Origin of the sequence: Alcaligenes sp. WGS1538 (genome assembly GCF_043187505.1) — a bacterium.
Lineage (GTDB): Bacteria > Pseudomonadota > Gammaproteobacteria > Burkholderiales > Burkholderiaceae_B > Alcaligenes.
The window spans coordinates 2,812,928-2,926,824 of sequence record NZ_CP171109.1 but is presented as its reverse complement, the minus strand read 5'-3'; the positions used below and the strand labels follow the sequence as shown (position 1 = coordinate 2,926,824).

The window sequence follows — 113,897 nt, the reverse complement described above, 5'->3', positions numbered from 1 at the left end:
AATACCCATCTAGACTGCGTTCCATCGAGGTTCGGCAGGCAGCCGCAGTCGGCTGCCCATGCCGCAGCTATTTTGAGCGTGGCCCATGAAGCCCGTATGACAAGCCCGCCGGGTTTTTTACTTCGTCCGCATAATTCATGTTTCGAATTTACACACTACAACAGAAAGAAGGCAGGCCGTCCGCGCCGCCGTGCCGGCCCCATCCCCAGAAGGGCTTTTCGCTGATCGAGGTCATGGTGGTCGTGGTCATCATGGGCATCATGGCCGCGCTCGTGGTGCCCAGCCTGATGGACAGGCCCGATCAGGCCCGCATCGTGGCCGCCCGCCAGGACATCGCGGCCCTGACGCAGGCCCTGAAACTGTACCGGCTGGACAACGGCCGCTATCCATCCACGGCGCAGGGGCTGGCCGCCCTGCATGAACGGCCCGCCCAGCCTCCGGAACCCCGCAACTGGCGTCCCTACATGGACCGCCTGCCTCAAGACCCCTGGGGCAATCCGTACCAGTACCTGCAGCCCGGCGTACGCGGCGAGATCGATGTGTTCTCGCTGGGGGCGGACGGCCGGCCGGGAGGCGAAGGGACCGATGCGGACATAGGCAATTGGGACTGATGCCGTGCAGCGGGGATTCTCCCTGATCGAAACCCTGGTGGTGCTGCTGATCGTGGGCATTGTCAGCACGGCCGGCCTGAGCGTGCTGGTCCTGGACCGGGCCGAGGGCGTGCAGGGCGATGCCCGGCAGCTTGTCCTGCGATTGGCCCAGGCGCAGGCCTATGTACGCGAGAGCGGGCACGCCGTGTCCTGGACGGCGGATGCGCAGGGCTACCGTTTCCGCCTGCATGCCGCAGCGGTCGCGACGCCGGGGGCGCAGGAAGGCGCCGCGCGGGACCGCGACCGTTTTGCACAGCTGTTCCCGGAGCGCCGCTGGAGCGCCCAGGCCTTGAGAGTACGCATGGAGCCCGCCGGGCCTTGGCTGTTCGTCAATGAATGGCTGTCGGCGCCGCGCCGGCTCGAGCTGGACGATGGGCGCCAGGTGCTTCATGTGCGCAGCGACGTCAACGGCCGCTTCGCGGTGCAGCCATGAGCGAGCGCGGCATGACGCTGGTGGAAGTGCTGATCGCCCTGGCCATCGTCGCCGTGGCGCTGACGGCGGGTCTGCGCGCCCTGGGGCTGAGCGCATCCGGCAGCCAGGCCATGCAGCAGCGCAGCGCCGCCTTGCTGGCGGCGGACGCCGTCCTGGCGGAGATGCGCCTGCGCCGGCTGTTCCCCGAACCGGGCCAGTCCACCGTGCCCTGTCGCCAGGGGGAACTGTCCCTGCAATGCCGGCAGACGGTGCAGGCCACGGCCAATCGCCATTTCCGCCAGGTGACCGTGCAGGCCTTCCTGCCCGAAGGCCCCGTCCTGGCCGAACTGCACGCCACGCTGGCGTCCCTGCCATGAGGCCCGCCGTGCAGCATGGGTTCACGCTGGTGGAGATGATGGTCGCCTTGACCATCCTCGCCCTGATCAGCGTCATGTCCTGGCGCGGCCTGGATGCCGTCTTGCGCGCCGACGAGCAGCTGGGCGCGCAGGCAGCCCGGACCCAGGCCCTGTTCAATGCCCTGTCCCAGATGGCGCGGGACCTGGAGCAGCATGTGCAGGCCCCGGCGCAATCCGAAGGCGGAGCGGTGGCCGCGCTGCCCGCCAGCATACGCTGGCAGGCCGAGGGCCAGGGGCCTGCGATGTTGCTGATCGAGCGCCGCGCCGATCAAGGCGCGGGCGCGCAGCAGATCCAGTGGCGTCTTCAGGACGGCCGCCTGCAACGCGCGGCGGGACTGGGCGGTCTCGCCTATCCGCTGCCTGAACCGGGCCCCTTGTTCGACGTGCTGGAGCCGGTCAGCGCCTGGAGCCTGAGGATCTGGATACCCGCCCGAGGCTGGCAGAGCTGGCCCTGGCCTCAGGAGGTCGGCGCGGCGGCGACCGGCATCGAGTTGTCCTTGCGTCTTGGAGACGACGAGCACCCCTACCGCAAAGTGGTGATGCTGCCATGAGCGTGGCGCGCCAGGCCGGGATGGCCGTGATCAACGCGCTTGTGGTGGTCATGGCGGTATCGCTGGCGACCATGGCCATCGTGCAGCGGCAAAGTTCATTGGCCGTGCAGCTGGCCAGCGAGCGCGATCATCTGCAGGCCAGCTGGCTGCTGCGCGGCGCCTTGGACTGGGGCCTGCTGGTGTTGAGGCTGGATGCGCAGCGTTCGGCCGTCACGCAGGCGGGCGGTCTGTGGGCCCAGCCCTTGCAAGAGTTGAAAGTGGAAACTCCGGACAAATCGCGCGCGGCGTATTTCTCGGGGCGCATCGAGGACGAGCAGGGCAAGTTCAACCTGGCCGGGCTGGCTCTCCAGGGCCGCATCCAGCCCACGGCCGTGCAGGCCTTGGAGCAATTGTTGCGCAGCCTGCGGCAAGCCGAAGGGCTGGCGCTGCCGATGGCGCGACAACTGGCGCAGGCTCAGTCCGGTCAGGGGCCCTGGCCGCGCCATGTGGCGGATTTCCTGCCGGGCGACCAGGATCAGGCTGCGCGGCTGGCGCCATACCTGACGTTTCTGCCGCAGGCCGTGGCCGTGAACGTGAACACGGCCAGCGCGCCGGTCCTGGCGGCCCTGCAGCCCGAGGTCAGCCTGGCGGAGTGGCGCAGCCTGCTGGCGCAGCGCGACCGGGGCGGCTGGTTTCGCGATACGGCTGATGTGCTCGCGCGTCTGCAGCGTCAGCAGCCGCTGGCGGGCGCGGCGCTGGCGGTGCGCAGCGAATGGTTTCTATTGAGCGGCGAGCTGCGGCTCGACCACAGCCGGGTGGCGACGCAGGCCCTGATACATCGGGTTCCCGATCGCAGCCGCATTGTCTGGATTCGTTGATTGATGAAGAACGTGTTACGCCTCTATCTGGATTCGCCCTCGGGCCTGGCGGGCGCTCCCGTGCTGGACTTCGTCCTGCGGGACCGGCGCGGGCAGGTGCTGCGCCGCGGACGCGCCGCGCTGGAGGAACTGAGGGAGCAAGGTCTGGCGCGCGCGGTCGAGCTGATTCTGCCGCCGGACCTGGCGACGGCTACGCAGATCCGCATCCCGGCAGTCAGCGCCGCGCGCCGGACCGCGGTCGTGAACAGCGCTGTCGAACCTTTGTGCCTGAGTCCCCTGGAGCAGGTCTGGGTCGCCTGCGGCCGGCGCCTGGAAACCGGGCTGGCGGACGTCGCCTGGGCGGAGCGCGCACACTTGCTGGCCCTGGGCGGGCAGGCGCGGGCGGCGGGCCTGTCCGTGAGCGGCGTCTATGCCTGGTCCGAGCGTCATGCCCAGGATCGCGCCGGCCAGGGCGACGCGGTGCTGGTGTCCGACTGTTCCTTGCTGATGCCGGACATGGCCGCCCAGGGAGGACAGGCGGTTTTTGTGCGCCTGGCCCTGTGGGGACTGGCCGCCGTGCTGGCCTGGGCGCTGGTCTGGCAGCAGCAGGCGCGCAGCCTGCGGCAGGAGGTCCGGAGCGCCCGGACGCAGATGGAGCAATCCCTGCGCCAGGCCCTGCCGCAATTGCCCGTGGTGGTCGCGCCGCTGGTCCAGGCCCGCCAGCATCGCGACGCCTTGCTGGGCGAGCAGGGCGGGGCGCCGGCTTTGTTCGATCGGCTGCTGCTGGGCGCGGCGGCTCAATGGCCTTCCCTGGAAGGACGGGTGCGGGCGCTGAACTTCAAGGATGGCGCGCTGGGCCTGGTTCTGGCTTCGGACGCGGCCCTGGAGCCGGCGGCAGCGGATTCGGAACTGCAATGGCAGGCGGGGGACTCGCCTCGCGAGTTGCAGCTGCGCATGAGGAAAGCGCCCGGGGCGGGAGGACAGCCATGAACTGGATTGACCGCCGGTGGCCGGCATGGCGGCAGGCCGCGCAGGCCAGGGCCGCGGAAGCGGTGCAGCGTTGGCGCCAACTGAGCCGCCGCGAGCAGAGGGCCTTGCTGATGCTGGCCGGGGCGACGGCCGCGCTGGCCCTGTGGATGTTGCTGTTGCGACCCGCATGGCGGGACATGGCGCAGGCCCGCAAAGAGCTGCCGCGCCTGCAATACGAACAGGCAGAACTGCAGGCCGTGCTGGACCAGATCCGCGTGCTGGAGCAACAGGCCGGTCAGACTCCCGTCGAGCAGGGGCAGGACAAGGCGCTGGAGCGCAGCTTGCAGGTCCTGGGAACGCAGTGTCGCGTGCAGGCTGGACAGACGCGCGTGGTGGCCTGCCAGTCGGCCCCTGCCGCCGCCCTGATGGATTGGCTGTTGCGCTATCCGCGCCTGCTGGGGCTGGAGGTGCAGGCGCTGGAACTGACTCGTTCGGTGGTGGACAGCCGTGAAAGGCCCGGCCTGCTGGACGGGCGCATCGAACTGCGCGCAGGGGCATCCTCATGAGGGCCGTCGGACGAGTGCTGGGGGTGGCGCTGATCCTGGCGCTGGTCATGGCGGCGGCGGTTCCCTTGCTGCCGGCCCGCCTGCTGCTGGCCTGGCAGCCCGAGCAGGCCTTGCTGCGGCTGGTCAGCGCGCACGGCAGCCTGGCCTCGGGCCAGGGGCTGCTCAGCGTGGGATCGGGCCGTCTGGCCCGGACCATCCCAGGCCCTTTGAGCTGGCAGTGGCGGCTGGCGCCCTGGCCGCAGCTGGAGCTTGGCCATGTCTGGCTGGAGCAGCCGGTGCGTGTGCAGGCCGGCTTGCAAGGCTGGAGCCTGTCGGGGCAGACCTTGAACCTGCCCGCCTCGGTGCTGGGCCGCTTGCATCCTTTATTGCAGACAGTGCAGCCGCTGGGCGAGCTGAGCCTGCGCTGGCCCAGCCAGGCGCTGGGTTCGGCGACGGGCGCCGTGCTGGAGCTGGACTGGCGCGCCGCCCGTTCCGCTCTTTCCGGCGATGCCGAACTGGGCCATTACCAGTTGGCGGTCAGCCGCCAGGGCAGCGGCTTGCAGCTGTCCCTGCGCACCCTGTCCGGCGATCTGACGCTGGCGGGTCAGGGACAGTGGACGACGGGGGGGCTGCGCTTCGACGGCAAGGCCAGGCCGGCGCGCGCGGACGACGGCCGCTTCACGGAATTGCTGGCCGTCCTGGGACCTCAAAGCCAGGGCGTGACGCACTGGCGCATTGCCACAACGACTACGACACAGGAATAAACAGAGTTCATCATGACCATTTCGTCTTTCCGCCGTCCGGGCGTGCGCCCCCGCTTTGCGCTGAGCCTGGGAGCCCTGTTGCTGCTGGGCGCCTGCGCCACCACGGGTCAGGACCGGCAGGCCGGGCCCGATCCTTCTTCCCTGTTCGCCTCCGTGAGCAAGGAGCCCATCGGGCAGGCAGTCGAGGATCCGCGCTTCAGCGGCGCGGCGCAATCGGCCGGCCCCATCGGCCGGCGTCCGGTCCAGCGCGTCGGAGGGGGAACCGCGCAGCTGGAAGCGCCGCCGGCGGCCGAGTTCCCCGACGGCGAAGACATCACCCTGAACTTCGTGGAAGCGGAACTGGACAGCGTGGTGGCCGCGCTGGCCCGGTTCACCCAGCAGAATTTCATCGTGGATCCGCGCGTCAAGGGCCAGTTGACGCTGGTCTCCGAAGTGCCCGTCGATGCCCGTACGGCCTACGAGATGCTGCTCTCGGCGCTGCGCATGCAGGGTTTTGCCGTGCTGCGCACCGGCAAGGTCAGCCGCGTCGTGCCCGAGGCCGAGGCGCGCCAGCAGGGCGGGGCGGTGCGCAGCGGCGCCAGCGGCAGCGGCGAGCTGGAGACCCGCGTCTTCGCCCTGCGCTACGAGAACGCTTCGGCGCTGGTGCCGGTGCTGCGGCCCATGATCTCCCCCAACAATCCCATCAATGCCTACCCGGCCAACAACACGCTGGTGGTGACGGACTATGGCGACAACCTGGACCGCATCGCCCAGGTGATCGCGGGCATAGACACGCCGGCCGGACTGAATACGGACATCATTCCGATTGACTACGGCGTGGCGCTGGACGTGGCGGCCCTGGCGTCGCAGATGCTGGATACGCCCGGCAACGACGTCGCCCAGCGCATCACCGTGGTGGCCGATCCGCGCAGCAATTCGGTCCTGGTGCGGGCCGGCAGCCCGGCGCGCCTGGACCTGGCGCGCGACCTGATCCGCCGCATCGACAGCCCGGACAGCCGCAAGGGCAATCTGCATGTGGTCTATCTGCGCAACGCCCAGGCCGTGCAACTGGCCGAGGTGCTGCGCGCCGCCCTGACCGGGCAAGCGGGCGCTCCGGCGGCGGGCGCCGCCAAGCCGGCCGCCGCGCCGGCCCCGACGGCCAAGGACGCGGGCAGGACGGCGGCAACGCTGCCCGTCGCCCAGGGGGCCGCGCCTGCGGAACCGGCCTTGGGCTCTCCGGCCGCAAGCGGCACCGTGGCGTTCAGCGCGGGCGGCGCGACCGTGCAGGCCGACCCCTCCACCAATACGCTCATCATCTCCGCGCCCGATCCGGTGTACCGCAGCCTGCGCGAGGTCATCGACCAGCTGGACCAGCGGCGCGCGCAGGTGCTGGTCGAGAGCCTGATCGTGGAGGTCAACGCCGAGAACGCCGCGGAGTTCGGCATTCAGTGGATGACGGGAGGCGGGAACATCGCCGACGGCGGCTCGGGCTTTGTGGGCGGGGCCAATCTGGGCGGCAGCGGCTTGAATCCCAAGGGCGTCACCACGCTGGATTCGCTGGCCGCGGGCCTGAGCCTGGGCGTGGTCAAGGGCACGGTCAACGTGCTGGGCCAGCAGATCGTCAACCTGGGGGTGCTGGCGCGCGCGCTGCAGCGCCAGGGCGGCACCAACATCCTGTCCACGCCCAATCTGATGACGCTGGACAACGAGGAGGCCAGCATCATGGTGGGGCGCACCGTGCCCTTCGTGACCGGGCAATACACCACATCGGGCGATGGTGCGAGCAATCCCTTCCAGACCATCGAGCGCGAGGACGTGGGCCTGACCCTGAAGGTGCGGCCGCAGATCTCCGAAGGCGGCACCGTCAAGCTGGCGCTGTACCAGGAGGTGAGCAGCATAGACACGGCGTTCTCCGTGTCCGGCAACACGCCCGTGACCCGCAAGCGCGCGCTGAGCACCAATGTGCTGGTGGACGACGGGCAGATCATCGTGCTGGGCGGCCTGCTGGAAGACTCCATCGAAGACGGTACGCAAGCCGTGCCCCTGCTGGGCGATGTGCCGCTGATCGGCAATCTTTTCAAGTATGAAAAGCGCAAGCGCACCAAGACCAACCTGATGGTGTTCCTGCGCCCGCACATCGTGCGCAACGCCCAGGACAGCCAGAGCCTGTCGCTGGACCGCTACAACTACATGCGCGCCGTGCAGGCGGGCCTGCCCGACCGTTCCACCTGGTTCAGCCAGGATGCCGGCCACGTGGTGCTGCCGCAGGCCGCAGGCCAGAGTAAGGCCGGTGTCATGGACCTGCGGGAGTCATCGTGAACCGGCTGCCTTATTCCTGGGCGCGCCAGCAGCGCGCGGTGCTGGTGCGCCAGGACGGGGCCTGGCGCATCGCCGTCAGCGAGCGCACGCCCGACTGGGCCCTGACCGAGCTGCGGCGGCGCTATCCGGAGCTGGATGAGCAGCGCGTGCCGGACCTGGAGCTGGACACGCTGATCGATGCCAGCTATGCGCAGGGCGATGATGCCGCCAGCGTGGTGGACGCCGCCGCCAGCGAAGTGGACCTGGACCGGCTGATGCAGGAGCTGCCGGAGGTGACCGACCTGCTGGAGAACCAGGACGACGCGCCGGTGATCCGCATGATCAACGCGCTGTTCACGCAAGCCGTGCGCGACGGCGCCAGCGACATCCACCTGGAGCCCTACGAGACGCATTCCGTCGTGCGCTACCGGGTGGACGGCCGCCTGCGCGACATCGTCAGCCCGCGCCGCGCCCTGCACGGCGCGCTGGTCTCGCGCATCAAGATCATGGCCAGCCTGGACATTGCCGAAAAGCGCCTGCCGCAGGACGGCCGCATCGCCTTGAAGGTGGGCGGGCGCGCGCTGGACCTGCGCGTGTCCATCCTGCCCACCGGGCACGGCGAACGGGCCGTGATGCGCCTGCTGGACAAGTCCGCGGGCCGGCTGGAGCTGGAGCGCCTGGGCATGGCGCCGGACATCCTGGCGCAGCTTGACGAATTGATCCATCAGCCGCACGGCATCGTGCTGGTCACCGGTCCGACAGGCAGCGGCAAGACCACGACCTTGTACGCCGCCCTGGGCAGGGTGGACACCGCGCGCAGCAATGTGCTGACCGTGGAGGATCCGATTGAGTACGATCTGCCGGGCGTGGGCCAGACGCAGGTCAACCCGCGCATCGATCTGACGTTCGCGCGCGCCCTGCGCGCCATCCTGCGCCAGGATCCGGACATCATCATGATAGGCGAGATACGCGACCTGGAGACCGCCCAGATCGCGGTGCAGGCCTCCCTGACGGGACACCTGGTGCTGGCGACGCTGCATACCAACGACGCCGTCTCGGCCGCCACCCGCCTGGTGGACATGGGCGTGGAGCCTTTCCTGCTGGCCTCGACCTTGCGCGGCGTGCTGGCGCAGCGATTGATCCGCAAGTTGTGCCTGCACTGCCGGGAAGCGGCCGGGGGCGGCCTGTTCCGCGCGCGCGACGGCGGCTGCGAACAATGCGGCCATACCGGCTACCAGGGGCGCACGGGCATCCATGAACTGTACCGGGTGGACGAACGCGCCCAGCAACTGCTTTCAGAGGCGGGGGCCGAGCATGCGCTGCGCCAGGCGGCGCGCCAGGCCGGCATGCGCAATCTGCGCGAGGACGCCGAGCGCTGGGTGCGGCAGGGCTTGAGCACCCCGGAAGAGGTCCTGCGCGTGACCCGCGAGCTTTAGGCGTCATGAAAGGAGGCCGGACGGATGGGAACCTATCAGTATGAAGCGGTGGACCAGGCCGGGCGCAGCGAGCGCGGCGTGCTGGAGGCCGACAGCGAGCGCCTGGCGCGCCAGCAACTGCTGGCGCGCGGCCTGTTGACGGTCTCCTTGAAGTCCGGCCGCTCGCGCGCCGCCGCCCTGACGCGCAGCGCCGGCCTGCGCCGCAGCGAGCTGTCCTGGCTGACCCGCCAGCTGGCCAGCCTGGTGGCCGCGGGCCTGTCATTGGAGGCCAGCCTGGGCGTGGTCATGGAGCAGGCCGCGCGCCGGCCCGTGGCGCAACTGCTGGCCGCCCTGCGCTCGGACATCCGCGCCGGGCAAAGCCTGAGCGACGCCCTGGCCAACCACCCGCGCGACTTTCCGGACATTTATCGGGCCCTGGTGCGCGCCGGCGAGCAGTCCGGCGAGCTGGAGCAGGTGCTGGACCGGCTGGCCGCATTCATCGAGGATAGCGGCGCCCTGCGCGGCAAGGTGCTGACGGCCTTCATCTATCCGGCCATCGTCAGCCTGATTTCCGCCGCCATGGTGGTGTTCCTGCTCAGCTACGTGGTGCCGCAGGTGGTGGGCGCCTTCACCCAGGCCAGGCAGCAGTTGCCCCTGCTGACGCGCATCATGATCGCGGCCAGCGAGGCGGTGCGCGACTGGGGCGGCGCCGCCTTGCTGTTGCTGCTGGGAGCGGCCTTCCTGGCCGCCGTCCTGCTGCGCCGCCCGCCCGTGCGGCTGGCCCTGCACCGGCGCCTGTTGCGCGTGCCCGTGCTGGGCGCCTATCTGCTGGGCGTGGACACGGCCCGTTTCGCGGCGACGCTGGCCATCCTGGCGGGCAGCAATGTGGCGCTGCTAACCGCCTTGGAGGCGGCGGGACGCACACTGTCCAATCTGGCCCTGCGCGCGGCGGTGTCCGAGGCGGCCGCCCGCGTGCGCGAGGGTCTGCCGCTGGCCGCCGCCTTGCAACGCAGCGCCTTGTTTCCTCTCTTGCTGGTCCAGCTGGTCGCCAGCGGCGAGAAAACCGGCGAGCTGGCGCCCATGCTGGACCGTGCGGCCGCCACGCTGTCCGCGGAGCTGGAGCGCCGCGCCCTGGCCATGACAGCCTTGCTGGAGCCCTTGCTGATCCTCCTGATGGGCGGGCTGGTGCTGCTGATCGTGCTCGCCGTGATGCTGCCCATCATCGAGATGAACCAGCTGGTGCAGTAGGACAGGCGGCGTGCCGCTGCTTTGCCGGAGCGGGCGGGATCATGGCGCCGCGACGACGATCAGGCGCGCGGTCATGTTGGGGTGATAGCGGCAGTAGTAGGTCTGGTCTCCTGTCTTGTCCAGCACGAGGCGGGCCGACTTGCCCGCGGGGATCACCACGTCCCAGAGGCCGGCGACCGTGGCGGTGTGGTCGATCACGTCCTGGTTGCGCCACACCACGGTGTCGCCCACGCGCGCCTGGACGACGGCGGGCGTGAAGGCCAGCTTGGAAATCGTGATTTCATGCGTATCGGCCAGGGCCTGCTGGCCGGCTGCCGCCAGCAGCGCGCCGGCCAGCAGGCGGCAAAGGCGAACGGTATCCATGTCTGTTCAGCCTAGAGTTCGCCTGCCAGGTGCTCGGCATGTTGCTGGTGGCCCTGGAACAGTTTCAGGCCGGTTTCAAGCAGGCTCTTGAGCTTGGGGTTGTGCGCGCCGGGAATGAGCGTGCTCTCCAGCGCGGCGTTCACCTGCTTGTGGTAGGCCACTTCGTTCTGGACGTAGGCCTTGTCGAAAGCGGCGCCATCCAGCTTGCCCAGGGCGGCCCTCTGATCGGCGGCCTCCTTGGCCAGCGCCTGACTGGTGGGGTTGTCCTGCGCGGTGACGCCCAGTTCCTTGAGCAGCGCCAAGGCCTGCTGGTTGACGGCCAGGTGGTCCCGTTCCATGGTCTGCGCGAATTCGCGCACGTCGGGATTGCGCGTCTTGTCCAGCGCCTGGCGCGCCGCCTGCACGTCCAGGTCGCCGGCCGTGTAGGCGATGTGGGCGATCTGGGGATCGGTGAGTTTTTCCGCTGCGTGAACAGGCAGGACCAGGCCAAGCGCGCCCATGAGCAGGGCGGCGAGAGTGGTGCGTATCAGCATGACAGCCTCCGGTGGGAAATCCAGGCCTTCGGGGCGAATGGCCTGTGGACGCCCATTGGATGGCGCGGGCGCAGGCAAGGTTACGGGTCAGCGCTCGGGGTTTACCCCGAGCCGCGCCAGCACTGCCTGGACCAGCGCGTGGCAACGGGCTCCGTCGAAGGGAAAGGTCTCCAGCAGCCTGGGCGCGTCCTGTTCCCGCAAAGCCAGCACCAGCATGCGGCGCGCCCGATGCAGGCGCGTCTTGACGGCTTCGGGACGTATGTCCAGCAGCAGCGCGGTCTCCTCCACGCTCAGTCCTTCCACGGCGCGCGCCATGACCACCAGGCGATAGGCCTGGGGCAGGGCGAGGATGGCGCGTTCGACATTTTCGAGCACTTGGCGCTGGGCCAGGGCTTGTTCAGGACCGGGATCGGGATCGGGCAGGGACCGGGCGCCGTCCTCGTCCAGGATCTGGCGGTTCTGTCGGCGCTTCAGTCCCAGGGCCTGGCGGATGGCGATGCGGCACAGCCAGGTGGACAGCGTGCTGTCGCCGCGGAAGGTATCCAGGTGGCTGAAGGCCAGCAGATAGGTTTCCTGGACCACGTCCCGGGCGTCGTCCGGGTCGCGGACGATGGCGCAGGCCAGCCGGAAGAGCCGCCGGTTGTGGGTTTCCATGATCTGGCGCAGGGCTTGCGCATCGCGCTGCGCGGCGCGCCGGACCAGTGCGGCTTCGTCGGATTCGGGCTGCAGGGCGGCTGGAAGATCCATGGGGCGCTCCGGGAATGAAGGCCCAGCCATTATGCGCCCAAGACGGCCGCATCGCCATGGGGCGCATCGGGTCCCGCAGGAGACAAGAAGCCAAAAAAATCCCCGAAGGCAAGGTGGGCTTGCGCTTCGGGGGAAGTCCGCGCCAGGCGCGGACGATCACATCAATGGTTTACAAATAGGCCGGGATGCCCAGGGCGGGATCGCTGACGCCGTGCGCGCCCGATTCCACGCGGCCGGCAAAGCGCCGGTAGTAGCTGGGGTCGCTGCTGCTGCGCACCACGAAGTCATACCAGTGGCCGCTGGAGGACAGGGCCCAGGACTGCTTGGCCTGCTGGCCGGCCTGCACGGTGACTTCCCAGGGGCCGTCCTCGCGGTAGGCCATGGACTGGATCGTGAAGGTGCAGTCGGACTGGCCGCCGTTCATCAGTTCCAGGTAGACGTCGCCCTGCGTGATTTCGTAGCAGACCCGGATCTCGGGGCGCGCCTGTTCGGGCTGGCCCAGCACGCTGACATCGCCGCGGAAGTGGCGGTGAAAGCCGTTGGGGCCCAGCACCCACAGGTCGTAGTGGCCCAGGTTGTCAGCCTGCGCGTCCCAGACGTCGTCCAGGATCTGGCCGGGCTCGACCATGTAGCGGCGCGGGATGCGGTCCAGGTTCAGCTTGTCGTAGACATGGAAGACGGCCGCCGCCTGTCCGGTGTTGGAGAACAGCAGCTGCACGCCCTTGCTGCTGTCGCAGCGGGCGCTGACGTGCAGTTCGTAGGGCAGGGCGCGCGAGGGGCGCACGCCGGTCTGCTGCACGGGGATGCGCTGGTTGTCCACGGGTTGCGGCACTTGCGCCAGGCGCTCCTGGGCGCTGCGGATCGCGTCGGCTTCCTGGCGGCTGCGGCGGCCCTTGAGCGTGGGCAGGGGCTCGTCGTTGGGGCGGGCGAAGTTGAAGGCGCTGGTCAGGTCCCCGCACACGGCGCGGCGGTAGGGGCTGATGTTGGGCTCCATCACGCCGAAGCGCGCTTCCATGAAGCGGATCACGGAGGTGTGGTCGAAGACTTGCGAGTTGACCCAGCCGCCGCGGCTCCAGGGCGAGATCACATACATGGGCACGCGCACGCCGGGACCGAAGACCTTGCCGTCGCGGGGCGGCTGGCCGCTCAGGCCGCGCGGGCTGGGGTAGTTGTAGTATTCGAAGGCGATCTGCTCGTCGCTCAGCGTGGTCTTGCCCGCGGGCCTGCCGGTGGCCGGATCGATGGACGGCGCCGAGGGCGAGGGCACATGGTCGAAGAAGCCGTCGTTCTCGTCGAAGTTCACCAGCAGCACGGTCTTGCTCCAGACCTCCGGATTGGCGGTCAGCGCGTCCAGCAGCTCTTGGGTGTACCAGGCGCCCTGAACGGGGCTGGACGGGCCGGGGTGCTCGGAGTAGGTCGCCGGGGCCACCACCCAGGAAATCTGCGGCAGATTGCCTTCCATCACATCCTTGCGCAACTGCTCGAAGAAGCCGCCGTCGGGCATGGTGTTGGCAATGCCCTTGTAGAGCGGATTGCCGACATCATCCGACGGTTCGTAAGGGGTGTTGGCGGGTTTGCCGGATTGCTCATTGGCACGACGATACTGCTTGAAGCCGGCCAGCGAATTGTCGGTGAAGTTGTCGGGCAGGTTCTGGTAGACCTTCCAGCTGATGCCGGCCTCCTCCAGGCGCTCGGGGTAGGTCTTCCATTCGTAGCCCAGCGCCGAGCTGCCCAGGCTGTCCCAGGCATTGTTGACCGTGCACTCGCCCGTGCCGGTGGGGCCGTTCGTGCCGGTCCACAGGAACATGCGGTTGGAGTTGGTGCCCGTGTGCATGGAGCAGTGGTAGGCGTCGCACAGGGTGAAGGCGTTGGCCATGGCGAACTGGAACGGCACTTCCGCTTCGCGGTAATAGCCCATGGAGTGGCGCTGCTTGTACTTGGGCCAGAAGGCCATGCGGCCGTGGTCCCAGGCCTGCTGGCCGTCCACCCAGGCGTGCGGCGTGCCGTTGACGCGCTGGGCATTGCCCTTGGTGCTGTCCAGGTGGTAGGGCAGCACGGTTTCCGTGCTGCTGACGTTCTGCTGCCAGACGTTGCGGCCGTTGGGCAGGGGGATGGTGAAGCGGTCGCCAAAGCCGCGCACTCCTTTCAGAGTGCCGAAGTAATGGTCGAAGGATCGGTTCTCCTGCATCAGGACGACGATGTGCTCGACGTCCTTGATGGTGCCGGTCTTGTTGTTGGCGGGAATGGCCAAGGCCTTGCGGATGCTGGGCGGAAAGGCGGCCAGGGAGCCGGCCGCCAGGCCGGCGCCGGTGACGTTGCGTAGGAAGGTGCGGCGTGAAGTCATTGTTGCTGGTCTCGTGGTGCGGTCAAGGGGCGCATTTCAACTGTTTGGGAGTCTCGGGGACGGGCGTCGTCTCCGGATTGCCGGGCTGGCCGGGGTTTTCGGGGACGGAGCCGGTCGAGCCGCCGCCGTCGCAGGCGGCCAGCAGGCCGCACAGCATCATCAGGGCCGCGGCGCGCTTGAGGCGTGCGCGGGAGACGGAACCGATCGTGTCGTTCATGGAAGGTCCTTGGTCGGAAATCAGGGTTGCAGGCTGGAGAGGGGTTTGCGGGACTCGTAGATGCTGGTGAGCTCGTCCGTGCTCAGGGCGCGCTCCCAGATGGCCAGTTCGCCGAAGTCCATGTTCACGTCGAAGCCGGGGTTCCAGCGCTTATAGTACTGGCCGGTCACGTCCTCGTTGACGCCCAGCTTGCCGGCGCCCGTGCCGCCCAGCGCCTGGATGCTGCGGGTCTCCAGCGCCACGGAGCTGAATTGCGCGCCCAGCGCGGGATCGAAGACGTGGCCGCGCATGACCTGGCCGGTCTTGTCGATGACCACGGCCACGTAGGCCCATTGGTTGGGGGTGACGCGGTAGCCCTGGCTTTCATTGCGGCCGCCGCCGTAGCCGGTGTTGAAGCGGATGTCGCAGCCGCCGGAATTGAACAGGCCCAGCGCAAAGCCGGGGTTGTTGCCCGAGTCGTAGTTCTTGTTGGCCATCATGGCGGCGCCGTAGCCGTAGCTGGAGCAGCTGGGCGGCGTGCGGAACCAGAAGCCCAGGGTGAACTGCGGCACGCTGGGCAGCGAGAACACGTCGCGGCTCAGGGTCAGCGCATAGCCGCGCTGGCCGTTGGCGTCGGCATTGGCGCCCAGGATGCGCAGCGCGCCCGTGGGGGCGGCGGGGTCCAGGAAGTCGGCGGCGATCAGGGCGCCGGCCGGCACGCCGGCGGCCGAAGGCTGCAGCGTGCTGCCGCCCTTGCCGTCCGCCAGGGGCAGTGAAGTCATGGGGTAGTAGCTGACCAGGCCGTCCTTCAGGGTGGCGGCCAGCTTGGGCGGCGGCTTGTAGCCGGCCTGCACCTGCATGGCGGAGGCGGCCTTGCCCGATTGCACGCTGTAGCGGAAGGAGTAGACCTGCGCCGTGTCGGAGACCGGCAGGGTGTCGTCATACCGGGTGGCGCCGGCCGGCAGCGTGGCCACCAGCTGGCCGTCGCGCAGCACGCGCACCTCCTGGTCGGTGTCGCCCTGCAGGGTCCAGTTCAGGGTCACGATGTTCTTGTCGGCCGGTTTTTCGTAGCCCAGGCCCCGGATGCTGGTGGCCGCCTGCAGGCCCGTGCCGCGGAAGCGGTAGTCCGGACCCAGGGCGCCCAGGTGGGCGAGCACGGTGGGGGCGATGTCGATCACGGCGCCCAGCGCATTCATGTCGGCGTCCGGGGCTACGACGCCGTCCACGGCGGGCAGCGAGGGCAGCGCCTTGTTGGCGGCGATGAAGCTGGTCTTGTTGCGGTTGAATTGCGAGCCGGTGGTGCCGCCGAATTCATCCAGTCCGTAGCCGGTGGTGACGATCAGCAGCCAATCCTCGCTGGATTCGGCCTGGCGGCGCGTCTCGATCAGGGCGGTCAGCTGGTCCAGGGCGACGAGCGATTGCTCCACGGCTTTCCCGTAGGCTTCGCTGCCCAGGCCGTGCTCGGCGGCGGCGCGGGCCGGCGCCTGCAGCTGGGCCAGGACCAGGGACTTGCCCTGCTGCAGATAGTCGCGCGCCTGCTCGGCCACGCAAGGGTCGGAATCCGTGCAGTTGGCCGCTTCGATCACGCGCCCGGCCTGGATGTCCGCTTGCAGCAGGCGGCGGTAGTCGCCGGTGCTGACGGCCGCCGCGGCGGTCTGGGGTTCGGCGGCCAGGGCGAACAGGGTGGGCGCTTCCAGGGTCGGCGCTTCGGCGCCGACGCCGCGCAGGCCGTGCTGGTCGGCCCAGGTGCCGGTCAGCAGCGAGGCCCAGCCGGGTACGGGCAGGGTGCGTTGTTCGCTGGCCGTGCCCACGTAACCGCCCGTCTGCACGGGGGCCACCGTCAAGGAAGCGAGCGCGGGATGGCGGGCGTCGCGGCGGGCCTGTTGCAAGGCTTCGTAGGTCAGCCCGTCGATGCTGACGACCAGGGCCTTGGCGCCGCCCAGGGCTTGCGGCTTGCCGCCCGGTTCGGGCGCCGGCTGCTCGGGCTGGCCGGGGCCGGCGGGCGCATCGCTGCCGGTGGAACCGCTGCCGCAGGCGCTCAGCAGCAGCACGGCGGACAGGGACAGGCAGGCCTGGCGCAAGCGGCGCCCGGGCAAGGGGGGAAGTGCAGGTAAGGACATACAGCCACTCGTTCTGAAAGAAGAAAAAGGAGGGCCGGACTGTGCGTGGGGCGGGCTGCCCAGTCGGCATCGGATCAGGACGCAGGCAGTGTAGGAAGGGCGTATGACTGCCCCGTTAACAGAAGGGCAAATCCGCCAATGATTGGATTGTGTTTTATGGGTTCAGGCCGAGGCGGCCCGGCAGCGTTCCTCCGCAAGCCGCGGCCGTCGCGGCTTCCAGGGTTTGTTGCAGTTTGATGTCGTGTTTGTTGTACGCGGAAAAATTATTTGAAATCCAAACAGTAAATGGCTTGAACGTCGAGACGGCGGGTGTGGAGCCGTGTATGGGGCGCCGTGCCCGTGCCGCGGCGCGCGCGTTGGCCATGAAAAAACGGGAGCCTGGGCTCCCGTTCTTTGCGGCCCGCAGGCGGGCTTATTTCGCGTCGGCGCGCAGGCGTCCGCCATTGGGCGTGGATCCGGCCCCCAGCACCTTGCCATTGACGGTCTGCCCGTACAGGTCCGTCTTGGCATCGTGGTACTTCTTCTGGGTTTCTTCCACGGAGCCTTTGAAGCGTGGATCCTGGGGCCGTTCATGGGCGTTCATGAAATAGGCCACGTCCCAGGCTTCCTGGTCGGTCAGGCTGTCGCCCTTGCCCAGCGGCATATTGGCCTTGATGAAGGCGGCCGCCGTCGGGATGCTGTGCATGCCGGCGCCCCAGTTGTAGGAGCCGTCGCCCCACAGCGCCGGGAACACCATGTGCCCATTCACTTCCTGGCCCGCGCCATCGGCGCCGTGGCACAGGGCGCAGTTCTGCGCGAAGACTTTTTCGCCGCGCACGTAATCGGGCTTCTGCGCCGGCTGGGGCAGGCGCTTGAAGCCCTGGCCCTTGAGCGTGACGCCGGTGGGCGCGCCCTGGGCCAGCCAGTACATATAGCTTTCCAGGGCCACGATGGTCTCGTCGTCGGCGGGCGGCATCTGGCCGTTCATGCTGTAACGGAAGCAGCCCTGAAGGCGTTCGGCCAAGGTGTTGACGTGGCCGTTCTTGGCGCGGTAGGCGGGATACAGGACATAAGCCGCCCACATGGGGGAGGCGTTCTCGCGCCGTCCGGCGTCCATGTGGCAACTGACGCAGTTCAGGTTGTTGCCCACGAACTTGGCGGCATTCTGGGGCGTCTTCAGGAAGATTTCCTGGCCTTTGAGCACGGCCTTGCCGAAGTCGTTGTCGGGAATGCTGTGGGCGTCGGGCGGCGTGAAGGCGGGCGCGGCATCGCCCAGGTTCACGGCGTGGGCGACGCCCGGGCCGGCCATGCCCAGGCTGCAGGCCAGGGCGAGAGTGCGCAGTCGGAGGGTGAGAGTGCGGGTCATTACTTGGCTCCCTCTGTGACGGTTTGATTCTTCAGGTTGGCGGGCAGCTTGGCGAAGTAGTCGGAGGTCGCGCTGATCTGCTCGTCGTTCATGCGTTTGGCGATCTCGCCCATCAGAGCCAGCGGACCGGGGTCGCGCTTGCCGTCGCGCCAGGCCTTGAGCTGCTCGGTGATGTAGGCGGCGGGCAGGCCGGCCAGGGCCGGGAAGGCGTCGCCCACGCCCACGCCGCCTGGACCATGGCATTGGATGCAGGCGGGGATGTTGTTGTTCCAGTCGCCGCGGTTGGCGATCCAGGCGCCAAGCTGCTCCTGCGCCGGGTACAGGTCCAGGTGGGCGCTGAGCATGTTCTTGTCCAGCGGCGCGGGCAATTGCGTGAAGTAAGCCGATACGGCCTTGATCTGTTCGGGCGTCATCGCCTTGGCGATGGGCTGCATGATGGGGTTGCTGCGCTTGCCCGAGGCAAAGTGCTCCAGCTGCTCGGCCAGGTAATTGGCACCCTGGCCGGCCAGAAAGGGGAAGCCCCCGGCGGCGTTGCCTTCACCCTGGGCTCCGTGACAGGTTGCGCAGGCCAGGACGCTGCCGCTGCCGGACGTCGCCAATGCCTTGCCCTGTTCGACCAATTCGTCCGCCATGGCGGACGCGCTGCTTGCAAGGGACAAGGCGAGCACGAGGCCCCGGCTTGCCGGGACCAGTTTTTGCCATGTTTTTTGCATGATGTTGTTCTCTCCCAATCAGTTATCACCCTCATTTTAAGCTCCAAATTTATGTAAGTCATATACAAATTTCCAATTCTTATATAGGACAGTTGATTCGGAGCCTAAGCGCTAAGCGCTTGACAAATAAGGAATGATTCGGAAAACAGCCTGGGCGGAACGGCGTGCGCTTCGCGCCATCCGGCGCTCAAAATGTACGGTTGTGTATGGTCATGCGGCGGAACGCGCCTGACGGAAATTTGCAAATAGCCAGGCTTTTCATATGGTTAAGCCCGGGGTCCGCATAAGGTCAGCACGGATCGATCGTTTGCTTGGCGGCCGGGCCTCTCTAGCATGTTTTTCCCGGGAGATGCAGCGGACAATCCGCCAGAAAACGCCATCCCCGCAATGCGGCTACACGGAGAACATGCATGCGAAGAATCAATCAGGGGCGCCGTCGTTTCGCGGGCCTGGCGGCCGGCCTGTTGCTCGGCGGGCTGACGCGGCCCGCATTGGCGCAATCCGCCTGGCCTGCCCAAGCGATACGGCTGGTCGTCGCCTTCCCGCCGGGCGGGGCCAGCGATCTGGTGGCCCGCCTGCTGCAGGCCGATCTGTCCAGGGAACTGGGCGTGCCCATCGTCGTCGAAAACAAGCCGGGGGCGGGCTCCACGCTGGGCACCGCGCAGGTGGCCCTGTCCGCGCCGGACGGCTACACCTTCCTGATGTCCAATTCCGCGCCTTTGTCCATCGCCCCGGCATTGCTGGACCACATACGCTACGATGCGCGGTCCAGCTTCAGTCACATCAGCTATATCGGCGCGGTGCCGACCGTGGTGCTGGTGCATCCGTCCCTTCCCGTGCATACGCTGGCGGAGCTGACGGACTGGCTGCGCGCCCAGAAGGAGCCTGTCCACTATGGCAGCGGCGGATTGGGCTCGGTGGCGCACGTCGTGGGCGAGTTGTACGCCCGCCAGGCCGGCGTGCGGCTGGAGCATGTGGCGTACAAAGGGGCCGGCCAGATGCGCACCGATTTGCTGGGCGGCCAGATCCGGGTGGCGGTGGACGCCTTGCCCGCCAATCTGCCTTTCCTGAAAAGCGGCCAGCTGCGTCTGCTGGCCGTGACGGCGCCGACACGCGTGGCCCAGGCGCCGGATGTGCCGGCAGTGACGGAGCTGGGTTATGAATCCCTGGTGGCGGAGAACTTCGTGGGCGTCTCGGCGCCCGCCGGCCTGGATCCGGCCATCGTGCAGCGTTTCCACCAGGCGGTGGAACGGGTGCTGGCCAAGGCGGACATCCGGGCCCAGCTGGAGCAGCAAGGCTTTGTACTGGCGTCCAAGACCCCGGACGAGTTCCAGTCCTACGTGGCCCGGCAAGCCGAGCAGTGGCGCCCGGTGGTCAGCCAGTTGAAGAGCAAGGAGGCGCAGGCATGAGCGCGATCGTCATCGTGGCCTTTGGCCAGCCGGGGCGGGGCAGTTTCAATGAGGCGGCCGAACGCGCGCAGGCCAGGCTGCACGACAAGGGCGTGCCCGCCGTCCTGACGTGGGTGGCCGAGCGCGATCCCGGGCGGCGCGCGGAGCGCTTGCGAGAGATCGCCGGCGAGCGGCCGAGCCTGATCGTGGCGCATGGGGGGCAGGGGGACGGGCCGGTCGCCCAGGCGGCTGCGGATTTCCCGGCGCTGCCCTTCGTGATCACGCAGGGGCATTTCCTGGCCCCGAATGTGGCGAACTACGAGGTCCTGCAGGAACAGTCGGCCTTTCTGGCCGGCGTATTGAGCGCGGCGCGCTACGAGCCGGAGCGGATCGCCCACTTGTCCGGCGACCCGGTGCGGCCGGGCCTGGCGGGCCGGGCCGCGTTCGCCCAGGGGGTGCGTCTGCAGTCCGGGCAGCCTTTGCGGCACACGGGCTTCAATGGCAACCAGCATGATGTCGAGCTGGCTGTGCGCAACACCCGCTACTTCGCGGACCGCGGCGTGCAGGTGTTGTTCACCATGATGGATGGCGGCCGTGAGGGCGTGGATGCGGTGTGCCGGGAGAGGGGCTTGCGCCAGATCGCCAATGTGCGCAACTGGGTCGAAACCGATCCCCAGCTGTACTGGGCGTCCGCCGTGGCGGACTCGGCCTGGGCCATCGAGCAGGCCGTGCTGGATTTCGTCCAGGGCAGGCTGGCGTTGGGGCAGCGCATTCAGACCGGGCTGGAAAACCCGGACGTGGTCCGGCTGGCCACCGGTCCGGACCTGAACGCGGCCGAGCGCGCCGTGCTCGATGATTGGTCCCAGCGGCTCCTGGCCGGCGAACTCGTGCTGGAAACCCGGTTCGAGGGCGAGGAAAGTCCTTTTTCCGTCGTGTCTCAGGCTTGAGCCAAGGATACGGCCGGCACGGGTGCGCCGGCCGCATCGCCGATCTCCAGTTCCGGCAAGGACTGGACCAGGGCGAAGGGCAGGCCGGCCAGCGCGGCGATGACGCGCTGTGCCTGATCCAGGGGCGCGCTGCTGATGAAGTCGCTGCGGCCGCCATGGTCCCGGGCGCTCAGGCGGCCGGCTTCGTGCAGGCGCCGGCGAACCTGCGCGGCCACGGCGAAGGAGGGTTCGATGATCTGGAAACGGCCCCCGCTGAGGCGTTCAATGGCGGGACGCAAGAAGGGGTAGTGCGTGCAGCCCAGCACCAGCGTGTCGGCGCGGCTCTGCAGCGCGGGCTCCAGCCGCATGCGCAGTTCCTGCTCCAGTTCGGGGCCGTCCAGTTGCAGCGCTTCCACCCGGTCCGCCAGACCGGGACAAGGAATGCGGATCACGTCCACGCCGGCTGCGTGGTGGCGTACGAGCTGCTGCAGACCCGGACTGTCCATGGTGCGGCTGGTCGCCATCAGGGCGATGCAGCGGCTGCGGCTCAGGGCGGCGGCCGGCTTGACGGCCGGCTCGATGGCGATGATGGGGACGGCAAAGCGCGCCCGCAGCAAAGAAGCGGCGACCATGGTGGCCGTATTGCAGGCGATGACGATGGCCTTGCAGCCTTGATCCAGCAGGTACTGCGCAAGCAGGGCGGTGCGCGCCTGTATCCATCCGGCGGGCCGGTCGCCATAGGGCGCGCATCCCGAGTCCGCCAGGTACAGCAGATCTTCCCCTGGCAGGGCCTGGCGTATGGAGCGCCAGACGGACAGGCCGCCGACGCCGGAGTCGAATATGCCGATGGGCGCGGTTGCGCTGACACGGCCCGTGCAGGAAGTCATGGTGTGCAAGACAAGGAAGAACGCCGGAACGAAGCCCGTATTATCGCGTGTTTGCTAGCCGGGGGTAAGAGGATGCCCAAGGACAGCGAGGAGATTGTTTAAGCTTGAACTAGGGCAAGTCCTTATACCTTGCGGCTGCGCCGCATCGCATCATCGAAAAAAGAAAAATCGTCTCTGCGGCGCGGCGGCCGCGGACAGGCGCCTTGACGCAGCACGATGACCCGGACAGGAGGCGAGGAACGATGCAACAGGCAGGCATGGCGCGACGGCCGTTCTCGGCCAGATTGCGCGGTATCGACGAGGCAGTGGCGTGGATGCAGGCATTGAACGGTCCGCATGGCTTGCGGGTGGGCAAGCCTGATGGACTGGAGCTGCTGCATCAAGGCACGACGGTGGGGCGGATCACGACCGGATGGATCCGCTACACGGATGCGGTCACGGTGCAGATCGACCACCTTCCGCACAGTTATTGCATAGGCATCCCGCTGGAGGGCGAGCAGCTGATCGATACGGGCGCGCGTCGCTTCGTCTCCGAGCCGGGGGTGGGCGTCATCATTTCTCCCTTTCAGCCAGTGCGCATGGCTCTGTCCGAACAATGCAGCAAGATCATGCTGCGCATAGAACGAGGGGCCCTGGAGGGACGCTTGCAGACGCTGCTGGGCCGCAGCCTGGGCGAGCCCCTGGTCTTCGACACCCGCATGGACCTGCGGGGCGGAGCCCGCGACTGGTTCGCCTTGCTGCAGCGCTTGCGCGACACCCTGGATGACGAGCAGGGCCTGTGCGACCTGCCCGATGTCTGGAGCAGTTTCGAGACGGGATTGATCACGACCTTGCTGTACAGCCAGCCCCACAATTATTCGGCGGCGCTGTTCCGGACGCATGACTCCCGGCCCGCGTATCTGGCGGTCTTGCAGGAGCGCCTGCGCGAACGGGCGGGACAGGCGCTGGAGCTGGCGGCCATCGCCGATCTGGCTGGGGTATCCAGAGACCGCCTGTACCGGGATTTCCAGCAATTCTGCGGTCAGTCTCCGGTGGCGTTTCACCGGGGCCTGCGCCTGGAGCATGTGCGCCAGCGCCTGCTGCAGGCCGGGCGCACCGAGACGGTGTCCTCGATCGCGATGGATTGCGGCTTCGCCCAGCTGGGGCGCTTCGCCAGCGAATACCGGCAGCGTTTCGGCGAGCTGCCTTCGCAGACCCTGGCGCATCGCGGCGCCCTGCCGGCGGGGCTGCCAGCAACTGCATGAACATCGCGGAAAAAGCGCATAGCGCGAGCGGCGGCTTGCCGCCAGCATGATGGGCAGGCGTCGCGCTTGAGACGACGCACCGAGCCAAGGAGACATCATGCAAGACATTGCCCGTGCGCCAGCCCATTCCCGTACCGATTCCGAGCCAGGCGTGACCTGGAACGTGCTGGGCCACGCCTACACGCCGCGCATCGACACGCAGGCCTGCTATGCCTGGCTGTCCGTCGATCCTCCCGGCACCTTCGTGCCGCCCCACAGCCACGGCAATCAGGACGAGCACGTCTACGTGCTGGAAGGGGAATATGAATTGTTCATGGACGGCCAGTGGTCCCGCGTCGGTCCCGGCGACAGCGTGTGCTGGCCCCAGGGGTCCGTGCACGGCTACCGGATCGCCGGCGACAAGCCTTGCCGGGCGCTGTTCTGGGTCAGCCCCGCAGGGGAGCTCTCGACCCTGTTCTCCGAACTGCATGAGCAGAAGGATCCGGCGCGAGTGGTGGAGCTGTCGCGCGTGCGCAGCATCTTCTTCGCCGAGCCGTCCCAGGTGCCGGATTTCCATGCGCGGATGCGGGTCTGAGGCCGTCGTCCGGTCAGCGTGCAGCCCCGCGAGGGGCTGTTTTTTTTTTTGCGGAACCATGCCGAAAAAGCGCATAGCGTCCCACCCGATTGCGCATAGCGGGCCAGGGAGGGCGCCGGTAGATTGGACGACAGTTCCGTCCTGAACGGAACCGCGTACCAATAACGACATCGAGGGCGGCCGCACGCCGTCCACAGGAGACATCATGGCTGCACAAGAAAATCAGGGAATGCGCGTCTATACATTGGGCACGGGCGGCGGTCCCATCGTGTCCAGCACCCGGGCGGGAACCTGCACCGCGGTATGCGTGGACGGCGCGACCTACATCGTGGACTGCGGCATGGGCAGCATCCGCCATTACCGCAATCATCTGGGCTGGGAGAGCCTGCGCGGCATTTTCATCACGCATCATCATTCCGACCACATCTACGACCTGGGCTCCTACCTGCTGACCGGCTGGCAGGTGCCGGGCGAATCGTTCCAGAACGAGGTCCACATCTATGGCCCGGCCAAGCCGCCGCGCGCGCCTGCCTTGAACGAGGAGCATCTGCGGCATGTGAATTGCTGCACGGCCGGCCATGCCATGGCGGGCACCCGCCAGATGGTGCATGCCCTGATCGATTCCGTCTTCGCCTCGGACGTGGTGATCCGCATGGCCGACGAAGGGCGGGCCAGCCCTTACAACTGGATCAAGGCGCACGACATCCAGGTGCCCGGCCATGTGCCGGCGGACCCCGTGGACAATCGCCATCCCGAAATGGAACCCTTCCTCATCCATGAAGACGAGCACGTGAGCGTGTCCGCCATCCTGGTCGATCATCGCCTGTGCTATCCCGCTTTCGGCTATCGCTTCGATTCCCGATACGGTTCGGTGGTCGTGTCGGGCGACACGACGTTCTCGCGCAACTGCATACGACTGGCCAGCGGCGCGGACCTGCTGCTGCATGAAGTCATAGACCTGGACGCCATCCTGGCCACGTTCCCGCCAGGCCCGACCCGCGACGGCATTGCCGTGCACCTGGAGGAGTCGCACACTTCCTATGATGTCGTGGGCAAGGTCGCGGCCCAGGCCAAGGTGGGGCAGCTGGTGCTGCACCATATCGTGCCCAATGTGCCGGGCGCCGCCGACTTGAACAAGATGCTGCAGGCGGCGCGGCGCGATTTCGGCGGGCCGGTGTCCATCGCCGAGGACAATGACTGCTATCGGGTCGGCGTCCAGGTCGAGGAAGCCGAATCGGAACATCTGGCGAGGGCCCACGCATGACTGCCCTGACCTTGAATCCGGATACGCGCGCGGCGCCGGCCCATGCCGGCCTGGTGCGCAGGGCCTGGATCATCACCGGCATGCTGGTGCTGTTCCAGATGATCAATTTTGCCGACAAAGCCATTCTGGGATTGGTGGCCGAGCCCGTCATGCGGGACCTGGGGCTCAGCCCCGGCGAATTCGGCTTCATCGGCGGCGCTTTTTTCTTTCTGTTCGCCTTGTCGGCGGTGCTGGTGGGCTTTCTGGCGGGGTGGATACAGAGCCGCTGGATCATCTTGTCCATGGGGCTGGCCTGGGCCGTGCTGCAGTTTCCCATGCTGCTGGGGGGCGGCGCGGCCTTGCTGCTGGGAACGCGCATCGTGCTCGGCGCGGCCGAAGGGCCTGCCACGCCGATCTCCCTGCAGCACGTCCAGGGGTGGTTTCCCGCCACGGACAGAGGCCTGCCCAGCAGCCTGGTGGCCATGGGCTCGACGCTCGGCCCTCTGGTGGCTGCGCCCTTGCTGGCCTGGATCATCGCCCATCCCGACTGGGGGTGGCGCTGGGCCTTCGGCTTCATGGGCGTGACGGGGCTGGGCTGGACGCTGGCGTGGGCCGTGCTCAGCCGCGAAGGGCCGTATGCCGCTTGCGGCCGGGCAGGCGAAGGCGCCAAGCCGCAGGCTGCCGTCAGCGCCCTGGATGACCAGGTGCCGCCGGCTTGCCTGCGCCGGGTCTTTCTATCGCCCATGTTCATCGTGGCCACGCTGGCCGGCGCCGGCTGTTTCTGGGCGCAGGGATTTCTGACGACCTGGTCGCCCCGTTATCTGACGTCCGTGGTGGCCCTATCGCCCGAGTGGATAGGGTTGGTGTCCACCCTGCCGTGGCTGATGGGAGCGGCTGCCCTGTTCGTGCTGGGCGTGCTGTCGCGGCGGGCCATGCGGCGCGGCGCGTCCGTGCGCTGGGCGCTGGGCGCCATGTTCGGCGCGACGCTGGCCGCTTCCGGCCTGGCCTTCCTGGCGCTGCCCTGGCTGGATGGCTATGTGGCGGTGGCCGTCCTGACGCTGGCGGCGGGCCTGGCCATGATCTTTCCCTTGGCGCCCGCGACGGTCGCCTACTGCGTGGCGGCCCGCCAGCGCGGCGCCGTCATGGCGGTCCTGACGGGCGTCGCCTCGCTGGGAGGGGTGGTGTCGCCCATGATGGTGGGATACCTGATGCAGAAGGCGGCTTATGTGCCGGGCATGGCGGGCGTCTCGATGGACAGCGGCATACACAGCGCATTCTGGTTCATCGGTTGCTACTTGCTGGTGACGGGACTGGGATGCGTGGCCGTTCTGAATCCGGATGCGCTGCTGCGCCGCTGGCATGCTTGCCAGGACGAGCGCCCTGGCCATCCTTGAGTCCGGCGTGCTGATTGCCCGCCGGCGGCGGGCGATCAGCCTAGGGAGTCTTGCTGGTCCAGCGCCTGTTTCAGGTGGTGCAGCAAACCGTGGTTGATGCGGAACTCCACGCTGTCGGACGCGCCGAAAGGATGGCTGGCCAGGCAGTGACGGGCCAGTTCCGCGGCGCGCAGGTCCTTGCTGATCAAGCGTATGTCGTGCTCGAACGCCAGAGTCTCGGGCAAGGGGTCCGACACCCATTCGTAATCGATGAACCAGCGAAACAGCAGGTTGTAGGTGATGTGCTGGATGATTCTGTCTTCGGATTCGAAGGAGTACAGAATGTGCAGGAACCAGCACTTGAACAGCTGGCCGGGCGTCAGCGAGGACTTGCATTTGGCGGCCGCGTCCTGATGCAGCGGCCAATGCGTGTAGAGCGCGGCATCCACGGTTTCCTTCATTGCCTTGAGCGGGTGGCTGGCGGGCAGATAGCCATTGATCTGGTCCAGCGAATACCAGATGGGATGGCCGATGACCCAGACGTAGGGCATATTGTGCCGGTCCACGGCAAGCGGCACCCCTTGAGCCACTTCGCAGAATCTGGCCAGTCTGGCATCCAGTTCCGTCATGGTGGTGCGGGCGTAAGGCAAGATCCTGCGCGTCATGTGTTTCCCCTTGATGCAACAGCAAAGCACATGTTCCGGGTCCTGCCCCGGCAACGATAAACCATTGCTCCCTTGATGGGTTCTTCCCCAAACCCCCGGGAGTCCTGAAGAAAATATGCCGTTTGCACGTTGCGCCTTGTTGTGGCGGTTGTCGTTCACCTGCCTGTGATTAAAGCGGGCTTTGGGAATTCTAGTTTTTGTGAATGACAGAATTGTTAATGTCATTCTCTTTTAATCCCGATTTAATGTTTCTTTTTAATTTTTTTATTTTCATAAGTGAAAATAAATTATTCAAGGGTCGATTTTATCGAGCGATATTTTATTGTCTGCGCTCGATAAGACCCGCGTCCCCGGCGGGTCTCGAAGCCGGAAACGGCACGGAAACCCGCCGGCCTTGATACGTGAAAACCGCGTGATCCTTTTCCACGGATTGAAGCGCCAGCCCGGGCGGCCGTTCCTGCCCGAGCTTGAAGCTTTGTGCTTGCTGGCCATTCAGCGACACCAGCACGACCCGTTGATTGTCGTTTTCTATCAAGCCCTTGAATTCCAGGTCCAGGCGTACCGGGCCTTTCCGGAACCATTGGCCAACGGCGTCTCCCGCGGCGCTTGCGGCGGTGTCCGGTACGACGGAAACCGTTTCAGGGACGGCCCTATGCATCGGCCCGGGAGCCAGGGCCCAGTAAGTCAAACCTAGAGTCATGATGATTCCTGCCGCATGCATGGGGATGATATATCGGTTGTTTCTTTCTTTGCTCATATCTATGCCTGGGGTTTGCGTGATTTCCGTTTTTCATTCTCCTGGTCATATCTATAGCAGCGCATTGTGGACGTTTCATGTCAATGCCATATTTGGACTTTAATCTGGCGTCATCAGGTTTTCATCGGGGTCCGCACATGGAGCTTATTTTCACGCCCAGCCGGGCCAGGGGCTTTTCCTTGGTGGAAGTGATGGTCGTGCTGGTCATCGTGGGCATTGCGACGGCGGCCGTCATGGTCAGCGCCGCCCCGGACCCCGGCCGCGAGCTGCGTCGCGACGCCCGTGAACTGATCCAGCGTTTCAGTGTCGCGCAAGCCGAGGCGCGCCGGGACGGGCGCATCATTTATTGGCAGCCGCAGGCCCGGACAGAAGGCTTTACACGCCGACGCTGGCGCGATCCGGACAGGGGTGGCTGGCCCGTCCTGGAACCCGGAATCGCCCGCGAGCCATTTCCCGCCGACAGCCTGCTTGGCGAACGCTCCTGGCATAGCGGGCATCCGGTCGTGCAGGGCGAGCTGCCGCTGCGCTTCACGGCCGAACCGCTGGGGCAGACGTGGGAGATCGAGCTCAGCAGCCAAGGAAGCCGCGTGGCGGTTCGCCGGGACGCCGACGGCCAGTTTCGGGTGGTGCCGTGAACCTGTCTGCGGTTGGAGCCGGCCGGCCCGCCCTGGACAAAGGCTTTTCCCTGGTGGAGGTCCTGGTCGCATTGGTGATCGTCAGCGTGGCGCTGGCGGCATTCGCCAGGACGGGGCTGCATTCCACGGACAATGTCGAGCACCTGGAGCAGAAGAGCCTGGCCATGTTGTCGGCGCGGAATGCGCTGGCGCAGTGGCAGGCGGGCGTCCGGCCCTTGAAGCCGGGAGCGGACAGCCAGCCTTGTCCGCAGGCGGGCTGGCGGTTCGTATGCCACAGCCAGTTGAGGCCGGCAGCGCCTGGGCTGTTGTTCCTGACCATTCATGTCGATGCGCAGCAGCCCGAACGGCGCCGTCTGGTCACGCTTCAGACGCAGCTCGCCAGGGAGGCATCGCCATGAACCTTGCCGCAGGGCAGCGGGGTTTGACCCTGATCGAAGTGCTGGTGGCCCTGGTCGTCATGGCCGTTCTCAGCCTGATGACCTGGGGCTCGCTGGACAGCCTGCAGCGTACGCAGGGCGAACTGGAGGCGCGCAGCATGCGTATCCAGGCCGTGCTGGCCGTGCTGGAGCAGTTCGAGCGGGATGTGCAATGGCGGGCCGGAACCGAGTTTTCCGAACAGGGCTGGCTGTTTCCCCCGGTCGCCACCGAGGCCGGCGGAGCGGCGCAGACGCCTGCGCCCTTGTTCCTGCCTCCCAGCGTCCTCTTGCAGCGCAGAGGGGCGGACGGGTGGGTGCTGGAGATGGTGCGCGCAGTGGACGGCCGGCCAGGCTATTGGCAGCGCGTGCAGTGGTGGCAGGGCAGCGACGGCCTGTACCGGATCGCCGGCGCTGCCGGCAAGCGCTATCCCTTGCCCGAGCCCAGGCATCAGGACGCGGGGCGCGTGCTTGCGGACAGCCTGCGCTGGCGTCTGCGCGCCTGGGAGCCCGGCGCAGGCTGGCAGACGCTGCAGGTCAAGGGCGGGACCATGCAGCGTCAGCCGGCCGTCGCGCTGGAACTGGAGATAGAGCTGGATACGCGCGGCAAGGAACGGGGGAAGGTAAGCAGCGTCGTCAGTTTGCGCTAGTGGCCGGGCTTGGACTTGTCAAGTCGCCTTATGAGGGGCAGGCGGGGGTAGGAATACTTCGTCCACGGTAGGCGCGTCCAGCAATAGCAGACTCCAAGTGGTCAATTGGCGTGAAGTGGCTTTGGCGATCTGCTGCTTGTACCGGTTGGGCAGGATGCCGAACTTGCGCCGTAGCTGGCGGATCAAGGTGCTCTGCTGGGCTTGCAGGCCGCGTTGCAGCCCTTGGGAGAGTCCTTGAGAGAGTCCTTGGGAAAGCCCTTGGGATAAGCCCTGGGCCAGGCCTTTTTGAATGCCTTGGGCTTCCCATTGGTGCAGCCAGGAGTCGGAGTTGTCTTCAAGCATGGCGCGTATGTCCTTCAAGTGCAGGTGGCGGGGAAAATCCAGATTGGGCAGGCAGCGCGGCAGGATGGCCTGGTTGATCCAGGCGGCCAGGTCGCGCAGTAGGCTCGGATCGGGGCGGGCGTCCAGGACAGTCTGCATCAGCTCGCTCAAGTGCGCCAGCCCTTGGTTGTGCTGAATCCGGCAGATCAGGCCGAACAGGCTGCTTGCTTGCAATGAATGGTTAAGAGATTGTTTTTTAAGGTCAATAAGCCAATAAGCTTGCTGAGGAATGTGGTCGATGGGCCACGGTGGCGCGAGCGCTGGGAAGAGGTCTTGGCTGCGGGTGGAGGCGGTCCAGGCCTGTTTGCCGCTGTTTAGCACCAGCATGACGGGTATAGGCAGCGGTGTCCTGGGCCTATGCTGTTGGGCAAAAGACTCCAATTGCAGATGCTTGTAGGTGCCGACGCGTAATGCCATGAGGTAATCGGGTTGGGACTGGTGTTCGATGCCGATCAGCAAAATGGGATCATCGTTGTCACGGGGCGGGACGCTCCAGGCCAGATCCCCCTGGCGGACTTGCATGGCCGGGCCTACATAGGCCGGGGACAGAGGAAGCGCTCCGTCCAGGTCCAAGCGTTTACACACATCGGGCGAAAATACGGTACATAACAGATCCTGCAGTAGATTGCGGTGATTGAACAGTCGCCGATAGCTGGCATCGAGCAGAGTCATGGCGGTGAACGTGCAGATAGTGGATACCGCCTCAGCATGACGTATTGTTTCTGATCCGGCTTATGCCGGACAGGGCATTTGTCCATCGCAAAACTACGGATAGCCATGTATAAAAAAACCGCCAATTTGAACTGACCCTCAAAAGTTGGACGGTCAGAGCCTAAAGCCCGAAGGCCTGTGAACTGCTGTCAAAAACCGGAGTAGTTCAAATTGACGGTTTTCCTGAGGCCCTTGAGGCTGAAGCGTGTCCCCGGCAGTAGAGTCAGACCTTCTTGACGAATTCGGTTTTCAGGCTCATGGCGCCGAAACCGTCGATCTTGCAATCGATGTCATGGTCGCTGTCGACCAGGCGGATGTTCTTCACCTTGGTGCCCATCTTGACCACGCCGCCCGAGCCTTTCAGTTTCAAATCCTTGATGACCGTGACGGTGTCGCCATCCTGCAGCATATTGCCGGCCGCATCCCGATACACGCGGCCTTGGGGTTCGGACGCCTGCGACTCCTGTGCGGACCATTCATGCCCGCATTCCGGGCACACATACAGAATTCCGTCTTCGTAAGTGAAAGCGGATTGGCATTGCGGGCAGGCGGGTAAAGCAGTAGTCATGAGTTTTCGGCAAGAAGAGTAAAAAGGCCGGCCAGTATAGCCCTTATTGATAAAAGGGTTATTTGGATGAGGCTGGCCATCAGGCTCATTTCCTGTGACGCATGCCCCGAACGAATTCAATGCCGGGGGGCGCCCCTTCCTTTGGGCGAAGGCGATTGAAAGACCTCGTCCAGCGTAGCGGCATCCAGCAGCTTCAGGCTCCAAGCCGTCAATTGGCGAGTGTTGGCCTGGACGATCTGTTGCTTGCGCATGTTGGGCAGCCTGCCGAACTTGCGCCGTAGCTGGCGGATCAGGGTGCTTTGCTGGGCTTGCAGGCCGCGTTGCAGCCCTTGGGACAGCCCTTGGGAGAGCCCTTGGGATAAGCCCTGGGCCAGGCCTTTTTGAATGCCTTGGGCTTCCCATTGGTGCAGCCAGGAGTCGGAGTTGTCTTCAAGCATGGCGCGTATGTCCTTCAAGTGCAGGTGTTGAGGAAGCTCCAGATTGGGCAGGCAGCGCGGCAGGATGGCCTGGTTGATCCAGGCGGCCAGGTCGCGCAGCAGGTTCGGGTCGGGGCAGGCGTCCAGGACAGTCTGCATCAGCTCGCTCAAGTGCGCCAGCCCTTGGTTGTGCTGAATCCGGCAGATCAGGCCGAACAGGCTGCTTGCTTGCAATGAATGGTTAAGAGATTGTTTTTTAAGGTCAATAAGCCAATAAGCTTGCTGAGGAATGTGGTCAATAGGCCACGGCGCAGCATAATTTGAAAACAGGTCGCGGCTTTGCAGAGGGGCGCTCCAGACTTGCTTGCCGCTGTACAGCACCAAGGTCAAGGGCAGGGGCAAGGGATCTGTAGCGCTGGCCCGCTATCCATGCAAAGCGCGCAGCGCAAGCTCCGGCGCATTTGCGACCACTTTAAGCAAAGCCGCCGCAGGGCCTGTGGGAGTACGGCGCCGCTGTTCCCAATTTTGCAGCGTCCGAACGCTCACCTGAAGGGCTGCGGCAAATTCAGCCTGGGACAGATTTGTTTGTTCCCGTACGCGCTTCACATCCAAAGAGTCCAGGGCAAATACTCGAGCAGGGGCCTGTTCGCCTTTGCGAATGGCTTTCGCTTCTTTGAGGCTGGCTTTCAACTCGGCAAATAACTGATCATTCATTTCACAATTCCTTGATAAGCGCCCGCAGTTGGGTCAGTTGACCGGCGGTCAGATTTTCTTGTTCGTTCTTGGGATAGGCCAGCAGCATCAGAATCTGATCATCGCTGCTCACCCAGTAATAGATCACTCGCAATCCTCCGCTTTTACCTGTGCCGGCCCGGGGGAATCGCACTTTCCGTATCCCTCCGCCACCAGGAATTACATCACCTTTAGCAGGATTTTCGAGCAAAGCGTGTTGAAGGCGCCGGTATTCATCATCAGACAGTAGAGCCGTGATCTGACGAGTAAAGATTGAGGTTTCGAGAAAAACCATGTTTACCTTTATACGCCATTGGCGTATGAATTGCAATATGAAAGCCAGTACAGGCGGGCCTCCGGGAATAGACCACAACAGCATGACTCAGTGCGGGGCCTGGTTCCATGTTGCAGTCAGGGATTGATCCTGCGTAGAACTACCTGATAGCCATAAAAAAAACAGCCCGTCTGGCGGCGGGCTGTGGAGGGTCTGGGACACGGGTTCGGCGCCCGTGGAGTTGCTTGGGATTATGAGTCTCCGAAGCCCAGGATCTGCACCGTCACGATGGACGGCTGGTTCTGCTGGCGCGCGGCCTGGTTGCGCTGGACCACGTCCTGCGCGGCGGCCGTGGCGCTGGAGGCGGCGGCGCTGGCGCTGGTCAGGGCGCCGGTGTTCACCGCGGCCACCACGGGGATGCCCTTGGATTCGCCCTGGGTCTTGATGTTCTCCGAGTTGATGACCTGCAGCGCGGCCACGTTGACGTTGCCCGACACCCGGATGCCGGCTTCGCCCGCGTCGATCACGCCTTCGGGGGCGATCAGGTCCACGTCGCCGGCAGGAACTTCAGGGATGGGCGCCAGGGTGGCGATGCCGGCCCCGGTGCTGGGCACGTCCGGCGAAATCCGCACATTGCCCACGCTGTCGTAGACGCGCAGCGGCGGGGTGTAGACCACCGTGGTCTTGGAGCCGCGCCCAGCGTTGATGTCGCCGCGGTTGGCCCAGGCCAGGATGTCCCCGCCGAAGGAGGTCATGACCCGGCTCTGGCCCAGCAGGATGCTGTCACGCGAATAAAGCTGGATGTTGCCCCGGCCGCGGGTGATGATCCCGGCCGTGGACGGCGGCTGCGGGCCTTCCACGCCGAAGGTCAGCCCGCCGCCGGGCGCCAGCATCTGGATGTCGCCGCCCTGGTTGGTGTGCACGCCCGCGCCGCCGAACAGCAGCACGTCGCCGTCGTACACGATGGGCTGCTGGTTCATGTCCAGTTCGGGGAACAGGGCCTGGATGACGCGCCGGCCGCGCAGGTAACTGCCTGAACGCGGACCGCCTTCGTCGTTGTACTCGCGCCCGCCCTCGCGCAGTTCCGCAAAGTAAATGTCGCGGGCGAAGATGCGCTGCTGGGCGGCGGGCAGGGTCTGGAAGTAGGCCAGGGCGGACGGCGCGGCATCGTCGCCGCTGAAAGTCACGCCGTAGCGTTCCCGCAGCCAATCCATCAGTTCCCCTTCATAGCTGTGCACCACGCGGCCGGGCTGGCCGGCCAGAGACTGGGACGCATCCGCGCGCAAGGCGGGGTTCAGGTACTGCTGCAGCAGGCCCGCATACATGCTGTTGTGCATGCCCGCCTGCAACACGATGCCGGCGCCCGGACGGGTATCGCCTGCCACCACCGGCCCCAGGCTGACGATGCCGGCCTTGTCTTCCTGGATGATGTTGCGCCCGGCGGTGATTTCCACCGTGCCCGGCCCGGCCACGCTCAGGTTCAGGTAGCGGATATCGCGCCCGGCGATAATGGTGGAGACGTCGTTGGGGTGGGTGTGCAGGATGAAGCTGCCGGTAGGTGAAGAGCCATATATGACAGGGAGCTCCCTGGATGCTTCGTCCTTTCTTTGTCCAGTCCAGATAATGTCCTGCCCTGCTCGGATTTGAGCGGCGCCGCTGCTCCAATACCAGGCTGCGGTGCGCATGTAGTCTCCGCCGGTGTGCTCGATTTGAGCGCCCAGCCAAAGACCGACAATGTCCCCATCGCGGCTATAGACCCGGGTAGAGGTCGAAGGATGGGGACGGTAATTGACCTCGTTCCGTATGGTGTTGAGTGACCACGCATGCAGCGCATCGCCGGTAAAGAAAGAGGTTTCCTCTGGCGTATTACGCCCAATGGGATTTCCAGCACCGTGGACACGATAGCTGGGGCGCAGGAAGGTCGAAACGCTGTGGCTGTCCGCGCCCGAGGAGGCGATGATCTGTCCGCCGCCGAAATAGGAGCCGCCGGCCAATATGGTCAATTGGCGTGGGCCTAAGGGAGCTAGCAGCAAGGGAGCCTCCAGAGGCGAGGCGGACCGGGTCATGGACGTGCCCTGGTAAATATTGCCTTCCGTCGCGATCAGAGAAACCGAGCCTGGCAAGGTAAAGGCGCCATCGCTTGGCCGATGGGGGTTCAGCGCATGGCTTTCGCCGGGGTTCAGTTCTTCTGAAATGCGCGTGTCGCCGGTCAAATGGGAACCGGCTGACCAGGCGCGCGCAGCGGTATGATCCGTCCACAAGCTGAACCAGGTCTGCCCCTGGCCGCGAGAGTCAGCCCTAGAGTAAGGCGTCGATGGCCTGGTGGCGTCAGCAACGGCGGACAAGACCAGATTGCGCTGGCTTTGAAGATCCGCCGTGGCGTCTCCCAAAGTCAGTACAAGACCGCCTACCGATTGGGTTTTGGAGGATTGATACGGGTTGTGAGGCCGGCTATCCCGGCTATCTCTTTGATTGCTTTCATAATATTGCTTCATCAGTCCAATCTGCCCGGCGGAAAGTTGGATCTGGCCGCGTAAATTAACAATGCCGCCGAGCAAGGCATGGGCGTTGAAGGGCAGCGAGGATCGTTTCTGCAGGGCGTCGAGTTCGGGGTTCCATCCGCCGGACAGGCGCAAGCGCAAATCGCCTCCTCCTTGAATCAGGACGCGGCCATCTGGCAGGACGCGGCCATTGCTGGCGATGGCAATGGTCAACCCCTCGCTGCGAGGCTCACTTTGCGCGCGTATGCTTGTTATGCCCGTTCGGCCGCCGACCTGAACAAGCGCATTGCCCCCGCCCAGCGTGCCCAAACCGCTGAACCCCACTTGGCGCGGCCATCGCTTGAGAGTTGCCGGCACATCGTGATTGACGACATAGTCGCCAAAATGAAGGGCCCATGCGGTGGGGATGCGGGAGGTATCGGCGCCGTCGTTGCCTTGCGTCCACAGCCAGTTATGGACGTCCGTGCTATTGATGGGCGTGCCCGAGGCAGGAGGAGTGGCCGCCCAGGCATCGCCGGCAAGATCGCCTTGGATTCGCAGCGATAGATTGCCGCCAAAGTCCGGGTACCAATTCTGACTGATCCTGTTGTTTCTGCTGACCAGATTTTCATAGTCGCCGGCTGTGTTGCCCAGCACCTTGCCGCCCTCGGTAATGGCGCGATCGGCGTCATAGTGCTTGTCCATTCCGTTCCCGAGCAGAACCGGCGTACCTGCCGTGTAGATGCCATAAGGGCTGCGCATGGAAAGGTCATGACGGACAGCCAGTTCCAGGTCTGCCGTACCGGTGCGCAATACGCTCAGGTTAGGCTGGCGAGCGTGGACGCCAGCCAGTTCTTTTTTACCTGTATCAACGTATGTGCACAGAGTTGGGTCGATTTCGCAGTATTCCAGGTATTCGTCGGGCACAGCTTCTCCGGCCGGCTCGCCCATCCAGTTGCCTTCCGCCCAGACGTATTGAGGCGGGGGGGCTTGAAGGACACATAGGCTTGGGTCCATTCCGCAATATTCCAGGTATTCGTCGGGTACAGCTTGACCGGCCGGCTCGCCCATCCAGTTGTCGGGCGCCCATACCCAGACTCCAGCCGCCTTGTATTCCTTTTCCATGCCGTAATGCGTGTCGCCCAATACCAGGCTGCCGTGGGTGGCGTCGCCGCGCAGGCTGCGCGGGTCGGCGGCGGCGGTGTCTGCGCCGGCCACCAGCCGTATGTTCCAGGATTGCGAGCCGCTGGGCAGCATGGGCGCCAGCGCCCAATTGTAGGCCTGGCGGTCGCCGTCCAGCGGGCGCAGAGGCACGCGGAACAGGCCGTCGGCCAACTTGATATCCGTGTCCGCCGGCAACAGGGCTCCGACCGGCAGGCTGATCTGGCCGGCCTGATTCATGGCCACGGGCAGGGTGACGCCCTTGGGCCAGGTGATGTTTTGTACCGTCAAATTGGCGGGCAGGTGCAGGCCGGCGCCCAGCTTGGCGCCTTGCTGCAAGGCCAGACCGCCTTCGGGCACGGGGGCGCCGGCGGGCAGCAGCAGGCTGCCGTCCGGCGCATGCACGTCGGCGCGGAATACGCTGCCGGCGGGCAGGGTGTAGGCCGCATCCAGGGTCACGTCGACGGGCAGGCGCGTACCGGCGGGCAGCGTCACATTGCTGGCAGGCAGATCGAAATTCAATGCTCGTCCTGCCGGGTACTGCGTGCCGGCTTCCAGCTTGACGCCGGCAATGGGCACGATCACATCGCCGCCGAAGGGCTGCTTGCCGGGCACCAATACCCAGCCGTCGTCATCGGGCGTGGCGGGCGGCGGCGCAAAGCCGTCGTTGATGCTGCCGTAGATGGCCAGGTCGCCGCCGGCCCGGATGGCCAGGGCGCCCGCTTCGCCCGAGCCGTAGACGGCGGTCAGGGGGCTATTTGGGTTCAAACTGTTGTAGCGGTACTTGGACAAGTCCAGGTCGCCTTGCACGACCAGGTCGCCATCGGGCGTCGCGCTCAGGATTTCCACCGCGGGACGCAAGTGGAAGGCGTCGCGGTAGGCGGTCAGGCCGGCCAACTGGTTCTGGATCAGGCCGGTATTGGCCAGGGCATTGTTGATGAAGCGCGTGCTTTCCGTGTGCCTGTCGTCCAGCCAGCCTTGGGTGATGACCTGGTACGGACGGCCGCTGGCGGCGGCGTCCGTGCCCGCCGGCGCATCGAAATACTGCTGCACCGCATGCAGCACGATCTGGCGCGCGCCGGCAATGTCCAGACCGGCATCGGCCTGCACGGCCATGCGGCCGGAGTCCGCCGCATCCAGGCGCGGCGCGTACAGCCACAGGCTGCCGCGGGCCTCGGGATCGCGTTCGGGGGTGTCCGTGCCGTGGCGCAGGTCGATGCGCGCGCCGCTGTTCAAGGTCAACCGGCCCTGTCCGCTGTTCAATTCCACCACGGCCCGGTTGGGGCTGTGGATGATCTGGCCGTAGCTGTCCACGCGCAGCAGGCGGCCATGGGCGTCCAGCACGGCGCGTCCGGTCAGCGTCAAGCCGTGCTTGGCGTTCAGGCGGATCTGGCCTACTTGCGCGCCGCTGGCGTCCAGCAGGCCGTCTACCGTCAGATGGCCCTGGTCCAGGGCGATGCCGATCTGCCCGGCGCGCACGGCGCCGCCTATGTGCAGATCGCCTTCGCCGAACTGGAACTGGCGCGCGCCCCAGACTTCGTCCTGGTCCAGGCGCTGGTTCAGCAGCGCGAATTGTTCGGACAGATCGCCCGTCAGGCCCAGATGCTTGGCCTGCAGTTCCAGTTGGGCGTGGCGGTAGGGCACCCAGGTGCCGCCCGCGTCATACTGGCCGGAGGCTCCGCCCAGCACTCGGCCTTCCAGCGCCGCGCGGCCTTCCGAAGCCTGTACCGTCAGGTAGCCGGCGTGGTTGTTGACGGCGGACACGTCGATCAGGGACTGGGCGTCCAGGATCACATTGCCGTGCCGGGAAACCAAAGTAATATCGCCGCCCCAGCTGTATTGGGTGGCTTCGTCGTCGTCAAAGAAGGTCGTGGTCTTGCCGGCCAGGTTCAGGCTGGCTTGCGGACCCAGGATCACATCCTGTTGCGCATGGGCCTGGAACTGGCCGCTGGGCAGCACGACCCGGGTGTCCAGTTCGATCTCCTGGGCCGCCAGGCGGATTTCCGAACCCATGCCGGCCAGGGACGCATCGGCGGTGGCGCTGGGCAGGCCCAGCACGCGCAAGGCTCCGCCAGCCGTAATGTGCGAGGCCGAGCCGGAGCGGCCGGTCAGCAAGGGCGTGTGGATCAGCAGATGGCCGCCGTCGTACACAGAGCCGTTCTGGTCTTCGCCGGTCCAGCGTTGGTAGACCTTCAGGCTGCCTTCGTGGCTGGCGGTAAAGGCGCGGCGGGCGGTGACGTCCACCGTATCGAAGCCCAGCGTCAGGCGTTCGGGCCGGTCGGTATTGTTGGGCCGGCTGAACGGGTCATAGCCCAGGATGAATTGCTCGGCGTCGATGCGCAATGTGCCCTGGCCGTGCCCGGCGCCGCCCAGCACGGGGGCGGGCGCGGCTTGCATCAGGCCGGTCCAGTACAGGTCGCCGGTGCGCAGATAGGCTTGTTCGCCCGCCTGGCCGGCGCCGTAGATGGCGGGCGTGCGCAGCACCAGGCGTTCCATGCGTCTGAGGCCCGTGGCCGGGTCCGTGGTGTCCAGGGCCACATTGCCCCAGAAGTTCAGGGACTGGCCGGCGGTCAGGCTGAGCTGTTCCAGCGCCGGCGCGCCCCAGGACGTGTCGCCTTGCAGCAGGCGGTCCAGAATGCCCTGGTTCAGCGTCAGGCCGGCGGGCAGCATGCCCTGGGCGCGGGCGGCGTCCAGAGCCTGCTCGCTGCCCACGTTGATGCTGCTGGTGGACAAAGTCAGGTGGCGGGCGCCGTAGCGGACTTGTTCACCCAGCTCCAGGGAGCCGTTGGTGCCGATGGTCAGGCTTGCTTCGGAATAAAGCCGGGCGGCGCCGTCGCAAGATGCCGTGGTGCAGATACCGATCTGGATAGAACCGACAGTGGACGTATTGACGTTTTGAGCCAAATGCTGATTATTGGACAGCAACACGAAGTTGTGTCCCTGGGTGTAATAGCCTTGCTCCAGTCCCAGTGGGGCGGAGCCTTGGCCCAGGGTGCTGAGCACCGCACCGGGTTCCAGCGTCATGGCCGTGGCGGCCAGCACGATTTCAGGGGCAGTCAGGTAAGTGCCCGAATGAATGGTCAAGCCTTCTGTAATACCGCCAGGCGTATAGAATATCAAACGGTTTTCCGAGATCCTGGATTCCTGGCCTAAGGCCAGGCGTCCGGCGTGCAGCCGGTTCAGGCTGGCGGCATCGACGCGGGCGGCATCCGCCGGCAGTCCTGGCTGGTCCAGGCTGGACACGACGTGCAGATGACCCGATGAGCTCTTGATGGCGGCCGTGCCCGCGTATCCCTGGGGGGCGGCTTGAAATCTCGCTTCTCCCTTGAACGACAGAGAGCGAGCGGGGCTCGGGATGATAAGGTAACGACGCTCACCGCTCAGGTCCACAATCAACTGCTTGCCATCTTCCGGCGTCGGCAAGCGCGGGTTGCCGCTGCGCGCCGCGTGCTGCCGCGCGAAGTCGCTGAAGCTGGTCTCGTTGTACTGGCTGTAACGGCGCACCGTGTCGGCGCTGCTGATGATCATGGGCTGCATCAAGCCGGCCTGGGGCGCTGCCTGATGGCTGTGGACTGCGCCCTGCACGGCCCAGGAACCGTTGCGCAGCAGTCCCGGAGCGGTGTAGCCAAGCGCCTGGGCCTGGGTTCCGTTCAGTTCCACCCGGAACGCGCCGGGCAGCAGCGCATAGCTGGACGGCAACAGCGTATAGGTGCCGGCGGGCAGGCCGGGCAGCCCGTGCTCCAAGGTGATTCGCTGGCCCAGGCCGGGCGCGACCGCGCCCTCGCCTTTTCCGCCGGGTGCGTACGGCGCCTGATGGCCGGGCACGATGGCGTAGACGGGGTTGGATTTTAACGAGGGCAGGGTGAAGCCGCCGCCGCGCCGATCCACTTGCATCAGCGGATACAGGCGCGCATCCACGGAGCCGCCGCGTCCGGCCACAAAGCCCGCCCCCAGCAAGTCGCCGCCGCCGCTCAAATCCAGCACCGCGCCTTCCTGCACCTTGATGTCGTGCGCCGACAGGCGCATGGACTTGGACGGATCGAACAAGGAGGCAGCCAGTTCGCGAATCAAGGCGCCGTGATACAGATAGTCCAGCCCATCCACGGTACCGCCGTAGGGCAGGCGCAAACCCGCCATGCTGATGGAGGTGATGCTGCCAGGGCCGAAGTCGATGGATGAATTGCTCGCTTCAAATTGCAGATCGTTTTCTTTATCGACGCGTTGCGCCCTGAAAGTGATCTGGCCGCCGGGCGCCAGCACGATGCCGTGCTGCTGAATGCGCGGCGCTGTGAAGGTCAGTTCGCCCAGGGAATAGGGCGCATAGGGAGTGGAACCGGGCGTGCGCAGAATGGTCAGGGATTGATTGCTTTGCAGCCCGCCGTGGGCATCCACGTCCGGATAGAGTTGGCGCGCCTGCAGTGTCAGGTTTGTATCGCCGACGATCTGGCTGAGCGGTGTGCCGGTCGCGGTCTGTTTCAGGAAGCGGATGTCGCCGCTGGACATAATGTCTGTATGGGCGAATCCGTTGTAGCGCAGCTTGACATCGGGCCCTACGGTGGGGAAAGTGCCGATCGTGCCGCCCAGGTTGACGGTATTCTGTATGTCCAGATGCTCCACTGTCGCCGTCAGGCGTGTTGTGCCTGTCGGCGGCGTCATGGACACCCCGTTGAACGTAGGGCGTTTGTGGCTATCCTTCACGGTAAGATCACTCAGGCCGGCCAGCCTTAGATACTGGGCCGACAATTCGATGTGTGAATCTTGCGGCGCTTCGGCGCTCAGCCCCAGCATGCCCGATACCAGATGCAGTTGGCCGTTGACGGCCAAGCGGGTGTTGTCCGTAAAGCCCAGCAGCCCGCCGCTGTAGAGCAGCAAGTCATCGAAGCCGCCGGCGGCGATCTGATCCAGGCCCAGGCTGGCCCGGCCGTAGCGCAAGGTTGCATCGGGCGTATAGGCGGCTTGCTGATTCAGTACCAGCAGTTCCCTGGGCGCCAGCACGTCCTTGTGGATATTGGCCGCTTCGTAGTTGGGCGCGTCCAGCAATACGTTCAAGCGACCGCCCCGGGCGGCGGCATTGCCCGCCTTGGCCGTCATGGAACCGTGCAGGCTCAAGCCCGCGGACGAACCCAGCGTAATGGAGCCGCCATGACTGGCCAGGGCATAGGCGCCGCGCCCGTCGGGATCGATGTGGATTTCCGCGCCCGAGGCATCCAGGCGGCTGCCGGGCCGCAGCACGACAAAAGCGTCGGAGCCGGGGGCGCTGGTGGTGTCGTCCAGAAACTCCCCGCCTATGATGATGTCCCCGCCCCGGCTGACAACGCCCAGGGTGTGGCCCAGCTTGTTCTGCCCCGTCCAGGCAGCGGCGGAGGCATCCAGAACGGCGTGTTCGCCAATCAGAATTTGACGCTGGTGGGCCTGCTTGTCGGCTTTGTTGGAGTGGATGTCTCCCGTAACTGAGAGTTCGCGCGCGCCCATAAGGCGCAGGGTTCCGCCCGGCGCATGCAAAGCGCCCAGCGCCCACAAGTCGCCGGTGCTGTTCAGCCGGATGGCCTGGCCGGGATCGACCCGCAGGCTGGAGCCTTGCTCCAGGATCAGGCTGCGTGGCTCACCCGCCGCCCATTCGGACAGCGTGGAGCCGGAAGCCAGGCTCAGGCTGGCGCCGGCGCGTTGCTGTACTGTGCGCCCGTCGGCCGACACTTGAAACAGCGGGGGCAGTATCGTGCCGGCTTGAAGCTGGGATTGGCCGTTGGCGCCGGTAAAGTTCAGGTGCTGAATGGGCCGGTGAAGATCGATCTGGACGTTTCGGGGAATATAGACGCCGTTCTGTCCGCGTAGCTGGTACTGGGCGAAGCCGGTGTTGAAGGGGGCCAGGCTGATGTTGCTGGTCTTGGCTATTTGTGCGGGACGGGCGAGCAAGGTGCCGGTTGGCAGTCGTGTGCCTTTGGAGACGACGAAGTCTGCTGGCGCTGCGGTTCCTATGGGTAGAAAGTCTTTCTTTGGTGTGCGGAACTTTAGACCGTCAGGAAATATTCTTGGGTCAACCGTTAGATGATTTATATACCGAATCTTGACCGATGCTCCGGCGGGAATGAGCAAATTTCCACGGTGACTCTCATTTTGTCTAGGTATTTCGTAACCATCGCCATAAAAAAAGATGAGAACTCCGTCCACCTCGAATGAGGCCCAACCGTTTTCTGGGCCAATTATCCAGTCGGCTTGAGGAATTACAAGCTCGTTGGCAAAGAGATCATACTTACCAGAAGGGTTCGCGATGTACTCTCCTGGCAAGGTATGTGTGCGCTCAATGGCATAAGGTACAGGAAGGATTTCTCCCGCTTTAACCTCATAGTCATTCAGCAGAATCAGGTCGCCATTGGCGCGTTCTCCGGCCTGCAGCCAGCCGTTTTCCATCTGCAGATCGCCGCCTATGGACAGGGCCGCGCGCGAATCGATGTCCAGGGTGCCGGCGCCCGTGTAGCCATAGCCGCGGATATGGCCCAGCAGTTCCAAGTGTGCCGTAGAGTGTTCAGCGCTCAGGTGGCCGGCGGCGATGCGGACGGAGCCGCCCTTGCCGCCCTGCCACTTATCGATGTCGCGCACATAGGCGCCGGCGCTGACGTCCAGCAGGCTGTCCTGACCCAGGCGTATGGAATCCGGCGTTTCCAGCGTGATGCGGCCGCCGTCGATATAGGCTTGCTGGTCGGTCTGGTGGGAATTCCGGCGGGCGTCGGTCAGCAGGCCGGCGGCGCTGATGCTGACGCCATCCGCCACGCGCAGGCCGCGCTCGATGTCGGCGGGCAGGTCGTTGCCGGCGGGATTGTTGCCCAGAAAACCGGCGGAAATGGCGCCGGATGGGGCGCTGATGTCCGCATTGATGTCAATCGAAGGCGCGAACAGGGTCAGTTCCGCACCCGGAGCCAGTTCCAGCGCCTGGTCCAGGGTAATGGTCTGTTGCGCCCACAGTTCCAGCTCGCCCAGGCGGCTGCGGTTCAGCCAGTCGCCGGTCAAGGTCAGGACGGACTGGCGGTCTTCGCTGACTTGCTCGTCCAGGTCGGCCAGGATGCTTTGGTTTTTTTCTTGTACCCGGATTTGCTTGAATATAGGCAGTATGCCTCTGGACGGGAATCCGATAGCCAAACCCGCTCGCCGCGCGACAGCGGCCTGGGATTGCAGGTAGCCGTCCAGACCCGCTTGCGCGGCCTGGATCTGGCGCGGGCCTTGGTAGACTTCCCCAATCAAGTCCCCATCCAGCAGAGCATTTTGTGTCGCGACGATCAGTTTGCCCGCGTCCCGGCCTACGGTGTAGCCGGGTTCGAAGCGGGTGCGCGGGCCGATCAAGGGGTTGTGGAAGGTGCGCGTGGCCTGTTCGCCCCAGCGCGGGTGCAGGGCTTCCCAGCCTTGGTACACGCCTTGGTACAGCAAATCGCCGGGGGCGCGGCTGGCTTCGTACAGGCGGCCGTCTTCGCCGCGCAGCCAGGTCAGGTTTATTTTGCCGGACTGCACGTCCAGCGTGCCGCCGGACAGGTTCAGGCGGGATCCGGCTTCCGACACGAAGTCCTTGCCGGTGGCGGTAATGGTGCCGCCCTGGGCCAGCCATTCGCCTATGCTGTGCGGGGCGGTATTCAGGTAGCCGCTGACTTCCAGCAGACCGCCGGCCGTATACCAACGGTCGGATTCGTAGCCCTGCGTGCCCTTGGGCACGAAGACCAGCAGGCGGCGGTCCACCCAGATGTCTTTGTTGTTCAGGTTCTTGCTGTCGCGGTTGATGGGCGCGTCGCGCTGTTCATTGCCCTGGGCGTTGATCAGCAATTGGTTGCTGTCCATGGCGACCCGGACGCCCACCTGGCCGGCCACGTCCAGCTCTGCGCCGCTGCGCAGCAGGGATCGGTGTTCGGCGTGGGTGGTGATTTCGCCGCCCGTGGCCAGGGTCAGGGAGTTGCCCTGGAAGTCAACGGTCTTGCCGCTGACGATGTCGATGCGCGACAAGGCATTCGGTGTCTCGGATCGACCCAGGTTGTCGAAAATGGCAGTGCTGTCGCCAAAGCCCTTGCTGTTCATCAGGGCCTCGCGCTGGCCATCCAGCGCGGTGGGCGAATCGGCATCCACCAGAATGGCGCTCGTGCTGCCCGCTTCCAGCGTGACACGGCCGTCCGCATCGCTGCGACGGGTGGACAAGTGGATGGTGCCGCGCTGGCTGGTGGACGTGGTGCTGACCAGCACGCCGGCCTGGCGCACGTCGTGCCCGGTCAGGGTGATGTCGCCGGTGGCCGCGCTGATCAGGCCGCTGTTGGCGACCAGGCCGGCCTGGCTGTCGGCCTTGCGGTGCGCAACGACTTCGTTGCCGCGCGTGGTGGATTGGGCGTTGCCGTCCGTGCCCTGGCCCTTGCGGATGTAGAAGATGTCGCCGGCGGCAAGCGTTGTCTGCCCCTTGGGCGTGTGGATCTGGCCGGCGTTGTGGACTTCCTGCCCCATCAGCAGCACATAGCCGCCGCCGTCGGTGGAACGGCCCGGCGCATGGGTCTGGATCTGCGCGCCGGCCTGGACGTCCGCTTTGCCCAGGGCATCGGTAAAGGTGGGCAGGGAGCCTTGCTCATTGACGTACAGGCCGCCTTTCAGGAATTGTTCGTTGCTGATGTTCGCGGCGGCCGCCACCAGATTGCGCACATTGACCTGACTGCTGCCGGAAAACACCACGCCGTTCTGGTTCACCACCATGACGGTGCCATCGCCCTTGATGGCGCCTTGGATCTGGCTGGGGGCGGCCTGCGCGCCCACGACGCGGTTCAGCACGGCATCGCTGGCTTTCTGCTGGAACTGCACCGTGGTATTGCGGCCCACGTCGAAGCGGTTCCAGTTCAGAATGGCTTTGGATTCGGTCTGCTCGATCGCCACCGTATGACGGCCATTTTCCTGCGTATGCACCGGCGCCTTGGCGCCTTGCCAGTGGGCCTGCTCGCCCGTGGCCACTTCCAGGCCGCCCGCCGCCAGGCCTTCGGCCACGCCGCCGGCCTGCTGCTGGGCCGCCAGGCGGGCGGCGTTCTGTGCCGCTTGTTGAGCCGCGATGGAGTTGGCTACGCGGTTGACGTTGTCCAGCGAGTGCTGCAGCTTCTGGCGTGACTGCATTTGCTGGGCCGCGGTATCGGGGCCGGCCATGCCTTGCAGGGGCAGCGCCCGTTGGCGCACCTGTGCGGTGTTCTGGCCGCCGCTGGTGGCGAACCAGGCGCTTTTGACCTGGGCTTGCGCGGTGTTCGGCTGCAGGCTCAGACCCAGCAGGGCCAGGGCCAGGGCTTGCGACAGGCGGGTGGGGGACAGCAGGGAAGCGGCCAGGTTCTTGGTGCGGATAGGGCGGGGCAAAGTCATGACAGTCAGCCAGGGCAGGAAAATGCAGGAATCGGGGAAGTGGAATACAGGCCGCCGAACAGGCTTGCACCTGTCCGGCGGAGTTTTAGCGAACTAGCAAGCAGAGTTAAGCCAGGGGCTTAGGGGCGGCCGATGCCGTTGCAAACGCTGGCATCACCAATGGCCAGGCTGCCGGAGGCGGCCAGGAAATTGGTTTTGATGGCGTCTTTCCACGTCGTGGGCAGTTCGATGAAGTTGTGATCGACAATCTTGCTGGCGATCGTGGCGCTGTCGGCGCTACCGTCACCGTAGAAACGCGACAGCAGATGGCGTACGCCGTCTTTCTTGGCCGCCGTGGCGTAGCACTGGCCAACCAGGAAGTTGGTGGTACCGAAGATGGGGTAGCCGGTGGCAGGCAGCGTGTAGGCGGGAACCCAGTTGCGGGGGTTGGATGCGGCGCCAGCGGGGATGGCGATGCTGTTCAGCGCCGTCTGGATGTTGGCGTTCACAGGCAGGAAGCCATTGATACGAGCAACATCAGCGTTGTTTTTTCCTGTAAAGGATGGATCAGGGCTCAGGTAGGCCAGAACGTTGCTATTGGCAGCCACAGCAGCTTTGACGCCGCTGCTGCCCGTGCCCGACACCCAGGTGCCCGCGGCCTTCAAGGCAGCAGCGTCCACGCCTGCGGAGGCAACCACCGCTTTGAAGTCGTTCGACACGGTGAAGGTGATGCCATGGGAAGCACAACCCGCCTTCAGGAAGTCGGCCAACAGTTCGGTAGTGCCGCTATTGTCTTCGCGGTAGATGACCTTGATGGGGTCAGTACCGTAAGCCGTATTGACTTGATTCCACGTGGTGATTTGACGCGAGTAGATCTTGCAGATCTGTTCGGTCGTCAGGTTCAGGTCGGCAACCGTGCCGTGCTTGTAGGGCAGCAGAACCGAGGTAGCAACGGCCGGAATCTGGATGAAAGCGCCCCATTTGGCGGTGCCGCGGGCGGTTTCGGCGTTGTTGTAAGCCACTTGCTCCGCGACGCTGACGCGCGAGTCGCTGCCGGCAAAATGGACGGGACCGGCGCCGCCCAAGAAGGAAGCGTCGTTGCCGAAGAAGGCTTTCTTGCCGTTGCCGCTGCCCACGCCGGTGTAGCCGTAGGTATTGACGGTTGCGTCAGGGTTCAGAACGTTGGTGAAAACGTCTTCGTACAACTTTTCAGGCAAGGTAGCGCCGCCGCCGACGATGGCGTTGGCGTTGGCTGCACCGGCGGCAGCCAGGATGCTGGCGGCCAGAAGGCCCATGGATGTAGCTTTAGCGAACTTTTTCATGTCAAACCTCGATAAGAAGGAGCTGATAGAAAAAAAGCTGAACCAGGCGCGGGAGGGACGTTGCGCGCCCGAGTGGCGCCTGGCTCATGAAGGACCTGCTAAAGAACAAGAACAGCGCAGTGCATGAAAACAGGTATCCGGGTGAAATCATCTTCTGGCTGTTATCGACGATGTGGAGTCGATGGCGTCATTGTGGGGCTTGAATATTAAATCTGTATGAACGGATTTTCCCGATTGCGATTTTTGTAAATCCCGATTCATCACTTTTGATTGATTAAAAATGAGTTGATTCATAGCTTAAAAAAATTAAATAAGTTATTGATTTTCAAAGTATTTTGTTGATATTTTATTTTTTGCTTAAAGCTTTTTCTGAGGGGCTTATGAAAGGGTTTTTTGAGAATAAATGAGGTTTATTGAAATTGGATTTATAAAAAATCCCGATTTTAAGTAACCGTGAAATTTTTGATGCTGAAAACCGACGTTTTTTGCCGAAGTCGGCGATATCGGCGGGCTGGCATGTTGGAAGGCGTGTTTGGGGGCTGTGGATGTGTCGGCGGGGCATGCGGTCCGCGGCGACAGGTCCGTCAGGGGAAAGGCGTGCTCGGGCATGGGCATGCCCCGGATGCGGACGCAGGGTTCCCCTGACTGCATGCGCGGCGGGCAGGAGAAAAAATGCTGAACCAGGCGTTAGCGAACTGGCTCCCGGAGCCGCCTGGTTCAGCGAAAGAGGCCGTTAGGGCGTTTGCTTATTGTTGGACTGCCTGCATCCTTTTCTTGCCGGCCTGGAAGCATCCGTGCTGCCCATGCAGTATGCGGGCCGGGCATGACAGGCAGGCTACGGCAATATGAAGATTTGAAGAAAAAAAATCAGGATAATCATACGCTTACGAATAATATGGGCTTGGCGGTCATTGAACTCAAACCCTTGATCCGACGTGGTATTCCCAGGAGCCGAAGCAGCGGCCCCATGAGCTCCTGTGGAGTCGTTACCGCTTTCCGCATGGCGAAATGAAAAATCCCGAAATGCCTGTTTTTTCAGCTGTTTTTTTGGACTGGAATGTGACAGCTGTCATATTCGGGCTGAGCGGGACGGCGCATGTCAGCCTCTCCGGGCAGGCAGCAGGAGGAATAACTGCGTAATTTTGACGATGGACGAAAGTTCGCCCGCCCGTTCTGTTGCCGGAAGCAGTCGGGCATGCTGTCCGGATGTTCATCATGCCAGGTGCGCCGCCATGTCTCTGCTGGACGCCAGCTATCGTTTGTTGTTCAGTCATCGCATTCTGCTGCGCGATCTGTTGCTTGCCGTCGTGCCCGCGGATGTGCTGGGGCGTCTGGATGTCGGACGCGCCGAACTGGTGTCGCCGGTTTATGTCGGGCCCGCCTTGCAGCTCAGGCAGGCGGACCTGGTGTGGAACGTGCCGATTCAGGAGCCATTGCAAGGCCATGTGCTGATTGCCATCGAGCAGCAGTCCCGGCCTGATGCCTGCATGGCGTTGCGCACGTATACCTATGGCGGATTGCAGCTGCAGGCGGCCAGCCGGCGGCAGCGGGCCGCTCAAGGCCTGCCCATTCTGGTTTCTTTGGTGTTGTACAGCGGGGCACGGCCTTGGCATGGCGTGCGCGCCGTGCAGCGTCTGTTCCAGGCGCCTTTTCACCCGTGGCTGAAGCGCCACATTCCGCGGCAAGCTTTCTTGCTTGTCGACTTTAAAAAACATGCTTTGAACGGATTCTTGCAGGAGTCGAACCTGTTTGGCCTGATCTGCCGGATCCAGCATAACCAGGGGCTGGCCCACGTCAGCGGCTTGCTGCAGACTTTCATGGATGTATGTTCCGAACCGGCCTTGCAGCGCGACATGGCGGCCTGGATCAATCAAGTCATCCTGCCGCGCTGCTTGCCCAAGGTGGACTTTCCCCATCATCTTCATTTAAAGGACGTGCGTACCATGCTCGACGATCATTCCGGTTCCTGGCTTCATCAATGGGAGGCGCAGGGGTTGCAGAAAGGCTTGTTACAAGGCCGGGTTCAAGGCTTGCGGGAAGGCAGGGCCGCAGAGCGGACCAAGGCTCTTGCACGAGCCAGGCAGACCTTGCAGCGTCAGTTGCGCCACAAGTTCGGCCGCCTGCCGGAGGTGTCCCGGCAGCAGCTGTCTCAAGCGGGGCATAGGCAGTTGTCTTTCTGGAGCCTGCGCCTGCTGGATGCGGAGTCCCTGGATGATGTCTTTCAGGCGGAAGCCTGAGCAGAACAGGACTGTCAGGCTGAGGCATCAAGGCGCTGGGCCCGGTTTGCGGGGTGCGCAGGAGCTGAAAATTCCTGCTTACGTACTTTTAGCGATGGATCAAGACATGTTTGTCGGAGCCATCCTCTTCTGTAATCGTCCATGCTATTGCGGTGTTCATCATGCCAGGTGCGCCGCCATGTCTCTGCTGGACGCCAGCTATCGTTTGTTGTTCAGTCATCGCATTCTGCTGCGCGATCTGTTGCTTGCCGTCGTGCCCGCGGATGTGCTGGGGCGTCTGGATGTCGGACGCGCCGAACTGGTGTCGCCGGTTTATGTCGGGCCCGCCTTGCAGCTCAGGCAGGCGGACCTGGTGTGGAACGTGCCGATTCAGGAGCCATTGCAAGGCCATGTGCTGATTGCCATCGAGCAGCAGTCCCGGCCTGATGCCTGCATGGCGTTGCGCACGTATACCTATGGCGGATTGCAGCTGCAGGCGGCCAGCCGGCGGCAGCGGGCCGCTCAAGGCCTGCCCATTCTGGTTTCTTTGGTGCTGTACAGCGGGGCGCGGCCCTGGCATGGCGTGCGCGCCGTGCAGCGTCTGTTCCAGGCGCCTTTTCACCCGTGGCTGAAGCGCCACATTCCGCGGCAAGCTTTCTTGCTTGTCGACTTTAAAAAACATGCTTTGAACGGATTCTTGCAGGAGTCGAACCTGTTTGGCCTGATCTGCCGGATCCAGCATAACCAGGGGCTGGCCCACGTCAGCGGCTTGCTGCAGACTTTCATGGATGTATGTTCCGAACCGGCCTTGCAGCGCGACATGGCGGCCTGGATCAATCAAGTCATCCTGCCGCGCTGCTTGCCCAAGGTGGACTTTCCCCATCATCTTCATTTAAAGGACGTGCGTACCATGCTCGACGATCATTCCGGTTCCTGGCTTCATCAATGGGAGGCGCAGGGAATACAGAAGGGGTTGCAGAAAGGCCGGACTCAAGGCCGAAGCGAAGGCCGGCTCAAGGCGCAGAAGGATATTCTGATCCGGCTGATCCGGCATAAATATGGCCGTTGCTCCAGGCCGTATCGCCAGATGCTGGAGCAGGCTGGTTCGCAGCAGTTGACGGCCTGGAGCCTGCGCCTGCTGGACGCGGAGTCCCTGGATGATGTCTTTCAGGCGGAAGCCTGAGCAGAACAGGACTGTCAGGCTGAGGCATCAAGGCGCCAGGCCCGGCATTGGCTGCGCAGGACCGGAAGGTCCATGCTCACGTATTTCAGGCGATGGACAGGACTGTGTTTCTTGATCCCTCTACCTTTGCAATTTCACTGCACCATCTGGTTGATCGCCATGATGGGCATCAGGATGGCCAGCACGATCATCATGACCATGGCGCCCATGCCCAGGGTCATCATGGGCTCCAGCATGGCGGTCAGTCGCAGGGCGCGGCGCTCCAGGTCGCGGGACAGGTTGGCGGCGGCGCGGTCCAGCATGGGCGCCAGGGCGCCGGTCTTCTCGCCGCTGGCCAGCAGGTGGATCAGGTTGGACGGGAAGACTTTCTGGCGCTTCAGGGCCGGAGCCAGGTTGGAGCCCTCACGCACCTGCTGGGCGGCATGGCGCACGCATTGCGCCAGATACTGGTTGCCCAAGGTCTGGCGGGCGGCATCCAGCGCGGCCAGCAGCGGCACGCCGGCATCGATCAGGATGGCCAGGGTGCTGGCGAAGCGGGCGGTGTTCACGCCCTGCACATAGCCGCCCGGGCCGGGCAGGCGCAGCAGCAGGGCGTGCCAGCGCAGGCGGCGGCCGGCGTCCTGCAGCGCCATGCGGGCCAGCACGATGCCCAGCGCTGCCAGCAGCAAGGCGATCAGGCCGTAGTCGCCCAGCAGGCGGCTGGCCTGCAGCATCAGCCGGGTCAGCAGGGGCAGTTCCTGGCGGGCCTGGGCGAAGGCGCCGATCACCTGCGGCACGACGTAGCTCAGCAGGAACACCACGATGCCGGTGGACACCAGCACCAGGATGGCGGGGTAGATGAAGGCGCTGATGATGGTGCTGCGCAATTGGTCGCGGTTCTCCAGGTAGTCGGCCAGGCGCTCCATGACGCGGGCCAGATCGCCGGCGTTCTCGCCGGCGCTGACCAGGGAGCGGTAGATGGCCGGGAAGTCGCGCGGCCGCTCGGCCATGGCGTCGGCCAGGCGCATGCCGCCGCGCACCTGGTCGCACACGTGCTGCAGGGCGGCGGCCACGGTCTTGCGCTCGGCCTGCTCGATGGTGGCGGTCAGGGCGGCTTCCAGCGGCAGGCTGGCGCTCAGCAGGCTGGCCAGCTCGCGGGTCGCCCAGCACAGGTCGGCGGCGTTCATGGCGGGGCTGAACCAGGACTGCGCGGCGCTGCCGGCGCCCAGTTCCTTCAGCTCCAGGATGGTCAGGCCGCGCTCGGCCAGCGTCTGGCGGGCGGCGGCCAGGGAGTCGGCCTGCAGCGTGCCGGCCTGCAGGGCTCCGTCCGCCTGGGCGACCTGGTAGTGGAAGCGCGCCATGTTCGCCGACCCTGTCCCTAGCTGTCGCGCGTGACGCGCAAGACTTCGTCGGCGGTGGTGACGCCGGCCCGCACCCAGCGCTGCCCGTCTTCGCGCATGCTGCGCATGCCGTGGCGGCGCGCGGCTTCGCGCAGGGCGGGTTCTTCGCCGCCGACGTGGATCAGCTGGCGTATGTCTTCGTGCACCACGAACAGCTCGTGTATGCCGGTGCGGCCCTTGTAGCCGGAATGGTTGCAGGCCTCGCAGCCCACGGGACGGCAGCGGCCGGGTCCGCCGGCCGGGTCCGGCTGCTTGCAGTGCGGGCACAGGCGCCGCACCAGGCGCTGGGCCAGCACGCCCAGCAGGGACGAGGACAGCAGAAAGGGCTCTATGCCCATGTCGGACATGCGCGTGACGGCGGAGATGGCGTCGTTGGTGTGCAGGGAGGCCAGCACGCCATGGCCCGTCAGGGAGGACTGCACGGCGATCCGGGCGGTTTCCAGGTCGCGGATCTCCCCGATCATGATGTTGTCCGGGTCCTGGCGCAGCGCCGCGCGCAGGGCCGCGCCGAAGGTCATGCCTATCTTGCCGTGCACCGGTATCTGGTTGATGCCGGGCAGGTCGTACTCCACGGGGTCTTCCACGGTCAGGATGTTGCTGACGCCGCGGTCCAGCTCGCCCAGGGCGGCGTACAAGGTGGTGGTCTTGCCGCTGCCGGTGGGGCCGGTGACCAGCACGATGCCGTGCGGCTGGCGGATCAGGCGGGTCAGTTCGGCGCGTATGTCGGGTGCCAGGCCCAGGCGGTCCAGCTGCAGGCGGCCGGCGTCTTTTTCCAGCAGGCGCAGCACGGCGCGCTCGCCATGCACCGTGGGCACCGTGGACACGCGCACGTCGATGGGCCGCCCGCCCACGCGCAAGGTGATGCGCCCGTCCTGCGGAATGCGTTTTTCGGCGATGTCCAGCTGCGACATGATCTTGATGCGGGAAATCAGGGCCGCGTGCAGCGCCTTGCGCGGAGAGACCACATCGCGCAAGGCGCCGTCCACGCGGAAACGCACCACGGACTGGGTCTCGAAGGCTTCGAAATGCACGTCGCTGGCGCCGTCGCGCGCCGCCTGGGTCAGCAGGGCGTTGATCATGCGGATCACCGGCGCGTCGTCCTGGGTGTCCAGCAGGTCGGTGACGGCGGGCAGGTCATGCAGCAGCCGCTCCAGGTCCACGTCGGATTCGGCGGCGTCCACGACGGCAGCGGCGTCCTTGCCTTCCTGGTAAGTCTGGTTCAGCAGCTTGTCCATGGCGGCCTCGTCGACGGACTGGACGGGCACGGCGCCGGCCTGTCGCCAGGCTTCGGATATGGCCCAATGCGGCGTGCGGGCGCAGATCAGCAGCGCGGGCGGGTCCTGCTGCAGCAGCAGCCGGTGATTGCGGCACCATGCGGCGGGCAGCTCGGGCAGGCGATGGGCTTCGGTCAGGGCGTTCATGGCGACTCCAGGGGGCGGGCGCGGTAGCCCAGCTCGGCCAGCAGCGCGAGCGAGGTGTCCAGGGCCTGCTCCTGCGCGGGAACGTCGGCGCGCACCTGGTAGCCGTTGCCGCCCGGGCCGGCCAGCACGTAGGCGGGCAGGCCGCTGCGCTGCACGCGGGCGGCGATGCGCCGCGCCTGGGCTTCCTGGTCAGAGTCGGCGATCAGGATGGCCTGCCGCTCGACGGGCGAGGCCGCGTAGTCCTGGTCCAGGGATTGGCGCACGCCCACGTTCGCCGGCAGGCGCGCATGCATCTGTTCGGCGGCGGGCGTCGCAGGAGCCGGGCGCTGACGCAACTGGACGGTCTGGCGGGTGGGGGGAGCGTCCTGCCCGCGGGTCTGCTCCCACTGGTCGGGACGCAGGTCCAGTTGCGCCTGGGGCTGGGCGGGTTTGCGCAGGGGCGGCAGCACGGGCGCGCTCATGTCGGGCAGCAGGGGATGTTCGGCGGGCTGGCCGCGCAATTGCTGGGCGCGCATGTAGTTGTAGCGGTGCCGGGTCAGGCCGCGCCCGGCCTGCGCATCGCGGATGACGTAGGGGCGCAGGAAGACCATCAGGTTGGTCTTTTCGCGTTCGCGCTTGTCATAGCGGAACAGCGCGCCCAGGATGGGAATGGAGCCCAGGACCGGCACGGCGTCCGAGCCGCGGGTGACCCGGTCTTCCAGCAGGCCGCCCAGCACCATGATCTGCCCGTCGTCCAGCAGCACGCTGGTGTCGATGGCGCGCTTGTTGGTGACGATGCCGCCTTCCACCTTGGTGGTTTCGTCGATGTTGGAGACTTCCTGGTAGATGTCCAGCTTGACGGCGCCGCCTTCCGAGATCTGCGGGCGTATGCTCAGCTTCAGGCCGATTTCCTCGCGCTCTATGGTCTGGAAGGGGTTGTTGTTGGCGCCGCCGCTGGTGACGTACTGCCCGCTGACGAAAGGCACGGTCTTGCCCACCAGGATGGAGGCGGGCTCGTTGTCCAGGGTCAGGATGTTGGGCGTGGACAGGATGTTGGCCCCGCCTTTGCTCTGCAGCGCGCGCGCCAGCAGGTTCAGGTTCATGATCTGGCCCGCGCCGGGGATGTTGACGCTGCCGTCGAGGATGCCCAGCGACAGGCCGCGCGGCAGCATGTCCACCGTGTTGGTCGCCCCGGTCTTGAAGTCGGCCCCGCCCAGGTTGGCGCCGCCGATGAAACGGCCATTGTTGCGCATCCACTGGATGCCCAGCTCCGAGGCGTCGTTCTCGGTCACTTCCACGATCAGGCTTTCCACCAGCACCTGCGCGCGCCGCTGGTCCAGCATGTCGATGACCCGGCGCAGGCTGCGGTACATGGGTTCGGGGGCGGCGATGATCAGCGCATTGGTGGTGGTGTCGGCCTGCACGGTGACGCCGGAGGCGGAGAAAGAACTGGCGCCGCTTCCGGTGTCGCGCTCCAGGGGCTGATCCTGCAAGCCTTGCTTGTCCGTCTTGCCGCCGGCATTGGCGCGAGGCTTGTCCTGACCCTGGCGTTGACTGCCCAGGGCGGCGCGCATGGATTCGCTGCCGCCTTGTTCCTGGTCCGGGGACTCGCCCGTCAGCAGGCCGCGCAGCACGCCGGCCAGGTAGCGCGCCTGGGCGTTGCGCAAGTACACCACGTGGAAGTTGCCCGGATCGGTCTGGGCATTGTCCAGTTCCACGATCAGGTTGCGCGCCAGGGTGCTGCGCCCCGGGCTGCTGGAGCGGATGATGACGCTGTTGGAGCGCGGGTCGGCCATGACGGCGATGTCGCGCTGTGCGTTGTTGCCGTCCTGTTCCAGGATGTCGTTGGCCAGGGCCGCGATGTCGGTGGCCACCCCGTTGTAGATGGGCAGCACCAGCGTGTGCAGGGCCGTGGGCGTGTCGATGGACTGGATCAGCGCCGCGATGCGCTCCAGGTTGTCCACGCTGTCGGTGATGACGACCGTATTGTTGTTGGGGTAGGCCGTCAGCACGCTGTCCGGCGCCAGCAGCGGTTTCAGGGCGGCGACCAGGGCGTCGGCCTTCTCGTAGTTCAGGCGGAAGCTGCGCGTGGCCACCCCGCCCAGGGCTTTGGGATCGTTGACGGCGCTGCCTTGCAGGCGGGCGTCGGCGATGGGCACCACGCGGCTGACGTCGCCCACGTCCACGATGGCGAAACCGTGCAGGCGCAGCGCGCCGTCCAGCAGCTGGAACGCGGTGGAGGCGGGCACCTCGCCGTCCGACTGCAGCGTCAGCGTGCCTTTGACGCGCGGATCCACCAGGAAGTGGCGATCCAGAAAGCTGGACAGCGCGGCGACGACTTCCTGGATGTCGGTGTTGCTGAAGTTCAGGCGCACCTTGTCCTGGCCCTGGCTGCCGCGGCCGCGGTAAGGCGCGGCGCCGCCTGCGGGCAGCGGGGCGGGCTGGCGCAGGACCTTGCGTTGCGCGGGCGCGTCATCCGGCCCCAGAGGCAGTGCGCGCGCGGCCCCCGGGGCGGGGACCAGGTCGGGGTCGTGGGTGAACAGGTCCGAGTCCTGCGGCGGCGTGGTGGTCACGCAGCCCGCCAGGAGCAGGCTGCCGGCAAGGGCGCTCAATCGGGGCAGGACGGGCTTAAGGTGAATCATGTGGCGGGCCATCCCAAGGCTGTTGGCGAATCTGTAGCTGAACCAGGGCGGTGACGGGCGCCTCCAGCGCGTCGTCGCCGTCGTCGCCCGCGCGCTCCATGCGGACCTGCTGCACGGCCAGTCCGAGCCTGGCGGCGGCCGGCGCGAGCCAGGCCAGCAGGGCGGATGCGGAGACGGGGGAGGAGAATTCCAGGCGGATGTCCGGCTCCGCCACACTGATCCGGGCGGCCAGCCCGGCCCGGGCAAGGCTGGCCTGCAGGCGGTCCGTCCATGGGCCGGCGTCCCGCTGCCCTGCCGGGTCCGAAGGAGCAAAGCCATTTTCCTGTAGCAACTGCTCCAGTTCCGCCGCCTGCCTGTGCAGGCGGGGCAGCTCCTGCTGCCAGTGCTGGCGCGTCTGCCAGGCCGGCCGCAGCCAGAACAGCCAGAGCAGGGCGGCCGGCAGCAGCACGGCCATCAGGGTCAGCTGCCGCCGCTCGCGGCGGGTAAGGGCTTGCCATTGGCCTTGCAGGGGCCGGATCCAGCGGTTCAGGGCCGGGCTGCTCAAGCGTAAGAAGGGTTTCATGGCGAAGACTCCATGGGTGCAGGCTGGGCCGTGATGACCAGGCTGTCTTGCTCGGCAGTCAGCGTGATCCGCTGGTTGGAAGCCTGCTCCCTGAGCGCGGCCAGCCGGGCCTCGGCGGGCCGGGCGCCGTCGCGCCAGGTCAGGGTCAGGGTTCCGGGCTGGTAGGCCAGCGTCTGGATCTGCCCTTGCGCGATGTCCAGGACGGGCGCGGCGGCCTGGATCAAGGAAAACAGATCGTCGCCGATGGCATCGGCGCTGCCGTCGCGGCGCGCCTCGATCTGCTGGCTAGCCTGCCGGAGCGGATCGAGCACCATGCCCATGTCCGGAAAGGCCGTCTTGACCCGCTGCGTCATGTCGTGCTTGAGCGCCTGGCCCCGGGCGGCCAGGCGGCGCGTGTCCAGGTGCACGGCCAGCAGGGACAGGGCCAGCGCCGCCGCGGCCCAGCCGGCGGCAATGCGCGGCCAGCGCGACGAGGATTGCGGCGTCAGCGCTTTCAGGGGGAAATGCCAGTGCGCGACGGCGAAGGCGGAACCGGGCGCCGCCTCCTGCCCGGCGGACGGATGGCCGGGCGGCAGGATGTCCAGGTGTTGCGGGCCGACGGGACGCAATGCCCAGCCGTCCACCCATACCGTCCGGCCGGCGGCCAGGTCGGGCCGGCCGTGTGGAGGAAGCAGCGCCCGCAGCGACAGCCCGAGATGGCGCAGGCGCTGCGCCTGTTGCCGTGCGGTCTGCCGGGACGTCCAGGCCAGGTCCATGCGTCCGTCCTCGCTGCGCGGGCCATGCGCCACCAGCAGTTCCTCCAGGGCGTTCAAGGACCGCGCCGCCACGGCCTGGCGGGCCGCCTTGAGCAGCAAGGGGCGCGCCAGGGGCGGCATGGGCAGGCTGGCCGAGGCAAGGTCGGCCGGATGCAGGCAGGCGCTCAGGCGGCGGGGCCTGAAGCCAGACGCCGCGGCTTCCAGGCCGGGGAGGCGCTCCGCTTGCCAGGGGCCTTTACGCTGCCGCCAGAACACGTCTACGGCATTGCCGGACTCCGCGCACGACGCGGGCAGCTGGATGCGCAATTCGTGCACGCGCCGGGCGCCGGGCGCGATTCGGGCGGAGCGGATCATGCCCCCTCCCTGTGCCAGACGATCTGGGGCAGGTGCTGTTTGTCGTCGAACAGCAAGGCGCGCGACAGGACCCAGGCATCCTGCAGCCGCACGGCGCTGTCCAGGCGGAACCAGTGACTGGTGATGCCCAGCTTGAGCTGGCTTTCTTCCAGCTCCGGCATGTTCAGTCGCTGGTGGATGTCGCCGCGATTGAGGAACCAGCGGCCCTTGTCGCGCTCGGCCAGCAGGGCGCGGGCCTTGTCCAGGGACAGGCCGGGCACCCAGGCGGCGATGACTTCGGCGCGCGCGGTGTTGGCGTTGATCCAGCTGGGGCGCGGCAGGATCGTGACGAATTCCCCCAGGCGCTCCAGCAGGGCTTCGTCCAGCCCGGGTTCGGGCAGCAGGTCCAGGAGGATGCGCGGACGCGGCGCCTGGTCCTGCGCCGGCACGGATGCAAAGCCCAGTTCGAGGCCGGCCTGCAAGGAGGACTGGCGGTCCTGTGCGTTCTGGGCGGACTGATCGCGATCCTCGCTGACCAGGCTGATGACGGCCCGGCGGGCGATCTGGCGGGCCTGTGCGGCGGGAATGCCCAGTAGCTGGCACAGGCGCAGGAAGGCCGCGCTTTCCTGCGGGTCCACCCGGCCCTGGTGCACCAGATTGCGCAGATTGAATTTGCCCTGCTCGTCGCTGATGCGGCTGTACAGCCAGGCCGGCGGCTGCCCGGCGTCGTGCAGCGCCCGGCGCCGGACGGGGCGGTTCCACGGGTCGTCCAGCCGTACGGCGACCTGTTCGCGGGAGAGCAGGCGCAACAGGGCGCGGGCGCGCTCCCTGTCGGCGGCCAGGGCGGAGCGGACGAACAGGCTTTGCTGCTGGATCTCCAGGCGCCGCGTATCCACCGCCTGGCGAGCGAGCATGGCGCCGGCCAGGATGGCCAGTATGGCCACCAGGGCCAGGGTGCTGACCACGACCATGCCGCGCTGGCGATCGGGCAGAGCGGGACGCTGGAGATTCATCGGGTTCAGCGCTGCCAGGAGCCGATGTCCGCATTGCCGCCTTCGCCGCCGGGCTGGCCGTCCGCCCCCAGCGAGAAGACGTCGATTTCTTCATGGACGCCGGGGTTCAGGTATTGGTAGGGATTGCCCCAGGGATCCTGCGGCAGGCGGTCCAGGTAGCTGCGCCAGTTGTCCACGCCGGCGGGTTTCTGCACCAGGGCCTGCAGGCCCTGGGCCTGGGTCGGATAGCGGCCGTTGTCCAGGCGGTACAGCTTGAGCGCCTGCATGATGGAGGCCACGTCCTGGCGGGCCGCGGCGGCGCGCGCCTGGTCGGGGCGGTCCATCAGGTTGGGGACGATCAGGGCGGCCATCACGCCCATGATGACCAGCACCACCATGACTTCGATCAAGGAGAAACCGGCGTGGCGCAGACGGGAGCGTGGGCGGGAAGAGCGATTCAGCATGGCGGGCGCATCCTTTGAAAGCAGAGTCTGACGTCCTGTCAGGTGCCTTCATGATGGCAAAATCGCATTGCAGTATTGTGGAAATAAATCGGGACTATTTGCTGTCAAATAGCGACAGTTGTCGCTTGTTTTGGCTGTTTTTGAGATTGATGTAAGCTCAATTCCCGATTATGGGTAAAGACCTGTCCTGGGCAGGGTGCAATGCGGCCGGCGGGGGGCGCGGACGGCCCCGCGGCACCGGAAAAAAGCGCCTGGAATCGGGATCAGGCGGTGTTGGCGCGGCGCCACTTCAGGCTGGCATGGCCGAGCTTGCCATTGAACAGCAGAGGCTGCCCTGTGGTCAGGTACAGATGGTCCCGGTCCAGGCGAGCCAGTCTTTGCTGCGGAACTCCCACCCAGAAGGGGATCAGCGACATGTCCACGAAGTGGGTCACGCTGCGGCTGTCTTCGTCCACCTCGAAAGGGCCGGCGTAGGCGATGTAGGACGAAGCCAGGGCGGCATATTCCCGGGGGGCGGTTGGCGCCGCTGATCTGGGCCGACATGAAACCGGATTCCGTGTACACCAGCAGGCCCGTCGGGCGCGGGCCCAGAGGCGGCATGGCGTCGCTGCCGTCCACGGGGTCGAAGGAAAAAGATTCGAGTTGCCAGGCGCCGATCAGCCTGGCGCGCAATTTGGTCGTCATGGTCGTGCTCCCGGACAGGCAGCGCGGAGGCGTCTGCAAATGATCAGTATGACCTTCTCTTTCTTTTTTTCTCAAGCTTTTGGCTGTAGTTAATTTCTATTGCCAAGAAGTAAGCGAAGTTATGGTTGAGGCTGCGAAGATTTGCAAAGCGCACCCAGGGTCTGGAGCGCGGCAAGCCCGCGCGCGTCCCAGGGATGGCCGAAGTTCAGCCGCAGGCAGTGCCTGTAGTCCTGCGTGGTGGAGAAAATGGAGCCGGGCGCGATGCTGATTCCCTGGGACAGGGCCTGGCGGTGCAGTTCCAGGGTGTTGGCGTGCTTGTCCAGTTCCACCCACAGAAAATAGCCCCCTTCCGGCCGCGTGGCCCGGGTGCCGGGCGGGAAGCTGCGCCCCAGCGCTTGCGCGAAATCGTCCCGCTGCTGGCGCAACTGCGCGCGCAGGCGGCGCAAATGCCTGTCGTAGGCGCCTTTCTCCAGGTAGCCGGCCAGGGCCAGCTGGGTGGGAACCGGAGAGGTCAGCGTGGTGGTCAGCTTGGCCTTGGCCACCTCCTGCACATGACGGCCCGGGACGGCCCAGCCGATGCGATAGCCCGGCGCCAGCGTCTTGGAGAAGGAAGAGCAGTGCATCACCAAACCCTGGCGGTCGAAGGCTTTGGCGGGCCGGGGGCGATGCGCGCCGAAATACAGTTCGCCGTAGACATCGTCCTCCAGCAGGGGAATGTCATGACGCGCCAGCAGCGCCACCAGCTCGGCCTTCTTGGCGTCCGGCATCAGGCTGCCCAAGGGATTCTGGAAAGTGGTCATCAGCCAGCAGGCCTTGGGCGAATGGCGCAGGATGGCCTGTTCCAGGGCGTCCAGGTCTATGCCTTCGCGCGGATGGGTGGGCACTTCCACGGCCTGCAGCTTCATGCGCTCCAGCGATTGCAGGGCCGCGTAGAAGGTGGGGGACTCCACCAGCACGATGTCGCCCGGCCGGGTGACGGCCGCCAGGCACAGGTTCAGGGCTTCCAGCGCGCCGTTGGTGATGACGATGTCGTCCGCACTGATCGCCATGCCGTCGGCCAGGTAGCGCAGCGCGATCTGGCGGCGCAGGGGCGCATGTCCCTGCGTCAGGTCGTCCACGCTGGCCCAGGGATCCTGCTGCTTGACGCCGGCCGACAGGAAGCGGCCCAGCCGCTCCAGCGGGAACAACAGGGGGCTGGGGAAGGCGGAGCCCAGGGGCGTGACGGAGCGTTTGGAGGCCGACTGGAGGATGGCCAGGATCAGGTCGCTGTTGCTGACGCTGGTGGCCTGCAACGGCGGACGTGAAGCCGTGTCGGCTTCCAGCGCCAGTCGCGCGGCGGACGGCGAGACGTAATAGCCCGAGCGCGGCCTGGCCAGGATCAGGCCCTGCGATTCGAGCCGGTAGTAGGCCTGGAAGATCGTGGAGGCGCTGACCTTGTGCCTGTCCATCAATTGGCGCACGGAGGGCATGCGGTCGCCGGGGGACAAGGTGCCCTGGTGAATGGCTTGCGCGAGTTCATCGGCCAGGCGTTCGTAGAGTTTCATGGCAAGCGGTCCCAGGGAGCGTCTGATAGGGTCAATGCGGGGAAAAGCGTTTTTTCATTATCTGATCCGCTTTCCGCCGGACGCAAGCGCTGCGCCGCACGTGCGGCGTTCCATGCAACTGATACGGTTTTTGGCGCCGCAACTGATTCTTGGAATGCAGAGGAGGGCCGCGTAGCCTTGCCGGGTGTTTTCGTTTGCGCCGGACAAGGCTCCGGCGCCACTCTGTCAGAGGAATACCATGAACCCGACGGCGCTATTGCTGGCCGCATTTATCCTGTCGATTGCCGGGCTATTTGCGTTTATCTGGTCCTTGCGCAAAGGCCTGTTCGACGCCGACGTGAGCGGCGCGCGCACCATTTTCCATGCCGGCGAGATCGGCCGGCCCGAAGAGCCATCCGCCGGCGCGGCGCAGCACCAGGCCCTGAGCCTGGGAGCGCGCGCCCACCTGGCCGAGAATCAGGGCCAGACCGCCGCCGCCGCCGAGCTGCGCGCCCGCGAAGAGGCCGACCGTTCCAGCTCGCTGCCGGCTTTCCTGTTGATCGCCTGTGCGGTGGTCTGGCTGGTGGTGGCCTCGTTTGCGGGCCTGATCAGCTCGCTCAAGCTGCACTGGCCCGAGTTCCTGGGCGACGTGTCCTGGCTCAGCTTCGGGCGGCTGCGCACCCTGCACCTGAACGGCGTGGCCTATGGCTGGGCGCCCATGGGATTGCTGGGGCTGACGATCTGGATGCTGCCGCGCCTGCTGCAGACCCCTCTGCTGGGCGGCCGCCTGGTCATGGTGGGCGGGCTGGTGTGGAACGCCGCGCTGGTGGCCGGCATGGGCGCTCTGGCCATAGGCCTGAACGCCGGCATGGAGTGGCTGGAGATTCCCTGGCAGATCGGCGTGCTGTTCGCCTTCGGCGGCATGATGATAGGCATGCCCCTGGCCCTGATGCTCTCGCGGCGCAAGGTCAAGCACCTGTACGTGTCGGTCTGGTACATAGGCGCTGCGCTGTTCTGGTTCCCCATCCTGTATATCGTGGCCAAGGCGCCGGGCGTGCACTTCGGCGTGGAGCAGGCCACCATGAACTGGTGGTTCGGCCACAACGTGCTGGGCCTGTTCTACACGCCCATGTCGATTGCCGCCATCTACTATTTTCTGCCCAAGGTCATAGGCCGGCCGGTACGCTCCTACAACCTGTCCCTGCTGGGGTTCTGGACCCTGGCTTTTTTCTACGGCCAGGTCGGCGCCCACCATCTGATCGGCGGCCCCATTCCCGAATGGCTGATCACCTTGTCCATCGTGCAAAGCGTGATGATGGTGATTCCCGTGCTGGCCTTTTCGGCCAACCAGCACCTGACGCTGAAGGGCCATTTCAGCGCGCTGCGCCACTCGCCCGTGCTGCGCTTCATCGTGTTCGGCGCCATGATGTATACCCTGGCTTCGCTGCAGGGTTCGCTGGAGGCCCTGCGCTCGCTGAACGCCGTCACGCACTTCACGCATTTCACCGTGGCGCATGCCCACCTGGGCATGTATGGCTTCGTGACCATGGTCATCTTCGGCGGCGTGTACTTCGCCATGCCTCGCATCCTGGACACGGCCTGGCCGCGTCCCGCCCTGATTTCCCTGCATTTCTGGCTGGTGGCGGCCGGTTTCGCGGTCTACATGATCACGCTCAGCATCGGCGGCGTGCTGCAGGGCCTGGCGCTGCTGGATCCGGCCCGCTCGTTCATGGATTCCGTCGCGGTCACCATGCCCTGGCTGCAAGGCCGCTCCCTGGGCGGCGCCCTGATGACGCTGGGCCATCTGGTATTCGCCCTGCACGTGCTGCTGATCATCCTGCGTTCCGGCGTCTTCGCCGTGACCGAGCGCAACCCCGTAACCGAGCGCGGCAGTGTCGCTGCGAAGGCCTGAAATGGAAAATGAACTGAAGCTGATCGTCGGGTCCATGGTGACCCTGTCGCTGGCCACGGCGGCCATGATCGTGGTGCCGTTCCTGCAGTTGAAGGACGAGCCCGCGCCCGAAGGGCTCAAGCCCTACACCAGCCAGGAACTGCGGGGAAGGGCCGTGTATCGGGCCAATGCCTGCATCGCCTGCCACACGCAGCAGCCCAGCACGACGGGCGCCGGCGTTGCGGATGCGAGCCGGGGCTGGGGCCGGGCATCGGTGGCCGGCGACTATCACTACGATGATCCGCCTCTGCTGGGCACCATGCGTACCGGGCCGGACCTGTTCAATATCGGCGTGCGCCAGCCCAGCGAAGACTGGCACCTGGGGCATCTGTATGATCCGCGCGCCTACACGCCGGGCAGCAATATGCCGGCCTATCGCTTCCTGTTCGAAGCCAAGGACAAGGAGCAGGTCGCACCCGGCGAACGGGTGGTGAACCTGCCGCCGGACGTGGGGCCCCAGGGCAAGGTCGTGGTCGCCAGGCCCGAGGCGCTGGATCTGGTGGCCTATCTGCAAAGCCTCAAGCGCACCTATCCCGTCATCACGCTGGAGCAGAAGGAGCGCATGCAATGAGGCCGCCCATCCAGACGCGCCAGAGCGAGAATGCGGATCCGCACGAACAGTACAACCCTATTCCCCGCATCGTGATCGCCGTAGTGGGCGCCCTGATCGCCTGGGCGGTGTATTACATCTTCACGGCGCAGCCCGACAGCGCCGCCGGCCTGGGCGATCGGCGCCCGTTGGCGGTGCTGGCTCCTCAGGAGAGCGGACCCGGCGCGTCCGTGGATGGCAGACAGCTGTACGCCAATGCGTGCCTGGCCTGCCATCAGGCCACCGGCATGGGGCTGCCCGGCGTGTTTCCTCCCCTGGCCGGGTCCGAATGGGTCAAGGGCGAGCCCGAGGTGCTGGCCAAGCTGGTGCTGCACGGCATCCACGGCCCCATCACGGTAAAGGGCCACACCTACAACGGCTCCATGCCGGCCTTCGGCGAGCAGTTCAGCGATGCGGAACTGGCGGCGGTGCTGACTTACATTCGCGGTGAATGGCAGAACGGGGCCTCGGAGATGGATGCGGCGGCGGTCGCCAAGGCGCGCGCCGCCAGCGCGGACCAGACGACGCCCTGGAATGGCGAGCAGGCGCTGCTCGCGCACGGAGCCAGGCCCTGATCCGGAATTCCGGATGCCATGCAGACAAAGGGATCAATTATTAGAAGCAAATGTGAAACGGCATGTCAGGAACAGGCCCCTGACTTTTCGGCCGGAAACCCGCCCGACCCCAGGGCGGATTTCCGGTCTTTTTTTCCTGTGACGTCGATGCGCGTCAGCCGCTTTTGCGGAAGGACAGCGACAGGCCGGCCAGGATGGCCAGCAGGCCCAGTCCGGCCGTCAAGGGCAAGGCATTGCCCAGCACCAGGTAGTCCAGTCCGGCCGTGACCACCGGCACCAGGTAGAACAGGCTGGTGACGTTGACCAGGTTGCCGCTGCGTATCATGCGGTAGAGCAGCAACTGCGCCAGCACGGAGATGACCAGGCTCAGCCACAGCACCGGGCCCCAGAAGCCGGCGGTGTTGTCCCAATGCACATCCTGGAAGGTCCCCAGCAACAGGAACAGCAGCAGCGACAGGGCGTATTGCAGCGGCATGGCCTGCAGCGGGGGCTGGGGACTGCGCTTTTGCAGGATGGCGCCCAGCGTCATGCTCAGCAGGGCGCCCAGCGAAAACAGCAGGCCGGGCAGGGACAGGCGGGTCAGGATCAGGCTCTGGTAGACCACCAGGACCAGGCCCGCCAGGGACAGGCACAGGCCGGCCAGGCGGGCGGGGGAAAAGCGCCGTTCCGTCAGCGCCAGGGTCAGGATGGGCTGCACGCCCAGGATGGTGGCCAGCAGGCCGGGGGTGATGCCATTGCCCAGCGCCTCGAAATAGCACAGGGAGTACAGGCCTATCATGAGCAGGCCGCCGGCAGCGGTGCTCCAGCGCAGGCCCTTGGACGGCAGCCAGCCGCCCTGGCTCCAGCCCAGCAGCAGCACGACGGGCAGGGCGATGGCAAAGCGCAGGGTCAGCATGGCCAGTACGGAGCCGTGGTCCAGTCCGATGCGGGTGAAAATGCCGGCGCTGCCCCACAGCAGCACGAACAGCGGCATGGCGCCCCATTGGGCGCGGGATGTGGATGTAGTCATGTCTCGTTGTCTATCAGATTCGAATTGCCTTCGCGCGCGCCCGGAAAGAGGCGCGGATGATCGATGCGAAGGAATGAAAGTGGATTGGCTTAGCAGCGAACGCCGCTATGCGTGTCTGCGACGACGGCGCGTGGCGGATGAACGCCGCTGCGTACGTCTGCGACGACGACAACGAGGAAGGGAGGAGGCGTGGCTGCCCGCACGGACACGGCCGGAAAGGCGGCGTCGGTGTTCAGCAAGAAAGGTGCGGGACAGTTCATGGAGTGAGAATCTGGAAAGATTTCAGTTTCAAGCACTGTAGCACGGCCTTAGGCCATTGTCATCGGCTGTGCTCGGGCTCGAGCCGGGCGATGCGCTGGGCCGGGGCGGCGCAGGGCCGCCAGCCATCGTGGATGGTCGGCATCGCCAGGGGTGTGACGCAGGCGATGGCGCCGGGGAGGCCATCATCTGCGTGTCAGTGGGTCGGGACATAGCCCAGGTCCTCGATCCCGTGCGCCAGGGCGCCAGGCTGTTCGGTCAGGGCGCGCAAGGGCGGCAGGGCGGCGTGCGCCGGCACGGCCACGATGAGGCGTCCGTGCGCATGACCCTGGATGCGGTCGACCCCGCCGTGCACCAGGCGCAGCGGCGCCTGCAGGGCCTGGGCCAGCGCCAGCAGATCGGGTTCCAGGCGGTCGCGGCCGTTGTAGCTCAGTTGCAGCAGGCGCTCGCCGCCGGCCGCGGGCGCCTCGCTGCGCAGGGCCTGGCGCAGATCGGGCGGCAGGTCGTGCTGCAGCGGGGCCAGCAAGGCGCGCGTGGCCGGATGGCGGGGATTGCCGAAGATCTTCCAGACCTCGCCGTGCTCGGCGATTTCGCCGCGCTCCAGTACCAGCACCTGGTCGGCGATTGCGCGGATCACGCTCATTTCATGGGTGATGAGCACGATGGTGATGCCCAGGCGCTGGTTGATGCCGCGCAGCAATTGCAGGATGGCATGCGTGGTCTCGGGATCCAGCGCCGAGGTCGCCTCGTCGCACAGCAGGATCTCGGGATGATGCACCAGCGCCCGCGCGATGCCCACGCGCTGCTTCTGGCCGCCGGACAGGCGGCTGGGATAGCTGTCGCGCTTGTCTTGCAGGCCTACCAGGCCCAGCAGCTCGTCCACCCGGGCGGCGATGTCGGCGCGCGGCACGTTGGCGACCTGCAGCGGCAGGGCGATGTTCTCCCAGACCGTCTTGGCCGACAGCAGGTTGAAGTGCTGGAAAATCATGCCGATGCGCCGGCGCAGCGCGACCAGCTGGGCCTCGTTCAGACGGCCTATGTCCACTCCATCCACGCGCACCCGGCCCCGGGTCGGCGTCTCCAGCCGGTTGATGGTGCGCAGCAGGCTGGACTTGCCCGCGCCGCTGCGCCCGATGATGCCGTAGATGCTGCCGGCGGGTATGTCCAGGTTGATGTCCTTGAGGGCATGCACAGGCCCGTTCGCGGACGCATAGATCTTGTCGATCTGCTCGAAGGAGACGCTGCCCGCGCCGCGCGCCGGGGCGAGCGCGACGTCGAGCGCGTTCGTGTCGCCTCGGGGCAGGGCCAGGGCGGGGTTCAGGGCGGCGCTCATGCTTGGGCCGGACGCAGGCACGGGTTGGCGCTGATGTCGTGGATCCGCAGGCGATTCATGGTGCCGGGAACCACGCCAATTTTCAGGTCGGCGATGTCGCAGGCCGGCATGCCCGGCATCCGGGCGGCCGGGAAGGAAGAAAGAAATCGGGTCATGAGCATTCTCTGTTGGGCTGTGTGTTGCGGATGCACAGGGCCCGGGGGCGCTGTCCGATTCATTGAATCAGACAGCGGAGAAGGCTTTAACTACCAAGTTTCCATTAATTAATGGTGTCCGACGGTTATGACGTTATGGTTTCCAAGGCCCTGCCCTTACGGGGCGCCCCAGCCCAGCGCCTGGTACAGGGCGATCACGTTCAGGTAAGAACCGGTTTCGGCCTGGGCCAGTTCCTGGCGGGTCTGGTTCAGGCTGCGCTGGTTTTCCAGCACCTGAAGGTATTGCCCCGCACCGGCGCGGTAGCGGGCCAGGGCGCGGTCATGGGCCGCCTGCAGGTGGGCGGCGGCGCGCGTCAGGCTCAGCAGGCTTTGCTGGTGCTGCGTCAGCCTGTGCAGGGCGCCCTGGACTTCTTCCTGGGCCTGCAGGACGACTTGCTGATAATGCAGGCGTGATTCGTCCGACAAGGATTGCATGCCGCGCAGCCGGGCTCGGGCGTGGCCCAGGCGCAGCGCGGGCCACTGTACGCCGGGCGACAGCTCGAAGGCGCGTGCGGCGTGGCCCAGGCTGCTGCCGCGCAGGGCGAAGAAACCGATGAAGCCGGCCAGGTCCACGCGGGGGTAGAGCTCGGCCGTGGCCGCCGCGACCTCGTGCGAACGGGCCAGCAGTTCCTGGCGCGCCGCCCGCACGTCGGGGCGATTGAGCAGCATGGCATTCACATCGCCCAGCGGCAGCGAGGCCGCCAGCGGAGCCGCCGGCTCGGGCAGGGGAGCCTGCACGGGGGACGTGCTGCCGCCGCCCAGCACCTGCATGCGCAGGCGGGCCAGCTCAAGATCGCTGCGCAGCCGCGGGATCTGCGCCTGGGCGCGCTCCAGCCCCGCCTGGACATTGTCCAGGTTCTCGGGCAGCTCGCGCCCCAGGGCGACGCCGGCCCGCACCAGCCGGCGGGTTTCTTCCCAGCTGCGCACATCTTCCTGCGCCAGCGTCAAGCGCCGCTGCAGGCCCTGGGCCTGGACATACTGGCGCGCCAGCTCGGCCGCGATGGCCTGGCGCATCAGTTCCAGTCGGTCCTGAGCGGCCTGGCTGCGCGCCTGGGCGGAGGCGGCCAATTGTTCCAGGCGGCCGAACAGGTCGATTTCCCAGGCGGCGTCCAGCCCCAGCCGCCAGTTCTCCGTGACGGCATGGTCCAGCGTGCCGTCCGGCGCTGTGAACTGTGAGCCGCTGCGCGTGTGGCGGGCCTGGGCGGTGACGGCAGGCAGCCTGTCCTGCTGGCGCTCGTCCACCAGGGCGCGGGAGGCGCGCCAGCGGGCCCGGGCCTGGGCGATGTCCAGGTTATGGTCCAGGGCGGCGGCGATCAGCGCGTCCAGTTGCGGATCCTGCAGCAGGCTCCACCAGGCCGGGCGCTGCGCGGCAGCCGCAGCGGGAGCGAACTGCGCGCTCCAGTCCTTGTCGGCCAGGGCGGGGGCGCTGGGCACGGAGCTGTCCAGCCCGACGGCGCAGCCGGCCAGCAGCAAGGCGGGCAGCAGGGCCGCAAGGCGGCGCGCCAGGGCGCCGGCGGGCATGGCGAAGCGCGGGCGCGTGGTCAAAATGGATGGCGTCATGGATCAGGATTCTCCTGTCGAAGCATGCAGGGCCTGCGCCAGGGCCCGGGCGCGCGGCGTATCGGATTGGCGGGCATGGTCGCGGGCCAGCCAGGTATAGAGGGTGGGCAGGACGAACAGGGTGAACAAGGTGCCGATCATCATGCCGGAGACGATGACCACGCCCAGGCCGAAGCGGCTGTTGGCGCCCGCCCCGGAGGCGAACAGCAGCGGCACCAGGCCGAAGACCATGGCGGCCGTGGTCATCAGTACGGGCCGCAGGCGGATGCGGGCCGCCTGCAGGATGGCCTGCGGCTTGTCCAGCCCCTGGCTGGCCTGCAGTTCGTTGGCGAACTCCACCATCAGGATGCCGTGCTTGCTGATCAGGCCCACCAGGGTCAGCAGGCCGATCTGCGTGTAGATGTTCAGCGTTCCCAGGCCCAGCGCCAGCGGCAGCAGGGCGCCGCACAGCGACAGCGGCACCGTCACCAGAATGATCACGGGGTCGATCAGGCTTTCGTACTGGGCCGCCAGCACCAGGTAGATCACGACCAGGGCGGCCAGGAAGGCCAGCACCAGCGACTGGCTTTCCTGCGTGTACTGGCGCGATTCGGACTGCCAGTCGTGCGTGAAGCCGGCGGGCAGGGCGCGGGCGAGTTCGTCCAGATAGGCCACGGCCTGCCCCAGCGTCACCCCCGGCGCAGGGATGGCCTGCAGGGTGGCCGAGTTCTGCTGGTTGAACTGACGCAGGCTGTTGGGCTCCACGTCGGTGCTCACCTGGACCACGGCGGACAGCGGCACCAGTTCCCCCTGGCTGCTGCGCACGAACTGGCGCGTCAGGGCCTGGGCCGTCAGACGGTAGTCGCGCTGACTCTGGGGAATCACGTCGTAGGCGCGGCCTTCGAGCGCGAAGCGGTTCAGGTAGTTCTCGCCCACCAGCACGGCCAGCGAATCGGCGATGTCGCGCAGGCTGATGCCCAGGCTGGCCGCCTTGCTGCGGTCGATGTCCACGCGCAGCACGGGATTGTTGTAGTCCAGGTCGCTGTCCACCACCACGAACAGCCCGCTTTCCCGGGCCTGCTGCTTGACCTGCTCCATGGTGTCGTACAGGCTGCGGTAGTCGCCGGGGCTGCGCAGCACCATCTGTACCGGCAGGCCGCCGCTGGAGCCCGGCAGCGGCGCAAGCTGGAAGGCGAAGATGCTGCTGCCGGGGATGGCGGCGGCGCGTCCCTGCAGTTCGCCCTGGATGGCGCTGGCGTCGCGGTCGCGGCTGTTCCAGTCGCGCAGGTTGATGCCGCCGAAGCTGGCCGCCGGCCCGTCCGTGCCTACGATGATCCAGGTGCCGGCCGTCTCGGGAATGGCCCAGTACGCCTTGTCCAGCTGCAGGGCGTCGCGTTGCGCGTAGGCCAGGTTGGCGTGTTGCGGGGCCTTGACGGCGGTCAGCACGCTGGCCTGGTCCTCGATGGGCGCCAGTTCGCTGTGCGTGGCCCGATAAAGCAGCGGCAGGCTCAGGCACACCGCCAGCGCCAGCAGGCCGGTGATCCAGCGGTGCCGCAGGGATGCGGCCAGGACCTGGCCATAGCGTTCGGACAGTGCGCCGAAGACGTGTTCGGCCATGCGGGCCATGCGTCCCTCGTCCTGCTGGGCGGGCAGCAGCAGCGAGCTCATGACCGGGGACAGGGTCAGGGCCACCACGCCGGACACCAGCACCGCGCCGGCCAGGGTCAGGGCGAACTCCTTGAACAGCGCGCCGGTCAGGCCTTCCATCAGGCCTATGGGCGCATAGACGGCGGCCAGGGTCAGCGTCATGGCGATGACCGGTCCCGCCACTTCGCGCGCGCCCAGCAGGGCGGCGACCACCGGAGGGCGGCCGGCGGCGATGTGGCGGTGCACGTTCTCCACCACCACGATGGCGTCGTCCACCACCAGCCCGATGGCCAGCACCATGGCCAGCAGTGTCAGCAGATTGACGCTGAAGCCGAAGGCCAGCATCAGCGCCGCCGCGCCCAGCATGGACAGCGGTATCGTGGCCAGGGGAATGAGCACGCTGCGCATGGATCCCAGGCACAGATAGATGACCAGCACCACGATCAGCATGGCTTCGGTCAGGGTGCGCAGCACCTCGTCGATGGAGGCCTGGATGAAGCGGGCGGTTTCGAATGCCAGGTCCACCTTGACGCCGGGCGGCAGGGTGGCTTCGATGTCGGGCAGGCGGTCGCGGATGCCGGCCACGATGCGCAAGGGGTTGCCGCCGGGCGTGGGGAACAGCCCCAGGTGCACGGCGGGCAGCCCGTCCATCAGGGCGCTGGTCTCGGTGGCGGCCGCGCCCAGTTCGACCCGTCCGATGTCGCGCAGCCGCACCAGCGAGGTGCCGTCCTGGCGCACGATCAGGTCCTGGAATTCGGCCACGCTGGTCAGGTCCGAATTCAGGCGGATGTTGCTCAGCACGTGCTGCCCCTTGATCATGCCGGGGGCGGCCTGGTAGTTGTTCTGGCGCACGGCCTGGGCGACGTCGGCCGCGGTCAGGCCGTAGCCGGCCATGCGGTCCGAGTCCAGCCACAGGCGCATGGCCAGTTTCTGCCCGCCGAAAGTCTGGATCTTGGCCACGCCGTCTATGGTGGAGAACATGGGTTCGACCACACGCGACAGGTAATCGCTCAGTTCGGGGACGGACAGGTCCCGGGTGGAGAAGCCCACGTAGGCCACGGCGGTGGAGTCTCCCGAGGAGCGCTCCACCACCGGGTCGTAGGCGCCTTCGGGCAGGCGGTAGCGGACCTGGCTGACCTTGGTCATCACTTCGGTCAGCGCCTGGGTGGAATCCCGGTTCAGCTCCATGCGCAGGGTCACCACGCTGCGGCTCTGCACCGAGGTCGAGGACAGGTAGTCCACGCCTTCCACCGAGGCCAGGGCCTGGGCGATGGGCTGGGTGACGAAGCCCTGCATCAGCTCGGCCGAGGCGCCGGGGTATTCGGTGGTGATGGTGATGGTGGAATTTTCCAGCAGCGGATACTGGCGGATGGGCAGCTTTTGCAGGGCGAACAGGCCCAGCATCAGCAAAAGGGCGCTGACCACCAGCGCCAGCACGGGCCGGCGCACGAAAAGGTCGGTGAAGCCGGGGCGGGAAGGCGTATTCATGAGTTCTCCCCGGCGACGGCCGGCTGCAGGAGCGAGCCGTCCTGCAGCTTGATCTGGCCCGCGCTCACCACGGTGTCGCCGGCCTCCAGGCCCTGGATGATCTCGACGCGCTCGTCCCAGCGCTCGCCGGTCTGCACGGACACCCGCTTCGCCTGCCATTGGTCCTGTTCGTTCTTGAATGCGACGAAGACCGTCTGCCCATAGGCGGTGTAGGTCAGGGCCGTCTCGGGCACGCTCAGCACCGGAGCGCCCGCAGGACGAGGTATCTGGGCGCGGGCGTACATGCCGGCCTGCAGACGGCCGTCTTCATTGGGAAGGATGGCCTGCAGCCGCACGGTGCGCGAGGCGCCGACCAGGGGATCGATGGCGGCGATGCGCGCCTGGAAGGTCCGGCCGGGCCAGGCGTCGACCTGCAGCGTCAGCGCCTGGCCCACGCTCAGCTCGGGCAAGACGTGTTCGGGCACGGTCAGGTTCACGCGCAGCCGGCTGTCGTCCACCAGGCTGGCGATGGCCTGGCCGGGCTGCAGGTAATGGCCCGGATGCAGATGGGTGATGCCGATGCGGCCGGCAAACGGAGCGTTGACCTGCTTGAGGGCCAGTTGGGCGCGGTCGTGCTGCACCTGAGCCTGGGCCATGTCATGGTCGGCCCGAGCCTGGTCGAGCTGCTCCTGGGTGGCGGCCTGCTCGGCCTTCAGCCGGCGCACGCGTTCCAGTTGCAGCGCGGCCTGCTTCAGCTGCGCCTGCTGGCGGCGCAGGCTGGCCTGCTCCAGTTCGTCGTTGAGCAGCAGCAAGGGCTGGCCGGCCTTGACCGGCTGGCCGGATTCGAAGCGGATGTCGCGGATCCGGCCGCTGGTTTCCGCGCTCAACTGCACCTGCCGCCAGGCTTCCAGTTCGCCGACGGCGTGCAGCAGGCGCGGGGCGGTTTCCTCGCGCACGTCCGCCAGCTCCACCACGGCGGGCGGATAGGCGCCGCCGGCCTGGGCGTCCCGCGAAGCGGGCATCAGCCTCCAGCCCAGCGCCAGCGCGCCGGCCAGCACGGGGATCAGCACCCATGTTGTTCGTTTGCTCATGCCTGCAGCCCTCCGCGCATCGCAAGCAGCTGGCGGCGCAGATGGCTGGCGATGGCCAGGCCCATCAGGCCGCCGATCAGCGACAGATGCTCCAGCGCGAAATACATGGACAGCATGGCCTGCGGCTGCTCCATGTTCCAGAAGGTGTGCACCACCAGGATGGTGGCGGCCAGGAATACGGCCAGCATGCCGGCGCCCAGCCACAGGGCGCGGTCGGCCAGGACCAGGACCGAACCCAGCAGCAGGGTGACGGCGGTCAGCACGTTGAAGAATACGGCCGGCTCGAGGCCGGCCTGCGTCATCTCCTGGACGCCTTGCTGGAAGTCCAGCAGCTTGGCCAGGCCGGAGCTGGTGAATACGATCACGATGAGCACGCGCGCCAGCAGCCACAGGGCGGCGCTGGCGAGCAGGGTCTGGATGAAACGGGGCATGACGGGTTCCTGTTCAAAACCATGGCAGCCGGAATGGCTTGCCTTATTCAGGTGCCCGGACTATAAAACCTCAAGCTAACTTGAGGTCAATGGATTGGACCATGAGCAAAGACATCGATTTCAGCCGCGCGCTGACGGTGGGAGAGGTGGCCCGGCGCAGCGGCGTGCCGGTCTCCACCGTGCATTTCTATGAATCGAAAGGCCTGATCGCCAGTACGCGCAACAGCGGCAACCAGCGCCGTTTCGAGTCGGTGGTGCTGCGCTACATCGCCATCATCAAGGTGGCCCAGCGCACCGGCATTCCCCTGGAGGAGATCCGCGAAGCGCTGCGCGGCCTGCCGCCCGGCAGCAAGCCCACGGCCGCCCAATGGCGGGCCATGTCGCAACGCTGGCAGGCCAGCCTGGACGAGCGCATCGAACGCCTGACGCGCCTGCGCGACGAGCTGACCCGGTGCATAGGCTGCGGCTGCCTGTCCATGGATGAATGCCCGCTGCGCAATCCCATGGACGTGCTGGGCGAACAAGGCTCCGGCCCCCGGATCCTGGAAAGGGAACCGGGGACCGAGACGCCGGCCTAGAGAGGGTCCGGCGAGCGGGCGTAGAGCGCCGTGGCTTCGGACGTGACCAGGGCCTGGTAGCGTTCGAACTGGTTGAGGATGTCGTTGATGACCTGGCTGGAGCTCAGCCCCATCAGGTCGTAGCCGCGGCTGCCGTCCGCAAACACGGTGCGCACCTGCCATTCGTGGGGCCGGGTCTGCTCATTCTTGGCGGCGGCCGCGGTAAAGCTCGCCACGCGGCGGGCCTGCATCTGCACGCCGTAGACGAAGTTGCGCTGGCCCTCGGCCTCGATCGTCAGCTGAGCCTGGTCCTCCTGCTCATCGTGCAGGGATACATTCAGCCCGCGCTTGCCGAGCTCGTCGGCAACCGCCCGCAGGGCGGGGGCGGCGACCTCGTCCAGGAAACGCCGCGCGTCCTGGCGCGTGGGACTGTGCAGAATGGTCGAGAGCCTGCGCCGCCAGGAAACTTCCGAGCCCGGCGCCGGGCCCGCGGCCGGGCCGTGCCGGCGCAGGCGCGACATATCGGCTTTCATTCCCTTGTACAGCCCCAGGATCAAGAGGAACATGATGATGGCGAAGGGCAGGGCGCTGACCAGCGTGACGGTCTGCAGCGCGGTCAGGCCGCCGGCCAGCAGGAGCAGGGCGGCGGCCGTGCCTTCCAGGGCGCACCAGTAGATGCGCTGCCACACCGGGGCGTCCTCCACGCCGCCGGCCGCCAGCGTGTCGATGACCAGCGAGCCCGAGTCGGCCGAGGTCACGAAGAAGATGGCCACCAGCAGCACGGCCAGCGTGGACGTCACGCCCGACCAGGGCAGGTATTCCAGGAACTCGAACAAGGCCACCGAGGCGTTGGCGGCGGCGTCCCGGGCCAGTTGTCCGGCGGCCGCCGTCATGTCCAGGAAGATCGCGGTATTGCCGAAGACCGTCATCCAGAAGAAGGTGAAGACGGTGGGCACCAGCAGCACGCCCAGCACGAATTCGCGCACGGTGCGCCCGCGCGAGATGCGGGCGATGAACATGCCCACGAAGGGCGACCAGGCGATCCACCACGCCCAGTAGAACAGGGTCCAGGCTTTCATCCAGTCCTGTTCGCGAAAAGCCTGGGTGCTGAAGGAGCGCGCGAAGAAATTGTCCAGGTAGCCGCCTATGTTCTGCACGAAGGCGTTCATCAGGAAGGCCGTTGGGCCGACGCTGAGCACGAAGAGCATCAGGGCGATGGCCACCAGCAGGTTCAGTTCGGACAGGCGCCGTATGCCCACGTCCAGGCCGCTGACGACCGACAGGGTGGCCAGCGAGGTGACCACGATGATCAGGATGATCTGCAGCCAGGTCTCCTGCGGCCAGCCGAACAGGTGCTCCAGGCCGGCGTTGATCTGCAGCACGCCCAGGCCCATGGAGGTGGCGATGCCGAACAGGGTGCCGCAGACCGCGAAGATGTCCACGCTGTCGCCTATCCACCCTTCGATGCGCTTGCCGAACAGCGGATACAGGCCTGAACGTATGGTCAGCGGCAGGTTGTAGCGAAAGCAGAAGTAGGCCAGGGACAGGCCGACCACGGCGTAGACCGCCCAGGCGTGCACGCCCCAGTGGAAAAAGGTGATGACCTGCGCCTGGCGCGCCGCTTCCACCGTGCCGGCCGGGCCCGCGGGCGGGGCGGAGAAGTGCTGCAGCGGCTCGGCCACGGCGAAGAACATCAGTCCTATGCCCATGCCGGCGGCGAACAGCATCGCCATCCAGGTCAGGTAGGGATAGTCGGGTTCCGAGTCGTCCGGGCCGAGCTTGAGGTTGCCGTAGCGGCTCAGCGCCAGGTAGACGACGGCGAAGAAGAACAGCGCCACGGCCAGGATGTAGAACCAGCCGAAGCTCAGGATCACCCAGTCCTGAAGCTGTTCGAAGATGCGCGCGGCATCTTCGGGAAAGATGATCCCGATCAGCAGAAAGACCAGGACGATCAGTGTGGATCCCCAGAAAACCCTCGGATGTAGTGTGCTTTTGAAAGGCAGGCTCATTGCATGCTCCGGTTTTTGCTTGGTGGCCCAAGCTTAACGAGAACGAATGCCGAGTTAAAGGCCCGATGGTTCAAGAAATGTCAGCAGTCAGGGGCGAATTGGGTCCATAGGCAGTATCAGTTCCTGGCTGCCGGCCTGGCGTGTCAGTTCGAGCTGGTGCAGGACGCTGGCGCTGGCGGTGTGCACGGCCGTGTGCAGGTCGGCGCCCAGCAGCAGGCGGGCCAGCAGCGTGGCGGCGAACAGGTCGCCGGTGCCCTTGGCGGCGGAGTCGACGCGAGGATGGCTCAGCAGGGTGTGGGCCGGCGTTTCGCGGCGCGTCAGCAGCAGATTGATCTGGCCGGCTTGCCAGGATAGAGGCGCCGCGCTGGTGGCGATGAGCCACTGCGTGCGCTCCTGGAGCAGTGAACGCGCGGCGCTGGAGGCGGCCTCTTCGGTATCGGAAGGCAGGCCTGTCAGCAGGGACAGTTCATAGCCGTTGGGCGTCAGCCCCGTGGCCAGCGGCAGCAGCGTCCGGTGGTAGGCCTGGACCAGATCGGGGTCCACGTAGAGGCCCACGTCCAGGTCGCCGATGACCGGATCCACGATGACCAGGGTGTCGGGCAGGCGGTGCAGCAGCTCGCGCAGCCAGCGGGCGATGACAGGGGCCTGCTGCGCATTGCCCAGATAGCCGATCAGCACGGCGCGCACCTTGTCCAGGGCGCCGCGCCGCCCCAGGTCTTCCAGGAAGCCGGCCAGCCAGTCGGCCGGGACGGCTCCGCCATGGACCGTCGGGTATTGCGGATTGTTGCTGAGCAGCACGGTGGGAACCGCGGCCACGGCCAGGCCGTGCTGGCGCAGCGTGGGGACGGCGACATTGTTGCCGACCCGGCCGTAGATGACTTGCGATTGGATGGAAACCACATCCACGTGGTATGGATGCAGCTCCCTGTCCACGAACGATGAGCCCGGGTTCATGCCGGGCAGGCGGCGGGGGCGGGCTGTTTCAACTGGCTGAGCCAGTTCTCCAGCACCAGGCGCGCAGCGGCATGCAGGCGCTTGCCGACCTGGGCCGCATCGGCGCGCAGGGCGTGGGGATCGATGTCGGCCTGGCCCAGTTCGTTGGCGTGGCCCACCAGCCAGCGCTCCAGCTTGCTGGTGTCGGCTTCCAGGTGGAACTGCAGGCCCAGTACCTGGGCGCCGAAGGAGAAGGCCTGGTTGGCGCCCACCGGCGTGCCGGCCAGGCGCACGGCGCCGTCCGGGATGTCGAACTGGTCGCCGTGCCAGTGCAGCACGGGAATGCCGTCCACGGCGGCCAGCGCGGATTGCGCGCCGGCTTGCGTCAGGGTCAGCGGCGCGAAGCCGATTTCCTTGACGCCCAGGGGGTAGACGTTGGCGCCCAGGGCGCGGGCGATCAGTTGCGCGCCCAGGCAGATGCCCAGCAGCGGCTTGCCCGCCAGCAGCCATTTCTGGATCAGCTCCAGTTCGCCGCTCAGGAAGGGGTAGATTTTTTCGTCATAGGCGCCGATGGGGCCGCCCAGCACGATGAGCAGGTCGGCGTCCCGTTCGCTCAGGTGGCGCAAGGACTCCACGGAAGGGTCCACGTACTGGACCTGGTAGCCCTGCTCGGCCAGGACGGGTTCGAGCGTGCCCAGGTCTTCGAAATGGATATGACGCAGTGCAATGACTTTTTTCATGACGGTCTCTTTGTATCCGATGGTGATGATGTCAGCTTGTCGAGCCGATGTCCACGGTCAGGGCGCCGGACAAGGGAAAGGTGCAGCAGGCCAGGGCGTGGCCCTGGGCCTTGTCCTGATCGCTGAGGCAGAAGTCCGGTTCGAAGCGGCAGTCGCCGTCCGATATCTTCACGCGGCAGGCGCCGCAGATGCCGGCCCGGCATTGGCTGCGGATGGGCACCTGCCCCGCTTCCAGCATTTCCAGCAGGCTGGGGCCGGGGTCGGGCGAGAGCGTCCGATCCGAGCCCGGCACACTGATCCGCAAGGGGGCGCAACCCGGTTCGGGCGCGATGTCCAGCGGCGCGGCGGCCGGCGGCGAGAAGGCTTCGATGAGCATGCGCGAGACCGGATGGGTCTTGGCGGTGTACTCGCGCAGCGCCTGGGCGAAGCCGTGGCTGCCGCAGATCACCACGGCCTGCGGATCCTGCAGGTGCTGCAGGGCCTCGGAGGAAGGGCGGCCCACTTTGAACTGGGCGCTGCTGCGGATGTTCTCGCGGGTGACGAAGACATTCAGCGAGAACCAGGCCGTGGTCAGGTCCAGTTCCAGCAGTTCGTGCAGGAAAGGAATGTCCGAGACGCGCGGGATGCTCAGCAGCAGCTGCACGTCGGGCACGGGCAGGCCGTTGCGCGCCCGCTGCGCCAGTTCGCGCAGCAGGGCGATGGGCAGGGTGATGCCTATGCCTCCGGCAATCATGGCGATGCGCTGGTAGCCCAGGATGGAGTCCACGGAGATGTCGCCGGCCACGTATTGCAGTGGCACGGTCATGCCCTCGCGCAGCGTGGCGTGCATGTGGTCGGACACGCTGTTGCGCCCCGAGCCCTTGACGGCGATCTCGAACAGGTCTGCGTCGGGCTTGCGGGTGATGGAATACAGGCGTTGCTGGATGACGCCGCCCGTGTCCGGGTAGCTCAGGGCCACATGCTTGCCGGCCTGCAGCGAGCGCAGGAAGTCGAAGTGCCCGCCCTGCACGCGCAGGGTGAACACCTTGACGTTGCCTGCCTCGGGCCGGACCGTCTCGCAACGCGCCTGGATGTGCGGCGTCATTGCAGCGCCTCCTGCTGTTCGGCTTCGGTCTGGCGGATCGTGCCGGACTTGCTGTTCAGGCCGATGCGCTCGATCAGGCTCTGCACCGAGTCGGTGTAGACGCTGATCTCGTTGCTGTCGCCCACATCGTGCAGGATGTCGCGCGCATTGGGGAATTGGAGCATGGAGAAGACCTTTGCCCAGGCGCCCAGTTCGTTGTTGGCGAACATTTCCACCGTGCGCAGGATGACGGCGCGCAGGTGCTCGCGCTCCCGCTGGCTCAGGCCCTGGACGATGTCCGAGGCGACGAAGCTGAAGACGCTGGAGTGGCTCCATTCGTCCATGGCGTGCGTGCGGGTGACTTCGTGGCAGATGGACTGGATGGCCTTGTCCTCGGCCATGGTCTTCAGGTAGTCGGTGATCAGCGTCTCGGATGCGCAAGCGATGGCGAAGCGCGTCAGGCGCCGTTCCGATTCGGAGCCGCACTGGCTCAGCAGATTGTTGCGCCACTGCACCAGGTTGAACTCGGTGAAGTCCAGCGGCTGCAGGCCGCGCATTTCATAGATGTAGTTGCACGCCATGATGGACATGCGGGTGTGCAGGGCCTCGTCCAGCAGCGCCTGGGACATCACGTCCTGCAGCAGGCCGCGATTGGCGCTGGGCGGAGGCGTCTTGATGATGTCTTCGCACGTGGGCGTGACGACATTGCACTCGATGTAGATGGTCTTCAGGTTGTAGATGCCCCAGGCGTAGGACAGGCATTGGGACTTGAGCTCCTGCGGCGCCTCCAGCCAGGCCTGGTGGTTGCGGAAGGGCAGCAGGCATTCGCTGAAGTCGGCCTTGTCCGGGTCGAAGGCCAGGTTCCAGTAATCGGGCAGTTCCTGGTTCACGGCTGCGCGGTTCTTCCAGAGCACGGACAGCTTGTGCAGCATGTTGCGTACGGCGTCATCGGTTTCGTGGCTTTTGATCGTCATTTCAAATTTCCTTGCTGTTGAGTGCGATCTCGTCAGGACGATGAGACCGTTTCGTAAACCAGCCTGTCTGTATTCCATATCTGGTATCCGCAGGCTTCATGGGTTGGATTTTTTGCGCATTTTCAAAAATGAGCCAAAAAATCCGTATCAGAACTTGCTTGAATTTTTGAAAACAATACGGTGGCGCGCTGCCGTTCCGGTGGTGGCCGAGTTCTTTCCTTGCTTGACTATAAAGTTCAAAACCATTTCACAACTTATATAAGCAAGGCATAATTTATGGGCCTTGAAGGTATAAGGAGAATGGTTTGCTTCATTCGCAGGCTGAATTCTAATGATCGAGTGACAGTAAATGACAGACCATTTTTCGCGATATTAACAGACCACTTTAGATTAATAATTTGTGCGCTGCAAAAAATGGCATTTGTGATGCGCCAATTGAGCGTGAAACAAGCGTGTTCCCTATAAATTGCTGCTTGATTTGATTGTTTTTTGGCTAAATATATGATTAAAAAAGTGGTCTGGTTATTTGATTGAAAATGGACCGTTTTTAATTGGCGGAAACGGTCTAAGATATTTGTTTTTGCGCCCATTCCAGGCTTGTACGCTGATTGGGCATGCCTCTATGCTGACGCATCCGGTTTTCAGGCGCGGGCAGGGGGCAGCCTCCATCGACACAGGAACTTGCATGAAGAGTCTTGCCAGTGGCGATGTCCACCAACTGCCTCTGGTGGGTTCGCAGCCTCTGCAGCAGACCGATCGCAGCCTCTGGGACATGCTCGAGGCCGAACGGCGCCGCCAGCAGCACACCGTCGAGCTGATCGCTTCCGAAAACTACGTCAGCCGCGCCGTGCTGGACGCGCAGGGATCCCTGCTCAGCAACAAGCAGGCTCAGGGTTATCCAGGCAGGCGCATCTATGGCGGTTGCGAACAGGTGGACCAGGCCGAAGAGCTGGCCATCGAACGGGCTCGCCAGCTCTTCGATTGCCGTCACGCCAATGTGCAGGCGCATTCGGGGAGCCAGGCCAACCTGGCGGTGTGCCTGGCCCTGTTGTCGCCGGGCGACATCATTCTGGCGCTGGACCAACGGGCCGGGGGACACGTCAGTCATGGTTCGGCCGTCAATGTGTCGGGCCGCTGGTTCCAGACGCGCTCCTATGGGGTGGATCGTCGCACGCAGTGGGTGGACATGGACGAAGTGCGCCGCCAGGCCCATGCCGAGCGGCCGCGCCTGATCATCGCCGGCGGCTCCGCGTATTCGCGCACTCCGGACTTCGTCGGGTTCAGGGCCATCGCCGACGAGGTGGGGGCCTATTTCATGGCGGACATGGCGCATTGCGCCGGGCTGGTGGCGGCGGGCGTCTTCGAGTCGCCCGTGTCCCAGGCGCATGTCACGACGCTGTCCACGCACGGAACCCTGCGCGGTCCGCGCGGGGGCATGATTCTGTGCAATGACGCGCGGCTGGCCGGCAAGTTCGATGCCGCCGTCTATCCAGGCCTGCAGGGCGGGCCGCTGATCAATATGGTGGCGGCCAAGGCCGTTGCGCTGGGCGAGGCCTTGCGCCCTTCTTTCGCCACGTACGCGCAGGCCGTCATGGCCAATGCCCGCAGCCTGTGCCGCCGCCTGTCCGAAGGCGGGCTGACGGTGGTGTCAGGCGGAACGGACTGCCACTTCGGCGTGGTGGACCTGCGCCCCTGGGGCCTGGACGGCCCTCTGGTGGAGCGGGTCCTCATGCAGGTGGGCATCAGCCTTAGCAAGCACACCGTGCCGTATGACGACGACCAGGGCTCCTATTCCGGCATACGCGTGGGCAGCGCCGCCTGTACCTCGCGCGGGCTGGGCGAGGACGACATCAAGGAAATCGGCGACATGATACTGGCGCTGCTGGGCGGGGTGCGCAACGGAGCACGCAGCCTGCGTACGGAAAACGCCATCCGCGAAGGCGTGGCCGCCTTGAACCGGCGCTATCCGCTGCCGTACTGACGCCCATGCCCTCATCCTTTGCCCTGCCGCAGCGCGTTGGCCAGACGCAGCATGGCCGACTCGATTTCGTAGGCGGTCAGGGACGCGTAGCCCAGCATCCAGCCCTGCTGTTTTTCTTCGCCCAGGTACAGCCGGCTCAGGCCGGGCAGCAGCACGCCGGCGCTCAGCCCGCGCCGCAATGTGTGTTCTTCGGACCAGCCCGGCTCCAGGAAACAGGGGATCTGCAGGCCGCCTTCGGGTCGCGTCGCCCGGGCGATGCCCTGCAGATGCTGGCCTATGGCTTCGAGCATGATTTCGCGGCGTCCCGCATAAAGCTTGCGCATGGCCCGGATGTGGGAGTTGTAGTGGCCGTCTTCCATGAAGCGGGCCAGCGTCAGTTGCAGAATCTGCGGCGTGTGGCCGTCCATGATGCTGCGCGCCTGGGTGAAGGGCTTGATCAGTTCCGGCGGCAAGGCCATGTAGCCCATGCGCAGGCCGGGGTACAAGGTCTTGCTGAACGTGCCCAGGTAGATGGTGCGCTGATATTTGTCCAGGCCCTGCACGCAGGCCGTGGGCAGGCCGTCGTAGTGGAATTCGCTGTCGTAATCGTCCTCCAGGATCCACTTGCCGTTCTCGGCCGCCCAGCGGATCAGTTCCAGGCGACGTTCCAGCGCCAGGGTGGCGCCCGTCGGGTACTGGTGGGAAGGCGTCACGTAGATGCAGTTGGCGCCGCTGCGGTCCTCGTGCAGCAGGTCGGTGCGCAGGCCCTGTTCGTCCACGGCGATGGGCACGATCCGCGCTTCGGCGGCCTCGAAGGCCTTGCGCGCGCCGAAGTAGCCGGGGTTCTCCATCAGGATGGGCTTGCCGGCGTCCACCAGCAGCTGGGCGCACAGGAACAGGGCCTGCCGGGTGCTGCTCAGGATCAGGATCTGGTCGGCCGATACCTTGGCGCCGCGCTCCAGGTTCAGGTAGACGGCGATGGCCTTGCGCAGGGGCTCGGTGCCTTGCGGGTCGCCGTGCAGCAGGACATTGCCACGATAGTCCTTCATGGCCTGGCGCTGCAGGCGTTCCCAGACATCGGTGGGAAAGTTGCGCGTCTCGGGCAGGCCGGTCGCGAACGCCTTGATGGTCTGCTGGTCGGCGATGCCGCCGCTCTCGAAGATGGCGCGGCCGCGCCGGCTCAGGCCCGCGCCGGGTTCGAGCACGCTGCGCTTGAGGTCCTGCGCCTTGATGCGCCGGTAGGCGCTGCCGCGCAGCTCCGTGCCCACGGACTCGGACACATAGCTGCCCGAGCCTTCCCGGCGCACGATGAAGCCGTCGCGATGCAGCTGCACGTAGGCATTTTCCACCGTGTCGCGCGCCATTCCCAGGGACTTGGCCAGCGAGCGCGTCGCAGGCAGCTTCACGCCGGGGTCCAGCGCGCCGTCCAGGATCAGGGCGCGCAGGGCGCGCTGGATGCGCTGGTGAAGGTCCAGGGATTGAAGGTCTACGTCGGTCAGACGCATCTTCAGGGTGTCCAGTTCAAAAGAGCGCGTCATGCGGTCTGCTCCATGTGTCGTTAATGGTCTGACGCGTCAGACCATTGTACTCGTAGACTGTTTCTTCAATACCGGAATCCTGGCGTGGCGTCCCATTTCCGGCTTTTTTGCTTGTACAGGATCTCACCACTTATGTTCCGGTCTCTCAATTTCAGCGCAGGGCCCAGCGCCCTGCCCATGGATGTATTGCTTCAGGTTCGGGATGAATTCTTCGATTTCGCCGGCACGGGCATGTCCGTGCTGGAGATCAGCCACCGTTCGCGACCGTTCATGGACTTCGCCCAGCGTACCGAAGACGCGCTGCGCCGCGCGCTGGCGGTTCCGCCCTCCTATCGCATCCTGTTGCTTCAGGGCGGTTCGTACATGCAGTTTTTCCAGGTTCCCATGAATCTGTTGCACAGTAAGAAAGCGGCGGATTATATCCACACGGGTTTATGGTCGGGGCAGGCGATAAAAGCCGCCCGCCAATATGGAGAAATCCGTATCGTTGCCAGTTCTGAAGAAAATGGTTTCGATCGCGTCCCCGATATCGAGGAATTCAATATTAATCCGGATGCGGCTTACTTGCATTACACCGAAAACGAAACGGCCCAGGGCGTGCAATTTGCAAGTCCGCCTCGATCCGCGATTCCCCTGGTGTGCGATGCCTGTTCCAGCCTGCTGTCCAAACCGCTGGATATCCAGGCGCATGGCCTGGTCTATGCTTCCGCCCAAAAGAACATGGGCGCGGCCGGCGTGACGGTCGTCGTGGTGGATCCCGATCTTCTGGACACGCCGCTCGAAGGAACGCCGGATCTTCTGGACTATGCCGTGCAGGCTCAAAAGAGCTCGTTGCTTAATACGCCGGCCACCTTTTCCTGGTACGTGCTGGGCTTGACGGTGGACTGGCTGAATCGTTCCGGCGGAATTGATGTCGTGCACGAAATAAATAAGAAAAAAGCCGGTTTGCTATATGAAATCATTGATGAAAGTAATGGTTTTTATATAAATCGTGTCCTGCCTGACTATCGATCCATTAATAATGTGCCTTTCACCATTGCCAATAAAGATCTGGAGCATGACTTCGTGGAGCAGGCGGAAAGGAACGGCCTGAACGGCCTTAAGGGCCACAGCTCCACGGGCGGGCTGCGGGCCAGCATCTACAACGCCGTCTCGCTTGCGGCGGTCGAGGTCCTGGCGGACTTCATGCGCGAGTTCCAGCGCACCCGCGGCTAGATCGCGATCCCTGTTTCTTCTGGCGGCGGCAAGTTCCGCCGCCTTTCATCTTTACGTTACACAAGGACTCTTCATGTACGACAACTCTCTTACTTTGGCTGAATTCGACAGCGAATTGGCGCAGGCCGTGCAGGGCGAGGAACGCCGCCAGGAAGACCACGTCGAATTGATCGCCTCCGAAAACTACGCCAGCCCTCTGGTCATGGCCGTGCAGAATTCGGTCTTCACCAACAAGTACGCCGAAGGCTACCCCGACAAGCGCTACTACGCCGGCTGCGAATTCGTCGACGTGGCCGAACGCCTGGCCATCGAGCGCGTCAAGGCCCTGTTCGACTGCGACTACGCCAATGTGCAGCCGCATGCGGGCGCCCAGGCCAACACGGCCGTCTTCCTGGCGCTGATCAAGCCCGGCGATACGGTCATGGGCATGAACCTGGCCCAGGGCGGCCACCTGACGCATGGCAATCCGGTCAATTTCTCCGGGCGGCTCTACAACATCGTGCCTTACGGGCTGGATCCCGAAACCGGCCTGATCGATTACGACGAAATGGAGCGCATCGCCCTGGAAACGCGGCCCAAGCTGCTCATCGGCGGTTTCTCGGCCTATTCGCGCTACAAGGACTGGGCCCGCATGCGCGCCATCGCCGACAAGGTCGGCGCCTGGTTCTGGGTGGACATGGCCCACGTGGCCGGCCTGGTCGCCGCGGGCGAATACCCCAATCCGCTGCCCCACGCCCATGTGGTCACCAGCACCACGCACAAGACGCTGCGCGGACCGCGCGGCGGCATCATCCTGTCCAAGGGGCAGAGCGACGATTTCTACAAGCGCCTGAATACCGCCGTCTTCCCCGGCGTGCAGGGCGGTCCCCTGATGCACCTGATCGCCGCCAAGGCCATTGCTTTCAAGGAAGCCCTGCAGCCGGAGTTCCGCAAGTACCAGCAGGAGGTGGTGCGCAACGCTCGCGCCATGGCGGCCGTCTTGCAGCAGCGCGGCCATACCCTCGTGTCCGGCGGCACCGACAACCACATGATGCTGATCAACCTGTCGTCCAGGCCCTATACCGGCCAGGAGGCCAGCGCGGCCCTGGCCGACGCCTACATCACGGCCAACAAGAACTCCGTGCCCAACGATCCCCGTTCGCCCATGGTCACTTCGGGCGTGCGCATCGGCACGCCGGCCGTCACCACGCGCGGCTTCGGCGTGGCGGAATGCGAACAGCTGGCCCACTGGCTGTGCGATGTGCTGGACGCGCTGGAAAACGGCAAACTGGATGCCGTCAGCGCCCAGGTGCGCGAGAACGTCGTCGAGCTGTGCCGGCGCCATCCGGTCTATCAGGACCAGCGCGAGACGGTCTGAGGGTGCCTTGACCGGAATGACTCTGTCTACGCGTCAGTTTGGGGTGTGATGCTGATGACCCGGGCTGGCAGGCCCGGGCGCTTTGTTCGTGTTCAGATCGAGGATGTCATGAAGTTGCGGACGTTGGTAGTTCTTTTTGTGGTGGCATGGGTGCTGTGGGCGGTTTCGATTCTGTGGTGGTTCGGCGACTGGTCCGATGAAGCCGCCAGTTTCGGCGACAGCTTTGGCGGCGTGTCGGCGCTGTTCTCGGGTTTAGCCTTGGCCTTGGCCATCTATTCCATGCTGATGCAGCAAAAACAGACATGGCAGTTCGAACAGGCTACCTTGGCCACGCTTGAGCAGCAGGCTCAAGCCATCAAACTGATCGAGCAAAGCCTGGTCAAGCAAGCCAATACCGCGCAGGTCGCCGCACTGACTAGTTTGATTGCGCAAGAAGAGCAGCGTATCGACGATCTGCTTAGGTGGGGCAGGGCGGCGGGCGATGAAAATAAATACATCAATGGCATCCGCGCTGCAAAAAATCGAATGGAAAACTACCAAGAAAAAATGAAATCCTACGCAGGCTGGTAGGCTAGGGGCGAAGCTCCCCGGCTGGACGGTTGAGCTTCTTTGCCTGCTAAATGGGCGTTGCACCAGCCCCTTGATGACGCACCAGCCATTCCCGATGCCCGTTGGCGCGCAGCCGGCAGGCCGGGCATTGGCCGCAGCCGTAGCCCCAGGGATGCAGGTCGGTGCGCTGGTTCAGGTAGCAGGTATGGGTGTCCTTGCGGATCAGTTCCACCAGCGCGTCGCCCCCCAGTTGCCGGGCCAGCTCCCAGGTGTCCGCCTTGTCCAGCCACATCAGGGGCGTTTCCAGCAGCAAGGGCCGATCTATGCCCAGGCTCAGGGCGGTCTGCAGGGCCGTGAGCGTGTTTTCGCGGCAGTCCGGGTAGCCGGAGTAGTCGGTCTGCGACATGCCGCCCACCAGCACGTCGAGCCCGCGCCGATAGGCCTGTGCGGCGGCCAGGGTGAAGAACAGCAGGTTCAGGCCGGGCACGAAGGTGTTGGGCAAGCCGTCGGCCTGCATGGCGAAGTCCAGCTCGTCGGTCATGGCGGTGGCGCCCAGTTGGCTGAGCACGCCGGCATCCAGCAGGCGGTCCTCGCCCAGGCGCGCGGCCCAATGCGGGTACTGTTCGCTCAGGTTCTGGCGTATGACGCGGCGGCAGTCCAGCTCCGCCCGGTTGCGCTGGCCGTAGTCGAAGCCGATGGTCTCGACCTGGCTGTAACGCTGCAGGGCCCAGGCCAGGCAGGTGGCGGAATCCTGGCCGCCGGAGAACAGCACCAGGGCGCGCCGTTGAGAGCGGGCCGTCATGCTCAGGCCTTGACGGTGATGGGGGCGCGGCGTCTCATGACGCCGATGATGGCGTTCAGGGCGACGCCGTACATGGGCACGAACAGCAGCAGGCTGACGGTCAGCTTGATGGCGTAGTCCACCAGCGCGATCTCCCCCCAGTGCTCGGCCATGAAAGGATTGCTGCTGCGCCAGAAGGCGATGCTGAAGAAGGCGATCGTGTCCAGCGCCTGGCCGAGCACGGAGGCGGCCGCCGGCGCCACCCACCACTGGATGTAGTCGCGGCGCATGCGGTCGAACACCTGTACGTCCATCAACTGGCCCAGCACATAGGCGGCGAAACTGGCCAGGGCGATCCGGAACACGAAGCTGTTGAACTCGCCCAGGGCCTGGAAACCATTGAAATGGCCGTCATGGAACAGCACCGACACCAGGTAGGACACGATCAGGGCCGGGATCATGGCGCGCGTGATCACGCTTCGCGCCTCGGCCTTGCCGATCAGCCGCACCGTCAGGTCGGTGGCTAAAAAGACGAATGGAAAGCTGAAAGCGCCCCAGGTGCTGTGGAAGCCGAACAGACTGATGGGCAGTTGCACCAGATAATTGCTGGCGATCACGATGAAGATGTGAAATGCGACCAGCAGGGCAAGATAGAACGGCACCCGCGACGGCGGGACGGAAGGCATCGTCATGAATGAACCTTTTTGGCAGATGGGGTGAGGGAACCCATGAAAGCGGACGGTAACTATGTATTGTACGGTGCGGCTGCAGTTTCTGGGAATATGAGTGCCGGAAGTCTAGCCTTTGTTCCAGGCGGGGAGTTCATGGCCCATGAATGTTCCTTATTCGCACCGTGCTTTCAGGGCATCCCCGGGCCTGTGGGCGGCCGGGAATTTATGATTCCAGTTCAGAAGGCGGCGTAGAAAGCGCTTGGCATGGCCGCCTTGTCCGCGTGTTTCCCGCGAGGGTTCGAGTATGTCTTTTTCAGCCGATGTTCATCTGTCAGGGGTGCGCGCATCGCGGCGTCGGGCTGGCCTGCCTTCGCGCTTGCCCAACCGAACGGAGCACGCTATTGGCGCGTTGCCGTCAGGGCGTCAGCTCCCTGGTCGCGTACGGCCCGGCGGCGATGCGGCGGAGCCGCGGAGCAAAGGCTTGCCAATGAGCCGCATGACCCTGAGCAAGGCATTGAGCCTCGGTCAGATCCAGGCCTGGTACCAGCCCAAAGTTTCGGTTGATTCGCAGCGGCTGGCAGGCGCGGAGGCCTTGGCCCGCTGGCTGCATCCCGAGCTGGGCTTGCTGGCGCCCGCCGCGTTCCTGCCCTGGTTCAGCCATCATGGGCTGGACGAGGCGCTGCTGATGCACATGCTCAAGGAAGCATTGAACATACAGGAAGAATGGCGCCAGCGAGGGATTCAAGTGCCGGTTTCGGTGAATCTGCCTACGCATCTGTTGAATGACGTTTTCCTGCCCGATCGGCTTTTGAATCGTGTTCGGGAGCTGCAGGGGCGCACGCGCTGCATTACCTTCGAGATCCTGGAGTCTTCCAATACGCTGACTGCTCGTGTCTTGTTGCGTGGCGCATCTCGTCTGGTCTCCATGGGGTTCGGCCTGGCCCAGGATGATTTCGGCATCGGCTACAGTTCGATGCGCCGCCTGAGCTCATTGCCGTTTTCGGAGCTGAAGCTGGACCGCAGCTTTGTCCATGGCGCGGCGCGCGTAGACCGGCAGGCGGCCACGGTATTGGCTTCGATCCGCGCCGGCAAGCGCCGGGGGCTGGCCGTCACCGCCGAAGGCGTGGAAACGCCGGAGGACCTGGCGTTTCTTCGACAGGCGGGCTGCGACTATGCGCAGGGTTATTTGTTTGCCAAGCCTCTTTCCGCCGCTGACATGAATGTCTGGCTTGCTGCCACAGGAGCGGGCAGGCCCGGCCTGGCCGGGTGACGCGCTTACCGCCTGCCGGCGCCCTGCAGCCATTGCCTATATGCGGAACGGGTCGTCTCCGAGACGGATTCCAGCACTTTCTGGTGATTGACCTGGTGCCGCACCAGCAGCCGCGCATCGGCCACCGTGCGCGATTTGCAGAACCAGTGGCAACTGTGCTGCAGCAGATACAGCTCCGCCGAGAGGTGATAGGCGCGGCTTTTCGGATCCCAGCCGTCTTCGTTGTCCACCACGTGGCGCAGGCCGGCGGCATGAATGTGCAGCAGCTCGCGGAAATCCCGCATTGTCGCGGGCAGAAAACGCTCGGCGTAGGGCACGCAGAACGAGAGCATGCTCATGCTGGCGGCTTGCAGGCTTTCCTCCTGCATGGAGTCGGCCAGCGCCTGCACCTGCGCCGCCACGGCGCGTTCGGTCTGGGCGTAGGTTTCCAGCACCTGTAGCTGGCGCGTCTCGGCCTCTTCGTGGATGGCGCGCGTGTAGCCCTGCGTCAGCGTCTCCATGTGGCGCTCGAGCTGCCTGCCGGCCAGGTGTCGTCCCAGCAAGGCGATGCGCCCGCGCTGGTAACGCACGCGCAGCACCTGCCACGCCAGGGCGACCATCAACAGGATCAATACAGTATCCATCAACCGCGCTCCTTCAGGGCCACGCCGGGACTGCCATTTGTGTCAATAAATTCGTATTTGGTTCGAGCACTTTTTGCGACGTGAAAAGAGAAGCGCACAATCATTGAATCTGGATCTTGCGAGTGGCAAAGCGTGCTGTTCTTGCACAGGCTGCCGGAAATTCGCCACGGACGAAATTGGGCCGGCCGGTTTTCCGAGGTTGCCATTGTATCTCGAGGACTATTTTTCGGCGCTCTTTACCAGAGTCAAGAGGCAGGCTGCCGCAGAGTTCTGCGTCGCGTATAAGGCATGAACGCAAAGGCCCGCAGTTGTTGCTGCCGCGGGCCTTTGCGTTGCTTGCGTCGTCTTTCAGCCTGTCAGCTACGCGGCGCCCCTCACCAAAGCACCCTCACGCCCATGGATGCCTGGACCCCGCTCTTGACCCGGTTGTCACCGCCGTTGGCCCAGAGCTTGCCCAGTTCTCCATAGATGCTGGTGCGCTTATTCAGTTGCAGGCTGGCGCCAACTCCCATTTCTGTGGCGGTGTAGCCGCCCTTGGCCTGGATATCGGTGATGGCTGCAGGCGCCGCAAAGCTGGCAACGTCGTTGGTGCTGCTGCCCTTGTAGACATTGATGCGGCCATAGGGCTGGAGCAGGCCGGCGCGGGTAGTGAAGTCGCCCTTGATGCGAGCACCCAGACGGATCGTCCAGTCGTCATCGGCCTTGTTCTTGACCGTAGCCATGCTGAGCGCCGTATCGCCGAGGCTTGCCTTGTGGTAGATGATCTGGGCCTGGGGTTCGATCTGCCATCGGCTATTGAGGGTCAGGGGTTTCCCGGCTTCCAGGGAGGCCAGCCAGCCGTTGCCCCTGGTCCTTGCCGTGGCATGGTCGACGGTGCGCAGGTCGCTGCGATAGTCGGCCCGTTGCAGCACGGCATCGGCGTAAAGACCGGACTCATCTTGCCAGGTGCCGTACACGCCCAGATAGCGGTTGCGCAGCTTGTTCAGACCGACGTGTTTGCCCTGCACGCCGCTGGCAAAGCCGGCGACATCCATATCGCCTTCCAGTTGGCCTACATACAGGCCCGCTTTGAGGCGTTGATCGGCATACAGGTCCAGGCCGGCCTGAAAGCCTTTCATATGACCGCTGCTTTCGGGACTCACCGTGCCTGACTGTCGAATCCTCGGTTCGGTGCGCAGCAGCCGGCCCCAGATACGGCGGCTGGCGCCCGCATCGGTGCTGGCTGTGGCTTGCGTGCCTTCATCGCCCATGCGTTTGCGCAGATCGCCCAGCATGGCCATGTCGGCCTGACGCAACTGGGCCGGCAGGGCGGACAGTAGAGGGGCTTCCGCACGGTAGGCCGTCGTTGGAGCGGCCTCCGTAGTGGTCGAATGCAACGCGGCTCCTTGTGCCGTCTGCTTGAGACGGTACTCGTACGCGCCTGCATCCACGTGGCCGCCGGCCAGGCTGAAGCTGCCCGGCTGCAGGCTGGCGCCATTTTCGGTGGCGATGACTTCAATGCCGTCGCCGGTGGTCTGAGCGCCCAGCCCCCCGGCATTGGTGACGTGCACGGTGGTGCTGCCGCTGGCGACCGCAGCGGCGCCGCTCATCATCAGCCTGTCGGTGACGCTGCCATCCGCGCCCAGCACGGTGGAAATGCCCAATTTGCCTCCATTGCCCACATAGGGGCCGGTGATCTTGAGCGCGGCGCCCGGCGTGCTGCCGCTAAGGTTTACAGCGCCGCTGTTATTCAGGCTGGCCAGAGTCTGGCTGTAGCCGGCCAGGTCCAGTACGGCGCCGCTGGCGACCGTATGCGCGGACTGAGCGCTGAAGGCATTGTCCGCACCGGCCTGCAGCGTACCCTGGGCCACATGGGTGGAGCCGGTATAGGTGTTGCTCGTGCTGGCCAGCGTCAACGTACCCGCCCCTTGCTTGGTAAGAGTGCCCGCTCCTGTAATGGCGCCGGCCCAGGTGCCGTGGTTGGCGCCGGTGTCGATGACGGGATCGTTGCTGCCGGTCATGTGTAGCTTGTTGGCCACGGTCATGCCATTGGCGGTCAGGCCCAGGGCGGTGCCATCGTCCATGGCCAGCATGCCGGAGCCCAGGCCTTGGGCATGGCCGAGGTCTATGCGGCCATGCTTGAGCTGCACATCTCCGGTCAAGGTGTTTGCGCCATTGAGCGCGAGAGTGCCGCCGCCTCGTTTGATCAGACCTCCTGTGCCTTGAATCTGGCCATCGAAACTGGATACCGTGCCGGTCGCGTTATCGACGGTCAAGTCGGCCGAGCCCAGGCGGACACGGCCTGCACCGCTCAGAGTGCTGGCGTGCAAGGCGTGGCTGTTCAAATCCAACGTGGCGCCCGACAGCACTTGGTAAGCCGTGTTCTGCACCAGTGCTGTGGCCGATCCGGCTTGCAGCGTGCCGGCCTCCACCCGCGTGCCGCCGGTATAGGTATTGACGCCAGTGAGTGTCTGGGTGCCGCTGCCCACCTTGATAAAGCGACCCGTTCCATTGAGCGACCCGCTGAAGACGGCGTCGCCAGAGGCGCCCGCCACCAGTGAGGCGGCCCCTAGCTTCACGGTCCCGTCGCCGGTCAGCGAGCCGACGGCGTGCAGATCCGTTGTGGCCGACAGATCAAACATGGCGCCTGTAGCCAGACCCATCAGTCCCGTGCTTGAAAAACGGCCATCGGCGCCCAGGGCCAGCGTTCCAGCATTGATATGGGTGTCCCCGGTGTACGTGTTCGCGCCATTGAGCATCAGTGCGCTCGATCCATTCTTGATCAAGCCGCCCGCACCCGCGATATCGCCGTCCAGCGTCAGATCATGCGTGCCGGTCACGGTCAGAGCCGCATTGAGCGCAACCGCGTTCGCCAGCGTCACTGCCTGCCTCGAATCCAGGGAGGAGGGACCGTCCACCGTCAAGGCGCCCGTGCCAAGGGCCGAGTGGTTGCCAAGGACCAAAACGCCCTCGGTCAGCGCCGTTCCGCCGCTGTAGGTATTGGCGCCAGTCAGCGTCAGGCTGGAGGCGCCGGTCTTGATCAGGCGCCCGGTGCCTCGGACTTCGCCGCCCAGGGTCAGGGCGTTGGAGGCGGCCACATTGAGTGCGCCATTGAGCACCACGTCGTTGGCCAGGCTGACGGCGACCTGGTTCGCCAGCGCTGTGCCGTGGGCGGCCGTCAACGCGCCGGCGCCCAGCGCCGAGTCATGGCCGACCACGATCTTGCCGCCATTGAGCACGGTGCCGCCGGTGTAGCCGTTGGCGCCGTTGAGCACCAGCGTACCGGCATCGTATTTGCCGAGGGCGCCGCTGCCCTGGAGTGCCGCGCCTATCGTCGCCGTGACGCCCGGGTCCACCCGGACCGTGGCATTGCCAAGCGCGCCGTTGACCAAGTTTAGTGAGCCTGCCGTGCCGCCCTGCAGGCTGTAGCCATCGGTGACGAATTGCATGCCGTTGAGGGTCTGCTCGCCCTCGACCGTAATGGCGCCGGCACTACCTTGGAACACGGCAAAGTTGTTGCTCCAGGCCTGATGGACCGTACCGTTGACGTTGGCCCAGTTGGTGATGCCGGCGCCCCAGGTGCCGCTGCCGCCATCTACCGAACCATCGGCTTCCAGCTTGTTGCCGTCCCAGAACTGCACGGTGACGCCCGATGCGGTGACCAGCAGATTGATCTGGTTGGCCAGCGCGGTTTGCAGTTGCAGGTCGCCCGGGACGATGCCGGCCGGCAGGCTGCCGATCAGCATTCCTTTGTCGGTCAGGGCGCCGGCGTAGTTGATCAGTCGATAGATGCCGCTGCCGAAGCCGCCGATGTCGCTGACGTTGAGCGTGCCGTCGAGGGTCAGGTTGCCATTGACCTTGACCAGTGCCTGGCCGCCGCCGGTCTTCGGTGCGCCCAGCGCGACATCGAAGCGGGCATTGTCATTGAACACCAGCGAGTCCGCCGTCAAGGTGCTGCCGGTGACGCCCAGAAGTGTGCCGCCATCGGCCACGGTCACAGCGCCCCCGAGCGAGCCCTCGCCGCTCAGGGTGGCGCCGCTGTTGACCTGCACAGAGGCGCTGGCCAGCGAACCGTTGACCTGCAAGGTGCCGCTGCTGACCGTGGCGACGCCGGTCAGGCTGCTGCTGCCGGCAAGGGTCAGCGTGCCGCTGCCCAGTTTATTCAGTTGACCGCTGCCTTTGAGCTCGCCGGCGAACGCGCTGCTGGCGTCCGTGCCGCCAATGCTCAAAGTCTTGTCGACGTTGATCGACGCGATACCGCTGCCAGTCAGGCTGGCAAGGCTGCCTGAACCTCTCAGCTCAAGTTCCGCACCGTCGGCGATATGGGCAGAGGCGTTGTTGCCCAGCGTCGTGTTGCCGTAGGTGGACAGCTTGCCGGACCGTATGTCGTACGTGCCGCTGAATGTGTTATGGCCGCTCAGCGTCACTTCATCCAGGCCGTTTTTGGTCAGCGTGCCGGCCCCGGCAAGCGGACCGCTGAGGACCAGTGCATTGTTGCCGGCCAGGCTCAGGTTGGCGTTGACGTTGACGGTATTGCTCAGCGTCATCGGCAAGGCGTTGTCGAGGCTTGACAGGCCCGTCACGGTCAGTGCGCCCGAGCCCAGCGCGCTGCTGTGGCCGAGGATCAGCGTACCGGCGTTCAGCGTGGTGCCGCCTTGATAAGCATTGTTGCCATTGAGCGCCAGGTCCGAAGCCCCGTTCTTGATCAAGCCGCCGGCGCCGCTGAGCTGGCCGTCCAGGGTCAGGTCCTTATTGCCGAGCTTGGTCAGGCTGGCGTGGAGCGTCATGTTGTTGCCCAGGCTCAATGCCCGGTTGCTGTCCAGGGACGAGGCGCCGCCCACCGTGAGTTCGCCCAGGCCGATGGCGTGGCTGCTGCCTACGGTCAGGGTGCCCGCATTCAGGATGGTGCCGCCGAGGTGGGTGTTGTCACCATTCAGGGTCAGCTCGGCCGCGCCGTTCTTAATCAGGCTGCCGGCACCGTTGACCGCGCCGTTCAAGGTCAGGTCGGCGCTGCCGCCGATGTTCAGATTGCCGCCGAGGTTGACGGCATTGCCCAGGGTGACAGCGGTATTGGCGTCCAGCGTGGTGTTGGCCGCCGCGTTCAAGGCGCCAGTGCTCAGCGCGGTGTCTGAGCCCACGGACAATGTGCCGGCATTCAGCATCGTGGCGCCGATGTAGCTGTTGGCGCCATTGAGCGTCAGGTTCGCCGTGCCGTTCTTGGTCAAGCCGCCCGCGCCGCCGATTGCCCCATTCAAGGTCAGCGCATGGCTGCCCGCCACGGTGAGGTTGCCGTTGAGTGTCGCGGCGTTGCCGAGAGACACCTCCGTGTTGCTGTCCAGTTGCGTGCCGGCCTCGGCGGTCAGTCTGCCGCTGCCCAAGGCGGTATTGCTGCCGACGACGATCTTGCCGCCGTCCAGTTGCGTGCCGCCGGTATACGTATTGGCGCCGTTGAGCACCAGGGTGCCGCTGTCCAGTTTGTTGAGGATGCCGCTGCCATCGATATTGACGCCGATGGTGCCGGTCACGTCCGGATCGACCCGCAGCGCCGTGGCGCCGGTGTTGCCATTGACGGCGGTCAATTGTCCCGCCGTGCCGCTGACCAGGTGGTAGCCGTCGGTGATGAATTGCATCCCGGTGAACAGTTGCGTGTCGCTCACCGTCACGGTGCCGCTCGCGCCCTGGAACACTGCGAAGTCGCCGGCCCAAGTCTGAGTACTTAGACCGTTGGCGTCAGTCCAGTTGGTATTGACGGCGTTCCAGGCGCCCGTGCCGCCATTGACGGTGCCGGTGGCAGTGGTCTGGCTGCCGTTCCAGTAGCGGATGTTGACGTACGGCGCTGCCACTTGCAGGTTGATCTGGTTGGCGACACCGGTCTGCAGCACCAGATCGCGGAGGGAATAGCCGACCGGCACGCTGGCGACATTCAGGCCCTGATCGGTCAGGCTGCCGGTGTAGTTGAACAAGCGGTACACGCCGACGCCGAAGCCGCCGGCATCAGTGACATTGAGTTTGCCGTCCAGGGTGACGTTGCCGCCCACATTGAGCAACGCAGTGTTCGAAGGTGCAGCAAGAGTGACATCGACATGGCTGCCGGCGTCCAGGTTCAACGCGCCAACGGACAAGATGGCGTCCGATGACAATGCCAAGCGCCCGTCGCTGTTGATGTTCAATGTACCGAAGGTCGAGCCGTTGCCGGTGAAGGTCGCGCCGCTGTTGACGTTGACCGGTCCACTGCCCAGCGAACCGCTGAGGTTCAAGGCGCCGCCGTTGATCGTAGTGGTGCCGATGGCGCTGCTGCTCCCCGTAAGATTCAAGGTGCCGGTGCCGACTTTGGTCAAATTGCCATTGCCGTCGAGCGGTCCACTGAAGGTGCTGCTGGCGTTGCCGTTGCCCACGGTCAGTGTGTTGTTGCCGATGAGCTGCACGCGGCCGCTGCCGGCCAGCGCGCCGAGGCTGGCGTTGCTGCCCACGTTCAGACTGGCGCCGGCGCTGATGTTCGCGCCGGAAGTGTGGCCCAGAGCGCCCTCGCTGAGGGTGGTGACGCTGCCGGAAACGATGTTCAGTGCACCGGAGAACGTGTTGCTGCCGCCCAGGGCCAGATCCGACGGCCCGTTCTTGGTCAGGCTGCCGACGCCGTTGATTGCACCGTTCAAGGTCAGGTCGGCGCTGCCCGCGATGGTCAGTCCGGCGTCGAGGGTGATCGCATTGTCGAGGGCGACCAGCGACGAATTGCTGTCCAGGGTCGCTGCGCCGGCGACAGTCAGCTTGCCCAGGCCCAATGCTGCACTGTTGCCTACTGTCAGCGCGCCGGCATTCAGGGTAGTGCCGCCGAGGAAGCCATTGGCGCCGTTGAGAATCAGCGTGGCTGCACCGTCTTTTACCAGGCTGCCGGCGCCATCGACCCGTCCGGTCAGGGTCAGGTCGGCGCTGCCGCCCATGTTCAAGGCGCCGACCAGATTCACCGTGTTGTTCAGGCTGACTGCCGTATTGGCGTTCAGGGTAGTGCCGTTCGCCGCGTTCAACGTCCCCGTGCCCAAGGCGGTGTTGCTGCCGACGATCAGCGTGCCGGCATTCAGCATCGTGGCGCCGGCGTAGTTGTTGGCGCCGTTCAGGGTCAGGTTCGATGCTCCGTTCTTGACCAGCCCGCCGATGCCGTTGACTATGCCGCCGAGCGTCAGGTCGGCATTGCCTCCGATGTTCAGGTTGCCGCCGAGGTTGACTGCATTGGTCAACGCCACTGTCGTGTTGGCATCCAGCGTGGTATTGGCCGCCGCGTTCAACGCACCCGCGCCCAATGCAGTATCGCTGCCGACGATCAGCGTGCCGGCATTCAGCATCGTGGCGCCGGCGTAGTTGTTGGCGCCGTTCAGGGTCAGGTTCGATGCTCCGTTCTTGACCAGCCCGCCGATGCCGTTGACGATGCCGTCGAGCGTCAGGTCGGCATTGCCTCCGATGTTCAGGTTGCCGCCGAGGTTGACTGCATTGGTCAACGCCACTGTCGTGTTGGCGTCCAGCGTGGTATTGGCCGCCGCGTTCAACGCACCCGTGCCCAATGCAGTATCGCTGCCGACGATCAGCGTGCCGCCGTCCAATTGCGTGCCGCCGGTGTAAGTACTGGCGCCGTTGAGCACCAGGGTGCCGCTGCCCAGTTTGCTCAACTGGCCGATGCCTTTGAGCTCGCCGCTGAACGTGCTGCTGGCATTCGTGCCGCCAACGCTCAGAGGGCCGGAGTAGTTGATCCGCACAGTGCCGCTGCCTGTCAGGCTGGCAAGGCTGTCCGAGCTTCCATCAAGCAAAAGCTCCGCATCGCGGGCGACGTTGACAGAGGGATTGTTGCCCAGCGTCGCGCCTATACCAGTGCTCACGCTGCCGGACTGTATATCGTACATGCCGCTGAACGTGCTCTGGCTGTTTAGCAACAGATGATTCCAACCGTTTTTAGTCAGCGTGCCGGCCCCGGTAATCACACCATTGATGATCAGGGAATTGTTGCCGGCCAGGCTCAGGTTGGCATTGACGTTGATGTTGATGTCGTTGTCCAGCATCATCGACGAGGCGTTGACAAGGTTTGCTGCGCCCTCCACGGTCAGCGCGCCCGAGCCCAGTGCGCTGCTGTTGCCCATGGTCAGCGTACCGGCCTTCAGCGTGGTGCCGCCTCCATAAGTATTGTTGCCATTGAGTGTCAGGTTCGACGCCCCGTTCTTGATCAACGCGTTGCCGAAGCCGAAATCGCTGAGGTTTCCATTCAAGATCAGGTCGTGGCTGCCGAGGTTGGTCAGGCTGGACATGAGCTGCACATCATTGTGTATGCTCACGGGCCGGTTGCTGTCCAGGAACGAGGCGCCAGCCCCGGCCACCACGAGCTCTTCCCGGCCGAGGGCGCTGTCGTTGCCGACGATCAGGGTGCCGGCATTCAGGAAGACGCCTTTTACGTCGTTGGCGCCGTTCAGGGTCAGGTCGGCCGCGCCGACCTTATTCAGGTAGTCGTCACCGGTGACTATACCGTTCAAGGTCAGGTCGAACTTGTTGTCAATGTAAAGGGTACTGGCTACATCGATGGTGTTGTCCAGCGCCATTGGCCCGCTCGTGTCCAGTGTGATGTAGACGTTCCCCGAGACATTCAGGGCGCCGCTGCCCAGCGAATCCTTATTGCCCACCAGCAAGCTGCCGCCGCTCAAGGTGGTGGTGCCGCTGTAGCCGGTGTTGGCGCCGCTAAGGGTCAGGCTGCCGCTGCCCGTCTTGGTGATGCCGTTGCTGCCCGCTATGGCCCCGCTCAAGGTCAGGCCGTGTTCGCCTTGCACGGTCAGGCCGCCCGCGCCGAGCGAGATCGCATTGCTGAGGTTCAAACCCGTAATACTGGCCTCAAGGGTCCCGCCGTTGGAGGTCAGCACGCCTGTGCCGAACGTGGCGTTGTTGTTGAACTGGGCGATCCCTCCATTGAGCGTGGCGGCGCCGCTGACCAGAGGCCCCTGCAAGGTCCAGGTACCGCTCTCGACGGACAAGTTGGTGAAGTTGATGTAGGTGTCGCTGGATGCTGTACTGGTGTCGATGGCGCTGCCGTCGTTGTTCCTGTTCTGCAGGACCAGCTTGTTGATGCCGCCGGCGCCGCCGTCGATCTGGCCGGTGGGGGCGAAGACTAGATCCACTTCCTGGGCACTGAGGCTTCTGCTGGTCTCCACGCCGTCGCCGACACTGACGGAGGAGCCAGTCACCGCGGTGAAAGTGTTGGCACTGCCCGCGCCCATTGACACACTGCCGGTGATGAGGCCGGCATTGGTGAACTTGTTGCCTGCTGCTGAGGCTTGGAACGCCATCCGGCCATTGATATGGCCGGTGTTGGTCATGTGGACTGCCGAGCCGCCAAAGACTCCAACCACCGGACTATCGGCCAAGCGGGGGCTTTCGCCTGCTAACTTCGTGGACGAGATGGTGCCGTCGTTGTGGATAGTGGTGGTGCCACTGACGCCGTTGTGTACGAAAATGCCTAAGCCATCTATCCGTTCCAGTTCGGGCCCGACAACCGTTACGGCAGTGCCGCGGATGATCCCCTCGGACTTGTTGTGTACATTGACGTCGCTGCTTGCGCCCATTCCGATGAACACACCACCACTTAAATTACTCCTCTCGGCTATGACTGCCGGGTCAATGATGCCGGCGTTGTTCAGGGTGATGTTGGTACCGTTCAAGATCACCGCGATGCCGCCGGAATCGTCAAAGTTCATCTGGGCCCCAGCCTCGATGTTGACCGTCAAGTTATCGTCGTCGCTACTGTAGCTGTTGCGAAAAGTCGGCGCGGTCGGTACACCGCTACAAGTCACGACCGAATCGACTTTGGAACAGTCTGCCCATGCCGCAGGACTGATGCCCGCTAGCCACAATACGGCCGCAGCCATAGCCACGCCTCGTGCCCTTCCGGGCATGCCGCCTTCTCTCGAGAGAGCGGCTTCGCTGGACACCGTAACGACACTTTTCGCGGATTTTGTACGCGTGCGCGCCGTTTCGGGTGCGGCCACCCAAGCGCCCAGAGCGGCATTCCAAATGGATCTATAGCTATGATTCACGGCGCAGTTCCTAAATGTGGTAGCGAGCTCAGCTGCGCAGGCAACTTGACTCAAGTTGTAATTTTGATATTCATAATTTTCAATTTACTGCATTTTGTTAAAAGTGAGTACTGGTAATTTTTATTTACTTAAAGAACAGTAAATGTATCGCCTGATGAGCCACTTTGATGATGAAATAGTTTGTATTCCAGGTTCTAGATAGCGGCAGCCATCATGCTCGATGCGGTCCGGTCGCACCGATACCATAGGGTAAAAAGCCGTGGCTTGAGTGCTGTTCAAGCGCTTATTCAGCAATATCTGCTTCGTAGCGGCGTTGATCCAGGCGACGTACTTGCCGTGTTCAGCCAAGCCGCCTGTAGCATGCTTCGCCCGTCATTTCTGCACCGCGCCGGTTAAGCCATGCAAATGAGTCGGCCAACTGCACTTTGCCGCCTCTATTACGCGAATCAGCCATCGGCGCCGACCTTGCAATGGACCGCTGCGGGTCGAAAGCAGCCAGTCATACGATGCCGCTTTCAACCCAAGGCAGCCTCTGAGCCATGCCGGCATTCAGAACTCTTCCAGAAAGCGCATGCGGAAACGGCGGCCCTTGATGTTGCCGTTGGAGATGCGCTCGAAAGCCTGTTTGGCGATACGGCGGTCCAGGGCGACGTAGGCGTTGTAGTCGGTGATGTTGATCTTGCCCACCTGCTCGAAGCTCAGGCCGCCGTCGCCGGTCAGGGCGCCGAGCAGGTCGCCGGGGCGCAGCTTGTCCTTTTTGCCGCCTTGTATGTTCAAGGTGATCATGGGCGCCTGCAAGGAGCGGCCGGACTTGGGGCGCAGCGTCTTCAGATTGCCCCATTTCAGCGCGCTTCCCTGGTACTGCTCGATCAGATTGACCCAGCGCATTTCATCGCGTGAACACAGGCTCAGCGCCAGTCCCTTCTGATCGCCGCGGCCGCTGCGCCCGACGCGGTGCACATGGACTTCGGAGTCCTTGGTCACGTCCACATTGATGACGGTCTCCAGGTTCTGGATGTCCAGACCGCGTGAGGCCACATCGGTGGCCACCAGCACGGCGCAGCTTTGGTTGGAAAACTGCACCAGAATTTCATCGCGATCACGCTGTTCCAGATCGCCGGTCAGAGCCAGAGCCTTGATCCCTTCGGATTGCAATTGCTCCACCACTTCCTGACAGCGCATTTTGGTATTGCAGAAAATCAGGGTAGAGGCGGGGCGGAAATGTTCCAGCAGCGTCACCACGGCAGACAGGCGCTGCCCGGGGTGAACTTCGTAAAAAATCTGTTCGATCTGGCTGGCATCGTGCAGTGCTTCCACTTTGACTTCCGCAGGCTTGTACAGGAAGCGGGCGCTCAGGTTGCGGATGTTTTCCGGGTAAGTGGCTGAGAACAGCAAGGTTTGGCGACGGGGCGGGCAGTGCGAGGCAATGGCCACGATATCGTCATGAAAACCCATGTCCACCATGCGGTCGGCTTCGTCCAGAATCAGTGTTTTCAGGGCGGACAAGTCCAGGTTGCCGCGCTCCAGATGGTCCTGAATCCGGCCCGGCGTCCCCACAACAACGTGAGCGCCATTGCGCAAGGCTTCTGTTTGCGGGCGCGAGGGCACACCACCGTACAGAGTCAGCATGCGTATGTTAGGAATCTGGCGGGCCAGACGACGCAGCTCGGCGGTGACCTGGTCGGCCAGCTCGCGCGTGGGGCAAATTACCAGAGCTTGTGGAGCCAGCTTACCGGGGTTGAGGGTTTGCAGCACGCCCAGTCCGAAGGCCGCGGTCTTGCCGCTGCCGGTCTTGGCTTGCGCGATCAGGTCGCGGCCTTGCAGGATGAGCGGCAGGCTCCGTTCCTGAATAGGCGTCATCTGTTCAAAACCCAGGCTTTGCAGGGTGTCCAGCAGGACGGGCAGGAGGGGGAGGGTGGAGAAGGAAGTATTGGACACGATAAGGCGGATCGCAAAAACCGCAAAAGGTTGAATTGACTGAGAATGCACGTCCTGGCGGATTTTTACCAGGTTCCGGCGGAACTTTGCAGGTATTCGGGCGGCATTTCCAGGTATTGAGGAGGTTGTAACGGCTTTCCTGGTGGAGGCGCAGCACAAAGCAAAAAGGCCCAAACCGAAGTTTGGGCCTTTTTAGGAATTTGGAGCGGGAAACGAGTCTCGAACTCGCGACCTCAACCTTGGCAAGGTTGCGCTCTACCAACTGAGCTATTCCCGCATGTGTGCGTTTCCGCAGTACCGACTTGTGACCAGGGTTACTGGAGGCGCAAGCCGGAATCGAACCGACCTAGACGGATTTGCAATCCGCTGCATAACCACTCTGCCATTGCGCCGTGGTCGATTAAAAAGGGAAGCCTGGGCTTCCCTTAGGAATCTGGAGCGGGAAACGAGTCTCGAACTCGCGACCTCAACCTTGGCAAGGTTGCGCTCTACCAACTGAGCTATTCCCGCATATCTGTTTTCACAGAAAATCCGCCAACATTCCTGTTTGCGGCTTTACTTAAAACACCGTTTAAGTAAAGAAAGCTATTTTAATTTTGCTGTTCTTGTTTGTCAAGCTTTTTTAATTTGCCTGGCTGACTGGAACCGCTCTTTAAAACCGCTTTTGCTTGGCGACTGGCGCTGCAGCAAGAACATAACTATAAAACGCGCTTGGCGTGCCTGTCAAGAAGTTCCACTCTTTTTTTTGCGATGGCCGGCCCCCCGCGCTATGCTTACTGCTTTCGTCTATCGCTAGGTAATAGCCGTGAACAGGCAGTTCGATGTGGATCTGACTTCCTTTAACACCCTGGGATTGCGCAGCCGCGCCCGTGAGCTGGTGGTGTTCGACGATGCGGCCCGGTTGCCCGCCTTGCAGGCCTTGGTCGAGCAGGCCGGCGCATTCTTCGTATTGGGCGGGGGCAGCAACGTGGTGCTGTCGGGGCAGGTGGATCCCTTGGTGATCAAAGTGCAAAGCCGAGGCATACGCCTGCTGGAAACCCGCGACGACGCCCATATCGTGGAGGCGCAGGCCGGCGAAGTCTGGCATGACTTTGTCGGGCACTGCCTGGAGCAGGGCTGGCCCGGCCTGGAAAACCTGGCCCTGATTCCCGGCACGGTGGGCGCGGCGCCCGTCCAGAATATCGGCGCGTATGGCGTGGAGCTGGAGCAGCGCGTGCACAGCGTGCTGGCCTGGAATTTCCGCCAGGCGCGGCTGGTGGAGCTGCCGGCGGCAGACTGCGGCTTTTCCTATCGGGACAGCCGTTTCAAACATGACCCGGCCGGCACCTGGCTGATCGTGGCGGTGCGCTTTGCCTTGCCGCGGCCCTGGACGCCTGTGCTGGACTATCCTGACCTGCGCCAGCGCAGCGCCTTGGCCGGCACGGCGGACGCCCGGGCGATCTTCGAGGCGGTCTGCCAGATCCGCCGCCAGAAATTGCCCGACCCCGCGGTGCTGGGCAATGCGGGAAGCTTTTTCAAGAATCCGGTGGTGCCGCAGGTCCAGCGCGACGCCTTGCGCGAGCAGTGGCCGGGCCTGGTGTCCTATGAGTTGGGGCAGGGCTTGTGCAAGCTGGCGGCAGGCTGGCTGATCGATCAGTGCGGCTGGAAGGGCCGGCGCGATGGCTCGGTCGGCGTCCATGAACGCCAGGCCCTGGTGCTGGTCAATCATGGCGGCGCGAATGCGCAGGATATCGAGCGGCTGGCGCAGTCCATTCGCGCCGACGTGCGCCGGCGCTACGGCGTGGAGCTGGAGCAGGAGCCGGTCCGGGTGGTTTGATGGATCGCGCTCACTGCAGACGCAGCTCGCGCAGCGCTTTGACGGGGTGGGCCCGCAAATAGGCCCGCATCTGCCCCCGGAAGGCGGGATGGCCTTGTTCCCAGGCTTGCCGCAGCAAGGGCAGGGCCTGATCGGTCTTGCCCTGGTCGGCCAGCAGGCGCGCGGCGTTGAACGCCCCCCGGAAGTCCTGTCCCTGCGCGGCGCGCAGGTAGCAGGCCAGGGCCTGTTCCAGGTTGCGCGGCACGGCCCAGCCGTCTTCATGAAAGCTGCCCACGAAGTTCCAGGACTTGGCGTGTCCCTGTCCGGCCGCCTTCCGGAAGAAATCCAGCGCCTGGGCCAGGTCCGCGGGCGCGCCCCGTCCCAGCGCCAGGGAAGTGGCATAGTTGTACTGGCCCCAGTCCAGGCCGGTCAGCGCCGCCTGGCGGAACCAGTAGGTCGCCATCACGTCGTCTTTCTTCAGGCCCCAGCCGTTCTCATAGCAGCGTCCGAGCAGATTCATGCCCATGGGGTGGCCTTCGTTGGTCGCCAGGCGCAGCCAGGCAAGGGCTTGCGTCGGGTCGGCGTCGCAGCCCCGGCCTTCCAGATACTTTTGCGCCAGATTGACCTGGGCTTCGATCACGCCCTGTTCGGCGGCGGCGTGCAGCCAGCGCAGGGCGATTTCGGGCGGGCCGGACAGGATGTCCCGCCATCCTTGGGCGTCGAGCCGGTTCAGTTCGCGGGCGGTGATCTCATGCATGGGCAAGACGGCGCGGCCCGCCCCTCAGGGCAGGCCGCGCCTTTTCCAGGTCAACTGCCTGTCAGTAGGACAGTTTCAGGTTCAGGACGGCGGAGCGTCCGGGAGCGATGCTGGCGTAGTGCGACGCGTAGGCCTGGTTGTAATACACCTTGTCGGTCAGGTTCTGCACGTTCAACTGCACGCCCACGTTCTTGTTGAATTGGTAGGCGGCCATGGCGTCGAAGCGCCAGTAGGACGGAATGTACAGCTTGTTGGCCGCATCGCCGTACTGCTTGGCGGAGTAGAAGGCGCCGGCGCCCACGGTCAGCTTGTCCACGGGCTTGTAAGTGGTCCACAGGCTGAAGCTGTGCTTGGGCGTATTGGGGAAGCGGTTGCCGTCATTGGCCGAGCCGTTCGGGCCGTTGTCCGTGAGCTTGGCGTTCAGGTAGGTGTAGCCGGCGTAGACGTTCCAGCGCGGCGTGATGGCGCCCGAAGCGCCCAGCTCCAGGCCGTCCACGCGTTTCTTGCCCGCCATCTCGTAGTCGCCGTTGGCCAGCGTCACGCGGGCGTTGGTGGTCTCGGTGCGGAACACGGCGGCCGACAGGGTCATGGCATCGTCCAGCACGTTCCACTTGGTGCCCAGTTCCAGCGTGCGGTTCTTTTCGGGGGACAGCTCGTCGGTGTTGCCGCCGCTGACCCGGCCGCCGCGGCTCGAGGGCGCGGAGCCGTCGCTGCCTTCCCCGGCAGAAGCGTTGAACGGGGTGGAGGACGTGGCGTAGGACACATACACCGCGCCGTTCTGCACCGGCTTGTAGGTCAGGCCGACCTGATAGTTGACCAGGGTGTCGTTGCGGCTCAGGTCGAAGGCGCCGGACTTGTAGTGCGTGGAATAGTTGTCCAGGCGCAGGCCCAGGCCCGCTTGCCAATGTTCATTGAATTCGATGGTGTCGAAGGCGAAGATGGAGCGGGTGTTGGTCTTGCTCTGGCTGGGGTTGCCGCTGGGCCGGCCGTTGAGCGTATTGACCCAGGGATCGCCGGGATTGGGATCGTACAGGCTGGTGCACTGGTAGTTGGAGGCCGCGCCCACGCCCTTGAGGCAGGCGTTGGCCGCGCCCGAGCCGCTGCCGCGATTCACGTTCAGCGAATCGCGTTCGCCTTTCTCGCGCGAGAATTCCAGGCCCACGTTGAAGCGGTGCTTGAGCGATCCGGTCGCGGCCTCGCCCACCAGTTCGGTCAGGTTGGCCAGGCTGTCGATGTGGCTGTCGCGGGTATTGGCGCGGCGCCAGACCAGGCCGTTGGCGACGTTGCCCTGGCTGTCGTCGGGCTGGGTCCAGACGTATTCCTGTGTGGTCCGGGTGTAGCGGGTGGTGTTGCGCAGGGTCAGGCTGCCGTTGATGTCGTGTTCGACGCCGATGGTGGCCATGTCGCTGTTGGTCTTGCGATAGTCGCTCTTCAGGCCGTAGAAGTTGTTGCGGTCCACGTCCACGGGACCGGTCAGGTCGCCGCGCGGCCAGCCATAGGGAATGCCGCTGTCGGGGATGTCGTCCGTCTGCAGGTGGTAGTAGCTCAGCGACACGCGGGTGGGCGTGTTCAGGCCGAAGGTGATGGTGGGCGCCACGCCCCAGCGCTGGTTCTTGACGACGTCGCGGCCGGGCACGTCGGCGTCGTGATACATGGCGTTCAGGCGAAAGGCGATGGAATCGCTCAGTTGCTGGTTGGTGTCCAGCGTGCCGCGATAATAGCTGTCGGTGCCCAGGCCCAGGTTCACGTCGGTGAAGGTGTCGGCCTTGGCGGTCTTGTTGATCAGGTTGATGCTGCCGCCGGCGCCGCCGCGGCCGCCGTAGGCGCCGTCCGAGCCCTTGACCACTTCCACCTGCTCCAGGTTGAACACTTCGCGGGAGGTGGCGCCGATGTCGCGCATGCCGTCCACGTAGGTGCTGCCCTGGGCGTCATAGCCGCGGATGAAGGGGCGGTCGCCCAGCGGGTTGCCGCCTTCGCCGGCGCCGAAGGTGATGCCGGGCGTGTTGCGCAGCACATCGGTCAGGGAAGTGGCGGCCTGGTCGCGGATCACTTCCTGGGGAATGATCTGCACGGATTTGGCAGTGTCCAGCAGGGGGGCCGTGAATTTCTCCGAGGCCGAATTCTGGATGTTGTAGCTGCGCTCCTGCGCGGCCTTGACCTGGATGGGGGCCAACTGTGTGGCGGATTCCGAGCCTTGCTGGGCAAGCGCCAAGGGGGAGATCAGCAGGGCGGGGGAGGCGAGCGCCGTGGCGATGCCTGTGGCGCGACGCAGTGAAGAAGGTGTGTTTTCTGGCACGATGGCTCCGGAATAGAGATGCGAATCATTATTGTTTTGAAGGAAGCAAATTATGAATTCGTCTTTTTTCCAGAACCTGACCAGCTCCTGAAAATCGCGTGAAAAACAACAGCCTGTTTCAAAAACAGGTTCAAGCTTCGAGTATTCCCCACCAGCGCAGGGTCTGCTTCAGGTGATCCCGCACGGCTTGCATGGCGGCTTCGGCATCCTTGTTCTCCAATCTGTCCAGGATCAGCAAATGCTCTTCCATGGCCGGCACGATGCGTTCGGGCAAGGGGCGTCGTGAATGTTGCATGACATTGATGCGGTCGCAGTTCTCTTCATAGATGGCCAATGCCGACGGATTGCCCAAAGCTTGAGCCAGCGTGCGATGCAAAGACCAGTCGACCTCCATGGCCCGGATCTGGAGTGCTACGGTTGCGTACCCCTTGCGCGCCTGTTCCAGCACTTCCTGATGCTGTTGCTTCAGCAGGGCCAGCTTCTGCGCTGGCAGGGCATGAGCCAGCAGCCGCGCTCCTTCCTGATCGAACAGGCAACGCAGGTGAAAACAGTCGTGCAGCGCTTGCGCGGTCGCCTCCAGCACCAGGACTCCCCGCTTGGGCAGTACGGATACCAAGCCGGCTGCCGCGGCGCGCTTGACGGCTTCGCGTACCGGGGCAAGCGGAAAGTCCATCAGTCTCATCAGCTCCGCAATGGATACCAGTTGGCCGGCCCGCACCTGGCCGGTAGCCAGCAGATGTCGAAAAGCCTGGAACGCCTGGGTGGCCAGCAATAGTTCATGGGAGGCCGCATGCATGGATAAGTCTCCGTTTCCTATAGGGTTTTTACTGCTGTCAATCAACATATGTTTTTCATTATATTTGAAATTCGTTTTTAAATATGTTCTGAAATGTCAGTTGAAATTCCTGCTGGCGGTTTCTTCTCTTGCAGCCTTTCTAGGGAAAAGAATCATGCGTTTTTTCTATCGGAGCTTGTTCGGGCAGGTGATTGTCGCCCTGGTGCTGGGCGTGATCGTCGGCGTGGCGTGGCCTCATTTCGGCGAGGCGCTCAAGCCCTTCGGCGACGGGTTCATCAAATTGATCAAGATGATCATCGCACCGCTGGTGTTCTGCGTGGTGGTGCACGGCATTTGCGGCAGCAGCGACCTGAAGAAGGTCGGACGGGTGGGGGTTAAGGCGCTGGTCTATTTCGAGATCGTGACCACCTTCGCCCTGGCGCTGGGCATTGCGCTGGCGTATCTGTTCGCGCCCGGGCACGGCATGAACGTGGATCCCAGCACTCTGGATGCAAGCGCCATGGCGGCTTATACGTCCCGCGTGGACCAGGCTTCCGATACGGTCGGTTTTCTGATGAAGATCATCCCCACCACCTTCGTGGATGCCTTTGCCTCAGGCGACATCCTGCAAGTGCTGCTGATCGCCATCCTGTTTGGCTTGGCCGTGGCCATGTTGGGCGAGCGCGGGCGGCCGGTGGCCAATCTGGTGAACCAGCTCTCCCATGTCTTCTTCAAGATCATCGGCTTCATTGTTCGCCTGGCTCCTCTGGGTGTTCTGGGTGCGGTCGCCTTCACCGTGGGCAAGTACGGCGTGGGAACCCTGGGCAAGCTGGGCATGCTGGTGCTGTTGTTCTATGTGACTTGCTTCATCTTCGTGATCGTGGTCCTTGGCTTCATCCTGCGGCTGGCCGGCTTCAGTATCTTCAAGCTGCTCAAGTATCTGCGCGAAGAACTTCTGGTCGTGCTCGGCACGGCTTCCTCGGATGCGGTACTGCCGCAGGTCATGCGCAAGCTCGAGCGCATGGGTGTCAAGGACTCGACGGTAGGCTTGGTGGTGCCGACAGGCTATTCATTCAATCTGGACGGTTTTTCCATTTACCTTACCCTGGCCGCCGTGTTCATCGCTCAGGCGACCAACACCCCTCTGTCATTCATGGACCTGCTGACGATTCTGGCCATTTCCATGCTGACGTCCAAAGGAGCGCACGGCGTTCCGGGTTCGGCCATCGTCATCCTGGCCGCCACGCTGAGCGCGGTGCCGGCGATACCCGCCATCGGTCTGGTGCTGGTCCTGTCGGTGGACTGGTTCATGGGCATGGCCCGGGCCTTGACCAATCTGATCGGCAATTGCGTTGGCACCGTGGTGGTGGGCGCCTGGGAAGGGGACGTGGATCGTCAGCAGGCGCATGATGTGCTGGACGGCCGCATCAAGGTGGACCTGAGCAAGGAGTCGGCCGCCTAGCAGAAGGATTGGCCTTGGTAAAAAAACACGGCCGGCGAATTGCCGGCCGTGCTTCTTCCGTGATCGAGCAGGCTTGCGCGACAGGCGCGTGCTCAGGCGCCCAGCACGTCCTGCATGGTGTACAGGCCGCTGCTCTTGTCGCCCAGGAAGCGCGCCGCGCGCAGGCTGCCGTTGGCGTAGCCGGCGCGGCTGGTGGAGCGGTGGGAGATTTCGATGCGTTCGCCCTGGCCGCAGAAAAAGACGGTGTGGTCGCCGATGATGTCGCCGCCGCGCAGAACGGAAAAACCGATGCGGCCGTCCTGGCGGGCGCCGGTGTGGCCGTGGCGGGCCCAGTCGGCGACCTCGGCCAGCGATTCGCCCCAGGTCTTGGCAATGGCTTCGCCCATGGCCAGGGCCGTGCCCGAGGGCGCATCCACCTTGTTGCGATGATGGGCCTCGAAGATCTCCGCGTCGTAGCCCTGGTTCAGCAGGGCAGCGGCCAGTTCGATCAGTTTCAGGGTGGCGTTCACGCCCACGCTCATGTTGGGCGCGAAGACGATGGCGATTTCCCGGCTGGCGGCCTGGATCTGCTGTTTCTCGGCCTCGGAGAAGCCGGTGGTGCCGATGACCAGGCGCGTGCCGTGCTGCAGGCAGGCTTCCAGGTGGGCCAGCGTGCCTTCAGGGTGTGTGAAGTCGATCAGGCAGTCGGCCTGGGCCAGGGCGTGCAGGTCGTCGGTGATGATCACGCCGGCGGGCTTGCCCAGAAACGCTCCGGCGTCCTGTCCGATGGAGGGGGCTCCCTGACGATCCAGGGCGACGCTGAGCGTCAGGTCCGGGCTGTTCAATACGGCTTCGATCAGCATACGGCCCATACGGCCGTCTGCGCCGGCAATGGCGATGCGCATGTATCCTGTCCTTTCTGCTTACTGTACGGGCTGGGTGGAGGGCGGCGCGGCTTCGTCGCTGCCGCGGGGGCTGGAATGCCCGCCTATGGGGCGCACGAACTGCTGGGTGCCTTCGTTGGCGTCGGCCGGGCCGGAGCTGTGGCGTTTGCCGGTGTCGGCGCGTTCGAAGGGCTGGCGGTCGGGTTGCTCATCGCCCTGCCAGCGCACCAGGGTGTCGCCTTCGAACCAGACGGTGAAGGTGCGCTGTTCGGTCTTGCCGTAGCCGGGCTGGTTCAGGTAGGGGTAGTCCCAGCGGTCGGCGTGGAAGATGTCCTGCAGGGTGGGCGAACCCAGCAGGTAGCGGACCTGGTCGCGGGTCATCCCGGGCTGCAGGCGGGACACCTGCTCGGCAGTGATCCAGTTCCCCTGTTGGACGTCGGCGCGATAGGGGAAGCCCCATTTGGAGGATCCGCAGGCCGTCAGGGCCGCGGCAGCCAGGCTCGCCGCCAGTACGGCGCGGATGACAGGAGTGAATGAATTTGCCTTCTTCTGCACGAAATGCCCCTGTTGGAATAAAATCGTTATCATATAAGGGTTTAGGAAAAAGCGCATGAATTGCGCTCCGAACCGCCCCGGGACAGGCCCGCCTTGCGGCGGGTCCGGACCCGGGATCCACCCCCATCAAGATGCGATAATTTTAGCCATGAACGATCAAAATGAACTGAAAAACATGGGGCTGAAGGCGACTTTTCCGCGCCTGAAGATTCTGGACATCTTTCGTCGCTCGGACCAGGAAGGCCAGCGCCACCTCAGCGCCGAGGACGTCTACCGCCTGCTGATCGCCGACGAAGTCGACATCGGCCTGGCCACGGTATATCGCGTGCTGACCCAGTTCGAACAGGCCGGCATTCTGGTGCGCAGCCAGTTCGACGGCGGCAAGGCCGTGTTCGAACTGAACGACGGCGACCACCACGATCACCTGATCTGCACCAATTGCGGCGTGGTGGAAGAGTTCACCGACAGCCAGATCGAAGCCCGCCAGCACGAGATCGCCAAGGAACACGGTTTTGCGCTGGAGAGCCACACCATGCTGCTGTACGGCATCTGCCCCAAGTGCGCGCAGGCTGGCAAGCAGGTCAAGTCCGCGTTGCGCTCCTGATCGCGCCCCATGTGATCCGGGTTCCTGCCTGACCCGGCCTCGGGGGCAGGACAAGCCCATCGGTTCATATCGATGGCACGTCCTGATATTGAGCCTGGCAGGTACGGAACCGGAAGGAATGTTTGCCCCGTCGGCGCCAGCCGGCGGGGCTTTTTCTTGCCCGGTCGCTGCGTTCTAGCCCTCGAGTCCTTCCGTCCTGTAGAAGCGCTTGAGCTCGCCCTTCGTCATCAGCTTCACCTTGGGCAGGCTGACGTGCTCGTAGATGTCGGCATATCGACGCCGGCTTCGCAGCGTGACAATCGTGTTGTGGCGAATCATGCGCCATTTCACGGTGTCCTGGCCGCCTTCCAGCGCACCGGCCCGATCGCGTTCGAACCAGGTACGGCGAAAGTAGCGAAACAAGCTGAGGACCATCGATACATCCAGCAGAATGAAGCCTGTGGCGCGCTCCAGCCGCCGGGGCAGGATGCGCGTGTAGTTGCCTTCCATGACCCATCGTTCCTGCCGTATGGCTTGTTCATGCAGGCGGCGAAACTCTGCCTCGGGCCGGGGCTGCCAGTCGGTATGGGGCTGGTGATAGAGCTGGTCCAGATGAACCACCGGCAGGCCGCATTTTCGCGCGATGGCCATGGCCAGCGTGGATTTGCCGCTGTTGGAGGGGCCCAGAATGCAGATGCGCGGGCCCAGATCGTCGAGAATGCTCATGCTTTGGCTCAAACTGGAATGACGCGGCCATTGCCCAGGACGCGGGCCGGGCCACATGAATCGATCAGCCCCCATGCCGTTGGCAAGGCATGCTTCCGAGCCGGGCGGGGTTTATCGGGCGCGCCGTCGATTATTGTTCGATCGAGAGTTCAAGGATGTCGTCGCCGTACGCGTCCTGCTCGCCGGTAGCCGTCCAGCCCAGTCGCCGGTAGAAACCGTAGGAGCGAACGTCCGGATCGCTGGCGCAGGCCAGGAACAGGCGTTTGAAGCCTTTGCGCTTGAAGTCCTCGATCATCAGCCCAAGCAAGGTTCTGCCGATCCCCCGGCCTTCGTAGGCGGGCAGCAGGGCGAGGACGGTGATCTCGCCGGTATCGCGGTCGCCAAAGCAGTAACCGATCATCCGGCCGTCCAGGCAGGCCACGAAGCCGGGAGAGCTGCCATCCTGGATGCCGGCGCTCCAGGACTGGGCGGTGATTCCCAGTGCGCGCAGATCCTCTTCGGAAAACGCGTTCTCTCTGGTCAGCCCCCGGATTGCGATACACATGGAAGCATCATCAGGCACGGCCGGGCGAAAGGTCGGGTTGATCATGACAATGCTACGCTTGTCAGCGTTGCCGCTCCAGCATTTCCCGCGCATGTTCGCGCGTGGTGCTGGTGATTTCCAGCCCGCCCAGCATGCGGGCGATCTCGTCCACCCGCTCGGCCTGGTCCAGAGGGCGTATGGAAGAAAAAGTTTGGCCCTTGACCGACGCTTTTTCGACCTTCAGGTGGTGGTCTCCGCAGGCGGCCACCTGGGGCAGGTGGGTGACGCACAGCACCTGGTGGCGCGCGCCCAGTTCCTGCAGCAGCCGGCCCACGACCTCGGCCACGGCGCCGCCCACGCCGGTGTCCACTTCATCGAAGATCAGGGTGGGCACGCGGGCCGCTTGGCTGGCGATGACGGACAAGGCCAGCGAGATGCGCGCCAGCTCGCCCCCCGAGGCAACCTTGGCCAGAGGACGGGGCGTGACGCCCTGGTGGCCCGCCACCAGGAACTCCACCTGCTCCAGGCCGTGCGCCTGTGGCGGACAGGGCGTCAGGGCGATCTCGAAGCGGCCGCCTTGCATGGCCAGCGATTGCATGGCCTGGCTTACCTGCTTGCCCAACTGGGCGCTGGTCTTGCGCCGCGCCGCGCTCAGTTGCGCGGCCAGGGATTCGTAGTGGGCCTGCGTCTTGCGCACCTGTTCCTGCAGGGCCTGCAGATCGAAGGATTGCTGGACCTGGCGCAACTGTTCCTGCCACTGCTCCTGCAGCGCGGGCAATTCTTCGGGTTCGGTCTTGAACTTGCGGGCGGCCGAAAAAATGGCGGACACGCGCTCTTCGGTCTGCGCCAAGCGCTCCGGATCCAGTTCGGTGTCGCTCAGGTAGCTGTTCAGGTCCGACACGGCTTCGGTGACGGCGATGCGGGCCGACTCCAGGCTATCGACAATGGTTTGCAGCCCGGGATCGTGGCGCAGCAGGGAAGCCATTTCGTGGGCGGCGGCGCCCAGCAGCCGCTGCACGGAGGTTTCTTCGCCGTCCAGCGCCTGCAGGGCCTGGGCGCTGCCGTCGATCAGGGCCTGGGCGTGGGACAGGCGCGTGTGCTCCTGCTGCAGCTGGTCCCATTCGCCTTCCTGCAGATGCAGCGCGGCGAGTTCGCCGATCTGCCATTCAAGCTGCTCTTGTTCGCGCTGGCGTTGTTCGGCGCTGTGGCTGGCCTGCTCCACGGCCTTGCGGGCCTGGCTCCATGCCTGCCAGGCTTGCGCGACCTGGCGGGCCAGGGGCAGGTGGCCGCCCTGGCTGTCGAGCAGTTCGTACTGGCTGTGCGACTGCATCAGGCTCTGGTGGGCATGCTGGCCGTGGATATCAACCAGCAGTTCGCCCAGTTCGCGCAACTGGGCCAGGGTGGCCGGGCTGCCATTGATGTAGCTGCGGTTGCGCCCCTGCTGGTCGATCAGGCGGCGCAGCACCAGTTCGTCCGAGGCCTCGAAGTCGCGTTCGGCGAGCCAGTCCCGTATGCCGGGCGGACAGTCGAATTGCGCGCTGATCTCGGTGCGCGGGCAGCCTTCGCGTATGGCCTTGGCATCGCCGCGCGCGCCCAGCGCCAGGGACAGGGCGTCGATCAGGATGGATTTGCCGGCGCCGGTCTCGCCGGAGAACACCGTGAAGCCGGTCTCGAAATCGATCGTGGCCTGATCCATGATCACAAAGTCTCGAACGTGCAGGGTACGGAGCATAGGAGCGTTATTCGTTTTCTTCGTTGGGCAGGGGCATGCGGTTCCAGTCCAGCTTGTGACGCAGGGTGGAGAAGAAGCTGTAGCCCTTGGGGTGAATGAAGCGAATGGTGTTGCGCGCGCGGCGCACGTCGATGCGGTCGCCCTGCTGGCAGTCCGACCAGGCCTGCATGTCGAAGTGCACGCTGCCGCCCGACTCGACGCGGCCCAGGGCCGTGATGGTCAGGTTCAGGGTGCCGCTGTCGGGCAGGACGATGGGGCGGTGCGACAAGGTCTGCGGCGCCACGGGCACCAGCAGGATGGCATTGAGCGACGGATGCAGGATGGGGCCGCTGGCGGCCAGCGAGTAGGCGGTGGAGCCGGTCGGGGTGGAGATGATCAGGCCGTCGGCGCGCTGGCGGTACATGAAGACGCCGTCCAGCTCCACGCGCAGTTCTATCATGCCGCCGCGCCCCGCGCGGTTGATGACCACGTCGTTCAGGGCCACGCCCGAATACAGAACCTGTCCGTCGCGCACCACCCGGCCCTCCAGCATGGAGCGCTCTTCGATGTCGTAATGGCCGTTCAGCACGCTGACCAGGGCGTCGTTGGCGTCGTTCAGGGGAATGTCGGTAATGAAGCCCAGGCGGCCGTGGTTGATGCCGACCAGGGGCACCTTGCTGTGCGCCAGTTCGCGGGCGGCGCCGATCATGGTGCCGTCTCCGCCCATGACCACGGCCAGGTCGGCGCGAGAGCCGATCTCCGCGTAGTCGCACACGGGAAATTCGGTGACGCCGGTATTGCGGGCGGTCGCGGCCTCCACCAGCACCGAACAGCCG

Annotated in this window: 88 protein-coding genes, 3 tRNA genes and 2 pseudogenes (1 of these 93 cut by a window edge); 34 read left to right on the top strand and 59 right to left on the bottom strand. The window is 65.1% G+C overall.

Features of this window, described 5'->3' with window-relative positions; translation table 11 throughout:
• The first annotated feature begins 137 nt into the window (after positions 1-137).
• Genes gspG (ACF3ND_RS13575) through gspF (ACF3ND_RS13525) form a run of 11 tightly spaced genes read left to right on the top strand, consistent with a single transcriptional unit; the run spans position 138 to position 10,083 of the window.
• On the top strand, positions 138-611 hold the full coding sequence (gspG, locus tag ACF3ND_RS13575) for a type II secretion system major pseudopilin GspG (protein ID WP_394061280.1): 474 nt from the start codon (positions 138-140) through the stop codon (positions 609-611).
• Between the two features lie 4 nt (positions 612-615).
• On the top strand, positions 616-1,083 hold the full coding sequence (locus tag ACF3ND_RS13570; RefSeq protein ID WP_394061278.1) for a prepilin-type N-terminal cleavage/methylation domain-containing protein: 468 nt from the start codon (positions 616-618) through the stop codon (positions 1,081-1,083).
• Complete coding sequence (gene gspI / locus ACF3ND_RS13565) at positions 1,080-1,439, top strand: type II secretion system minor pseudopilin GspI (protein WP_394061276.1); 360 nt, start codon at positions 1,080-1,082, stop codon at positions 1,437-1,439. The genes ACF3ND_RS13570 and gspI (ACF3ND_RS13565) overlap by 4 nt, the downstream gene beginning before the upstream one ends.
• Positions 1,436-2,029, top strand: a complete 594-nt coding sequence (gene gspJ, locus ACF3ND_RS13560; protein WP_394061274.1) for a type II secretion system minor pseudopilin GspJ — start codon at positions 1,436-1,438, stop codon at positions 2,027-2,029. Before gspI (ACF3ND_RS13565) ends, gspJ begins: the two co-directional genes overlap by 4 nt.
• Positions 2,026-2,886, top strand: coding sequence for a type II secretion system minor pseudopilin GspK (gspK, locus tag ACF3ND_RS13555; RefSeq protein ID WP_394061272.1), 861 nt, complete (start codon positions 2,026-2,028; stop codon positions 2,884-2,886). Before gspJ ends, gspK (ACF3ND_RS13555) begins: the two co-directional genes overlap by 4 nt.
• Before the next feature lie 3 nt (positions 2,887-2,889).
• Positions 2,890-3,855: a hypothetical protein gene (locus ACF3ND_RS13550; protein ID WP_394061270.1), complete on the top strand. Its 966-nt coding sequence runs from the start codon at positions 2,890-2,892 to the stop codon at positions 3,853-3,855.
• Positions 3,852-4,400 (top strand): type II secretion system protein GspM, encoded by a 549-nt coding sequence (gene gspM / locus ACF3ND_RS13545; RefSeq protein ID WP_394061269.1) that lies wholly within the window; start codon positions 3,852-3,854, stop codon positions 4,398-4,400. Before ACF3ND_RS13550 ends, gspM (ACF3ND_RS13545) begins: the two co-directional genes overlap by 4 nt.
• Positions 4,397-5,143, top strand: a complete 747-nt coding sequence (gene gspN, locus ACF3ND_RS13540) for a type II secretion system protein N (protein WP_394061267.1) — start codon at positions 4,397-4,399, stop codon at positions 5,141-5,143. Before gspM (ACF3ND_RS13545) ends, gspN begins: the two co-directional genes overlap by 4 nt.
• A gap of 12 nt (positions 5,144-5,155) precedes the next feature.
• Complete coding sequence (gspD, locus tag ACF3ND_RS13535) at positions 5,156-7,441, top strand: type II secretion system secretin GspD (protein ID WP_394061265.1); 2,286 nt, start codon at positions 5,156-5,158, stop codon at positions 7,439-7,441.
• Positions 7,438-8,856: a type II secretion system ATPase GspE gene (gene gspE / locus ACF3ND_RS13530; protein ID WP_394061263.1), complete on the top strand. Its 1,419-nt coding sequence runs from the start codon at positions 7,438-7,440 to the stop codon at positions 8,854-8,856. The genes gspD (ACF3ND_RS13535) and gspE (ACF3ND_RS13530) overlap by 4 nt, the downstream gene beginning before the upstream one ends.
• A 24-nt stretch (positions 8,857-8,880) precedes the next feature.
• A complete protein-coding gene (gene gspF, locus ACF3ND_RS13525) occupies positions 8,881-10,083 on the top strand; it encodes a type II secretion system inner membrane protein GspF (protein WP_394061261.1) in 1,203 nt (400 codons plus the stop codon).
• 39 nt (positions 10,084-10,122) lie between these two features.
• On the opposite strand, the gene ACF3ND_RS13520 is transcribed toward gspF (ACF3ND_RS13525), so the two are convergent.
• The 9 genes from ACF3ND_RS13520 to ACF3ND_RS13480 form a co-directional block, all read right to left on the bottom strand.
• Entirely contained in the window at positions 10,123-10,446 is a 324-nt protein-coding gene (locus ACF3ND_RS13520) for a cupredoxin domain-containing protein (RefSeq protein WP_394061259.1), read from the bottom strand.
• An 11-nt stretch (positions 10,447-10,457) separates the two neighbouring features.
• Positions 10,458-10,979, bottom strand: a complete 522-nt coding sequence (locus tag ACF3ND_RS13515) for a DUF4142 domain-containing protein (RefSeq protein WP_394061257.1) — start codon at positions 10,977-10,979, stop codon at positions 10,458-10,460.
• Positions 10,980-11,066: 87 nt separating this feature from the next.
• Entirely contained in the window at positions 11,067-11,726 is a 660-nt protein-coding gene (locus ACF3ND_RS13510) for an RNA polymerase sigma factor (RefSeq protein ID WP_394061255.1), read from the bottom strand.
• 169 nt (positions 11,727-11,895) lie between these two features.
• Positions 11,896-14,070 carry a phosphocholine-specific phospholipase C gene (locus tag ACF3ND_RS13505; protein WP_394061253.1) on the bottom strand — a complete coding sequence of 725 codons (2,175 nt, stop codon included), beginning with the start codon at positions 14,068-14,070 and terminating at the stop codon, positions 11,896-11,898.
• A 22-nt stretch (positions 14,071-14,092) separates the two neighbouring features.
• Positions 14,093-14,287 carry a hypothetical protein gene (locus ACF3ND_RS13500; protein ID WP_394061251.1) on the bottom strand — a complete coding sequence of 65 codons (195 nt, stop codon included), beginning with the start codon at positions 14,285-14,287 and terminating at the stop codon, positions 14,093-14,095.
• Between the two features lie 20 nt (positions 14,288-14,307).
• Positions 14,308-16,386 carry a LamG-like jellyroll fold domain-containing protein gene (locus ACF3ND_RS13495; RefSeq protein WP_394061249.1) on the bottom strand — a complete coding sequence of 693 codons (2,079 nt, stop codon included), beginning with the start codon at positions 16,384-16,386 and terminating at the stop codon, positions 14,308-14,310.
• Between the two features lie 154 nt (positions 16,387-16,540).
• The gene (locus tag ACF3ND_RS13490) at positions 16,541-16,750 is read right to left on the bottom strand and encodes a hypothetical protein (protein ID WP_394061247.1); all 210 of its coding nucleotides are present in this window, start codon (positions 16,748-16,750) and stop codon (positions 16,541-16,543) included.
• A 48-nt stretch (positions 16,751-16,798) separates the two neighbouring features.
• Positions 16,799-17,731 carry a c-type cytochrome gene (locus ACF3ND_RS13485; protein ID WP_394061245.1) on the bottom strand — a complete coding sequence of 311 codons (933 nt, stop codon included), beginning with the start codon at positions 17,729-17,731 and terminating at the stop codon, positions 16,799-16,801.
• Complete coding sequence (locus tag ACF3ND_RS13480) at positions 17,731-18,363, bottom strand: c-type cytochrome (protein WP_394061243.1); 633 nt, start codon at positions 18,361-18,363, stop codon at positions 17,731-17,733. Before ACF3ND_RS13480 ends, ACF3ND_RS13485 begins: the two co-directional genes overlap by 1 nt.
• Positions 18,364-18,854: 491 nt before the next feature.
• Between ACF3ND_RS13480 and ACF3ND_RS13475 the strand changes: the two genes are divergently transcribed.
• Complete coding sequence (locus tag ACF3ND_RS13475; RefSeq protein WP_394061241.1) at positions 18,855-19,853, top strand: Bug family tripartite tricarboxylate transporter substrate binding protein; 999 nt, start codon at positions 18,855-18,857, stop codon at positions 19,851-19,853.
• Positions 19,850-20,779, top strand: a complete 930-nt coding sequence (locus ACF3ND_RS13470; RefSeq protein WP_394061240.1) for a BMP family ABC transporter substrate-binding protein — start codon at positions 19,850-19,852, stop codon at positions 20,777-20,779. The genes ACF3ND_RS13475 and ACF3ND_RS13470 overlap by 4 nt, the downstream gene beginning before the upstream one ends.
• Here ACF3ND_RS13470 and murI read toward each other — a convergent pair.
• Positions 20,770-21,645 (bottom strand): glutamate racemase, encoded by an 876-nt coding sequence (gene murI, locus ACF3ND_RS13465; protein WP_394061238.1) that lies wholly within the window; start codon positions 21,643-21,645, stop codon positions 20,770-20,772. The genes ACF3ND_RS13470 and murI overlap by 10 nt on opposite strands.
• A gap of 242 nt (positions 21,646-21,887) precedes the next feature.
• Between murI and ACF3ND_RS13460 the strand changes: the two genes are divergently transcribed.
• The 4 genes from ACF3ND_RS13460 (at position 21,888) to ACF3ND_RS13445 (ending at position 26,100) form a co-directional block, all read left to right on the top strand.
• Positions 21,888-22,889, top strand: coding sequence for an AraC family transcriptional regulator (locus ACF3ND_RS13460; RefSeq protein WP_394061236.1), 1,002 nt, complete (start codon positions 21,888-21,890; stop codon positions 22,887-22,889).
• A gap of 97 nt (positions 22,890-22,986) precedes the next feature.
• The gene (locus tag ACF3ND_RS13455) at positions 22,987-23,463 is read left to right on the top strand and encodes a cupin domain-containing protein (RefSeq protein WP_394061234.1); all 477 of its coding nucleotides are present in this window, start codon (positions 22,987-22,989) and stop codon (positions 23,461-23,463) included.
• 205 nt (positions 23,464-23,668) lie between these two features.
• Positions 23,669-24,727 (top strand): MBL fold metallo-hydrolase, encoded by a 1,059-nt coding sequence (locus ACF3ND_RS13450; protein WP_394061232.1) that lies wholly within the window; start codon positions 23,669-23,671, stop codon positions 24,725-24,727.
• Positions 24,724-26,100 carry an MFS transporter gene (locus ACF3ND_RS13445; RefSeq protein WP_394061228.1) on the top strand — a complete coding sequence of 459 codons (1,377 nt, stop codon included), beginning with the start codon at positions 24,724-24,726 and terminating at the stop codon, positions 26,098-26,100. The genes ACF3ND_RS13450 and ACF3ND_RS13445 overlap by 4 nt, the downstream gene beginning before the upstream one ends.
• A 35-nt stretch (positions 26,101-26,135) precedes the next feature.
• Here ACF3ND_RS13445 and ACF3ND_RS13440 read toward each other — a convergent pair whose 3' ends face one another.
• Both ACF3ND_RS13440 and ACF3ND_RS13435 read right to left on the bottom strand, forming a co-directional pair.
• Positions 26,136-26,744: a transposase gene (locus ACF3ND_RS13440; protein ID WP_394061226.1), complete on the bottom strand. Its 609-nt coding sequence runs from the start codon at positions 26,742-26,744 to the stop codon at positions 26,136-26,138.
• Between the two features lie 319 nt (positions 26,745-27,063).
• Positions 27,064-27,501 carry a hypothetical protein gene (locus ACF3ND_RS13435; RefSeq protein WP_394061224.1) on the bottom strand — a complete coding sequence of 146 codons (438 nt, stop codon included), beginning with the start codon at positions 27,499-27,501 and terminating at the stop codon, positions 27,064-27,066.
• A gap of 137 nt (positions 27,502-27,638) precedes the next feature.
• Here ACF3ND_RS13435 and ACF3ND_RS13430 point away from each other — a divergent pair, with 137 nt between their 5' ends.
• From ACF3ND_RS13430 to ACF3ND_RS13420, 3 genes are read left to right on the top strand one after another with little or no spacing between them, the layout of a single operon-like run.
• Positions 27,639-28,136 (top strand): GspH/FimT family pseudopilin, encoded by a 498-nt coding sequence (locus ACF3ND_RS13430; RefSeq protein ID WP_394061222.1) that lies wholly within the window; start codon positions 27,639-27,641, stop codon positions 28,134-28,136.
• A complete protein-coding gene (gspI, locus tag ACF3ND_RS13425) occupies positions 28,133-28,534 on the top strand; it encodes a type II secretion system minor pseudopilin GspI (RefSeq protein WP_394061220.1) in 402 nt (133 codons plus the stop codon). The genes ACF3ND_RS13430 and gspI (ACF3ND_RS13425) overlap by 4 nt, the downstream gene beginning before the upstream one ends.
• Positions 28,531-29,199 (top strand): type II secretion system protein J, encoded by a 669-nt coding sequence (locus ACF3ND_RS13420; RefSeq protein WP_394061218.1) that lies wholly within the window; start codon positions 28,531-28,533, stop codon positions 29,197-29,199. The genes gspI (ACF3ND_RS13425) and ACF3ND_RS13420 overlap by 4 nt, the downstream gene beginning before the upstream one ends.
• 18 nt (positions 29,200-29,217) lie before the next feature.
• Here ACF3ND_RS13420 and ACF3ND_RS13415 read toward each other — a convergent pair whose 3' ends face one another.
• From ACF3ND_RS13415 to ACF3ND_RS13385, 7 genes are all read right to left on the bottom strand, one after another.
• Positions 29,218-30,252: an Rpn family recombination-promoting nuclease/putative transposase gene (locus ACF3ND_RS13415; protein ID WP_394061217.1), complete on the bottom strand. Its 1,035-nt coding sequence runs from the start codon at positions 30,250-30,252 to the stop codon at positions 29,218-29,220.
• 262 nt (positions 30,253-30,514) lie between these two features.
• Positions 30,515-30,859 (bottom strand): zinc ribbon domain-containing protein YjdM, encoded by a 345-nt coding sequence (locus tag ACF3ND_RS13410; RefSeq protein ID WP_394061215.1) that lies wholly within the window; start codon positions 30,857-30,859, stop codon positions 30,515-30,517.
• A 116-nt stretch (positions 30,860-30,975) separates the two neighbouring features.
• The gene (locus ACF3ND_RS13405) at positions 30,976-31,677 is read right to left on the bottom strand and encodes a DUF4351 domain-containing protein (RefSeq protein WP_394061213.1); all 702 of its coding nucleotides are present in this window, start codon (positions 31,675-31,677) and stop codon (positions 30,976-30,978) included.
• 21 nt (positions 31,678-31,698) lie between these two features.
• The gene (gene nadS, locus ACF3ND_RS13400; protein WP_394061211.1) at positions 31,699-31,989 is read right to left on the bottom strand and encodes a NadS family protein; all 291 of its coding nucleotides are present in this window, start codon (positions 31,987-31,989) and stop codon (positions 31,699-31,701) included.
• A gap of 1 nt (position 31,990) precedes the next feature.
• Positions 31,991-32,302, bottom strand: a complete 312-nt coding sequence (locus tag ACF3ND_RS13395) for a type II toxin-antitoxin system RelE/ParE family toxin (protein ID WP_394061209.1) — start codon at positions 32,300-32,302, stop codon at positions 31,991-31,993.
• Between the two features lie 230 nt (positions 32,303-32,532).
• On the bottom strand, positions 32,533-45,279 hold the full coding sequence (locus ACF3ND_RS13390; protein WP_394061208.1) for a filamentous haemagglutinin family protein: 12,747 nt from the start codon (positions 45,277-45,279) through the stop codon (positions 32,533-32,535).
• Positions 45,280-45,398: 119 nt separating this feature from the next.
• On the bottom strand, positions 45,399-46,580 hold the full coding sequence (locus tag ACF3ND_RS13385) for a substrate-binding domain-containing protein (protein WP_394061206.1): 1,182 nt from the start codon (positions 46,578-46,580) through the stop codon (positions 45,399-45,401).
• Positions 46,581-47,557: 977 nt separating this feature from the next.
• Here ACF3ND_RS13385 and ACF3ND_RS13380 point away from each other — a divergent pair.
• Together ACF3ND_RS13380 and ACF3ND_RS13375 are read left to right on the top strand one after the other, a co-directional pair.
• The gene (locus ACF3ND_RS13380) at positions 47,558-48,817 is read left to right on the top strand and encodes an Rpn family recombination-promoting nuclease/putative transposase (protein ID WP_394061204.1); all 1,260 of its coding nucleotides are present in this window, start codon (positions 47,558-47,560) and stop codon (positions 48,815-48,817) included.
• A gap of 178 nt (positions 48,818-48,995) precedes the next feature.
• The gene (locus tag ACF3ND_RS13375; RefSeq protein ID WP_394061202.1) at positions 48,996-49,979 is read left to right on the top strand and encodes an Rpn family recombination-promoting nuclease/putative transposase; all 984 of its coding nucleotides are present in this window, start codon (positions 48,996-48,998) and stop codon (positions 49,977-49,979) included.
• A 134-nt stretch (positions 49,980-50,113) separates the two neighbouring features.
• Here ACF3ND_RS13375 and gspF (ACF3ND_RS13370) read toward each other — a convergent pair whose 3' ends face one another.
• The 9 genes and pseudogenes from gspF (ACF3ND_RS13370) to ACF3ND_RS13330 form a co-directional block, all read right to left on the bottom strand.
• A complete protein-coding gene (gene gspF / locus ACF3ND_RS13370) occupies positions 50,114-51,319 on the bottom strand; it encodes a type II secretion system inner membrane protein GspF (RefSeq protein ID WP_394061200.1) in 1,206 nt (401 codons plus the stop codon).
• Positions 51,320-51,336: 17 nt separating this feature from the next.
• Positions 51,337-52,779, bottom strand: coding sequence for a type II secretion system ATPase GspE (gene gspE, locus ACF3ND_RS13365; RefSeq protein ID WP_394061198.1), 1,443 nt, complete (start codon positions 52,777-52,779; stop codon positions 51,337-51,339).
• On the bottom strand, positions 52,776-55,400 hold the full coding sequence (gene gspD, locus ACF3ND_RS13360; RefSeq protein WP_394061196.1) for a type II secretion system secretin GspD: 2,625 nt from the start codon (positions 55,398-55,400) through the stop codon (positions 52,776-52,778). The genes gspE (ACF3ND_RS13365) and gspD (ACF3ND_RS13360) overlap by 4 nt, the downstream gene beginning before the upstream one ends.
• Positions 55,387-55,962: a type II secretion system protein GspM gene (gene gspM, locus ACF3ND_RS13355; RefSeq protein WP_394061194.1), complete on the bottom strand. Its 576-nt coding sequence runs from the start codon at positions 55,960-55,962 to the stop codon at positions 55,387-55,389. The genes gspD (ACF3ND_RS13360) and gspM (ACF3ND_RS13355) overlap by 14 nt, the downstream gene beginning before the upstream one ends.
• Positions 55,959-57,071, bottom strand: coding sequence for a GspL/Epsl periplasmic domain-containing protein (locus tag ACF3ND_RS13350; RefSeq protein WP_394061192.1), 1,113 nt, complete (start codon positions 57,069-57,071; stop codon positions 55,959-55,961). Before ACF3ND_RS13350 ends, gspM (ACF3ND_RS13355) begins: the two co-directional genes overlap by 4 nt.
• The gene (gene gspK / locus ACF3ND_RS13345; protein WP_394061190.1) at positions 57,068-58,063 is read right to left on the bottom strand and encodes a type II secretion system minor pseudopilin GspK; all 996 of its coding nucleotides are present in this window, start codon (positions 58,061-58,063) and stop codon (positions 57,068-57,070) included. Before gspK (ACF3ND_RS13345) ends, ACF3ND_RS13350 begins: the two co-directional genes overlap by 4 nt.
• Before the next feature lie 5 nt (positions 58,064-58,068).
• Positions 58,069-58,506 (bottom strand): type II secretion system major pseudopilin GspG, encoded by a 438-nt coding sequence (gene gspG, locus ACF3ND_RS13340; protein ID WP_394061188.1) that lies wholly within the window; start codon positions 58,504-58,506, stop codon positions 58,069-58,071.
• Between the two features lie 263 nt (positions 58,507-58,769).
• Positions 58,770-59,106: pseudogene (locus ACF3ND_RS13335) on the bottom strand (lipocalin-like domain-containing protein).
• 203 nt (positions 59,107-59,309) lie between these two features.
• Positions 59,310-60,734, bottom strand: a complete 1,425-nt coding sequence (locus ACF3ND_RS13330) for a PLP-dependent aminotransferase family protein (RefSeq protein WP_394061186.1) — start codon at positions 60,732-60,734, stop codon at positions 59,310-59,312.
• 238 nt (positions 60,735-60,972) lie between these two features.
• Here ACF3ND_RS13330 and ACF3ND_RS13325 point away from each other — a divergent pair, with 238 nt between their 5' ends.
• Genes ACF3ND_RS13325 through ACF3ND_RS13315 form a run of 3 tightly spaced genes read left to right on the top strand, consistent with a single transcriptional unit; the run spans position 60,973 to position 63,828 of the window.
• On the top strand, positions 60,973-62,625 hold the full coding sequence (locus tag ACF3ND_RS13325; protein ID WP_394061184.1) for a cbb3-type cytochrome c oxidase subunit I: 1,653 nt from the start codon (positions 60,973-60,975) through the stop codon (positions 62,623-62,625).
• A 1-nt stretch (position 62,626) separates the two neighbouring features.
• Positions 62,627-63,235, top strand: coding sequence for a cbb3-type cytochrome c oxidase subunit II (locus ACF3ND_RS13320; protein ID WP_394061182.1), 609 nt, complete (start codon positions 62,627-62,629; stop codon positions 63,233-63,235).
• Positions 63,232-63,828 carry a c-type cytochrome gene (locus tag ACF3ND_RS13315; protein WP_394061180.1) on the top strand — a complete coding sequence of 199 codons (597 nt, stop codon included), beginning with the start codon at positions 63,232-63,234 and terminating at the stop codon, positions 63,826-63,828. Before ACF3ND_RS13320 ends, ACF3ND_RS13315 begins: the two co-directional genes overlap by 4 nt.
• 154 nt (positions 63,829-63,982) lie before the next feature.
• Here ACF3ND_RS13315 and ACF3ND_RS13310 read toward each other — a convergent pair whose 3' ends face one another.
• The 7 genes from ACF3ND_RS13310 to ACF3ND_RS13280 all read right to left on the bottom strand — a co-directional run bounded on the left by ACF3ND_RS13310 (position 63,983) and on the right by ACF3ND_RS13280 (position 72,797).
• Positions 63,983-64,837 carry a DMT family transporter gene (locus ACF3ND_RS13310; RefSeq protein ID WP_394061178.1) on the bottom strand — a complete coding sequence of 285 codons (855 nt, stop codon included), beginning with the start codon at positions 64,835-64,837 and terminating at the stop codon, positions 63,983-63,985.
• A 454-nt stretch (positions 64,838-65,291) separates the two neighbouring features.
• The gene (locus ACF3ND_RS13305; RefSeq protein WP_394061176.1) at positions 65,292-66,428 is read right to left on the bottom strand and encodes a methionine ABC transporter ATP-binding protein; all 1,137 of its coding nucleotides are present in this window, start codon (positions 66,426-66,428) and stop codon (positions 65,292-65,294) included.
• Positions 66,425-66,583: a hypothetical protein gene (locus ACF3ND_RS13300; protein WP_394061174.1), complete on the bottom strand. Its 159-nt coding sequence runs from the start codon at positions 66,581-66,583 to the stop codon at positions 66,425-66,427. Before ACF3ND_RS13300 ends, ACF3ND_RS13305 begins: the two co-directional genes overlap by 4 nt.
• A 156-nt stretch (positions 66,584-66,739) precedes the next feature.
• Entirely contained in the window at positions 66,740-68,182 is a 1,443-nt protein-coding gene (locus ACF3ND_RS13295; RefSeq protein WP_394061172.1) for an efflux transporter outer membrane subunit, read from the bottom strand.
• A 3-nt stretch (positions 68,183-68,185) separates the two neighbouring features.
• The gene (locus ACF3ND_RS13290) at positions 68,186-71,296 is read right to left on the bottom strand and encodes a MexW/MexI family multidrug efflux RND transporter permease subunit (protein ID WP_394061170.1); all 3,111 of its coding nucleotides are present in this window, start codon (positions 71,294-71,296) and stop codon (positions 68,186-68,188) included.
• The gene (locus ACF3ND_RS13285; protein ID WP_394061168.1) at positions 71,293-72,366 is read right to left on the bottom strand and encodes an efflux RND transporter periplasmic adaptor subunit; all 1,074 of its coding nucleotides are present in this window, start codon (positions 72,364-72,366) and stop codon (positions 71,293-71,295) included. Before ACF3ND_RS13285 ends, ACF3ND_RS13290 begins: the two co-directional genes overlap by 4 nt.
• Positions 72,363-72,797, bottom strand: a complete 435-nt coding sequence (locus tag ACF3ND_RS13280; protein ID WP_394061166.1) for a DoxX family protein — start codon at positions 72,795-72,797, stop codon at positions 72,363-72,365. Before ACF3ND_RS13280 ends, ACF3ND_RS13285 begins: the two co-directional genes overlap by 4 nt.
• A 101-nt stretch (positions 72,798-72,898) precedes the next feature.
• On the opposite strand from ACF3ND_RS13280, the gene soxR reads away from it, so the two are divergent.
• On the top strand, positions 72,899-73,375 hold the full coding sequence (gene soxR, locus ACF3ND_RS13275; RefSeq protein ID WP_394061164.1) for a redox-sensitive transcriptional activator SoxR: 477 nt from the start codon (positions 72,899-72,901) through the stop codon (positions 73,373-73,375).
• Here the strand turns inward: soxR and ACF3ND_RS13270 are convergent.
• The 5 genes from ACF3ND_RS13270 to ACF3ND_RS13250 all read right to left on the bottom strand — a co-directional run bounded on the left by ACF3ND_RS13270 (position 73,372) and on the right by ACF3ND_RS13250 (position 79,073).
• The gene (locus ACF3ND_RS13270) at positions 73,372-75,363 is read right to left on the bottom strand and encodes a BCCT family transporter (protein ID WP_394061162.1); all 1,992 of its coding nucleotides are present in this window, start codon (positions 75,361-75,363) and stop codon (positions 73,372-73,374) included. The genes soxR and ACF3ND_RS13270 overlap by 4 nt on opposite strands.
• An 87-nt stretch (positions 75,364-75,450) precedes the next feature.
• A complete protein-coding gene (gene pdxK / locus ACF3ND_RS13265) occupies positions 75,451-76,317 on the bottom strand; it encodes a pyridoxine/pyridoxal/pyridoxamine kinase (RefSeq protein ID WP_394061161.1) in 867 nt (288 codons plus the stop codon).
• A complete protein-coding gene (locus ACF3ND_RS13260; protein WP_394061159.1) occupies positions 76,314-77,036 on the bottom strand; it encodes a glutamine amidotransferase in 723 nt (240 codons plus the stop codon). The genes pdxK and ACF3ND_RS13260 overlap by 4 nt, the downstream gene beginning before the upstream one ends.
• Positions 77,037-77,067: 31 nt before the next feature.
• Positions 77,068-78,120, bottom strand: a complete 1,053-nt coding sequence (locus tag ACF3ND_RS13255; protein WP_394061157.1) for a 2Fe-2S iron-sulfur cluster-binding protein — start codon at positions 78,118-78,120, stop codon at positions 77,068-77,070.
• Complete coding sequence (locus ACF3ND_RS13250; RefSeq protein ID WP_394061155.1) at positions 78,117-79,073, bottom strand: diiron oxygenase; 957 nt, start codon at positions 79,071-79,073, stop codon at positions 78,117-78,119. The genes ACF3ND_RS13255 and ACF3ND_RS13250 overlap by 4 nt, the downstream gene beginning before the upstream one ends.
• Before the next feature lie 685 nt (positions 79,074-79,758).
• On the opposite strand from ACF3ND_RS13250, the gene glyA (ACF3ND_RS13245) reads away from it, so the two are divergent.
• A complete protein-coding gene (gene glyA / locus ACF3ND_RS13245) occupies positions 79,759-81,054 on the top strand; it encodes a serine hydroxymethyltransferase (RefSeq protein WP_394061153.1) in 1,296 nt (431 codons plus the stop codon).
• Between the two features lie 11 nt (positions 81,055-81,065).
• On the opposite strand, the gene ACF3ND_RS13240 is transcribed toward glyA (ACF3ND_RS13245), so the two are convergent.
• Complete coding sequence (locus ACF3ND_RS13240; RefSeq protein ID WP_394061151.1) at positions 81,066-82,571, bottom strand: PLP-dependent aminotransferase family protein; 1,506 nt, start codon at positions 82,569-82,571, stop codon at positions 81,066-81,068.
• A gap of 132 nt (positions 82,572-82,703) precedes the next feature.
• Here ACF3ND_RS13240 and serC point away from each other — a divergent pair, with 132 nt between their 5' ends.
• The 3 genes from serC (at position 82,704) to ACF3ND_RS13225 (ending at position 85,713) form a co-directional block, all read left to right on the top strand.
• Entirely contained in the window at positions 82,704-83,786 is a 1,083-nt protein-coding gene (gene serC / locus ACF3ND_RS13235) for a 3-phosphoserine/phosphohydroxythreonine transaminase (RefSeq protein ID WP_394061149.1), read from the top strand.
• A gap of 73 nt (positions 83,787-83,859) precedes the next feature.
• A complete protein-coding gene (gene glyA / locus ACF3ND_RS13230; RefSeq protein WP_394061147.1) occupies positions 83,860-85,143 on the top strand; it encodes a serine hydroxymethyltransferase in 1,284 nt (427 codons plus the stop codon).
• Positions 85,144-85,191: 48 nt separating this feature from the next.
• A complete protein-coding gene (locus ACF3ND_RS13225) occupies positions 85,192-85,713 on the top strand; it encodes a hypothetical protein (protein ID WP_394061145.1) in 522 nt (173 codons plus the stop codon).
• 46 nt (positions 85,714-85,759) lie between these two features.
• Here ACF3ND_RS13225 and queC read toward each other — a convergent pair whose 3' ends face one another.
• Both queC and ACF3ND_RS13215 read right to left on the bottom strand, forming a co-directional pair.
• A complete protein-coding gene (queC, locus tag ACF3ND_RS13220; RefSeq protein ID WP_394061143.1) occupies positions 85,760-86,494 on the bottom strand; it encodes a 7-cyano-7-deazaguanine synthase QueC in 735 nt (244 codons plus the stop codon).
• A gap of 2 nt (positions 86,495-86,496) precedes the next feature.
• Complete coding sequence (locus ACF3ND_RS13215; protein WP_394061141.1) at positions 86,497-87,165, bottom strand: 7-cyano-7-deazaguanine/7-aminomethyl-7-deazaguanine transporter; 669 nt, start codon at positions 87,163-87,165, stop codon at positions 86,497-86,499.
• A 283-nt stretch (positions 87,166-87,448) separates the two neighbouring features.
• Here ACF3ND_RS13215 and ACF3ND_RS13210 point away from each other — a divergent pair, with 283 nt between their 5' ends.
• Positions 87,449-88,414: an EAL domain-containing protein gene (locus ACF3ND_RS13210; RefSeq protein WP_394061139.1), complete on the top strand. Its 966-nt coding sequence runs from the start codon at positions 87,449-87,451 to the stop codon at positions 88,412-88,414.
• 5 nt (positions 88,415-88,419) lie between these two features.
• Here the strand turns inward: ACF3ND_RS13210 and ACF3ND_RS13205 are convergent, their stop codons facing one another.
• The 7 genes and pseudogenes from ACF3ND_RS13205 to ACF3ND_RS13175 form a co-directional block, all read right to left on the bottom strand.
• Positions 88,420-89,037 (bottom strand): hypothetical protein, encoded by a 618-nt coding sequence (locus tag ACF3ND_RS13205; RefSeq protein ID WP_394061137.1) that lies wholly within the window; start codon positions 89,035-89,037, stop codon positions 88,420-88,422.
• A gap of 374 nt (positions 89,038-89,411) precedes the next feature.
• Positions 89,412-98,768 (bottom strand): autotransporter-associated beta strand repeat-containing protein, encoded by a 9,357-nt coding sequence (locus tag ACF3ND_RS13200; protein ID WP_394065844.1) that lies wholly within the window; start codon positions 98,766-98,768, stop codon positions 89,412-89,414.
• 195 nt (positions 98,769-98,963) lie between these two features.
• Positions 98,964-99,077 (bottom strand): annotated as a pseudogene (locus ACF3ND_RS13195) (ESPR domain-containing protein); the annotation flags it as partial.
• A 549-nt stretch (positions 99,078-99,626) separates the two neighbouring features.
• Positions 99,627-101,015 carry an ATP-dependent RNA helicase DbpA gene (gene dbpA / locus ACF3ND_RS13190; RefSeq protein WP_394061135.1) on the bottom strand — a complete coding sequence of 463 codons (1,389 nt, stop codon included), beginning with the start codon at positions 101,013-101,015 and terminating at the stop codon, positions 99,627-99,629.
• A 201-nt stretch (positions 101,016-101,216) separates the two neighbouring features.
• Positions 101,217-101,292 (bottom strand) — tRNA-Gly (locus ACF3ND_RS13185).
• Positions 101,293-101,333: 41 nt separating this feature from the next.
• Positions 101,334-101,407, bottom strand: a tRNA-Cys gene (locus ACF3ND_RS13180).
• A 42-nt stretch (positions 101,408-101,449) separates the two neighbouring features.
• Positions 101,450-101,525, bottom strand: a tRNA-Gly gene (locus tag ACF3ND_RS13175).
• A 295-nt stretch (positions 101,526-101,820) separates the two neighbouring features.
• Between ACF3ND_RS13175 and murB the strand changes: the two genes are divergently transcribed.
• Positions 101,821-102,831, top strand: a complete 1,011-nt coding sequence (gene murB, locus ACF3ND_RS13170; RefSeq protein WP_394061133.1) for a UDP-N-acetylmuramate dehydrogenase — start codon at positions 101,821-101,823, stop codon at positions 102,829-102,831.
• Between the two features lie 10 nt (positions 102,832-102,841).
• On the opposite strand, the gene ACF3ND_RS13165 is transcribed toward murB, so the two are convergent.
• The 3 genes from ACF3ND_RS13165 to ACF3ND_RS13155 form a co-directional block, all read right to left on the bottom strand.
• Positions 102,842-103,567, bottom strand: a complete 726-nt coding sequence (locus ACF3ND_RS13165) for a tetratricopeptide repeat protein (RefSeq protein ID WP_394061131.1) — start codon at positions 103,565-103,567, stop codon at positions 102,842-102,844.
• Between the two features lie 61 nt (positions 103,568-103,628).
• Complete coding sequence (locus ACF3ND_RS13160) at positions 103,629-105,863, bottom strand: TonB-dependent receptor (RefSeq protein ID WP_394061129.1); 2,235 nt, start codon at positions 105,861-105,863, stop codon at positions 103,629-103,631.
• A gap of 130 nt (positions 105,864-105,993) precedes the next feature.
• A complete protein-coding gene (locus tag ACF3ND_RS13155; protein ID WP_394061127.1) occupies positions 105,994-106,659 on the bottom strand; it encodes a GntR family transcriptional regulator in 666 nt (221 codons plus the stop codon).
• A gap of 154 nt (positions 106,660-106,813) precedes the next feature.
• On the opposite strand from ACF3ND_RS13155, the gene ACF3ND_RS13150 reads away from it, so the two are divergent.
• On the top strand, positions 106,814-108,100 hold the full coding sequence (locus tag ACF3ND_RS13150) for a C4-dicarboxylate transporter DctA (protein WP_394061125.1): 1,287 nt from the start codon (positions 106,814-106,816) through the stop codon (positions 108,098-108,100).
• 92 nt (positions 108,101-108,192) lie between these two features.
• Here the strand turns inward: ACF3ND_RS13150 and dapB are convergent, their stop codons facing one another.
• Together dapB and ACF3ND_RS13140 are read right to left on the bottom strand one after the other, a co-directional pair.
• On the bottom strand, positions 108,193-108,984 hold the full coding sequence (gene dapB / locus ACF3ND_RS13145; RefSeq protein WP_394061123.1) for a 4-hydroxy-tetrahydrodipicolinate reductase: 792 nt from the start codon (positions 108,982-108,984) through the stop codon (positions 108,193-108,195).
• An 18-nt stretch (positions 108,985-109,002) separates the two neighbouring features.
• The gene (locus tag ACF3ND_RS13140) at positions 109,003-109,518 is read right to left on the bottom strand and encodes an outer membrane protein assembly factor BamE (protein ID WP_394061121.1); all 516 of its coding nucleotides are present in this window, start codon (positions 109,516-109,518) and stop codon (positions 109,003-109,005) included.
• Between the two features lie 148 nt (positions 109,519-109,666).
• Here ACF3ND_RS13140 and fur point away from each other — a divergent pair, with 148 nt between their 5' ends.
• Positions 109,667-110,122: a ferric iron uptake transcriptional regulator gene (fur, locus tag ACF3ND_RS13135; RefSeq protein ID WP_394061120.1), complete on the top strand. Its 456-nt coding sequence runs from the start codon at positions 109,667-109,669 to the stop codon at positions 110,120-110,122.
• A gap of 174 nt (positions 110,123-110,296) precedes the next feature.
• On the opposite strand, the gene ACF3ND_RS13130 is transcribed toward fur, so the two are convergent.
• From ACF3ND_RS13130 to ACF3ND_RS13115, 4 genes are all read right to left on the bottom strand, one after another.
• Positions 110,297-110,827, bottom strand: coding sequence for an AAA family ATPase (locus ACF3ND_RS13130; protein WP_394061118.1), 531 nt, complete (start codon positions 110,825-110,827; stop codon positions 110,297-110,299).
• A 130-nt stretch (positions 110,828-110,957) separates the two neighbouring features.
• The gene (locus tag ACF3ND_RS13125) at positions 110,958-111,416 is read right to left on the bottom strand and encodes a GNAT family N-acetyltransferase (protein WP_394061116.1); all 459 of its coding nucleotides are present in this window, start codon (positions 111,414-111,416) and stop codon (positions 110,958-110,960) included.
• A gap of 16 nt (positions 111,417-111,432) precedes the next feature.
• The gene (recN, locus tag ACF3ND_RS13120) at positions 111,433-113,082 is read right to left on the bottom strand and encodes a DNA repair protein RecN (RefSeq protein ID WP_394061115.1); all 1,650 of its coding nucleotides are present in this window, start codon (positions 113,080-113,082) and stop codon (positions 111,433-111,435) included.
• Between the two features lie 7 nt (positions 113,083-113,089).
• A protein-coding gene (locus ACF3ND_RS13115) for an NAD kinase (protein WP_394061113.1) crosses the window boundary here: on the bottom strand, positions 113,090-113,897 show its 3' portion. The gene runs 92 nt beyond the window's last position; 808 of the gene's 900 nt are visible here — the last part of the coding sequence; the start codon falls outside the window, past its right edge — the gene reads right to left on this strand; it ends in the stop codon at positions 113,090-113,092.

What these genes read in the sequence shown, in the direction of transcription:
- ACF3ND_RS13485 (WP_394061245.1), bottom strand. Translation starts at nt 17,731, where the DNA reads ATGACCCGCACTCTCACCCTCCGACTGCGCACTCTCGCCCTGGCCTGC.
- ACF3ND_RS13155 (WP_394061127.1), bottom strand. Translation starts at nt 106,659, where the DNA reads ATGCATGCGGCCTCCCATGAACTATTGCTGGCCACCCAGGCGTTCCAG.
- gspN (WP_394061267.1), top strand. Translation starts at nt 4,397, where the DNA reads ATGAGGGCCGTCGGACGAGTGCTGGGGGTGGCGCTGATCCTGGCGCTG.
- ACF3ND_RS13240 (WP_394061151.1), bottom strand. Translation starts at nt 82,571, where the DNA reads ATGACGCGCTCTTTTGAACTGGACACCCTGAAGATGCGTCTGACCGAC.
- ACF3ND_RS13130 (WP_394061118.1), bottom strand. Translation starts at nt 110,827, where the DNA reads ATGAGCATTCTCGACGATCTGGGCCCGCGCATCTGCATTCTGGGCCCC.
- ACF3ND_RS13375 (WP_394061202.1), top strand. Translation starts at nt 48,996, where the DNA reads ATGTCTCTGCTGGACGCCAGCTATCGTTTGTTGTTCAGTCATCGCATT.
- gspK (WP_394061272.1), top strand. Translation starts at nt 2,026, where the DNA reads ATGAGCGTGGCGCGCCAGGCCGGGATGGCCGTGATCAACGCGCTTGTG.
- ACF3ND_RS13395 (WP_394061209.1), bottom strand. Translation starts at nt 32,302, where the DNA reads ATGGTTTTTCTCGAAACCTCAATCTTTACTCGTCAGATCACGGCTCTA.
- ACF3ND_RS13310 (WP_394061178.1), bottom strand. Translation starts at nt 64,837, where the DNA reads ATGACTACATCCACATCCCGCGCCCAATGGGGCGCCATGCCGCTGTTC.
- gspD (WP_394061265.1), top strand. Translation starts at nt 5,156, where the DNA reads ATGACCATTTCGTCTTTCCGCCGTCCGGGCGTGCGCCCCCGCTTTGCG.
- gspF (WP_394061200.1), bottom strand. Translation starts at nt 51,319, where the DNA reads ATGGCGCGCTTCCACTACCAGGTCGCCCAGGCGGACGGAGCCCTGCAG.
- gspJ (WP_394061274.1), top strand. Translation starts at nt 1,436, where the DNA reads ATGAGGCCCGCCGTGCAGCATGGGTTCACGCTGGTGGAGATGATGGTC.
- gspI (WP_394061276.1), top strand. Translation starts at nt 1,080, where the DNA reads ATGAGCGAGCGCGGCATGACGCTGGTGGAAGTGCTGATCGCCCTGGCC.
- ACF3ND_RS13150 (WP_394061125.1), top strand. Translation starts at nt 106,814, where the DNA reads ATGCGTTTTTTCTATCGGAGCTTGTTCGGGCAGGTGATTGTCGCCCTG.
- ACF3ND_RS13255 (WP_394061157.1), bottom strand. Translation starts at nt 78,120, where the DNA reads ATGACGCCGCACATCCAGGCGCGTTGCGAGACGGTCCGGCCCGAGGCA.
- gspG (WP_394061188.1), bottom strand. Translation starts at nt 58,506, where the DNA reads ATGCTGAATCGCTCTTCCCGCCCACGCTCCCGTCTGCGCCACGCCGGT.
- ACF3ND_RS13510 (WP_394061255.1), bottom strand. Translation starts at nt 11,726, where the DNA reads ATGGATCTTCCAGCCGCCCTGCAGCCCGAATCCGACGAAGCCGCACTG.
- ACF3ND_RS13125 (WP_394061116.1), bottom strand. Translation starts at nt 111,416, where the DNA reads ATGATCAACCCGACCTTTCGCCCGGCCGTGCCTGATGATGCTTCCATG.
- ACF3ND_RS13470 (WP_394061240.1), top strand. Translation starts at nt 19,850, where the DNA reads ATGAGCGCGATCGTCATCGTGGCCTTTGGCCAGCCGGGGCGGGGCAGT.
- ACF3ND_RS13210 (WP_394061139.1), top strand. Translation starts at nt 87,449, where the DNA reads ATGTCTTTTTCAGCCGATGTTCATCTGTCAGGGGTGCGCGCATCGCGG.
- ACF3ND_RS13295 (WP_394061172.1), bottom strand. Translation starts at nt 68,182, where the DNA reads ATGACGCCATCCATTTTGACCACGCGCCCGCGCTTCGCCATGCCCGCC.
- gspF (WP_394061261.1), top strand. Translation starts at nt 8,881, where the DNA reads ATGGGAACCTATCAGTATGAAGCGGTGGACCAGGCCGGGCGCAGCGAG.
- glyA (WP_394061153.1), top strand. Translation starts at nt 79,759, where the DNA reads ATGAAGAGTCTTGCCAGTGGCGATGTCCACCAACTGCCTCTGGTGGGT.
- ACF3ND_RS13550 (WP_394061270.1), top strand. Translation starts at nt 2,890, where the DNA reads ATGAAGAACGTGTTACGCCTCTATCTGGATTCGCCCTCGGGCCTGGCG.
- soxR (WP_394061164.1), top strand. Translation starts at nt 72,899, where the DNA reads ATGAGCAAAGACATCGATTTCAGCCGCGCGCTGACGGTGGGAGAGGTG.
- ACF3ND_RS13490 (WP_394061247.1), bottom strand. Translation starts at nt 16,750, where the DNA reads ATGGCCAACGCGCGCGCCGCGGCACGGGCACGGCGCCCCATACACGGC.
- ACF3ND_RS13215 (WP_394061141.1), bottom strand. Translation starts at nt 87,165, where the DNA reads ATGACGATGCCTTCCGTCCCGCCGTCGCGGGTGCCGTTCTATCTTGCC.
- ACF3ND_RS13520 (WP_394061259.1), bottom strand. Translation starts at nt 10,446, where the DNA reads ATGGATACCGTTCGCCTTTGCCGCCTGCTGGCCGGCGCGCTGCTGGCG.
- gspM (WP_394061194.1), bottom strand. Translation starts at nt 55,962, where the DNA reads ATGAAACCCTTCTTACGCTTGAGCAGCCCGGCCCTGAACCGCTGGATC.
- ACF3ND_RS13315 (WP_394061180.1), top strand. Translation starts at nt 63,232, where the DNA reads ATGAGGCCGCCCATCCAGACGCGCCAGAGCGAGAATGCGGATCCGCAC.
- ACF3ND_RS13500 (WP_394061251.1), bottom strand. Translation starts at nt 14,287, where the DNA reads ATGAACGACACGATCGGTTCCGTCTCCCGCGCACGCCTCAAGCGCGCC.
- ACF3ND_RS13415 (WP_394061217.1), bottom strand. Translation starts at nt 30,252, where the DNA reads ATGACTCTGCTCGATGCCAGCTATCGGCGACTGTTCAATCACCGCAAT.
- ACF3ND_RS13320 (WP_394061182.1), top strand. Translation starts at nt 62,627, where the DNA reads ATGGAAAATGAACTGAAGCTGATCGTCGGGTCCATGGTGACCCTGTCG.
- ACF3ND_RS13305 (WP_394061176.1), bottom strand. Translation starts at nt 66,428, where the DNA reads ATGAGCGCCGCCCTGAACCCCGCCCTGGCCCTGCCCCGAGGCGACACG.
- recN (WP_394061115.1), bottom strand. Translation starts at nt 113,082, where the DNA reads ATGCTCCGTACCCTGCACGTTCGAGACTTTGTGATCATGGATCAGGCC.
- nadS (WP_394061211.1), bottom strand. Translation starts at nt 31,989, where the DNA reads ATGAATGATCAGTTATTTGCCGAGTTGAAAGCCAGCCTCAAAGAAGCG.
- ACF3ND_RS13460 (WP_394061236.1), top strand. Translation starts at nt 21,888, where the DNA reads ATGCAACAGGCAGGCATGGCGCGACGGCCGTTCTCGGCCAGATTGCGC.
- ACF3ND_RS13285 (WP_394061168.1), bottom strand. Translation starts at nt 72,366, where the DNA reads ATGAGCAAACGAACAACATGGGTGCTGATCCCCGTGCTGGCCGGCGCG.
- gspK (WP_394061190.1), bottom strand. Translation starts at nt 58,063, where the DNA reads ATGAATCTCCAGCGTCCCGCTCTGCCCGATCGCCAGCGCGGCATGGTC.
- ACF3ND_RS13260 (WP_394061159.1), bottom strand. Translation starts at nt 77,036, where the DNA reads ATGAAAAAAGTCATTGCACTGCGTCATATCCATTTCGAAGACCTGGGC.
- ACF3ND_RS13300 (WP_394061174.1), bottom strand. Translation starts at nt 66,583, where the DNA reads ATGACCCGATTTCTTTCTTCCTTCCCGGCCGCCCGGATGCCGGGCATG.
- ACF3ND_RS13420 (WP_394061218.1), top strand. Translation starts at nt 28,531, where the DNA reads ATGAACCTTGCCGCAGGGCAGCGGGGTTTGACCCTGATCGAAGTGCTG.
- ACF3ND_RS13385 (WP_394061206.1), bottom strand. Translation starts at nt 46,580, where the DNA reads ATGAAAAAGTTCGCTAAAGCTACATCCATGGGCCTTCTGGCCGCCAGC.
- ACF3ND_RS13290 (WP_394061170.1), bottom strand. Translation starts at nt 71,296, where the DNA reads ATGAATACGCCTTCCCGCCCCGGCTTCACCGACCTTTTCGTGCGCCGG.
- ACF3ND_RS13430 (WP_394061222.1), top strand. Translation starts at nt 27,639, where the DNA reads ATGGAGCTTATTTTCACGCCCAGCCGGGCCAGGGGCTTTTCCTTGGTG.
- ACF3ND_RS13480 (WP_394061243.1), bottom strand. Translation starts at nt 18,363, where the DNA reads ATGGCGGACGAATTGGTCGAACAGGGCAAGGCATTGGCGACGTCCGGC.
- ACF3ND_RS13205 (WP_394061137.1), bottom strand. Translation starts at nt 89,037, where the DNA reads ATGGATACTGTATTGATCCTGTTGATGGTCGCCCTGGCGTGGCAGGTG.
- queC (WP_394061143.1), bottom strand. Translation starts at nt 86,494, where the DNA reads ATGACGGCCCGCTCTCAACGGCGCGCCCTGGTGCTGTTCTCCGGCGGC.
- ACF3ND_RS13250 (WP_394061155.1), bottom strand. Translation starts at nt 79,073, where the DNA reads ATGACGATCAAAAGCCACGAAACCGATGACGCCGTACGCAACATGCTG.
- ACF3ND_RS13350 (WP_394061192.1), bottom strand. Translation starts at nt 57,071, where the DNA reads ATGATCCGCTCCGCCCGAATCGCGCCCGGCGCCCGGCGCGTGCACGAA.
- ACF3ND_RS13495 (WP_394061249.1), bottom strand. Translation starts at nt 16,386, where the DNA reads ATGTCCTTACCTGCACTTCCCCCCTTGCCCGGGCGCCGCTTGCGCCAG.
- dapB (WP_394061123.1), bottom strand. Translation starts at nt 108,984, where the DNA reads ATGCGCATCGCCATTGCCGGCGCAGACGGCCGTATGGGCCGTATGCTG.
- gspD (WP_394061196.1), bottom strand. Translation starts at nt 55,400, where the DNA reads ATGATTCACCTTAAGCCCGTCCTGCCCCGATTGAGCGCCCTTGCCGGC.
- glyA (WP_394061147.1), top strand. Translation starts at nt 83,860, where the DNA reads ATGTACGACAACTCTCTTACTTTGGCTGAATTCGACAGCGAATTGGCG.
- ACF3ND_RS13330 (WP_394061186.1), bottom strand. Translation starts at nt 60,734, where the DNA reads ATGAAACTCTACGAACGCCTGGCCGATGAACTCGCGCAAGCCATTCAC.
- ACF3ND_RS13280 (WP_394061166.1), bottom strand. Translation starts at nt 72,797, where the DNA reads ATGCCCCGTTTCATCCAGACCCTGCTCGCCAGCGCCGCCCTGTGGCTG.
- gspM (WP_394061269.1), top strand. Translation starts at nt 3,852, where the DNA reads ATGAACTGGATTGACCGCCGGTGGCCGGCATGGCGGCAGGCCGCGCAG.
- ACF3ND_RS13225 (WP_394061145.1), top strand. Translation starts at nt 85,192, where the DNA reads ATGCTGATGACCCGGGCTGGCAGGCCCGGGCGCTTTGTTCGTGTTCAG.
- ACF3ND_RS13515 (WP_394061257.1), bottom strand. Translation starts at nt 10,979, where the DNA reads ATGCTGATACGCACCACTCTCGCCGCCCTGCTCATGGGCGCGCTTGGC.
- ACF3ND_RS13270 (WP_394061162.1), bottom strand. Translation starts at nt 75,363, where the DNA reads ATGAGCCTGCCTTTCAAAAGCACACTACATCCGAGGGTTTTCTGGGGA.
- murI (WP_394061238.1), bottom strand. Translation starts at nt 21,645, where the DNA reads ATGACTTCCTGCACGGGCCGTGTCAGCGCAACCGCGCCCATCGGCATA.
- pdxK (WP_394061161.1), bottom strand. Translation starts at nt 76,317, where the DNA reads ATGAACCCGGGCTCATCGTTCGTGGACAGGGAGCTGCATCCATACCAC.
- gspG (WP_394061280.1), top strand. Translation starts at nt 138, where the DNA reads ATGTTTCGAATTTACACACTACAACAGAAAGAAGGCAGGCCGTCCGCG.
- ACF3ND_RS13505 (WP_394061253.1), bottom strand. Translation starts at nt 14,070, where the DNA reads ATGACTTCACGCCGCACCTTCCTACGCAACGTCACCGGCGCCGGCCTG.
- ACF3ND_RS13440 (WP_394061226.1), bottom strand. Translation starts at nt 26,744, where the DNA reads ATGACGCGCAGGATCTTGCCTTACGCCCGCACCACCATGACGGAACTG.
- serC (WP_394061149.1), top strand. Translation starts at nt 82,704, where the DNA reads ATGTTCCGGTCTCTCAATTTCAGCGCAGGGCCCAGCGCCCTGCCCATG.
- ACF3ND_RS13435 (WP_394061224.1), bottom strand. Translation starts at nt 27,501, where the DNA reads ATGAGCAAAGAAAGAAACAACCGATATATCATCCCCATGCATGCGGCA.
- fur (WP_394061120.1), top strand. Translation starts at nt 109,667, where the DNA reads ATGAACGATCAAAATGAACTGAAAAACATGGGGCTGAAGGCGACTTTT.
- ACF3ND_RS13475 (WP_394061241.1), top strand. Translation starts at nt 18,855, where the DNA reads ATGCGAAGAATCAATCAGGGGCGCCGTCGTTTCGCGGGCCTGGCGGCC.
- ACF3ND_RS13455 (WP_394061234.1), top strand. Translation starts at nt 22,987, where the DNA reads ATGCAAGACATTGCCCGTGCGCCAGCCCATTCCCGTACCGATTCCGAG.
- ACF3ND_RS13410 (WP_394061215.1), bottom strand. Translation starts at nt 30,859, where the DNA reads ATGACTACTGCTTTACCCGCCTGCCCGCAATGCCAATCCGCTTTCACT.
- ACF3ND_RS13325 (WP_394061184.1), top strand. Translation starts at nt 60,973, where the DNA reads ATGAACCCGACGGCGCTATTGCTGGCCGCATTTATCCTGTCGATTGCC.
- ACF3ND_RS13445 (WP_394061228.1), top strand. Translation starts at nt 24,724, where the DNA reads ATGACTGCCCTGACCTTGAATCCGGATACGCGCGCGGCGCCGGCCCAT.
- ACF3ND_RS13450 (WP_394061232.1), top strand. Translation starts at nt 23,669, where the DNA reads ATGGCTGCACAAGAAAATCAGGGAATGCGCGTCTATACATTGGGCACG.
- ACF3ND_RS13390 (WP_394061208.1), bottom strand. Translation starts at nt 45,279, where the DNA reads ATGACTTTGCCCCGCCCTATCCGCACCAAGAACCTGGCCGCTTCCCTG.
- gspE (WP_394061198.1), bottom strand. Translation starts at nt 52,779, where the DNA reads ATGAACGCCCTGACCGAAGCCCATCGCCTGCCCGAGCTGCCCGCCGCA.
- ACF3ND_RS13165 (WP_394061131.1), bottom strand. Translation starts at nt 103,567, where the DNA reads ATGCATGAGATCACCGCCCGCGAACTGAACCGGCTCGACGCCCAAGGA.